118 protein-coding genes and 1 riboswitch (2 of these 119 cut by a window edge) are annotated in these 109060 nt (G+C 65.2%); of the genes, 67 read left to right on the forward strand and 51 right to left on the reverse strand.

Going from position 1 to position 109060, the window contains the following annotated elements; all coding sequences use genetic code 11:
- Positions 1-1849: the 5' portion of a DNA primase gene (gene dnaG / locus AC1DIO_RS02785; protein ID WP_441489392.1), read on the reverse strand. It extends 56 nt beyond the left edge of the window; 1849 of the gene's 1905 nt are visible here — the first part of the coding sequence; it begins with the start codon at positions 1847-1849; its stop codon lies beyond the left edge, outside the window.
- A gap of 107 nt (positions 1850-1956) precedes the next feature.
- Positions 1957-2427 (reverse strand): GatB/YqeY domain-containing protein, encoded by a 471-nt coding sequence (locus tag AC1DIO_RS02790; RefSeq protein ID WP_441505277.1) that lies wholly within the window; start codon positions 2425-2427, stop codon positions 1957-1959.
- Between the two features lie 147 nt (positions 2428-2574).
- Between AC1DIO_RS02790 and carA the strand changes: the two genes are divergently transcribed.
- The 5 genes from carA to AC1DIO_RS02815 all read left to right on the forward strand — a co-directional run bounded on the left by carA (position 2575) and on the right by AC1DIO_RS02815 (position 6204).
- Complete coding sequence (carA, locus tag AC1DIO_RS02795; protein ID WP_441505276.1) at positions 2575-3783, forward strand: glutamine-hydrolyzing carbamoyl-phosphate synthase small subunit; 1209 nt, start codon at positions 2575-2577, stop codon at positions 3781-3783.
- 9 nt (positions 3784-3792) lie between these two features.
- Positions 3793-4119, forward strand: a complete 327-nt coding sequence (locus AC1DIO_RS02800) for an NIPSNAP family protein (protein ID WP_441505275.1) — start codon at positions 3793-3795, stop codon at positions 4117-4119.
- A 175-nt stretch (positions 4120-4294) separates the two neighbouring features.
- The gene (locus AC1DIO_RS02805; RefSeq protein WP_441505274.1) at positions 4295-5137 is read left to right on the forward strand and encodes a prephenate dehydrogenase/arogenate dehydrogenase family protein; all 843 of its coding nucleotides are present in this window, start codon (positions 4295-4297) and stop codon (positions 5135-5137) included.
- Positions 5138-5242: 105 nt separating this feature from the next.
- Positions 5243-5668 carry a group III truncated hemoglobin gene (locus AC1DIO_RS02810; RefSeq protein WP_441505273.1) on the forward strand — a complete coding sequence of 142 codons (426 nt, stop codon included), beginning with the start codon at positions 5243-5245 and terminating at the stop codon, positions 5666-5668.
- A 218-nt stretch (positions 5669-5886) separates the two neighbouring features.
- On the forward strand, positions 5887-6204 hold the full coding sequence (locus tag AC1DIO_RS02815) for a hypothetical protein (RefSeq protein WP_441489398.1): 318 nt from the start codon (positions 5887-5889) through the stop codon (positions 6202-6204).
- Between the two features lie 149 nt (positions 6205-6353).
- Here the strand turns inward: AC1DIO_RS02815 and AC1DIO_RS02820 are convergent, their stop codons facing one another.
- Complete coding sequence (locus AC1DIO_RS02820; RefSeq protein WP_441489399.1) at positions 6354-7286, reverse strand: LysR family transcriptional regulator; 933 nt, start codon at positions 7284-7286, stop codon at positions 6354-6356.
- A gap of 88 nt (positions 7287-7374) precedes the next feature.
- On the opposite strand from AC1DIO_RS02820, the gene AC1DIO_RS02825 reads away from it, so the two are divergent.
- Positions 7375-8268, forward strand: a complete 894-nt coding sequence (locus AC1DIO_RS02825) for a DMT family transporter (protein ID WP_441505272.1) — start codon at positions 7375-7377, stop codon at positions 8266-8268.
- A 66-nt stretch (positions 8269-8334) separates the two neighbouring features.
- Positions 8335-8901 carry a GNAT family N-acetyltransferase gene (locus AC1DIO_RS02830; protein ID WP_441505271.1) on the forward strand — a complete coding sequence of 189 codons (567 nt, stop codon included), beginning with the start codon at positions 8335-8337 and terminating at the stop codon, positions 8899-8901.
- Between the two features lie 145 nt (positions 8902-9046).
- On the opposite strand, the gene AC1DIO_RS02835 is transcribed toward AC1DIO_RS02830, so the two are convergent.
- On the reverse strand, positions 9047-10303 hold the full coding sequence (locus AC1DIO_RS02835; RefSeq protein WP_476768560.1) for a class I SAM-dependent methyltransferase: 1257 nt from the start codon (positions 10301-10303) through the stop codon (positions 9047-9049).
- Positions 10304-10499: 196 nt separating this feature from the next.
- Between AC1DIO_RS02835 and AC1DIO_RS02840 the strand changes: the two genes are divergently transcribed.
- Positions 10500-11192: a methyltransferase domain-containing protein gene (locus AC1DIO_RS02840; protein ID WP_441505269.1), complete on the forward strand. Its 693-nt coding sequence runs from the start codon at positions 10500-10502 to the stop codon at positions 11190-11192.
- Between the two features lie 108 nt (positions 11193-11300).
- On the opposite strand, the gene AC1DIO_RS02845 is transcribed toward AC1DIO_RS02840, so the two are convergent.
- The 4 genes from AC1DIO_RS02845 to AC1DIO_RS02860 form a co-directional block, all read right to left on the reverse strand.
- The gene (locus AC1DIO_RS02845; protein ID WP_441505268.1) at positions 11301-11708 is read right to left on the reverse strand and encodes a GtrA family protein; all 408 of its coding nucleotides are present in this window, start codon (positions 11706-11708) and stop codon (positions 11301-11303) included.
- Between the two features lie 188 nt (positions 11709-11896).
- Positions 11897-13198, reverse strand: coding sequence for a hypothetical protein (locus tag AC1DIO_RS02850; protein WP_441489405.1), 1302 nt, complete (start codon positions 13196-13198; stop codon positions 11897-11899).
- A gap of 54 nt (positions 13199-13252) precedes the next feature.
- Complete coding sequence (gene zigA / locus AC1DIO_RS02855) at positions 13253-14467, reverse strand: zinc metallochaperone GTPase ZigA (RefSeq protein ID WP_441505267.1); 1215 nt, start codon at positions 14465-14467, stop codon at positions 13253-13255.
- A gap of 90 nt (positions 14468-14557) precedes the next feature.
- Positions 14558-14914 carry an ArsR/SmtB family transcription factor gene (locus AC1DIO_RS02860; RefSeq protein ID WP_476768557.1) on the reverse strand — a complete coding sequence of 119 codons (357 nt, stop codon included), beginning with the start codon at positions 14912-14914 and terminating at the stop codon, positions 14558-14560.
- 122 nt (positions 14915-15036) lie between these two features.
- On the opposite strand from AC1DIO_RS02860, the gene AC1DIO_RS02865 reads away from it, so the two are divergent.
- From AC1DIO_RS02865 to AC1DIO_RS02885, 5 genes are all read left to right on the forward strand, one after another.
- Complete coding sequence (locus AC1DIO_RS02865) at positions 15037-16248, forward strand: MFS transporter (RefSeq protein WP_441505265.1); 1212 nt, start codon at positions 15037-15039, stop codon at positions 16246-16248.
- 147 nt (positions 16249-16395) lie between these two features.
- Positions 16396-19728 (forward strand): carbamoyl-phosphate synthase large subunit, encoded by a 3333-nt coding sequence (carB, locus tag AC1DIO_RS02870; protein WP_441489409.1) that lies wholly within the window; start codon positions 16396-16398, stop codon positions 19726-19728.
- Positions 19729-19830: 102 nt separating this feature from the next.
- Positions 19831-20304, forward strand: a complete 474-nt coding sequence (gene greA / locus AC1DIO_RS02875) for a transcription elongation factor GreA (protein WP_113513985.1) — start codon at positions 19831-19833, stop codon at positions 20302-20304.
- Positions 20305-20380: 76 nt separating this feature from the next.
- On the forward strand, positions 20381-20890 hold the full coding sequence (locus AC1DIO_RS02880; RefSeq protein WP_441489410.1) for a hypothetical protein: 510 nt from the start codon (positions 20381-20383) through the stop codon (positions 20888-20890).
- 126 nt (positions 20891-21016) lie between these two features.
- The gene (locus tag AC1DIO_RS02885) at positions 21017-21478 is read left to right on the forward strand and encodes a hypothetical protein (protein ID WP_441489411.1); all 462 of its coding nucleotides are present in this window, start codon (positions 21017-21019) and stop codon (positions 21476-21478) included.
- Here the strand turns inward: AC1DIO_RS02885 and AC1DIO_RS02890 are convergent.
- A complete protein-coding gene (locus AC1DIO_RS02890; RefSeq protein WP_441505264.1) occupies positions 21463-21924 on the reverse strand; it encodes a GNAT family N-acetyltransferase in 462 nt (153 codons plus the stop codon). The genes AC1DIO_RS02885 and AC1DIO_RS02890 overlap by 16 nt on opposite strands.
- A 119-nt stretch (positions 21925-22043) precedes the next feature.
- Complete coding sequence (locus AC1DIO_RS02895; RefSeq protein ID WP_441489413.1) at positions 22044-22508, reverse strand: Lrp/AsnC family transcriptional regulator; 465 nt, start codon at positions 22506-22508, stop codon at positions 22044-22046.
- Between the two features lie 86 nt (positions 22509-22594).
- Here AC1DIO_RS02895 and AC1DIO_RS02900 point away from each other — a divergent pair, with 86 nt between their 5' ends.
- From AC1DIO_RS02900 to AC1DIO_RS02910, 3 genes are all read left to right on the forward strand, one after another.
- Positions 22595-23578, forward strand: coding sequence for a mitochondrial fission ELM1 family protein (locus tag AC1DIO_RS02900; protein ID WP_441505263.1), 984 nt, complete (start codon positions 22595-22597; stop codon positions 23576-23578).
- A gap of 92 nt (positions 23579-23670) precedes the next feature.
- On the forward strand, positions 23671-24636 hold the full coding sequence (trxB, locus tag AC1DIO_RS02905; RefSeq protein ID WP_069879715.1) for a thioredoxin-disulfide reductase: 966 nt from the start codon (positions 23671-23673) through the stop codon (positions 24634-24636).
- Between the two features lie 143 nt (positions 24637-24779).
- Positions 24780-25670 carry a LysR family transcriptional regulator gene (locus AC1DIO_RS02910; RefSeq protein ID WP_043233503.1) on the forward strand — a complete coding sequence of 297 codons (891 nt, stop codon included), beginning with the start codon at positions 24780-24782 and terminating at the stop codon, positions 25668-25670.
- Between the two features lie 324 nt (positions 25671-25994).
- On the opposite strand, the gene AC1DIO_RS02915 is transcribed toward AC1DIO_RS02910, so the two are convergent.
- Positions 25995-26555: an NADPH-dependent FMN reductase gene (locus AC1DIO_RS02915; protein WP_441489416.1), complete on the reverse strand. Its 561-nt coding sequence runs from the start codon at positions 26553-26555 to the stop codon at positions 25995-25997.
- 128 nt (positions 26556-26683) lie between these two features.
- On the opposite strand from AC1DIO_RS02915, the gene AC1DIO_RS02920 reads away from it, so the two are divergent.
- Positions 26684-27028, forward strand: a complete 345-nt coding sequence (locus AC1DIO_RS02920) for a winged helix-turn-helix transcriptional regulator (protein ID WP_441505367.1) — start codon at positions 26684-26686, stop codon at positions 27026-27028.
- 9 nt (positions 27029-27037) lie between these two features.
- On the opposite strand, the gene AC1DIO_RS02925 is transcribed toward AC1DIO_RS02920, so the two are convergent.
- From AC1DIO_RS02925 to AC1DIO_RS02940, 4 genes are all read right to left on the reverse strand, one after another.
- A complete protein-coding gene (locus AC1DIO_RS02925) occupies positions 27038-27604 on the reverse strand; it encodes a methylated-DNA--[protein]-cysteine S-methyltransferase (RefSeq protein WP_441505262.1) in 567 nt (188 codons plus the stop codon).
- A gap of 26 nt (positions 27605-27630) precedes the next feature.
- Positions 27631-28587, reverse strand: coding sequence for a protein-methionine-sulfoxide reductase catalytic subunit MsrP (msrP, locus tag AC1DIO_RS02930; RefSeq protein ID WP_441505261.1), 957 nt, complete (start codon positions 28585-28587; stop codon positions 27631-27633).
- A gap of 166 nt (positions 28588-28753) precedes the next feature.
- Complete coding sequence (gene leuB, locus AC1DIO_RS02935) at positions 28754-29863, reverse strand: 3-isopropylmalate dehydrogenase (protein WP_441489419.1); 1110 nt, start codon at positions 29861-29863, stop codon at positions 28754-28756.
- Positions 29864-30145: 282 nt separating this feature from the next.
- Positions 30146-31735: an ABC transporter substrate-binding protein gene (locus tag AC1DIO_RS02940; protein ID WP_441505260.1), complete on the reverse strand. Its 1590-nt coding sequence runs from the start codon at positions 31733-31735 to the stop codon at positions 30146-30148.
- A gap of 156 nt (positions 31736-31891) precedes the next feature.
- Positions 31892-32003, forward strand: a riboswitch (TPP riboswitch).
- Between the two features lie 66 nt (positions 32004-32069).
- Here AC1DIO_RS02940 and thiB point away from each other — a divergent pair.
- From thiB to AC1DIO_RS02955, 3 genes are read left to right on the forward strand one after another with little or no spacing between them, the layout of a single operon-like run.
- Positions 32070-33089: a thiamine ABC transporter substrate binding subunit gene (gene thiB / locus AC1DIO_RS02945; RefSeq protein WP_441505259.1), complete on the forward strand. Its 1020-nt coding sequence runs from the start codon at positions 32070-32072 to the stop codon at positions 33087-33089.
- A 4-nt stretch (positions 33090-33093) separates the two neighbouring features.
- Positions 33094-34635 carry an ABC transporter permease family protein gene (locus tag AC1DIO_RS02950; RefSeq protein WP_441505258.1) on the forward strand — a complete coding sequence of 514 codons (1542 nt, stop codon included), beginning with the start codon at positions 33094-33096 and terminating at the stop codon, positions 34633-34635.
- The gene (locus AC1DIO_RS02955) at positions 34628-35326 is read left to right on the forward strand and encodes a thiamine ABC transporter ATP-binding protein (RefSeq protein WP_441505257.1); all 699 of its coding nucleotides are present in this window, start codon (positions 34628-34630) and stop codon (positions 35324-35326) included. Before AC1DIO_RS02950 ends, AC1DIO_RS02955 begins: the two co-directional genes overlap by 8 nt.
- Before the next feature lie 15 nt (positions 35327-35341).
- On the opposite strand, the gene AC1DIO_RS02960 is transcribed toward AC1DIO_RS02955, so the two are convergent.
- Together AC1DIO_RS02960 and AC1DIO_RS02965 are read right to left on the reverse strand one after the other, a co-directional pair.
- Entirely contained in the window at positions 35342-35743 is a 402-nt protein-coding gene (locus AC1DIO_RS02960) for a RidA family protein (protein WP_441489424.1), read from the reverse strand.
- Positions 35740-36918, reverse strand: coding sequence for a lytic murein transglycosylase (locus tag AC1DIO_RS02965; protein WP_441505256.1), 1179 nt, complete (start codon positions 36916-36918; stop codon positions 35740-35742). The genes AC1DIO_RS02960 and AC1DIO_RS02965 overlap by 4 nt, the downstream gene beginning before the upstream one ends.
- Before the next feature lie 137 nt (positions 36919-37055).
- On the opposite strand from AC1DIO_RS02965, the gene AC1DIO_RS02970 reads away from it, so the two are divergent.
- From AC1DIO_RS02970 to AC1DIO_RS02985, 4 genes are all read left to right on the forward strand, one after another.
- Positions 37056-37316 (forward strand): SemiSWEET family sugar transporter, encoded by a 261-nt coding sequence (locus tag AC1DIO_RS02970; RefSeq protein WP_476775161.1) that lies wholly within the window; start codon positions 37056-37058, stop codon positions 37314-37316.
- A 70-nt stretch (positions 37317-37386) separates the two neighbouring features.
- Positions 37387-37743, forward strand: a complete 357-nt coding sequence (locus AC1DIO_RS02975; RefSeq protein WP_476775162.1) for a DMT family protein — start codon at positions 37387-37389, stop codon at positions 37741-37743.
- A 5-nt stretch (positions 37744-37748) separates the two neighbouring features.
- Positions 37749-38510 (forward strand): class I SAM-dependent methyltransferase, encoded by a 762-nt coding sequence (locus AC1DIO_RS02980; RefSeq protein WP_441489428.1) that lies wholly within the window; start codon positions 37749-37751, stop codon positions 38508-38510.
- 159 nt (positions 38511-38669) lie between these two features.
- The gene (locus tag AC1DIO_RS02985; protein ID WP_069879702.1) at positions 38670-38972 is read left to right on the forward strand and encodes a hypothetical protein; all 303 of its coding nucleotides are present in this window, start codon (positions 38670-38672) and stop codon (positions 38970-38972) included.
- Between the two features lie 17 nt (positions 38973-38989).
- On the opposite strand, the gene AC1DIO_RS02990 is transcribed toward AC1DIO_RS02985, so the two are convergent.
- The 3 genes from AC1DIO_RS02990 to AC1DIO_RS03000 all read right to left on the reverse strand — a co-directional run bounded on the left by AC1DIO_RS02990 (position 38990) and on the right by AC1DIO_RS03000 (position 42617).
- A complete protein-coding gene (locus tag AC1DIO_RS02990; protein ID WP_476775163.1) occupies positions 38990-40123 on the reverse strand; it encodes a PQQ-dependent sugar dehydrogenase in 1134 nt (377 codons plus the stop codon).
- Positions 40124-40172: 49 nt separating this feature from the next.
- Positions 40173-41477 (reverse strand): NAD(P)H-dependent oxidoreductase, encoded by a 1305-nt coding sequence (locus tag AC1DIO_RS02995; RefSeq protein ID WP_476775164.1) that lies wholly within the window; start codon positions 41475-41477, stop codon positions 40173-40175.
- 165 nt (positions 41478-41642) lie between these two features.
- Positions 41643-42617 carry a Bug family tripartite tricarboxylate transporter substrate binding protein gene (locus AC1DIO_RS03000; RefSeq protein ID WP_476775165.1) on the reverse strand — a complete coding sequence of 325 codons (975 nt, stop codon included), beginning with the start codon at positions 42615-42617 and terminating at the stop codon, positions 41643-41645.
- A gap of 141 nt (positions 42618-42758) precedes the next feature.
- Here AC1DIO_RS03000 and AC1DIO_RS03005 point away from each other — a divergent pair, with 141 nt between their 5' ends.
- Positions 42759-43571, forward strand: a complete 813-nt coding sequence (locus tag AC1DIO_RS03005) for a crotonase/enoyl-CoA hydratase family protein (protein ID WP_476831813.1) — start codon at positions 42759-42761, stop codon at positions 43569-43571.
- A gap of 60 nt (positions 43572-43631) precedes the next feature.
- On the opposite strand, the gene AC1DIO_RS03010 is transcribed toward AC1DIO_RS03005, so the two are convergent.
- Positions 43632-44111, reverse strand: coding sequence for a YaiI/YqxD family protein (locus tag AC1DIO_RS03010; protein ID WP_476775167.1), 480 nt, complete (start codon positions 44109-44111; stop codon positions 43632-43634).
- A 133-nt stretch (positions 44112-44244) separates the two neighbouring features.
- Between AC1DIO_RS03010 and AC1DIO_RS03015 the strand changes: the two genes are divergently transcribed.
- The 5 genes from AC1DIO_RS03015 (at position 44245) to AC1DIO_RS03035 (ending at position 45728) form a co-directional block, all read left to right on the forward strand.
- Positions 44245-44430, forward strand: coding sequence for a hypothetical protein (locus tag AC1DIO_RS03015; RefSeq protein WP_441489433.1), 186 nt, complete (start codon positions 44245-44247; stop codon positions 44428-44430).
- Between the two features lie 10 nt (positions 44431-44440).
- On the forward strand, positions 44441-44671 hold the full coding sequence (locus AC1DIO_RS03020; protein ID WP_441489434.1) for a hypothetical protein: 231 nt from the start codon (positions 44441-44443) through the stop codon (positions 44669-44671).
- 137 nt (positions 44672-44808) lie between these two features.
- A complete protein-coding gene (locus AC1DIO_RS03025; protein ID WP_476768539.1) occupies positions 44809-45120 on the forward strand; it encodes a hypothetical protein in 312 nt (103 codons plus the stop codon).
- A 199-nt stretch (positions 45121-45319) separates the two neighbouring features.
- A complete protein-coding gene (locus tag AC1DIO_RS03030) occupies positions 45320-45454 on the forward strand; it encodes a hypothetical protein (protein WP_280114129.1) in 135 nt (44 codons plus the stop codon).
- A gap of 73 nt (positions 45455-45527) precedes the next feature.
- On the forward strand, positions 45528-45728 hold the full coding sequence (locus tag AC1DIO_RS03035) for a hypothetical protein (RefSeq protein WP_441505245.1): 201 nt from the start codon (positions 45528-45530) through the stop codon (positions 45726-45728).
- Between the two features lie 17 nt (positions 45729-45745).
- Here the strand turns inward: AC1DIO_RS03035 and AC1DIO_RS03040 are convergent, their stop codons facing one another.
- A complete protein-coding gene (locus tag AC1DIO_RS03040) occupies positions 45746-46558 on the reverse strand; it encodes a transglutaminase-like domain-containing protein (RefSeq protein WP_441505244.1) in 813 nt (270 codons plus the stop codon).
- Positions 46559-46807: 249 nt separating this feature from the next.
- On the opposite strand from AC1DIO_RS03040, the gene AC1DIO_RS03045 reads away from it, so the two are divergent.
- Positions 46808-48010 carry a pyridoxal phosphate-dependent aminotransferase gene (locus AC1DIO_RS03045; protein WP_069879692.1) on the forward strand — a complete coding sequence of 401 codons (1203 nt, stop codon included), beginning with the start codon at positions 46808-46810 and terminating at the stop codon, positions 48008-48010.
- 51 nt (positions 48011-48061) lie between these two features.
- Positions 48062-48484: a rhodanese-like domain-containing protein gene (locus AC1DIO_RS03050; protein WP_476768537.1), complete on the forward strand. Its 423-nt coding sequence runs from the start codon at positions 48062-48064 to the stop codon at positions 48482-48484.
- Here AC1DIO_RS03050 and trmD read toward each other — a convergent pair.
- The 6 genes from trmD to ffh all read right to left on the reverse strand — a co-directional run bounded on the left by trmD (position 48475) and on the right by ffh (position 52950).
- The gene (gene trmD / locus AC1DIO_RS03055) at positions 48475-49173 is read right to left on the reverse strand and encodes a tRNA (guanosine(37)-N1)-methyltransferase TrmD (protein ID WP_441489438.1); all 699 of its coding nucleotides are present in this window, start codon (positions 49171-49173) and stop codon (positions 48475-48477) included. The genes AC1DIO_RS03050 and trmD overlap by 10 nt on opposite strands.
- Entirely contained in the window at positions 49170-49853 is a 684-nt protein-coding gene (locus tag AC1DIO_RS03060) for an HAD family hydrolase (protein ID WP_441505242.1), read from the reverse strand. The genes trmD and AC1DIO_RS03060 overlap by 4 nt, the downstream gene beginning before the upstream one ends.
- Positions 49837-50361, reverse strand: a complete 525-nt coding sequence (rimM, locus tag AC1DIO_RS03065; protein ID WP_441505241.1) for a ribosome maturation factor RimM — start codon at positions 50359-50361, stop codon at positions 49837-49839. The genes AC1DIO_RS03060 and rimM overlap by 17 nt, the downstream gene beginning before the upstream one ends.
- A gap of 112 nt (positions 50362-50473) precedes the next feature.
- Positions 50474-50833 carry a 30S ribosomal protein S16 gene (gene rpsP / locus AC1DIO_RS03070; protein ID WP_043233545.1) on the reverse strand — a complete coding sequence of 120 codons (360 nt, stop codon included), beginning with the start codon at positions 50831-50833 and terminating at the stop codon, positions 50474-50476.
- 12 nt (positions 50834-50845) lie between these two features.
- Entirely contained in the window at positions 50846-51379 is a 534-nt protein-coding gene (locus AC1DIO_RS03075; protein ID WP_441489441.1) for a GNAT family N-acetyltransferase, read from the reverse strand.
- Complete coding sequence (gene ffh, locus AC1DIO_RS03080; RefSeq protein WP_441489442.1) at positions 51376-52950, reverse strand: signal recognition particle protein; 1575 nt, start codon at positions 52948-52950, stop codon at positions 51376-51378. Before ffh ends, AC1DIO_RS03075 begins: the two co-directional genes overlap by 4 nt.
- Before the next feature lie 294 nt (positions 52951-53244).
- On the opposite strand from ffh, the gene AC1DIO_RS03085 reads away from it, so the two are divergent.
- From AC1DIO_RS03085 to AC1DIO_RS03105, 5 genes are all read left to right on the forward strand, one after another.
- A complete protein-coding gene (locus tag AC1DIO_RS03085; protein WP_441505240.1) occupies positions 53245-53844 on the forward strand; it encodes a CAP domain-containing protein in 600 nt (199 codons plus the stop codon).
- Between the two features lie 35 nt (positions 53845-53879).
- Positions 53880-54314 carry a hypothetical protein gene (locus AC1DIO_RS03090; RefSeq protein ID WP_441505239.1) on the forward strand — a complete coding sequence of 145 codons (435 nt, stop codon included), beginning with the start codon at positions 53880-53882 and terminating at the stop codon, positions 54312-54314.
- Between the two features lie 108 nt (positions 54315-54422).
- Positions 54423-55049 carry a LysE family translocator gene (locus tag AC1DIO_RS03095; RefSeq protein WP_441505238.1) on the forward strand — a complete coding sequence of 209 codons (627 nt, stop codon included), beginning with the start codon at positions 54423-54425 and terminating at the stop codon, positions 55047-55049.
- 17 nt (positions 55050-55066) lie between these two features.
- The gene (locus tag AC1DIO_RS03100; protein WP_441505237.1) at positions 55067-55669 is read left to right on the forward strand and encodes a class I SAM-dependent methyltransferase; all 603 of its coding nucleotides are present in this window, start codon (positions 55067-55069) and stop codon (positions 55667-55669) included.
- A gap of 87 nt (positions 55670-55756) precedes the next feature.
- Positions 55757-56815: an MBL fold metallo-hydrolase gene (locus AC1DIO_RS03105; RefSeq protein WP_476775169.1), complete on the forward strand. Its 1059-nt coding sequence runs from the start codon at positions 55757-55759 to the stop codon at positions 56813-56815.
- A 75-nt stretch (positions 56816-56890) separates the two neighbouring features.
- Here AC1DIO_RS03105 and AC1DIO_RS03110 read toward each other — a convergent pair whose 3' ends face one another.
- Positions 56891-57820 (reverse strand): GyrI-like domain-containing protein, encoded by a 930-nt coding sequence (locus AC1DIO_RS03110; RefSeq protein WP_476853083.1) that lies wholly within the window; start codon positions 57818-57820, stop codon positions 56891-56893.
- A 139-nt stretch (positions 57821-57959) separates the two neighbouring features.
- Between AC1DIO_RS03110 and dapF the strand changes: the two genes are divergently transcribed.
- Both dapF and mtaB read left to right on the forward strand, forming a co-directional pair.
- The gene (gene dapF, locus AC1DIO_RS03115) at positions 57960-58844 is read left to right on the forward strand and encodes a diaminopimelate epimerase (protein ID WP_476775171.1); all 885 of its coding nucleotides are present in this window, start codon (positions 57960-57962) and stop codon (positions 58842-58844) included.
- Positions 58844-60118, forward strand: a complete 1275-nt coding sequence (gene mtaB / locus AC1DIO_RS03120; protein WP_476853084.1) for a tRNA (N(6)-L-threonylcarbamoyladenosine(37)-C(2))-methylthiotransferase MtaB — start codon at positions 58844-58846, stop codon at positions 60116-60118. Before dapF ends, mtaB begins: the two co-directional genes overlap by 1 nt.
- A 24-nt stretch (positions 60119-60142) precedes the next feature.
- Here mtaB and AC1DIO_RS03125 read toward each other — a convergent pair whose 3' ends face one another.
- The 3 genes from AC1DIO_RS03125 to AC1DIO_RS03135 all read right to left on the reverse strand — a co-directional run bounded on the left by AC1DIO_RS03125 (position 60143) and on the right by AC1DIO_RS03135 (position 65310).
- Complete coding sequence (locus AC1DIO_RS03125; RefSeq protein WP_476853085.1) at positions 60143-61249, reverse strand: sulfite oxidase; 1107 nt, start codon at positions 61247-61249, stop codon at positions 60143-60145.
- Positions 61250-61357: 108 nt separating this feature from the next.
- Positions 61358-63073, reverse strand: a complete 1716-nt coding sequence (locus AC1DIO_RS03130; RefSeq protein ID WP_476768528.1) for an AMP-binding protein — start codon at positions 63071-63073, stop codon at positions 61358-61360.
- 158 nt (positions 63074-63231) lie between these two features.
- Complete coding sequence (locus tag AC1DIO_RS03135; protein ID WP_441489453.1) at positions 63232-65310, reverse strand: elongation factor G; 2079 nt, start codon at positions 65308-65310, stop codon at positions 63232-63234.
- Positions 65311-65487: 177 nt separating this feature from the next.
- Between AC1DIO_RS03135 and AC1DIO_RS03140 the strand changes: the two genes are divergently transcribed.
- Positions 65488-66009, forward strand: a complete 522-nt coding sequence (locus AC1DIO_RS03140) for a putative quinol monooxygenase (protein ID WP_441489454.1) — start codon at positions 65488-65490, stop codon at positions 66007-66009.
- 169 nt (positions 66010-66178) lie between these two features.
- Here AC1DIO_RS03140 and AC1DIO_RS03145 read toward each other — a convergent pair whose 3' ends face one another.
- On the reverse strand, positions 66179-66967 hold the full coding sequence (locus AC1DIO_RS03145) for an SDR family NAD(P)-dependent oxidoreductase (protein ID WP_441489455.1): 789 nt from the start codon (positions 66965-66967) through the stop codon (positions 66179-66181).
- A 454-nt stretch (positions 66968-67421) separates the two neighbouring features.
- On the opposite strand from AC1DIO_RS03145, the gene AC1DIO_RS03150 reads away from it, so the two are divergent.
- The 8 genes from AC1DIO_RS03150 (at position 67422) to leuD (ending at position 72174) form a co-directional block, all read left to right on the forward strand.
- Positions 67422-67808 (forward strand): hypothetical protein, encoded by a 387-nt coding sequence (locus AC1DIO_RS03150; protein ID WP_441489456.1) that lies wholly within the window; start codon positions 67422-67424, stop codon positions 67806-67808.
- A 127-nt stretch (positions 67809-67935) separates the two neighbouring features.
- Positions 67936-68331, forward strand: coding sequence for a 50S ribosomal protein L19 (gene rplS, locus AC1DIO_RS03155; protein ID WP_043233560.1), 396 nt, complete (start codon positions 67936-67938; stop codon positions 68329-68331).
- A gap of 115 nt (positions 68332-68446) precedes the next feature.
- Positions 68447-68623 (forward strand): hypothetical protein, encoded by a 177-nt coding sequence (locus tag AC1DIO_RS03160; RefSeq protein WP_162531536.1) that lies wholly within the window; start codon positions 68447-68449, stop codon positions 68621-68623.
- Between the two features lie 93 nt (positions 68624-68716).
- Positions 68717-70135, forward strand: a complete 1419-nt coding sequence (gene leuC / locus AC1DIO_RS03165; protein ID WP_441489457.1) for a 3-isopropylmalate dehydratase large subunit — start codon at positions 68717-68719, stop codon at positions 70133-70135.
- Positions 70136-70157: 22 nt separating this feature from the next.
- A complete protein-coding gene (locus AC1DIO_RS03170; RefSeq protein WP_113512190.1) occupies positions 70158-70403 on the forward strand; it encodes a hypothetical protein in 246 nt (81 codons plus the stop codon).
- Complete coding sequence (locus AC1DIO_RS03175; protein ID WP_441489458.1) at positions 70403-70876, forward strand: metallopeptidase family protein; 474 nt, start codon at positions 70403-70405, stop codon at positions 70874-70876. The genes AC1DIO_RS03170 and AC1DIO_RS03175 overlap by 1 nt, the downstream gene beginning before the upstream one ends.
- 3 nt (positions 70877-70879) lie before the next feature.
- Positions 70880-71512, forward strand: a complete 633-nt coding sequence (locus AC1DIO_RS03180; protein WP_441489459.1) for a LysE family translocator — start codon at positions 70880-70882, stop codon at positions 71510-71512.
- A 59-nt stretch (positions 71513-71571) separates the two neighbouring features.
- Positions 71572-72174 (forward strand): 3-isopropylmalate dehydratase small subunit, encoded by a 603-nt coding sequence (leuD, locus tag AC1DIO_RS03185; RefSeq protein WP_043233564.1) that lies wholly within the window; start codon positions 71572-71574, stop codon positions 72172-72174.
- A gap of 6 nt (positions 72175-72180) precedes the next feature.
- On the opposite strand, the gene AC1DIO_RS03190 is transcribed toward leuD, so the two are convergent.
- From AC1DIO_RS03190 to AC1DIO_RS03200, 3 genes are all read right to left on the reverse strand, one after another.
- A complete protein-coding gene (locus AC1DIO_RS03190; RefSeq protein ID WP_476853086.1) occupies positions 72181-73443 on the reverse strand; it encodes a DUF1501 domain-containing protein in 1263 nt (420 codons plus the stop codon).
- Between the two features lie 5 nt (positions 73444-73448).
- Complete coding sequence (locus tag AC1DIO_RS03195) at positions 73449-74879, reverse strand: DUF1800 domain-containing protein (RefSeq protein ID WP_476853087.1); 1431 nt, start codon at positions 74877-74879, stop codon at positions 73449-73451.
- A 156-nt stretch (positions 74880-75035) separates the two neighbouring features.
- Positions 75036-75839, reverse strand: coding sequence for a DUF4394 domain-containing protein (locus tag AC1DIO_RS03200; RefSeq protein ID WP_441489462.1), 804 nt, complete (start codon positions 75837-75839; stop codon positions 75036-75038).
- A 201-nt stretch (positions 75840-76040) separates the two neighbouring features.
- Here AC1DIO_RS03200 and AC1DIO_RS03205 point away from each other — a divergent pair, with 201 nt between their 5' ends.
- Both AC1DIO_RS03205 and AC1DIO_RS03210 read left to right on the forward strand, forming a co-directional pair.
- Positions 76041-76604 carry a sigma-70 family RNA polymerase sigma factor gene (locus AC1DIO_RS03205; protein WP_441489463.1) on the forward strand — a complete coding sequence of 188 codons (564 nt, stop codon included), beginning with the start codon at positions 76041-76043 and terminating at the stop codon, positions 76602-76604.
- A complete protein-coding gene (locus AC1DIO_RS03210) occupies positions 76601-77377 on the forward strand; it encodes an anti-sigma factor (RefSeq protein WP_441489464.1) in 777 nt (258 codons plus the stop codon). The genes AC1DIO_RS03205 and AC1DIO_RS03210 overlap by 4 nt, the downstream gene beginning before the upstream one ends.
- An 18-nt stretch (positions 77378-77395) precedes the next feature.
- On the opposite strand, the gene AC1DIO_RS03215 is transcribed toward AC1DIO_RS03210, so the two are convergent.
- The 3 genes from AC1DIO_RS03215 to dapB form a co-directional block, all read right to left on the reverse strand.
- Positions 77396-78487: an ATP-dependent DNA helicase gene (locus AC1DIO_RS03215; RefSeq protein ID WP_441489465.1), complete on the reverse strand. Its 1092-nt coding sequence runs from the start codon at positions 78485-78487 to the stop codon at positions 77396-77398.
- 80 nt (positions 78488-78567) lie between these two features.
- Positions 78568-80211 (reverse strand): methyl-accepting chemotaxis protein, encoded by a 1644-nt coding sequence (locus tag AC1DIO_RS03220; RefSeq protein WP_476853088.1) that lies wholly within the window; start codon positions 80209-80211, stop codon positions 78568-78570.
- 195 nt (positions 80212-80406) lie between these two features.
- Positions 80407-81210: a 4-hydroxy-tetrahydrodipicolinate reductase gene (gene dapB / locus AC1DIO_RS03225; protein ID WP_476853089.1), complete on the reverse strand. Its 804-nt coding sequence runs from the start codon at positions 81208-81210 to the stop codon at positions 80407-80409.
- A gap of 92 nt (positions 81211-81302) precedes the next feature.
- Between dapB and AC1DIO_RS03230 the strand changes: the two genes are divergently transcribed.
- Positions 81303-82163 carry an alpha/beta fold hydrolase gene (locus AC1DIO_RS03230; protein ID WP_441489468.1) on the forward strand — a complete coding sequence of 287 codons (861 nt, stop codon included), beginning with the start codon at positions 81303-81305 and terminating at the stop codon, positions 82161-82163.
- A gap of 6 nt (positions 82164-82169) precedes the next feature.
- On the opposite strand, the gene AC1DIO_RS03235 is transcribed toward AC1DIO_RS03230, so the two are convergent.
- A complete protein-coding gene (locus AC1DIO_RS03235) occupies positions 82170-82754 on the reverse strand; it encodes an N-acetyltransferase family protein (RefSeq protein WP_476853090.1) in 585 nt (194 codons plus the stop codon).
- Between the two features lie 91 nt (positions 82755-82845).
- On the opposite strand from AC1DIO_RS03235, the gene AC1DIO_RS03240 reads away from it, so the two are divergent.
- On the forward strand, positions 82846-83460 hold the full coding sequence (locus AC1DIO_RS03240) for a LysE family translocator (protein WP_441489470.1): 615 nt from the start codon (positions 82846-82848) through the stop codon (positions 83458-83460).
- A gap of 16 nt (positions 83461-83476) precedes the next feature.
- Here the strand turns inward: AC1DIO_RS03240 and AC1DIO_RS03245 are convergent, their stop codons facing one another.
- Together AC1DIO_RS03245 and AC1DIO_RS03250 are read right to left on the reverse strand one after the other, a co-directional pair.
- Entirely contained in the window at positions 83477-84172 is a 696-nt protein-coding gene (locus tag AC1DIO_RS03245; protein WP_441489471.1) for an SDR family oxidoreductase, read from the reverse strand.
- Positions 84173-84205: 33 nt separating this feature from the next.
- Entirely contained in the window at positions 84206-87805 is a 3600-nt protein-coding gene (locus AC1DIO_RS03250) for a hydantoinase B/oxoprolinase family protein (RefSeq protein WP_476853091.1), read from the reverse strand.
- A gap of 241 nt (positions 87806-88046) precedes the next feature.
- Between AC1DIO_RS03250 and AC1DIO_RS03255 the strand changes: the two genes are divergently transcribed.
- The 4 genes from AC1DIO_RS03255 to AC1DIO_RS03270 all read left to right on the forward strand — a co-directional run bounded on the left by AC1DIO_RS03255 (position 88047) and on the right by AC1DIO_RS03270 (position 91591).
- Positions 88047-88595: a TRAP transporter small permease gene (locus tag AC1DIO_RS03255; protein WP_441489473.1), complete on the forward strand. Its 549-nt coding sequence runs from the start codon at positions 88047-88049 to the stop codon at positions 88593-88595.
- Positions 88596-88598: 3 nt separating this feature from the next.
- Positions 88599-89906: a TRAP transporter large permease gene (locus tag AC1DIO_RS03260; protein ID WP_069879665.1), complete on the forward strand. Its 1308-nt coding sequence runs from the start codon at positions 88599-88601 to the stop codon at positions 89904-89906.
- A gap of 35 nt (positions 89907-89941) precedes the next feature.
- Complete coding sequence (locus AC1DIO_RS03265; protein WP_476853092.1) at positions 89942-90937, forward strand: TRAP transporter substrate-binding protein; 996 nt, start codon at positions 89942-89944, stop codon at positions 90935-90937.
- 96 nt (positions 90938-91033) lie between these two features.
- Positions 91034-91591 carry a winged helix DNA-binding protein gene (locus tag AC1DIO_RS03270; protein WP_441489475.1) on the forward strand — a complete coding sequence of 186 codons (558 nt, stop codon included), beginning with the start codon at positions 91034-91036 and terminating at the stop codon, positions 91589-91591.
- Positions 91592-91689: 98 nt separating this feature from the next.
- Here the strand turns inward: AC1DIO_RS03270 and AC1DIO_RS03275 are convergent, their stop codons facing one another.
- Positions 91690-92310, reverse strand: a complete 621-nt coding sequence (locus AC1DIO_RS03275) for an NAD(P)H-dependent oxidoreductase (RefSeq protein WP_441489476.1) — start codon at positions 92308-92310, stop codon at positions 91690-91692.
- 79 nt (positions 92311-92389) lie between these two features.
- Between AC1DIO_RS03275 and AC1DIO_RS03280 the strand changes: the two genes are divergently transcribed.
- Positions 92390-93040, forward strand: a complete 651-nt coding sequence (locus tag AC1DIO_RS03280; RefSeq protein ID WP_441489477.1) for a TetR/AcrR family transcriptional regulator — start codon at positions 92390-92392, stop codon at positions 93038-93040.
- Positions 93041-93353: 313 nt separating this feature from the next.
- Here the strand turns inward: AC1DIO_RS03280 and AC1DIO_RS03285 are convergent, their stop codons facing one another.
- Positions 93354-93896 carry an SRPBCC family protein gene (locus tag AC1DIO_RS03285; protein ID WP_441489478.1) on the reverse strand — a complete coding sequence of 181 codons (543 nt, stop codon included), beginning with the start codon at positions 93894-93896 and terminating at the stop codon, positions 93354-93356.
- Entirely contained in the window at positions 93889-94215 is a 327-nt protein-coding gene (locus tag AC1DIO_RS03290; protein ID WP_441489479.1) for an ArsR/SmtB family transcription factor, read from the reverse strand. The genes AC1DIO_RS03285 and AC1DIO_RS03290 overlap by 8 nt, the downstream gene beginning before the upstream one ends.
- Before the next feature lie 159 nt (positions 94216-94374).
- Here AC1DIO_RS03290 and AC1DIO_RS03295 point away from each other — a divergent pair, with 159 nt between their 5' ends.
- The 6 genes from AC1DIO_RS03295 (at position 94375) to AC1DIO_RS03320 (ending at position 99381) form a co-directional block, all read left to right on the forward strand.
- The gene (locus AC1DIO_RS03295; protein WP_476853093.1) at positions 94375-95262 is read left to right on the forward strand and encodes a DMT family transporter; all 888 of its coding nucleotides are present in this window, start codon (positions 94375-94377) and stop codon (positions 95260-95262) included.
- 172 nt (positions 95263-95434) lie between these two features.
- Entirely contained in the window at positions 95435-96565 is a 1131-nt protein-coding gene (locus tag AC1DIO_RS03300) for an iron-containing alcohol dehydrogenase (protein WP_476853094.1), read from the forward strand.
- 146 nt (positions 96566-96711) lie between these two features.
- The gene (locus tag AC1DIO_RS03305; RefSeq protein ID WP_441489482.1) at positions 96712-97185 is read left to right on the forward strand and encodes a hypothetical protein; all 474 of its coding nucleotides are present in this window, start codon (positions 96712-96714) and stop codon (positions 97183-97185) included.
- A gap of 15 nt (positions 97186-97200) precedes the next feature.
- A complete protein-coding gene (locus AC1DIO_RS03310; RefSeq protein ID WP_441489651.1) occupies positions 97201-97866 on the forward strand; it encodes a ribonuclease T2 family protein in 666 nt (221 codons plus the stop codon).
- A gap of 31 nt (positions 97867-97897) precedes the next feature.
- Positions 97898-98749: a 23S rRNA (adenine(2030)-N(6))-methyltransferase RlmJ gene (locus tag AC1DIO_RS03315; RefSeq protein ID WP_476853095.1), complete on the forward strand. Its 852-nt coding sequence runs from the start codon at positions 97898-97900 to the stop codon at positions 98747-98749.
- 29 nt (positions 98750-98778) lie between these two features.
- Positions 98779-99381 carry a glutathione S-transferase gene (locus AC1DIO_RS03320; protein WP_476853096.1) on the forward strand — a complete coding sequence of 201 codons (603 nt, stop codon included), beginning with the start codon at positions 98779-98781 and terminating at the stop codon, positions 99379-99381.
- Between the two features lie 184 nt (positions 99382-99565).
- Here the strand turns inward: AC1DIO_RS03320 and AC1DIO_RS03325 are convergent, their stop codons facing one another.
- A complete protein-coding gene (locus AC1DIO_RS03325; RefSeq protein WP_441489485.1) occupies positions 99566-100261 on the reverse strand; it encodes an outer membrane protein in 696 nt (231 codons plus the stop codon).
- Between the two features lie 375 nt (positions 100262-100636).
- Here AC1DIO_RS03325 and AC1DIO_RS03330 point away from each other — a divergent pair, with 375 nt between their 5' ends.
- Both AC1DIO_RS03330 and AC1DIO_RS03335 read left to right on the forward strand, forming a co-directional pair.
- On the forward strand, positions 100637-101425 hold the full coding sequence (locus tag AC1DIO_RS03330) for a glycosyltransferase family 2 protein (RefSeq protein ID WP_113512250.1): 789 nt from the start codon (positions 100637-100639) through the stop codon (positions 101423-101425).
- Positions 101418-102164 (forward strand): SDR family oxidoreductase, encoded by a 747-nt coding sequence (locus tag AC1DIO_RS03335; RefSeq protein ID WP_441489486.1) that lies wholly within the window; start codon positions 101418-101420, stop codon positions 102162-102164. The genes AC1DIO_RS03330 and AC1DIO_RS03335 overlap by 8 nt, the downstream gene beginning before the upstream one ends.
- Before the next feature lie 109 nt (positions 102165-102273).
- On the opposite strand, the gene AC1DIO_RS03340 is transcribed toward AC1DIO_RS03335, so the two are convergent.
- From AC1DIO_RS03340 to AC1DIO_RS03360, 5 genes are all read right to left on the reverse strand, one after another.
- Positions 102274-102561: a hypothetical protein gene (locus AC1DIO_RS03340; protein ID WP_476853097.1), complete on the reverse strand. Its 288-nt coding sequence runs from the start codon at positions 102559-102561 to the stop codon at positions 102274-102276.
- Between the two features lie 90 nt (positions 102562-102651).
- Positions 102652-103425, reverse strand: coding sequence for a peptidoglycan editing factor PgeF (pgeF, locus tag AC1DIO_RS03345; protein ID WP_476853098.1), 774 nt, complete (start codon positions 103423-103425; stop codon positions 102652-102654).
- 20 nt (positions 103426-103445) lie between these two features.
- A complete protein-coding gene (locus AC1DIO_RS03350) occupies positions 103446-104540 on the reverse strand; it encodes a class I SAM-dependent methyltransferase (RefSeq protein ID WP_476853099.1) in 1095 nt (364 codons plus the stop codon).
- Complete coding sequence (gene lgt / locus AC1DIO_RS03355; RefSeq protein ID WP_476853100.1) at positions 104537-105376, reverse strand: prolipoprotein diacylglyceryl transferase; 840 nt, start codon at positions 105374-105376, stop codon at positions 104537-104539. The genes AC1DIO_RS03350 and lgt overlap by 4 nt, the downstream gene beginning before the upstream one ends.
- 188 nt (positions 105377-105564) lie before the next feature.
- Positions 105565-106581 carry an NADP-dependent oxidoreductase gene (locus AC1DIO_RS03360; RefSeq protein ID WP_476853101.1) on the reverse strand — a complete coding sequence of 339 codons (1017 nt, stop codon included), beginning with the start codon at positions 106579-106581 and terminating at the stop codon, positions 105565-105567.
- A gap of 154 nt (positions 106582-106735) precedes the next feature.
- Between AC1DIO_RS03360 and uvrC the strand changes: the two genes are divergently transcribed.
- Together uvrC and pgsA are read left to right on the forward strand one after the other, a co-directional pair.
- Positions 106736-108757 carry an excinuclease ABC subunit UvrC gene (uvrC, locus tag AC1DIO_RS03365; RefSeq protein ID WP_476775198.1) on the forward strand — a complete coding sequence of 674 codons (2022 nt, stop codon included), beginning with the start codon at positions 106736-106738 and terminating at the stop codon, positions 108755-108757.
- Positions 108758-108823: 66 nt separating this feature from the next.
- Positions 108824-109060: the start of a CDP-diacylglycerol--glycerol-3-phosphate 3-phosphatidyltransferase gene (gene pgsA, locus AC1DIO_RS03370; protein WP_043232683.1), read on the forward strand. It continues 375 nt past the right edge of the window; 237 of the gene's 612 nt are visible here — the first part of the coding sequence; the start codon lies at positions 108824-108826; its stop codon lies off the right edge, out of view.

The following is a 109060-nucleotide window of genomic DNA, read 5'->3' on the forward strand; positions in this document are numbered from 1 at the left end:
CTTTGATCCAGGCGAAATTTGCTTCAGTCGCTTCGTCAGCCAGTGCGCGCTCGGCTGCCTTCAACTCGCTATGTAACGTTCGCGCCCGATGATGCAAGACGATTGCCTGACGAATCGATTCAAAAACTGATTCCGGATCAGCCGCTTGGGCGAGTTTCAGCCGCTCGGCCGGACCTGTGACGGCCATCAGCGCAGCCCTGGCTTCCTGGACCCTTGGCTGGTCGAGCCGATTCGCCAGGGCATCCTGATCCAGCCCGTCGCCGAAGGCGGCATCGAGCAGCACCTGCCTGAAACGCTCGGCCGCCATGCCGTCGAGCGAAAGCTCCGACAATTCATCGGCGCAACGCAGGATCAATCCGGAATGGCTCGCCAACGCCAGCAGGATAAAGGCCTCGCGCTTATCCTCGCCGCGCCCTTGCGACACGATGCGCGAGCGCGAAAGCTGCGAGCTTGCCCTCAGCGGCACGGCCTGGCGGTTCGCACCGCCGCCACCACCGCCCTGCCCGCGATTGCCGGCGCCGCCCCGCCCCCGTTGCTGCCCGCCTCCACCGAAATTCCTTTCGGCGCGGGCAGGAGCAGCACTGGTGAAGAGCTGAGACAGCCGCTCTTCCATCTCGATGCGATAATGGCGCCGCGTCACCTCGTCGCGGATATGTCCGAGCGCCTCCTTCAGCCGACGTTCGAAGGCCGCCCGGCGCTCGGGCGTATCGAGCGACCCGGCTTCGACCTCGCGGTTCCAGAGCATGTCGACCAGCGGCCGCGCCGCCTTGAGCACCTCGGCGATCGCGACCTTGCCGCCGGAGCGTGCCAGGTCATCCGGGTCCTGCCCGTCCGGCAACAGGGCGAAGGCGAGCGACTTCCCGGGCTCGAGCAGCGGCAAGCCGATATCGATCGCACGGCTCGCGGCCTTGCGCCCGGCCTTGTCGCCGTCCAGGCAAATCACAGGCTCGTCGGCCATGCGCCAGAGCAGGCCGATCTGGTCCTCGGTCAACGCCGTGCCAAGCGGGGCAACGACCTGCGGGAAGCCCGCCATCGTCATGGCGATGACGTCGACATAGCCTTCGACCACGATGACCTGCCCGACATCATGAGCAGCCTTGCGGGCATTGTGGTGGTTGAACAGCAGCCGCCCCTTGTGAAAGAGGGGTGTCTCCGGCGAATTCAGATATTTGGCGGAAACCTCGGCACTCATCGCCCGGCCGCCGAAGGCGATGACCCGCCCGCGCGCATCGTGGATCGGGAACATGATCCGGTCGCGGAAGCGATCATAGGGCACGGCGATCTCATCGCCATGGATCAGCAGCCCGGCCTCCATCATCAAGGCGGCATCGACCCCCTTGCCCGCCAGATGGTCGCGCAGCGCGAAGCGATCTGGCGGCGCGTAGCCGATGCGAAACTGCCTCCTCGGCTCTCCGTCGAGGCCGCGGCCCGACAGATAGCGCCGCGCCGCGACGCCACGCTCGGCGGCCAACTCGGCTTCGAAGAAGCACGCCGCAAGCTCCACGACCTCGTGGAGCCCCTTGCGCCTCTCCTCCTGGACCTGCGCCTCATGCGTCACGGTCGGCAGGATCACGCCGGCCTGGGAGGCCAGCTTCTCGACCGCTTCAGGGAAGGAGAGCCCTTCGGTCTCCATCACGAACTTGAAGATGTCGCCGTTCTTGCCGGAGGAGAAATCGAAGAAGGAGCCCTTCTGGTCATTGACGAAGAAGGACGGTGTCTTCTCGGCATTGAAGGGCGAAAGCCCCTTCCATTCCCGCCCGGCCTTGGCGAGGCGCACGCGTTTGCCCACGACCGCCGAAACCGGCAGCCGCGCCTTGATCTCCTCAAGGACGGATGGGGGGAACTTCATGGCTTCCTATGTGGGGCCTGGCGCACAGGAAGCCAATCGCCGATCCGCAAGCGGACCGGCTTATCGGCTCTATCCACAGCACCGGCGCCCCCGGCACTCGCTTGCGATCAACCGCCGAGCGCAGCCTTCACCAGACCGCTCGCCTTGGCGAAGTCCATCTGGCCCGCGTAATTCGCGCGCAGGGTCGCAATGACCTTGCCCATGTCCTTGACCGAGGCCGCGCCGCTCTCGGTCACTGCAGCCGCAATCGCCGCCTTCACCTCGTCCTCATCCATCTGCTTCGGCAGATAGGCGGAGATGACGTCGACCTCGGCACGTTCGCCGGCAGCAAGCTCCGGACGGCCATTGGCGTCGTAGATCGCGATCGATTCCTGGCGCTGCTTGATCATCTTCTGCAGCAGAGCGAGGATTTCGTCGGGAGAGGCCTCGCCCTTGCCGGCGCCGCGCGCCTCGATGTCCTTGTCCTTCAAGGCGGCCTGGATCAGGCGGATCGCGCCGACCTTGCCCTTCTCGCCGGCCTTCATCGCTTCTTTCAGCTCGCTGGTGAAGCGCTCACGCAGGCTCGTCATGTTCGTCATTCCCTTTTCTTGTATCAGGCCGGCGCAGGCCTCGATTGACGACGTGGACCGGCGTCTTTAAGGCTCGCGTTCCAGATCGGCGGAGCGCGAAGCCGCTGCCCCGCCCCACACATTGCCGCCTCGTCGCGGCCTGGACGAGACATAGACATGACCGCTCCCGAAGGAAACCCCGCCACCGGCGGCTGGACAGAACCGCGCGCGACCGCTCTCCTCGTGCTGGCCAACGGCACCGTGCTGGAAGGCTTCGGCCTCGGCGCCGTCGCTGAAGCGCCGGGCGAGGTCTGCTTCAACACGGCGATGACCGGTTATCAGGAAATCCTGACCGACCCGTCCTATGCCGGGCAGATCATCACCTTCACCTTCCCCCATATCGGCAATGTCGGCGTCAACGACGAGGACACCGAGACGGTGAACGCCGCGGCGTCCTCAGGCGTGCGCGGCATCGTGATCCATGCCGACATCACCGAACCCTCGAACTGGCGCGCCACGCGGCATCTCGACGCCTGGCTGAAGGCTCGCAACATCGTCGGCATCGCCGGCGTCGATACACGCGCCCTGACCGCCTTGATCCGCGACAACGGCATGCCGAACGCGATCCTCGCCCATAATCCCGACGGCATCTTCGATCTTCCCCGTCTCAAGCAGCAGGCCGCCGCCCTGCCCGACATGGCCGGGCTCGATCTCGTGCCGCTGGTCACCGCCGCCCAGCGTTACGACTGGAGCGAGACGCCGTGGCAATGGCCCGCCGGATACGGCAAGCGCGAGAGCGCGGCACACAGGGTCGTCGCAATCGATTATGGCGTGAAGCGCAACATCCTGCGCCTGCTCGCAAAGGCCGGCTGCGAGGTGACCGTAGTGCCTTCGACAACCAGCGCCGCCGACATCCTGGCGCTGAGCCCCGACGGTGTTTTCCTCTCCAACGGCCCTGGCGACCCCGCCGCGACCGGCGAATATGCCGTGCCGGTCATTCGCGAACTTCTCGACCGGAAGATTCCGACTTTCGGCATCTGCCTCGGCCACCAGATGCTCGCGCTCGCCATTGGCGGGCAAACCATGAAGATGAAGCAGGGGCACCACGGCGCCAACCATCCAGTGCAGGACAAGACCACCGGCAAGGTCGAGATCGTCTCGATGAACCACGGCTTTGCCGTCGACCCCACGACGCTTCCGGCCAATGCGAAGGAGACGCATGTCTCGCTCTTCGACGGCTCGAACTGCGGCATCGCCCTCGACGATCGGCCGGCCTTCAGCGTCCAGCACCATCCAGAAGCCTCCCCCGGGCCGCAGGACAGCCATTATCTCTTCGCCCGCTTCGTGGAGTTGATGGAAACCGAAAAGGCCAAGGCCGCAGCCTGAGGCGACGCGATGCTCCACCAGTTGCGCATCTACGAGATCTTCGAACGCAACAAGTCGGCTTTCCATGCGCGCTTCCGCGACCACGCGGCGCGCATCATGGCGCGCCACGGCTTCGAGATCGTGGGGATGTGGGAAACCCGGAGCGCAACGCGAACGGAATTCGCCTATATCCTTGCCTGGCCCGACGCCGAGACCAAGGCAGCGCGCTGGGCGAGCTTCATGGCCGATCCCGAATGGACCGAGATCAAACGCGTCACCGCGATCGAGCATGGCGACCTCGTCGGCGCCATCGAGGATCGCCTGATGGTGCTGACCGACTATTCCCCCAGGCTCTGAGTTGACAGGCCGACCGGCCCGCGGTTTAAGCGCGCCATGACCATGTCCTGCCTCCTCGCGCGGAACTATTACGCCCCGTCCTCATAAGGCGGTGGCATTCCCATGTTCAACCGCCGCGCTGGCGGTTGAATTCAGGCAGTCACCCGGCATCGCGGCCTCCATTAGGAAAAACGCGATGCACTCCTCCCGCAAAACCGTCTCGTCTATCGGCATCATGGGCTTTGGCGCGTTCGGCCGACTCATGGCTCGTCATCTCCAGCCACATTTTCCGCTCTTCGTCTGCGATCCCGAGCGGCCGCCCGATGCCGACAGAGCGGGCAAGGGCCTCGTTCCATCGAATGTGAAGACAGTCGGCGCCTGCGATGTCGTGATCCTCGCCGTGCCGGTCGATCGGATCCAGACCGCGATTGCGGCCCTTCGGCCGCATCTGCGGGCGGGCGCGCTGGTGCTGGATGTCGGTTCGGTCAAGATTGGCCCGGCGCGCGCCATGCAGGCCGACCTGCCGGAAGACGTCGACATTCTCGGCACTCACCCGCTGTTTGGTCCGCAAAGCGCACGTCACGGCATCAAGGGACTGAAGATTGCGCTGTGCCCGGTCCGCGGGCACAGCGGTCCGCGCGTCGCCGCCTTCCTGCGCAAGGTGCTCGGATTGAGGGTGATCATGACCACGCCCGACGCACATGACCGCGAAACAGCCATGGTTCAGGGCCTGACACATCTGATTGCCAAGATCCTGGTGCGGATGGAGCCGCTGCCGCACCGCATGACGACGGCCAGCTTCGATCTCCTGATGCAGGCGACCGATATGGTCCGGCATGATGCGCCGAACGTCTTCATGGCGATCGAGCGCGCCAATCCACATGCCAGGGCAGTCCGCGACAGGTTCTTTGCCCTTGCCGAGGAGATGCGGCAGTTGCTGGAAGACGATCACCTCGCCCGGCCCGCGCAGACCCTGTCTCGGAGATCCGCAGCCGAGGCCAGTGTCCAGGCATGGCCGGTGATTGGACATGGCAAGTGACGAGGCATGGCAGGTGAGCTTGAACAATCGACCACGCCGCATAGATCTCGCCGCAAGCCGCCAGCACATCCTGACGCGCAGCGGCGGCTGGACCGCAGGAAGACAATGACCGACAATCCGCTTGCCGATCCGGCCACCGCCCATCCCGACCTCGACGAGGCGACAATCGGCCTGCTCGTCCGCACATTCTACAGTCGGGCGCGGCTGGACGACGTGATCGGACCGGTATTCGAGGCCGCCGTCGATGATTGGGATGACCATATCGGCAAGATCAGCGAGTTCTGGAGCAGCGTGATGCTGCGCACCGGTCGTTATGGCGGCCGGCCGATGCGACCGCACCTGATCCTGCCGCTGGAAGGCAGGCATTTCGACCGCTGGCTCGAACTTTTCGAGGCGACAGCGCAGGAACTCTGTCCGCCTGCCATCGCCCAGGCCTTCATCATACGGGCACGCCGGATCGCCGATAGCTTCGAAATGGCGCGGGCGTCGCAGCGCGGCGAAGTCGGAATACCACGCCATAGCGCGAGGTGATCACCGAGGGCGGAGAGGCTTGCTGCGAGCCGATCCGCCTATGCGCTCTCAGTCGACGTCGCGGTTTTCCCTTACGACATCGCGGCGGAAATGCGCCCAGTTCAAATAGCAACTTGCTCTTTTTGCATTGCTCCTATCTCAATATCCTACTATCCAACACAACTCACGGCTGAAAAGCTCCCAACTGCTGTCGTGAGAGAACGATCCGGAGCATTGCGATGGAACGTAGAGGAAGCGAACGCACGCGATCATGGGCACATCAAGTGCTGATCGCTGTTGAGGGCGACGATTTCCTGTCCAGGCTCCATGCCATGGATGCGTGGCTCAGCCAGTGGGAAATTCCCTATCGTGCCGTCTCGGTGCCGCGCGACAACGGGGCGATCCGGATCTGTTTTTCAGATGAGAGGTTCGCCCGCGCATTTCATGTCAATCTGGGCGGCCTGCGCGTCCCTTCCGACCCATTGGCCACGGAACTGGCTGCGGATCCCGCCAAGGATGACTTCTACCAATTGGTCGATCGCAAGATCGCCAACTGAACCGAGTTCGGATTCGATCCCGCATCAAGGGGTAGATCTGCCGAAGCAGGCATGGGTCGAGACCGGATCTCGCCCCTTCCGCGGAATGGCCCATCGTTGGGATGCCCGCGACCGCCTTCGCAGCATACAGATGCGTCACGCCGGGCGCGCTAAGCTGCCTTTGCTTCCGTTTTCAAGAAGGCAGTCAGCCGTGCCGCAGACAAGCCCGCTTCTTGCGCGATCCGCGTCGCCAGTGCAGCGGCTGCGGGGCGTGGCTGCCCGATCGGACGGTCGAGCCAGTAGGAAACCGGATTGAGCGCAGTGCGTGGATCAACAGCCACCACGCGCCCTACCTCGATCTGCGCCTGCGCCAGCGGTGGACGGGCAAGCGCCACACCCAGCCCGCAGGCGGCGGCATCGAGCACGAGATTGTAATCCTCGAAACGTCGATCCTGCGGACGGGGTCGGTAATCCAGCCCCTGCGCCGCAAACCAGGCCCGCCAGCCGGATGCATCGGAATCATGGATCAGCGGCTGGTCGAGCAGCCGCGCGGCCTTGCCGGCACCGATGCTCCGCACAAGCTCCGGCGAAGCGATTGGAAAACACCATTCCTCGAAAAGCTGGACCGAGACCCGCCCCGGCGCCCCGCCGCGTCCACAGCGAATGGCGAGGTCGATGCCCTCACTCTCCAGATCGACCCGGCGATGGTCGACCTGAAGCACGATGCGCAGATCGGGATCGCCGCTCTCGAGCCATTTCATGCGGGGCATCAGCCACAGGCTGCACACTGAAGGAATCGCGCTGAAGCGCACGACCGCGGCACCGCGCGGCTCGGTCCAGCGATCCGATGTGTCCGCGATCAGCGCGAAGGCCTCCTGCGTGCGCTGCATCAGTCGCTGGCCCTCTGGCGTCAGCGCGACGCCGCGCGCCTGCCGGGCGAAGAGCCGGGTGCCGAGCCAATGCTCGAGCTTGGCCACCTGCCGACTGATCGCGCCATGGGTCAGGTTGAGCGTCTCGGCCGCCGCCGAGAAGCTTCCCGAGCGGGCCGCCGCCTCGAAGGCACGCAGAGTGTCGAGCGGGGGTAATCCGGAGCTGTGATCCATGCTCACAGATCATGCTCGAATTACTCGTTTGTCAATCAGCTTGCCCGGGTATCTATCACGTGTCGACCCCTGACCACCGAGGCTCGACATGAACTCGCTCAACCCAGCCGTCTCCACGCCGCGCAGCCTCGATCCGGCCACCGTCGCCGTCGTCGCCTTTACCGTGATCGCCTGGGCTTCCGCCTTTCCCGCGATCCGGGCCGGGCTGACGGCGTTAGGGCCGATCGAGCTCGGCGCCGCTCGTTTCGCGATCGCGGCCGTCCCGAGCGCGATCTTTCTCGCCATTATGCGCCCTGCCCTGCCCGGCTGGTCCGATGGCTGGCGCTTCCTTCTTGGTGGGTTGGTTCATGTCGCGCTCTACACGACCCTGCTGAATTTCGGCGAGAAGACGGTCTCTGCCGGCGCCGCGAGCTTCATCATCAACGTCAATCCGATCATCACCGCCGGATTGGCGATGCTGATCCTCGGCGAACGCTTCGGGCCACTCGCCTGGCTCGGCACCGCGATCTCCTTCGCCGGCATTGGCCTGATCGCATTAGGCGAAGGCCAGGGCATCGAGCTCAGCACCGGCGTCCTCTTCATCCTTGGCGCTGCACTCTGCCAATCGGTCACCGCCGTCGTCCAGAAGCCGCTTTTCGCCCGGCACAAGGCGCTCACCGTCTCGGCCTGGAACATGGTCGTGGGTGCACTGGCCCTCTCCCCGTTCCTCCCGCATGCCGTCAGCCAGTCGGCCTCTGCGTCGAGCGAAGCTCTCTTTGCCGTCGTCTATCTCGGGATTGTGCCAAGCCTGCTCGCCTATGCGACCTGGACGATGATGCTCGCGCGGCTGCCTGCGGGCCGCGCCTCGAACTTCATGTATTGCGTGCCACCGGTCGCGACCTTGATGGGCTTTCTCTGGCTCGGCGAGGCTCCGACTGCACTCGGCATCCTCGGTGGGGTCATGGCGCTGGGCGGTGTCGTGATTGTCAATCTGAAGCGCTGAGAGCACCAGCTTCCCCCACGGGCGCCCGCTGCGATACTGTTCCTCGCCTGCCCCGCGAGGATGCGTATGACCAGTGATCAGCCCAGTGCCATTCAATCATCTCCGTCTGCCGCTGGCGTTCGCGTACGACCATTGGTGGGGGAAGACTGGGTCGCACTCCGCGCGCTGCGCTTGGTTGCGCTTTCCGACACGCCGGAAGCCTTCGGCGCGAGCCACGCCGAAGAGGCCGCCCAACCGGACAGCTTCTTCCGCTCGCGCCTCTCGGCCGAGGAACCCAACAGGGTCTTCGGGGCCTTCTCCGACAGCGGTGACCTGATCGGGATCGCTGGCTTCCGTGCAACGACCTCCGCCAAGTCGCGCCACAAGGGCGTGCTCTGGGGCGTCTATGTCGTGGCCGGCTGGCGCGGGGACGGCGTCGGCCGCGCCCTCGTCGATGCCGTCATCGGACACGCCGCCCGCCACGTCCTGGTGCTCCAAGCTTGTGTCGTGACGACGAACCGTGCCGCGCACTCGCTCTACGCCCGGCTTGGCTTTGCCCCCTATGGCATCGAGTCCAAGGCGTTGTACGTCAACGGCCAGTTCTATGACGAAGCGCTTCTGGCGCTGGATTTCACGCAAGCCACCGACGCTTGAGGCGCTAGCCCAACGAGCGCCGGCCGAGGCACGATGCGAACTCACCGCGGCCAGCCCGTTGGGAAGAGCCGGGATCCATGCCTGAGCGCCGGCGGAGATGTTCCAACCCGTATCCGAGGCCCTACGGAACGGCATGTCGCCCGCCTCAGAAACCCTGCGCCTCCAAAGCCTTCTCGTTCTCGGTGATGTAGTCGCGGATCACCGGCACAGCGCTCTTGTGCGGCCCTAGCAGGAGCTGGAAAACCATGTCTCCCCCGATATCGAACGAGATCTCGCAGGCCGAGAGGTAGAACTCCCACATCCGCGCGAAACGCTCGCCCATCATACCGACGACCTCCTCGCGCTTGGCGAGAAACCGCTGTCGCCAGGCAGCCAGCGTCCAGTGGTAATGCCGGCGCCAGAACTCGCAGTCCGACGACCAGAGCCCTGTCTGCTCGACCGCGGCGAATACCTCCGACATCGCTGGGGCGTACCCGCCCGGGAAGATGTATTTGTCGAAGAACGGTCCAGTGAAGCCCGGAGGGCCGACCCGGCCGATACAGTGCACCAACGCAATCCCGTCCGGCGTCAGAAGATCGCGGATCTTCTCGAAATATTCGAGATAATGCGCAACGCCGACATGCTCCATCATGCCGACCGAGACGACGCGGTCGAAGCTGCCGGTCAGTTCGCGATAGTCCTTGTTGATGAAAGTGACGCTGCCGCCGACCCCGGCCGCTTCGGCCCGCTTCTGCGCCGCCGCCATCTGGTCGGGCGAGACATTCAGCCCGGTCACCTTGGCCCCACAGGCCTTGGCGAGATAGATCGCGAGCTCGCCCCAGCCCGAACCGATATCCAGAACCGTCATGCCGGGTTCGATCTTCAGCTTGGCCGCGATATGGCGGAGTTTTGCCTTCTGCGCGGCTTCGAGCCCGACCTCCGGACTATGCCAATAGGCACAGGAATAGGTCATCGTCTCGTCGAGCCAGAGCCGGTAGAAATCGGTCGGGATATCGTAGTGGTGCTTGACCTTCTTGCCGGCCACGCCGAGCGGGTTGTGCATGCGGAAGCGCCGGATGCGAAAGCGGATGTTGCGGATCGCCTTTTGCAGCGGATGCTTGCGCATCTCCTTGCGCTGCAGCCAGAACAGGCTGAGCAGGTCATGGATCGTCGAGCCGTCCTCGAAATTCACCCGCCCGTCCATGTAGCCTTCGGCCAGGGCCAGTTCGGGATTCAGAAAGATCTCCCGCTCGATCTTGTCGTCCGAGAAGCGCACGGTGACAGCCGGCGCCGTCTTGTTCTGGCCTGCGAACAGGATCGCCCCTGGGCCCGGCCCGAAGACATGGCGCTTGTCGTCCGGGGTGATCACCGTCAGGCGTCCTTGCCTGACGAAGCGTTTCAGAAGTCGCGGCAACAGCAGCATGCAAGCCTCCCAGCCTTGCGCGACCTTAAGCCGAGCGGTCGGCGCAGGGAAATGCCGAGCCGGCAGAAGGATGCGGAACTGGCGAGGTGTTGCGCGAACTCCATATCGGCGGTTGCCGATACCCGCAGCGACAGCGTAGTCCTGAGGCCGAAACGGGCGCCCGTGTGTCCGTCACTGAGCGGATGACGGCGAGACGATGTCCTGGCGCGATTTCTGGAACAGCGAGCACGCGATCTATGTCTCGCCCCGTCACAAGCTGCTGCATTACCGCCAGATCGCCACCGACCTGATTCGCCATATCCCCTCGCCCGAGGCGGTCGTACTGGATCACGGTTGTGGCGAAGCCCTCGCCGCCGATCGCGTCGCCGCAGCCTGCGCCAGGCTCTATCTCTGCGAGGCCGCCCCGAGCGTGCGTGAAAAGCTGCGCGCGACCTTTGGCGCGATCCCGGCGATCACCGTCGTCTCGCCGGAGGAGATCGAGGCACTGGACGACGGCGCGCTCGATCTCGTCGTCGCCAACTCGCTGATCCAGTATCTCGGCCGCGAGGAGCTGGCGCAGTTGCTCCTGCTCTGGCGGCGCAAGCTGAAGCCCGGCGGACATCTCGTCATCGCCGACGTGATTCCACCCGATGTCAGCGCGCTGACCGACGCCACGCAACTGCTCTCCTTCGCCTGGCGCGGCGGCTTCCTGATTGCCGCGCTCGGCGGGCTCGTACGCACCGCGTTCTCCGACTACCGGAAGCTGCGCGCCGAGTACGGGCTCTCGACCTATAGCGATACCGCCATCGTCACTTTGATCCGAGAGGGCGGGTTCGACGAGATCGAGCGCCAGCCGAACTTCGGCCACAACCCCCACCGCATGACCTTCCGCGCCCGCAATCCGGGCTAAGCCGCCACTAGATCATCGGCCCGGAAATCGTATCCGGACAGATGATCTAACCCTTTGTGTTTGCATCGGCCTTCCCGAAAACCGCAATCCACATTTCGGGCCGATGCTTTAGACGCCTTCGCGATCCGCGAAGGAGAAGAATTTATGGCCGAGGAAGGAGAACACCATCACGAGCAGCGTCGTGACGATCTGCATCGGCAGATAGGGTAGGCCAGCCCGCGTCACGAAGATATGCATCAGGATGCCGGTCAGCACGAAGCCGCCCGCTGCGATCAGCGCAAAGCGCCAGGTCGCTTGGGCGTGGCTGTGCGTAGCGTCAAAGGTCAGCCAGCGATTCAGCGTATAGGACACGACCGCGCCGAGCGTGAAACCGGCAAGCGTAGCCGGCACCGGGGCGACCCCGCCAAGCTCGACCAGTCCGATCAGCAGCGCATAATGCGCCACCGCCGTCACGCCACCGGAGAAAACATAGGCCACGATCTGGCGCGACTGACGGGGAAGACGAGAGAGAGGCATCCCCGCCCTCTACAGCATTTTCCTGCTGGCCAGTACCGGCTCGCGTGAAGGCCCGCGCAAGCCCCGCATGGCACACTCAATCAAGGCAGCCCAGGCAAGGCGCGAGGCGGCGCAGGTCCGGAAGTCATCAGATCGCGGTGTGCCGTGATGGCTTCCGGAATTCCGACCGGAACGCTCCGCGCAGCCCTTCAGCCGGCATCGCCACCGCCGGCGAGATTGGCGGGCATCCCGCCGACCGGCATGTCGAGCCCCTGCTTCAGCGTATCCAAATGAAACTCCCTGATACGACCGCTCGTGGGATCGCTGACGAAGGCGCTGTTCCCGACGATGCCCAGGCTCGGCGTCGGCGATTTCGCGCCGTACTGGCAATCGAAGGCGGGTACCGCGTCGAAGCTGGCGAGTTCTCGCCAGGCCGGCGCGATTTCATAGACGCGGAGCTTGCCGTCCGGTGTGAGGTTCGCCAGGCGGTCGCCACCGGCGTCGAGATCGAACTGGCAGGCTGGCTGACCGCCTGGCACCGGCAGGACATCCGCGACCGAGAGCAAGGTTGCGGCAGGGTCGATCCGCAGAAGCGCATTGTATGGCCCCTTCAGCCCGTAATTGGCGACGGCATAGCGCGCGCCCGTGCGCGCCTTGATGGCACTGACGCGCCGCTCGTCGGGATAGGCGATCTTGCGCGCAGTCCAGCGCCCGGACGTATCCCGGGCGAGGACGAGAACGCCGCCATCCACCCCGTCATTGCAGCCGAAGACGTGGCGCCCCTTGCTCTCGGCATAACCGTGGAAGAGCTTGCAGGAGGCGTCAGTGCGTGCAGGATCGTTGAAGCTTGCGACCCGCTTCCAGCCCTTGCCGCGCTCGAGGATTTCAAAGCCGTCCGGCCGAGACGAGGCGCTGCGGTCCTCGCCCTTGGCGTAGATCGCATTCGGCACCGACATCAGCCACTGCCGGCGCCCGAGCGGAATGGCAATGCCGTGCTGCGGCGCCGGGCTTGGCCATATCTTGCTGACGGGAGACTTGCCATCCAGGCTCTTGAGATCGACCAGCACCGCCTTCGGCTCGCTCTTGCGCTCCCAGGGCCTGTCTCCGTCGAAGAACAGCGCAATCTGCCCATGCCTGGAAACGACATGGGCCGGGCGGTCGCCCTTCACGGCGAAGTCGAGCAGCCTGACCGGCCCCTTGTCGACATCGACGTGATCGCCATGAGATTCATAGCGCAGTCCGCTATCGAGGAAGCGGATGGTGCCAACCTCGTCGCCTGTCTTGATGACGATGAAACGGCCGCCCTCGGCGCTGGCGAAGGACGGGTTGGGTTTCGGCACATCGAAGCTATGCGTCACCTCGCCGGAGTCGAGGTCGAGCACGCGCACGACCGGCTTCTCGTGATCTGCAAAGACGAGCCGGCCACGCAAGGTGGCGTGATCATGGGCAGAGGCCGCAGCTGCGGCGAGAACAAGGGTAAGCGCAGCTCCCGCTGCGAACTGAAAACGCATCGTTGTCTCCTGTGAACGAAGGGCAAAGGTCCGCCGGTATGCGGACCGGATCTCTCAGGCCGCAGCGGCCCGGCGCCAGACCGGAAATGGGTCAGGCAGGTCGCGGTAGCGTTCCGGTTTGAAGCTGATGGTCGGCGTCTCGCCGAGCAGGCAGGCGTCGAGCGCGCTGGCGATGGCCTGCTGGTCCATGCCCGAGCCAATGAAGACCAGCTCCTGCCGCCGGTCGCCCCAGACCGAATGCCAGTGTCGGTTCAGGATTGCGTTCCATTCGGGATGGTCGGGCCAGCGGCTGCGCGGCACGGACGCCCACCAGAACCCCATCGCCTCGGTTCGGCAGACGCTGCCAGCAAGGCTCATCTCGCCGACCCATTCCGGCCGGGTCGCCAGCCAGAAATGGCCCTTGGCACGGATCAGGCCGTCCCAGTCGCGCGCCAGGAAGGCGTCGAACCGCTCCGGATGGAATGGCCGCCGGGCGCGGTAGACGAAGGAGGAGATGCCATACTCCTCGGTTTCCGGAACATGATCCCGGCGGCCATGGAGCTCCTTGTACCAGAGCGGATGCTGCTCCGCCTTCTCATGGTCGAACAGGCCCGTATCGAGGATCGCTGCGAGCGGAGCACGCCCGAAATCGGTTTCGACCAGCTTTGCATCGGGATTGAGCGCCCGGATGATCTTGCGCACCAGATCGCGCTCTTCCGGCGCGACATCCGACACCTTGTTCAGGACGACGACATCGGCGAACTCGATCTGCTCGACCAGGAGATCGACCAGGGTGCGCTCGTCGTCCTCGCCCGCCGTCTCGCCGCGCTCACGCAGGAAGTCGCGCGAGCCATAATCCTTCATCAGGTTGATGGCATCGACGACGGTCACCATCGTATCGAGCCGCGCGAGATCGGAGAGGCTGGCGCCATCCTCGTCGCGAAACTCGAAGGTCGCGGCGATCGGCAAGGGCTCGGCAATGCCGGTGCCTTCGATCAGCAGGTAGTCGAAGCGTCCTTCCCCGGCGAGGCGACGCACTTCGGCGAGCAGGTCATCACGCAAGGTGCAGCAGATGCAGCCATTGCTCATCTCGACCAGCTTCTCGTCGGTGCGCGAGAGCTTGCCCCCGCCCTCCCGCACCAGATCGGCGTCGATATTCACCTCGCTCATGTCATTGACGATGACCGCAACCTTGCGGCCTTCCCGATTGTTGAGGACGTGATTGAGGAGCGTGGTCTTGCCGGCCCCGAGAAAGCCGGAGAGCACGGTGACGGGAAGGCGGGAATCCATTCGGCATCCATTATGTTATGTTACAACATAACATAAACAGCGATGCGAAACATTGGCAAGCCGGTTTCGACCGGGATGGGCTGATGCCCCCTACGGAGCGAGCAGCTTGTCTTCGGAAAACCGGGGAAGCGACGGATCGCGCCGCGCCGTCGCAATGATGCTGTCGAGCAGCCCGGGGAAGCGGCCGTCGAGTTCTCCGCGCCGCAGGCTGATGAAGCGGGACGTGCCCTCCGCCCGGGCCCGGGTTATGCCCGCCTCGCGCAGCTTGGCGAAATGATAGGCCAGCAGCGAGGGGGAGGCGAAATCCGTAAAACTTCCGCAGCGCGCCTCGAACTCCTCGGAGTCGGCCAGCGCCAGGACGATGGCGAGCCGCGTCGGATCGGCAAGCGCGCCAAAGACCGTCGCTGCGTCAATGCCGTCCATGTCGGGATGAAAGATCGGCTTCATGCCCCGGACATAGGAGATTGCGGCACTCCTGACAATATTCAACGTTCATTGAAATTAAGATTGACGGCAGATCGAACACGATCTTAAATTCAACGATCATTGAAATTTTGAAGGAATGTCCAATGGACACGCGTCTCGTCTGGCTCGCCGGCGGCGCCTTCGTCATCGGCACGGGAAGCCTGATGATCACCGGCATCCTGCCGAATCTGGCGGCCGCCTTCGGCACCTCGATCGATACGGCCGGCTTGCTGATCTCGATCTTCGCCGTCGCCTATGCATTAGGCTCCCCGGTCCTTTCCACCCTGCTGGGCGACGTCGACCGCCGGATGGTCCTCGCCGGCTCGCTCAGCGTCTTCGCCCTTGCCAATCTGCTTGCCGCTTTCGCGGCGAGCTTCGCCTGGCTGATGGTCGCGCGCATCGCCATGGCGCTCGCGGCCGGCGTCTTCATGCCGTCGGCCAACGCGGTCGCGGTCGCGCTGGTCTTACCGGAGCGGCGTGGCCGGGCTATCGCGCTGGTCACGGGCGGCATGACGGTTTCGCTGATTCTCGGCGTCCCGCTCGGCACCGCCATCACCTCCTATGGCGGCTGGCATCTCGCCTTCCTCCTGGTCGCGTTCATTGGCGCCCTTGGCGTCGCCGGGCTGCTCCTGAACCTGCCTGACGACCTGCCGCGCGGCGCCAATTCGCTCGGCGAGCGCCTGCAGGTCGCTCGCCGCGCCGATGTGCTGCTGGCGCTCGGCACCACCGCGCTTTGGACCACCGGCGCCTTCACGCTCTACACCTATGTCGCGCCCTTCCTCGCGACCCATGCCGGCATCAGCGGCCCCTGGCTCAGCGCCGCCCTGATCGTCTCCGGCATCGGTTCGGCCATCGGCAACCAGGCTGGTGGAATGGCGAGCGACCGCTTCGGCCCGGAGCGCACCCTCACCCTCGTCCTCACGGTGCTCGCATTGGCGCTCGCCTCCGCCTCGCTCATGGCGATCACGCTGCCCCCCGCGGCGGCCGTCTTCGTCGCTCCGGCGATCCTCTTCGTCTGGAGCATGGCCGGCTGGGCCGGGCACCCCTCGCAGATGTCGAGGCTCGCCGCGATGGCGCCCGACGCGACCGTCGTCGCGCTCTCGCTCAATGCATCCGCGCTCTATATCGGCATCGCCGCCGGCTCGGCATTGGGCCAGCAGACCCTGCGCCACGGCGCCTCATGGCAACTCGGTTTCGTCGGCGCGATGTGCGAGATCGGTGCACTTACCCTGCTTTGGATCTCCATCCGGCGACGCCGGACCGCGCGTCGCGAACTGGAAATCGGCAGGGTCCCTGTGGCGACGTCTGTGCGTTGAAGAGAGGTAAGCGCGCTTTTCCCTTCCTTCCGCGGCAACCTCCCTCTATAGCGAGCGCCTAGCATTCATTCAGGCGCTCGCTGACTCCCCTTTCCTCGCGGACGGGGATCCGTCCGGCGCGCGCCCGCACAAGCACTGGCCGGACCCATGCCCAAGCGCACAGACATCAAGACGATCCTCATCATCGGCGCCGGCCCGATCATCATCGGCCAGGCCTGCGAGTTCGACTATTCCGGAACCCAGGCCTGCAAGACACTGAAGGCCGAGGGCTACCGCATCGTCCTGGTCAATTCGAATCCGGCCACGATCATGACGGATCCGGACCTCGCGGATGCCACCTATGTCGAGCCGATCACGCCCGAGATCGTCGCCAAGATCATCGAGAAGGAGCGCAACGTCCTGCCCGGCGGTTTTGCGCTGCTGCCGACCATGGGCGGCCAGACGGCACTGAACTGCGCGCTTTCGCTCAAGAAGATGGGCGTACTCGAGAAATTCGATATCGAGATGATCGGCGCCACCGCCGAAGCCATCGACAAGGCCGAGGACCGCGAGCTGTTCCGCGAGGCGATGACCAAGATCGGTCTCGATACGCCGCGCTCGCACCATGTCAGGACGCTCGGCCAAGCCCTCGAGGCGCTTGACGACATCGGTCTGCCGGCAATCATCCGCCCCTCCTTCACCATGGGTGGAACAGGCGGCGGCATCGCCTACAACAAGGGCGAATTCATCGAGATCTGCGAGCGCGGCATGGACGCTTCGCCGACCAGCGAAGTGCTGATCGAAGAGAGCGTGCTCGGCTGGAAGGAGTACGAGATGGAGGTCGTCCGCGACAAGGCGGACAACTGCATCATCGTCTGCTCGATCGAGAACATCGATCCGATGGGCGTCCATACCGGTGATTCGATCACCATCGCCCCGGCGCTCACGCTGACCGACAAGGAATATCAGATCATGCGCGACGCCTCGCTGGCGGTGCTGCGCGAGATCGGCGTCGAGACCGGTGGCTCGAACGTGCAGTTCGCGGTCGATCCTGCCACCGGCCGGATGATCGTCATCGAGATGAACCCGCGCGTCTCGCGCTCCTCGGCGCTGGCCTCCAAGGCGACCGGCTTCCCGATCGCCAAGGTCGCCGCGCGCCTTGCCGTCGGTTACACGCTCGACGAAATCGAGAACGACATTACCGGCGGCGCGACGCCGGCCTCGTTCGAGCCGACGATCGACTATGTCGTCACCAAGATCCCGCGTTTCGCCTTCGAGAAATTCCCCGGCGCCGAGCCGACCCTGACGACCGCAATGAAGTCGGTCGGCGAAGCGATGGCGATCGGCCGCACCTTCCAGGAATCGCTGCAGAAGGCGCTGCGCTCGCTGGAGACCGGACTCGACGGCCTCGATGAGATCGAAATCGAAGGTCTGGGCCAGGGCGACGACAAGAACGCGATCAAGGCCGCCCTCTCCTCGCCGACGCCAGACCGTCTGCTGCAGGTGGCCCAAGCGATGCGCTTCGGCTTCACCGACGAGCAGATCCACGAAAGCTGCAAGATCGATCCTTGGTTCCTCGAGCAGATGCGTGGGCTGGTCGAGACCGAGGACAAGGTGCGCAAGTACGGCCTGCCGACGACGCCCGGCGCCTTCCGCCAGATCAAGGCGATGGGCTTCTCGGACAAGCGCCTCGCTGCGCTCGCGAACCTGACCGAGGCCGAGGTGACCCAGCGCCGACATGCGCTCGAAGTGCGGCCGGTCTTCAAGCGGATCGACACCTGCGCCGCTGAGTTCGCCTCACCGACCGCCTATATGTACTCGACCTATGCCATGCCCTTCGCCGGCATGCCGGCTGACGAGGCCAACCCGTCCGACCGCAAGAAGGTGGTCATCCTCGGCGGCGGCCCGAACCGCATCGGCCAGGGCATCGAGTTCGACTATTGCTGCTGCCACGCCTGCTACGCGCTGCGCGATGCCGGCTATGAGACCATCATGGTCAACTGCAACCCGGAGACGGTTTCGACCGACTACGACACCTCCGACCGACTCTATTTCGAACCGTTGACCGCCGAGGACGTGCTCGAGATCCTCGAGACCGAGAAGCGCAGCGGCACGCTGCATGGCGTCATCGTCCAGTTCGGCGGCCAGACCCCGTTGAAACTGGCGAATGCGCTCGAAGAGGCCGGCATCCCGATCCTGGGCACCTCGCCCGACATGATCGACCTCGCCGAGGACCGCGACCGCTTCAAGCGCCTGCTCGACAAGCTGCATCTGAAGCAGCCCAAGAACGGCATCGCCTATTCAGTCGAACAGGCGCGCATGATCGCGGCCGAGCTCGGCCTGCCCTTCGTCGTGCGTCCGTCCTATGTGCTCGGCGGTCGTGCCATGGCGATCATCCGCGACGAGCCGCAGTTCGAGGACTATCTGCTCGGCACGCTTCCGAGCCTGATCCCGTCCGAGGTGAAGGCGAAATACCCGAACGACAAGACCGGCCAGATCAACACGGTGCTCGGCAAGAACCCACTGCTGTTCGACCGCTACCTCTCGGACGCGATCGAGGTCGATGTCGACTGCCTCAGCGACGGCAAGGACGCCTTCATCGCCGGCATCATGGAGCATATCGAGGAGGCCGGTATCCACTCGGGCGATTCGGCCTGCTCGCTGCCGCCCCGTTCACTCTCGCTGGCGACCATCGCTGAGCTCGAGCGCCAGACCAAGGCCATGGCGCTGGCGCTCGATGTCGGTGGGCTGATGAACGTGCAATACGCCATCAAGGACGGCGTCATCTATGTCCTCGAGGTCAACCCGCGCGCCTCGCGCACGGTGCCCTTCGTCGCCAAGGTCATCGGCGAACCGATCGCCAAGATCGCAGCGCGCATCATGGCCGGCGAGAGCCTCGCGAGCTTCGGGCTGAAGCCCGCTGCTCTGACCCATGTCGGCGTCAAGGAAGCGGTCTTCCCCTTCGCGCGCTTCCCCGGCGTCGACGTGCTGCTCGGTCCGGAGATGCGCTCGACCGGCGAGGTCATCGGCCTCGATCGTTCCTTCGACATCGCCTTCGCCAAGAGCCAGCTCGGTGCAGGTTCCAAGGTACCGATCAAGGGGACTGTGTTCGTCTCGGTGCGCGACGCGGACAAGCCGCGCATCGTGCCCTCCATGCGCATCCTGTCCGATCTCGGCTTCCGCATCCTTGCCACCGGTGGAACGCTGCGCCTGTTGCAGGAGGAAGGCATTCCAGCCGCCAAGATCAACAAGGTTCTGGAAGGCCGGCCGCACGTCGTCGACGCAATCAAGAACGGCGAGATCCAGCTCGTCTTCAACACGACGGACGGCCCACAGGCACTCGCGGATTCACGCTCGTTGCGCCGCACCGCCCTCTTGCACAAGGTGCCCTATTATACCACCTTGGCCGGAGCGATCGCGGCTGCCGAGGGCATCAAGGCCTATTGCAGCGGCGATCTCGAAGTACGATCGCTGCAATCCTACTTCGTCCGCGCCGCCTGAACGGCCGCGCGGCCGAAGCAGTTCTGAAAACGATCGGAAGCTGAACGCAGGCCGCGGGGGACGCGGCCGGCGGGTTCTGGCTTTCGGAATTGGGACGAGAAGATGGATAAGGTTCCTATGACGGTGGGCGGATTTGCCGCCCTCGAGGTCGAGCTGAAGCAACGCCAGCAGGTCGAACGTCAACGCATCATCGCTGCGATCTCGGAAGCGCGCGCACTTGGCGATCTCTCCGAGAATGCCGAGTATCATGCGGCCAAGGAGGCACAGTCCCTCAATGAGGGTCGGATCCTGGAGCTGGAATCGCTGATTGGGCGGGCGGACATCATCGATGTCACCAAGCTCGGCGGCGACACGATCAAATTCGGCGCGACCGTCCATCTGATCGACGACGACACCGAGGAAGCCAAGATCTATCAGATCGTCGGCGAGCCGGAATCCGACGTCCGCTCCGGCAAGGTCTCGATCGGCTCGCCGATCGCGCGCGCCCTGATCGGCAAGAAGGTCGGCGATTCCGTGCAGGTCAACACCCCCGGCGGCGGCAAGTCCTACGAAGTCGTGAGCGTCAGCTTCCGCTGAGGCCTCCGGGGGCATAGAATTGATGCCCCCGGACGATTATCTCGTCGGTGATGCATTGGCATCGGGAGATACAGTCATGACCACCCGTCGCGCGTTTCTCATGTCATCATTGGCGGCCACGGCGCTCGCGTCGTCGCCGCTTGGAGCCGCATCGGCGCTTGCCCAGGCGCAAGGTCCGATCGGCGGCATCCATGTCGATGTCTCCCGCCTCGTCGAGCAAGGCTGGGGGGCCAATGCCGGCACGATCAAAGCCGGCATGGAACGGGAACTTCGGACCGCCTTTGCCGGCGCCATCCAGCGCGGAGGGCCGGTTCTCGTCGTCAAGGTCCGCGGCATTTACCTGACGAGTTACGCTGGCAATGGCGGCGGCCGTTGGGGCGGTGGCGGCGGCCAGAACAACGACAATCTCGACAGTGAGGCGGTCCTGGTCGGCGCAGGCAATCGCGTGCTTGCGTCCTATCCGGTGCTCTCGACGATTTCCGCCAGCTATTCGGGTCCCTGGTATCTGCAGGATATCGATCAGCGCCGCATCGTCAGCCTGATCCAGAACAACGTCGCTTGGATCAAACGTTACGTGGCCGGCTGATCTCGTTCACACGGCTGGGATTGTCGTTGCCGCGTATGGCGCCGCACTCGGTGGCGGCGTAGTTCATTGCTTCAGTTGCGCCCCTGCGGAATGCAGTACGATGTCCCTGTCCGACAGGAGAGAGCCATGCTGAATCGTCGCGCCGTATTGGCCGCCGCACTCGGCGGCACTGCCTCTGCCTTGTTCGCTGTCTCGGTCCAGGCGGCCGCAGGCGGCGTGCGCGTCGATGTTTCCCACCTTGTTCAACAGGGCTGGGGTCCCAACGCCGCCCTTGTGAAGGCAGAGCTGGAACGCGAACTTGCCGGCAGCGGCCGCGCGGGCTCGACGCTTGTCGTCTCGGTGCTTCGCATCAACATGCCGAGCTATTCGGGCGGCGACGCGGAGGAAACCGGCGGCACTGTGGACGGAATGGAATCCGAAGCCCGGCTGATCGCTGCCGATGGACGGGTTATCGCAAGCTACCCGATCGTTTCGTCTTCATCAGCCTCATCCGGAGGCGCCTGGTTCGAGCCCGGCTTCGACAAGCGCCGGCTCGCGGCCCTGGTCCGGACCAACGCCGCCTGGATCAGACGCTATGTCGGCGAATGAGCCGCGGGCCGCCTGATCTCGAAGGCGGTCTTGCTGCGCGAGAACCCGCAGGCCTCGTAGAAACCGAGCACCGCTTCGTCCTTTCGCCCCGTCTGCAGCATGACCTTGTAGCATCCTGCCGAACAGGCCTGCTCGACAGCGGCGCCGATGACCCGCTTTCCAAGCCCCTGGCCCCGAAACCGCGCGTCCGCGACGACATTCTCGATCAGCGCAAAGGGGCTGAGGTTCCGGGTGAGATTCGGCACGACCACGATCACGCAACTTGCGATGGCGGCTCCGCCCAATTCGGCGATGTGAACCGTGATCAGGTCGCTGCCCAGGATCCGGTGCCAGGTCTCGGCGGCCATTTCGGCATTCGGGCGCGGGTCATCGCGATTCAATTGCGCATAGAGCGCCAGGATGGACGGCAGATGCTCGATGCCCGCCTTGCGGATCGCGATCTGCATCCGGCCCCCGCTAGATCACGCTGCGCTTGGACGAAATCGTCCAAACGCAGCGTGATCGATTCTCATAGTTTAGAGCATGCGTGATGCGAAAAGCCGTTGCCACTTTTTCGCAGCATGCTCTAGCCGAACGGTACGATCGGCTCGTCCTTGACGCGGTCAAGCGCCAGGGCCGTGCGCACATTGCGGACATTCGGCAGCGCAGTCAGCTCTCCGACGAAGTCCTGAAACGCCTTCAGGTCAGGCGCCACGCATTTCAGGATGAAATCGATGTCGCCCGAGAGCGTCCAGCATTCGCGCACGGCACCCCACTTGCGGATGCGCTCCTGGAATATCGCGAGATCGGCCTCGGCCTGGCTGGCGAGATGCACGAAGGCAAAGCAGACGACCTCGATCCCGAGCTTGCGCTCATCGAGTTGCGCCCGATAGCCGGTGATCAGCCCCGCTTCCTCGAGTGCCCGGACACGCCGGAGGCAGGGCGGCGGCGAGATGCCGACCCGGCTCGCCAACTCGACATTGGTCATGCGCCCGTCGGCCTGTAATTCGCGCAGGATACGCAGATCGATTTCGTCGAGTTTGGAACGCACACAGATCCCCAGAGCAAAGTCGCGCTGGTGTAGACGCAGCTCCCACGCGATACAAGGCGTCCCAACCACTGCCGCGGAGCCTGCTCTTGCCAGTTGAACCGATCCCGACGATCTGGGTCCTCACCGACGGCAAGGCTGGCGACGAGATACAGTGCCTTGGCGTCGCCGAACGGCTCGGCATCACCCCAGAGATCCGGCACATCGCCCCCGGTCGCCCCTGGAGCTGGCTGATGCCGCGCGGGCCGATCGATCCTCGCGAGGCCTCCCACAGACCTCAAAGCCCGATCCGCCCGCCTTTCCCCGATATCGTCGTCGCTTCGGGCCGGCGTGCCGCCGCCTATTTGCGTGCGGTCAAGAAGGCCTCGAAGGGCAGGACCTTCACCGTCTTTCTCAAGGATCCGAGGATCGGAGCCGGAGCAGCCGACCTGATCTGGGTCTCCGAGCATGATCGCCTGCGTGGCCCAAACGTGCTCGTCACCGTGACATCGCCGCACCGGCTCTCCCCCGGCCAGCTCGCTCAGGCCAGGCAGAGCCCGCCGCCGGCCATCGCCGCCCTGCCCCGACCGCGCGCTGCGGTCATGGTGGGCGGCGACAGCCGGCATCATAGCTTCCAGCCCGATGACATCGTCCGTTTCGCGAACGCACTCGATGCGCTCGCGGGCTCGGGCGTTGCCCTGATGGGCTCGCGCTCGCGACGTACGCCGGATGCGCTCGACAAGGCCATTGCCGAGGTCTTCGCGCGCCATGGCGGCTGGTGGTGGGATGGCACGGGCGCCAATCCCTATGTGCCGCTGCTCGCCAATGCCGATACCGTGGTCGTCACCGCAGACTCGACCAATATCGTCGGCGAGGCTGCAGCCACCGGCGCCCCCCTCCTCGTCTTCGAGCCGCATGGCGGCCACAGCAAATTCGCTCGCTTCCTCGAGGCGCTGAAGCGGCAAGGCGTTGTGCATCATTTCGAGGGACGGCTTGATGGCACCCGCTATGACCCCATAGACTCCACCGGCGTCATCGCGGAAGCGGTGCGACAGGCTTGGTTGCGGCACCGCGCCGAACTCGGCCTCGCCTGAGCATGAGCGGGCCTGGGCTTGCGTCCGCCGCACGAGACCGTATCTGACGGAACGAGGACGCAGCGCCACGCTGCGCGAAAAGGACCGAAACCATGGCTCATACCCATGCCCGCGTAATGATCATCGGCTCGGGCCCCGCCGGCTATACCGCCGCGATCTATGCGGCCCGCGCGCTGCTTGAACCGGTGATGATCTCGGGCTTCCAGCCTGGCGGCCAGCTGATGATCACCACCGATGTCGAGAACTATCCGGGTTTTGCCGACGTGGTTCAGGGGCCGTGGCTGATGGAGCAGATGCGCGCCCAGGCCGAGCACATGGGCACCAAGATGGTTTCCGACCATATCTCGAAGGTCGATCTGTCACAGCGCCCGTTCCGGCTCTGGGGTGATGGCGGCGCCACCTATAGCTGCGATGCCCTGATCGTGGCCACCGGCGCCCAGGCGAAGTGGCTGGGTATCCCCTCGGAGCAGACCTTCCAGGGCTTTGGCGTCTCGGCCTGCGCCACCTGCGACGGCTTTTTCTTCCGCGGCAAGGAAGTGGTCGTCGTCGGCGGCGGCAATACCGCGGTCGAGGAAGCGCTCTATCTCGCCAACCTTGCTGCGAAGGTCACCCTGGTGCACCGGCGCGATTCGCTGCGGGCCGAGAAGGTGTTGCAGGATCGCCTGTTCAAGCATCCCAAGGTCGAGGTCGTCTGGGACAGCGAGATCGCCGAGATCTGCGGCGGCACGCAGCCGCCGTCAGTCACGCATCTGCAGCTCCGCAACCTGAAGACGGGCGCAGAGAGCGAACTGAAGACCGACGGTGTCTTCATCGCCATCGGCCACAAGCCGTCGACCGAACTCTTCACCGGGCAGCTCGCCATGCGTGAATCAGGGTATCTCGACGTGACGCCCGGCACGACGCAGACCAACATCCCCGGCGTTTTTGCCGCGGGTGACGTCACCGACGAGCATTACCGCCAGGCGGTGACGGCCGCGGGACTGGGCTGCATGGCCGCGCTCGATGCCGAAAGATGGCTTGCCGCCAACGTCACGGAACAGCGTGAAGCGGCCGAATAGGCCGAAAAAGACAACCCATCACGATTGTTGATGGGTTGTCTCACGAGATTCAGTGTGAAAAGAGGCCCCGTCGGCAAAGCAATCGTTGACGTTCCTGCGTTTTACCCCCCAACATGCACGAAACGCATAACGGGGGAAACGCGGTGGATTGGGACCGCATCAGGATTTTTTATACCGTCGCAGAATCCGGCAGCTTTACCAAGGCTGGCGACGTACTTGGTTTGAGTCAATCCGCCGTTAGTCGGCAGATTGGCGCGCTTGAGCGTGAGCTGCGTGCACCGCTGTTTCACCGCCATACGCGCGGGCTCATTCTCACCGAGCAGGGCGAATTGCTCTGGCGCGCGGCACGCGAGATGACGCAGCGCCTGGAGCGTACGCGCGCCCAGCTTTCGGAGACGCGCGAGCATCCATCGGGCGAGCTGAAGGTCACCGCGACACGCGGTCTCGGCGGCCATTGGCTAACCCCAAGGCTGGCGGAGTTCCTCGATCTCTACCCCGACATCAAGGTTGACCTCATCCTCACCGATGAGGAACTCGACCTCTCGATGCGCGAGGCCGATATCGCGATTCGCCTGCGCCAGCCGCAGCAGCCGGACCTGATCCAGCGCAAGCTCTTCACCGTGCATTTCCACGTCTATGGCTCACCGGCCTATATCAAGCGCTTCGGTGAGCCGAAGAGCTACGAGGATCTCGACAATCACCGGCTCCTGTCCTTCGGCAGCACCTCGCCGTCCTATCTGACCGCCGTGCACTGGCTCGGAACCCTGGGCCGCGAACAGCGCAACCCACGCCCGATCCATCTCACCGTGAACAACATCACGGCGATGAAGCGGGCAGTCGACAGCGGCGCGGGCATCGCGGTGCTGCCGGACTATCTGATCGAGACCGGCTCACCCCTCGTCCAGCTCATGCGCGAGACTGAGATGCCGCAACTCGAAAGCTATCTGGTCTATCCGGAAGAGATGAAGTCGGTGGCCAGGGTGCAGGCATTCCGCGACTTCCTGATCCAGAAGGCCCAGCGCTGGACCTACTAAACGGCCGGATGCCCCGGCTATGCGCGCAGCGCGGGTATCCCGCGCTGCGGCGAACGCATGCTTTCAGCCATTTAGGCTAAAATTTGTCGCACATAATGATAGGTCATGCAGTTTCCGCATAGCGGCCCCAAGCTATGCTGCATTGCAAAACGGCACGTGCTGCCCGATATAGCAATCACGGTTGTTCGGAACGGGCTCCGCATTCTCCTCCCGGCGTTGAGTTCGTTCCAGCCGTTCCCCTCTGAGATGTTTGGCGGTAACGCCGGATGTTTCAAACTTCAAAGGCCAGCTCCCTCGGGACGCTGGCCTTTTTTTCATGCGTGGTTATGCAGCCCGGCGCGCGAGCAGGCCCGCAAGTTCGGCGAGTTGGTCGATGAAGGCCTGCAGGAAGGCGCGGGTCGATTCATCGGGGACATCGCCGGCCTCGTCGACCAGATTGGGCTTCAGGCCGATATAGGCCTCGCCGCCCATAACCAGCGCACCAAGATTGCCAAGAATCACCCGCAGATGCTGCTGCGCTATCGCGGCACCGATCGCTCCCGGGCTCGTGCCGGCGATGGCGACAACCTTGCCCCGCCAGGAACTCTTGCCATAGGGCCGCGCCGCCCAGTCGATCGCATTCTTCAGCAGCGCGGGAATCGAACGGTTATGCTCAGGTGTAACGACGAGAACGGCGTCGGCAGCCGCGATCTCGTTCTTGAGGCGCGTCGCGCTTGCCGGCCAGTTCGCCTCGAGATCCTGATTGTAGAGTGGCAGATCGTCGATCGTGATGACGCTCGCCTCGAAGGCGCCGGAGCCGAGTCGCGACAGCGCGACGGCGAGCTTGCCGTTGATGGAATCCTTGCGTGCGCTGCCAATGATGACGGCGAGCTTCAGCTTTGCCATGGGAGTTTTCCTTGGTTACAAAAAGAGACCGAGGCTCAATAAATGCCTGTGTCAAAGCCACGCAAGGAGGCACAATTTTGTCACCAGAGAACCTGCATGTGCCTCACGAGTGCCGCGCCGTTGGCGAGATGCTGTCCCGCGTCGGCGACAAGTGGACGATGCTGGTCGTAGATCTGCTCGGCGGAGGGCCGAAGCGCTTCACCGAGATCAAGCGCGCGCTCGGCAGCATCTCGCAGCGCATGCTGACGCTGACGGTGCGCAATCTGGAGCGCGACGGCCTCGTCACGCGCACACAGTTCCAGACGATTCCGCCACGCGTCGATTATGAGTTGACCGAACTCGGGCACTCACTGCGCTATCCCGTCAAGGCGCTCAGCGATTGGGTCGTCGCGAACCGGCGCGACATCACGGCCGCGCGGAGCCGCTTCGACGAAGCGCAGGAGCCGAAGCGCAAGCTTCTCAAACTCGCCTGAGAGAAAAACTCAGCGCCGCCGCGCTTCCAGCGGCAGCGAATCGAACAGGCTCGGCACATCGCTGGTGCGCGCCTTCTCGATCGTCAGCATGCGCAGCTTGGTCTCCACCCCGCCATCGGCTGAGAAGCCGCCGGTCTTGCCGTTGGCCGCCAGGACGCGGTGACAGGGCACGATGATGGGAAAGGGATTCTCTCCCAACGCGACACCAACAGCGCGCGCTGCGCCCGGCTCTCCGATCCGCGCCGCGACTTCGCCATAGGTCAAAGTTTCGCCTGGCGGGATGCTCAGGGCAACGGCATAGACCTTTCGGTTGAAGGCCGAGAGACCGTCCATCTCGATAGGCAGGTGAGCAAGATCCCGCTTCTCTCCCCGCAGCAATGCCATGATCGCGCCAATCGCATCCTGCACGAACGGCGGAGCAGCGCTTTCGACAGCCTCCGGATAGCGCCGAGCCAACCGCTGGCGGGCTCGCGCCTCATCCTGCTCCGGCAGTTGCGCACCGATCAGGCGTTCGGCATTCCAGACCAGCGCGCAGGCGCCGATTGCCGTATCGAACAGGCAGAAACCCTGGCTCATCACGCCTCCCGACGGAAGCGGCGGCCTCAGACGTAGAGCCGCTCGCCTTCAAGCCCTTTGTACATCGCTGCGACCTGCTCGCCATAGCCGTTGAAGAGCAGTGTCGGTCGACGCTCGCGCGAACCGAGAACCTGCTCGCTGGCCTGGCTCCAGCGTGGATGCGGCACCTCCGGGTTCACATTGGCCCAGAAGCCGTATTCCGACGATTGCAGAGCCTCCCAGAAGGTCTTGGGCCGCTCGGCGACGAAGCTGATCCGCGCAATCGACTTCACCGATTTGAAGCCGTACTTCCACGGCGTGATCAGGCGAACCGGCGCACCATGCTGATTCGGCAGTGGCTTGCCGTAGATCCCCGTCACCATCAGCGTCAGGTCGTTATTCGCCTCCGCCATAGTCAGCCCCTCGGTATAGGGCCAGGGATACCAGCGTTGCGTCTGCCCGGAGGCGACGCGCGGGTTAAGGAAGGTTTCGAACTTGACGTATTTGGCACTCGAGAGCGGTTTCGCCAGCGCCACCAGGGCCTTCAGCGGAAAGCCGGTCCAGGGCACGGCCATTGCCCAGCTCTCGACGCAGCGGAAGCGATAGAGCCGCTCCTCAAGCGGCATCTTGCGGACGAGATCGTCGAACCCGATCTCGAATGGCTTCTCGACCATGCCGTCGATCGCGATGTTCCAGGGCCGCGTCGGCAGCTTCTTCGCCGCACTGACGACATCCTTGGACATGCCGAATTCGTAGAAATTATTGTAGTTCGCCGCCAGCTCCTCGTCGGTCACCGGCCGGTCGAGCGTGTAGCTCGCATTGCGCTTGGCAGGATAGAGATCGAGCGTCGGATCCGCGCCTTGCGCGGCTGCGATCTGGGGCAATGTACTCCCGGCGATCAGCCCCGCGCTCCCGCCGAGAAAGGCCCGGCGGTTCATGGCGATATGTTCGGGAGTGGCCTGGCTTTCGGGCAATTCCCAGCCAGGGCGGCGTTTGATCAGCATCGACGGACATGCTCCGTTTCAGAGAGCGAAGCTTAGTCCACAGATGAGCTTCAAGTGCAATTCACGAGGGGGAGAGGCATCGGGCCCCTCACCGCATGGCTCCATGCATCCCGGCCCAAGCGAAGCGCAGGACCGGGATGACGTCGGAGTGTTTGGAGTGGACGCGTCAGCCGCGCGCTTCCAGCGCCTTGACGATCGCATCGCCCATCTCGGCGGTCGAGACGGCATTGGCGCCCGGCGCGGCGATGTCCTTGGTGCGGGTGCCGGCGCCAAGCACATCGGCGATCGCGCCTTCGAGCCGGTCGGCCGCCTCGATGGCGCCGAAGGAGTAGCGCAGCGCCATCGCAAAGGAGCCGATCATCGCGATCGGATTCGCCAGGCCCTTGCCGGCAATGTCGGGAGCCGAGCCGTGGACGGGCTCGTAAAGCGCCTTGCGCTTGCCGGTGGCCGGATCTTCAGCACCAAGCGAAGCGGAGGGCAGCATGCCGAGCGAGCCGGTCAGCATCGCCGCGACGTCGGAGAGAATATCGCCGAACAGGTTGTCGCAGACGATGACGTCGTACTGCTTCGGCCAGCGCACGAGCTGCATGGCGCAATTGTCGGCGAGCACATGCTCGAGTTCGACATCCCGGTAGTCCTTGGCGTGCAGGGCCGTGACCGTCTGCTTCCAGAGCACGCCGGTCTTCATGACGTTGTGCTTCTCGGCCGAGGAGACCTTGTTGCGGCGGGTGCGTGCCAGCTCGAAGGCGACGCGCGCGATGCGTTCGATTTCGGGCGTGGTGTAGAGCTGGGTATCGACGCCGCGCTTGGAACCGTCCTCCAGCGTGACGATCTCCTTGGGCTCGCCGAAATAGACGCCGCCGGTGAGCTCACGCACGATCAGGATGTCGAGCCCCTCGACCACCTCGGGCTTGAGCGAGGAGGCGGAAGCCAGCGCCGGATAGCAGATCGCAGGCCGCAGATTCGCAAACAGGCCAAGATCCTTGCGCAAGCGCAGCAGGCCGGCTTCGGGGCGATGCTGATAGGGCACATCCGCCCATTTCGGGCCGCCCACAGCGCCGAACAGCACCGCATCGGCATCCTGGGCGAGCTTCATGTCGCCTTCCGAGATCGCCGCCTTGTGCGCGTCATAGGCAGCGCCGCCGACAAGTCCGCGCTCGATGGCGAAGGAGGCGAGGCCCTGCCTCTCGAACCAGCCGACGATCTTCTCGACCTGGCCGGTCACTTCGGGACCGATGCCGTCGCCCGGCAGGAGGAGGAGCTTGTGGGTCGCCATGGTCGCCTCACGCGTTTGTCGGATGTTGCTGGGGCCAGAGCGGCCTTGCCGGGCTGATTAGGCGGGGAACGGGAGTGACGCAAGCGCAGCCGCGGGGCAGCGCGCCTGCGCGGCAAGCAGAAGCTGTACGATCGGCACCAGCATCGAACCGCTTCACTCCGGCCGGAGTGAAGCGGAGAGCTGGAAGCCGTCGCAGAGCGCGACGATGGTTTCCGGATCGGAGCCGCTAGCGCAGTGCCTCTGGCATCAGCCAGTATCCCGACGGCAACGGGTGCTCCGTCCTCAGGCCTTCTTCTCCATGTTCCAGAAGAACTGGACGGGCGAGAGCACCATGCCGGTCAGGCTCTTGCGATAGGCCATTGGCTGCTGCACCAGCCCCGCCGGCGCATAGGGCACCGTCTCGAAGGCGCGCTTCTCGATCGAGGCGGCCAGCTCCTTCTGCTTGGCCACCTCAGGCGTTGCAATCCACTGATCGCGCAGACCTTCCAGCGTGGCATCCTCCGGCCAGCCGAACCAGGCGGCAGGGCCATTGCTGCGCAACAGCGGATGCAGCGCGGGATTGAGCACGTCGGCGCCCGACCAGAGCGTGTGGAACACCGACCAGCCGCCCTGGTCCGGCAATCCGCGGTTGGAACGCCTGCCGATGAAGCTGGCCCAATCGGTCGCGACCAGATCGACAGTCATGCCGAGCTTCTTCAGCAGTTCCTGTGTCACCAGGCACTGGTTATAGGCGATCGGCTGGTCGGCGGGTGCCAGTAGCAACACCTTCTCGTTCTTGTAGCCGGCCTCCTGCAGCATGGCCTTGGCCCGCTCCAGATTGTTGCCGAGTGCAGCCTGTCCGCCCGCTCCGGTCGACATCGGCGAGCCCGGCGTGAAGAAGGTCTTGCACTCCTTGTAGTAGTCCTTGCTGCCGACGACCGCCTCCATGTAGTCGGTCTGATCGATTGCCATCATCACCGCCCGGCGGATGCCGGGATTGTTGAAGGGCGGCTGCAGATGGTTGAAACGCATCAGCAAGATCAGTCCCAGCGGCACGTTCTCGATCGCGATCTCGGGATTGCTCTTGAGCAGGGGCAGGAGATCGACCGGCGGCTGTTCGTACCAGTCGACCTCGCCCTGCATCAGCGCGCCGACTGCGGCTGAAACCTCGGTCAGCGGCAACCATTCGATACGGTCGATCTTGGCGACCTTGCCGCCAGCGGCCCAGGACGGAGCCTCCTCTCGTGGCCTGTACTTGGCGAAGCGCTCATAGATCGCGTTCTGGCCCGGCACCCATTGCTTGTCCATGAAGCGCCAGGGTCCGGAACCGATCGCCTCCGTGATGTTCTTGGTTGGCTCCATCATGGCCACGCGCTCGGGCATCATGAAGGGCACGTTCGAGGAGAGCTTGCCGAGCGCGTCCGGCAGCATCGGGAAGGGCTTCTTCAGGCGGATGGCGAAGGTGCGCTGATCGACGACATCGTAACCCTCGACGAATGTCGCGAAAGTCTGCCCGAAGGCATCGCGCGCCGACCAACGCTTGATCGAGGCAATGCAGTCCTGCGCCCTGACCGGCTGCTCGTCGTGGAACATCAGTCCGTCGCGCAGATGGAAGGTCCAGCGCAGCCCGTCCGGCGCAGTCTCCCAGCTCTCGACCATTTGCGGCTGGATGCGGAACTGCGCGTCCGTCGCAAAGAGGGTATCATATATCAGATAGCCGTGATTGCGGATAACATAGCTCGTAGCGACGATCGGATCGAGGGAGGGCAACGGCGTTGACGGAATGAAGCGCAGCGTATTGGCGCGCGACTGCGCGCGCGACGGAAATCCAACGAGGCTGGAAGCGGTTAAAGCGGAACTTCCGGCCAGAATCTGACGGCGATTGAGTCGCATTCGGCATCCCCTTGCTCTTGAGCTTTCGCGCCTGGCGCGCCTGCCTTCTGTTAAGCAAGAGATATACCAGCATGACCATGCGGCCAGACGCAATGGCCCTTGCGATGGCCAGGCGGCATCAACTGGACTCGCCCCGGCCCGCTCGCTATTCCCTTGACCGTCTCAACGGGGTGCCCGGCGATTTCGGGCTGAGAGGGAAGCGCAGGGCTTTCAACCCGTCGAACCTGATCCGGATCGTGCCGGCGGAGGGATTGAGCACTGGCGTCTCGCATCCGGAGACCGCCTTCCCTCTCGACCGTCATGGCCTGCCGTCGAATGCATGCGGGGTGACGCCATGACCTTTCTGAACAACCGGTTGACCCGGATCGCCGCCGCGCTCTCGGCGCTCCTGCTCGCGACGCCGTCCATGGCCCAGGAGAAACCGGCACTGACGGTCTACACTTATTCCTCCTTCACCGGGAAATACGGTCCCGGCGCGAAAGTGAAGGCGGCCTTCGAGGCGCAATGCAGTTGCACGCTGAACTGGGTCGCAAGCGATGATGCCGGCTCCCTCGTCGCGCGCCTGAAGCTGGAGGGTGAGGCGACCAAGGCCGATGCCGTGCTCGGCCTCGACATGAACCTTGCTGCAGAAGCCAAGGCGACGGGACTGTTCCAGCCCCATGGCCAGGACCGTGCCGCGCTCACTTTGCCCATCGCCTGGACTGACGATACCTTCCTGCCCTTCGATTGGGGGCATCTCGCCTTCGTCTATGATTCAACCAAACTTGCCGCGCCGCCCACCAGCCTGAAGCAGCTTGTCGACGATCCGAATGGGCCAAAGCTCGTGCTGCAGGACCCGCGCACCAGCGCGCCCGGGCTTGGCTTCCTGCTCTGGATGCGATCCGTCTATGGCGACGGCGCTGACGCCGCCTGGACCAGGCTCAAGCCGCGCATCGTCACCTTCACCAAGGGCTGGTCCGAGGCCTACGGACTCTTCCTCAAGGGCGAGGCCGACATGGTGCTCTCCTACGCGACATCGCCGGCCTATCACATCGGCGCCGAGAAGAAGACGCAGTACAAGGCCGCCCCCTTCAGCGAAGGCCACTATCTGCATGTCGAACTCGCCGGCATGACGCGCACGACGCGGCAGCCGGAACTCGCCAAACGCTTCCTCGCCTTCACGCTTTCGGACGCCTTCCAATCGCTGATCCCGGAAGGCAACTGGATGATGCCGGCGAAACAGGCGACAGGTGGACTGCCGGCTTCATTCGCCGATGTCGTCAAGCCGGAACGAACCTTGCTGTTCACGCCGGACGAGGTGCGCACGCAGCGCCGAACCTTCATCGACGCCTGGCTCGCCGCAGCGAGCCGCTGAGGCCTTGCTCCGCCCGGCCACGCTCACTGCGCTTGCCATCCTTGCGCTCGCCGGCGCCTCGCTCGCCGGGCTGGCGCGAGCCGGCGGCGACGTCGCGGCCCTGTCGTCGCTCGGCCCCTATCTCGCTCGCCTCGTCGCAGGAGCGACCGTCCAGGCGGGCCTGTCGATGCTGCTCTCGCTTCTGCTGGGCACGGCACTGGCGCTTGCCTTGCTGCGCCGCCGCTTCCCAAGCCGCAACCTCCTGCTCGCCGTGCTGACCGCCGCCGCCGTCGCACCGACGATCGTGATCGTCTTCGGCGTCATCGCGATCTATGGCCGTTCCGGGTTGCTCGGCGACCTGGCGCGTGCCGTCGGTGCTGAACCGCCGGCGATCTACGGGCTCCAGGGTATCCTGATCGCGCATGTGCTGATGAATACGCCGCTGGTGACGCGCACGCTGCTTCAGGCCTTCGGCCGCGAACCGGGCGAGCGGAGGCGCCTGGCGTCGGCACTCGGCTTCTCCGCCGCCGATTGTTTCCGGCATCTCGACTGGCCCGTGATCCGGCGCGAAGCCCCGGCGCTAGCCACCTTCGTCTTTCTGCTCTGCTTCACGAGCTTTGCCGTCGTGCTCTCGCTCGGTGGCGGGCCTGCCAATGCGACGCTGGAAGTCGCGATCTACGAAGCGGTCCGTTTCGAGGCCGATTTCGCCCGCGCGGCCGCTCTCGCCAGCCTCCAGCTTGTGCTCTGCCTCGGACTTGCGACTGCGCTCGCCGCACTCGCGCCGGCGGCCCGCGACGAGGCAAGTGCCGAGCGCCATGCGGTGCGCCCCGATATCCTCGCCCCTTCCCTGCGGCGGCTGGACTGCCTTGTTCTCATTCTGGCGACGGCATGGATCGCACCGCCTCTCCTCAGCATCGCAAGCGGCCTCACAGCCGTACCGATGCTCGCGACCGCCGAATTCGCATCGGCTGCCGCGACGAGCGCGGCGATCGCGCTTGGCGCTGGCCTCCTCGCCTGCCTGTTTGCCGTACTGCTCGCCAGCGCCGCGCGCGGACGCCGGCCGCGCCCGGGACTTCCCGACCTTGCCGCCTTCACCATGCTTGGCCTGCCGCCCTTCGCCTTCGTGGCAGGGCTGTACGTCCTGACCCGCAACCTCGCCGATCCCGCAATGCTCGGTCTGCTGCTTGTGCCGCTCGTCAACGCCCTGATGGCGCTGCCCTATGCCTATCGGCTGCTGGCACCGCCACTCGCGACCAGCGCCGAGCGCCATGGAAGACTGGCAGAGAGCCTCGGCATTGCCGGCTGGACCCGGCTGCGTCTCGTCGAATGGCCAGCCCTGCGCGCACCGCTGGCGGCCGCATTCGCCTTTGCCACGGCGCTCTCGCTCGGCGATTTCGGCGTCATTGCTCTGTTCGGTGGCGGCGAGCTCACCACCTTGCCCTACCTGCTGGCGAACCGCCTCGGCGCCTATCGCATGGATGAAGCGGGAGCGCTGGCGCTCGTGCTGGTGCTTTCCGCCGGGGGGCTCGCCTACCTGACCGAGCACTGGAGTGCGCGTCATGCTTGAGCTGGCGGGCCTGTCCCTCAACTATCCCGGATTCGAGGCGCGCTACGACCTCGTCATTCCAGCGGGCGCGCTCTGCGCCGTCATCGGCCCGTCAGGCGGCGGCAAGACCACGCTGCTCCATGCCATCGCCGGCTTCGAACAGCCTGCGGCCGGAACCCTCCGCTTTGCCGGCGCAGATCTGCTGCCGCTCGCACCAGCCAGACGACCAGTCTCGATCCTGTTCCAGGATCACAATCTCTTCCCGCACCTCACGGCAGCTGAAAACGTCGCGCTTGGACTGAAACCGTCACTGCGGCTCGACGCCTCCGAGCGCGAGCGCGTGGCAGCTGCGCTGGCCGCGGTCGATCTCGCCGGCTTCGCAGCCCGCCGACCGGCGGAACTCTCGGGCGGTCAGCGTCAGCGCGTCGCCCTCGCCCGCGCCCTCCTGCGCGGCAAACCGCTGATGTTGCTCGACGAACCGTTCGGCGCACTCGACCCCGGGCTACGCCGCGAGATGATCGAGCGCGTCGATGCGCTGCGCCGCGAACACGGCCTCACCGTGCTGATGACGCTGCACACGCCGGAAGAGGCGGCCGGCCATGCCGACCTTTTTGCCTTCGTTAGGAATGGCCGCGTCGAAGCATCCGGCCCGTGGACGCGCCTGACGGCGTCGGACGGACCAGAGCCTGTCAGGCGCTTCCTGGGCATCTGAAGCGCGCCGTCCCGACTAACCGCGCAGCCGGGCCGTAATTTCGATCTCGATCTTCATCTCGGGCTTCAGTAGCCCGGATACGACATAGATGCCGGCCGCTGGCCGGATCTGCCCGAAGATTTCGCCGCAGACGGTGAGAACCGGTTCGCAATAGCTGCGATCCGTGACGAAATACTGCGCGCGCACGACGTTGGCGAGTGCAGAGCCCGCTTCGGTCAGGACCGCGTCCAGCGTCCGGAAGATGTTGCGCGCCTGTTCCGCCGGATCCTCCGGCATCGTCATGGTGACATAGTCATAGCCAGTCGTGCCCGAGACGAAGACGAGGTCGCCATCGACCACCGCCCGCGAATAGCCGAAGGCGAGCTCGAACGGCGAACCGGTGGATATCAGCCGGCGCTTCGGATCCAACATCGTCATCCCCGTCCACCCTTGAGCGCGCGCAACACCTTGGCGCCGGGCCGGCCGGTCTGCGGCATGCCGATCTGCGATTCGATTTCCTTGATGGCGGCCCTGGTCAGCGAACCGACGGCGCCGTCCGGCTCGCCGACATTGTAACCCCGCGCGCTCAGCAGGCGCTGCAATTCGCGACGCTGCTCGCGCGAGAGCGGCGGATCGTCGGTCGGCCAGTCAGCCTGGATTCCCGGCCGGCCGCGGATGCGGTCCGAGAGCAGCGATATGGCAAGTGCGTAGGAATCCGCACCGTTATAGCTGTAGGCCGCGTCATAGTTCTTGAAGACCAGGAAAGCCGGACCATTGCGGCCGGCCGGCATCAGCAACCCGGCATTGCCCGAGCCGGACAGTCCCGAGCCGTCATATTTGACGATCCCGCGTGCAGCCCAGGATGAGAGCGGCTGCTTCGGATTGCGCCCGGTCGGACCGGAATAGCCGTTGGGGACGCGCACCTCGTAACCCCAGGTCGCGCCAGTCACCCAGCCGGCCTTGGCCATGAAGTTGGCGGTCGAATGTAGTGCGTCGGGAATCGAGTCGACGAGATCGCGCCGTCCATCGCCATCGCCATCGACGGCGAGCCGCATATAGGTCGAGGGGATGAACTGGGTGTGGCCGAAGGCGCCGGCCCAGGAACCCATCAGGCGGTCGGCCCGGACATCGCCGCGCTGGATGATCTGCAGCGTCGCGATCAGCTCACCCTTGAAGAACGCGTTGCGACGCGGTGCGAGACAGGCGCCGGTCGAGAGCGCCTGGACGAGGGGCATCTTTCCGCGCGCCTTGCCGAAATCGCTCTCGACGCCCCAGACCGCGACGATGGCATGGCGGTCGACGCCAAAACGCTGCTCGGCCGCGGCGAGGGTCGAGGCATGCTGACGCAGCATGTTGCGCCCCTCCGCCACCTTCTCGTCATCGACCAGCGTGCCGAGATAATCCCAGATCGGAGTCTTGAACTCCGGCTGGTTGTTCATCGCCTCGATCACCTTCATGTCGGGCGTGACGCCCGCCATGGCCCGGTCGAAGGTGGCGCCGGACACGCCTTTCGCTGCAGCCTCCGAACGCAGGCCGGCAATGCAGGACTGGAAGTCCGCCTGGGCGCCGGACGCGAAGAGGATGAGCGGAAAAGCCAGTTTGAATGCGCGCATGAACCCACCGAAACCCAAGGAATGACGCAAAACTAGGGCCGAATGGTTAAAGGAGATTAACCATGCGCGAACTGCGCGCAAAAGTCGCAAAAGACGGCTATGGCAGGGGCCTGACCTGATTCGAGGCGATGCCGCCCATGCCTGTCGCCACAACCGAGCTCCTCGGCTTCACCGCAGCCGCGCTGACGACCCTGTGCTGGCTGCCCCAGGCCTGGCACACGATCCGGACCCGGGACACACGCGCGATTTCGCTCTGGACGCAGATATTCTTCGCGCTCGGCATTATTCTCTGGCTGGTCTACGGGCTCCTGCTGATGTCCTGGCCGCTGATCGGCGCCAATGCCGTGACATTGGTGCTGGTCCTCACCATCCTGACCATGAAGCTGCGCTACGGCTGAACCGGCTCTATCGGGAACCCCGCACGCTGGTTAGGCTTTCTGTAGACACAGCCTCGGACCGCCAATCCCCATGCCAACCCTCTCCACCGCCCATCTCCTGCCGACCGCCATGCTTGTCGGCTCGAATGTCTTCAAGACCTTCTCCTGGTATGGCCATCTCAGCTACAAGAGCACCGCGATCTGGCTCGCCATCCTCGCCAGCTGGATGATTGCACTGCCGGAATACATGCTCGCCGTCCCTGCCAACCGCATCGGCAATGCGGTCTATTCCGCCGCCGAGCTGAAGACGATGCAGGAGGTCATCCCCCTCACCGTCTTCGCCGGCTTTTCCGTGCTCTGGCTCAAGGAGCCGCTCGGCCGGAACCATGCGATCGGTTTCGCGCTGATTGCGGCCGGTGCCTTCTTCATCTTCCAGGGCAAGGCGTAAGCAGGATGGCCAATCTCCCTTCGCCCGGACATCCCGCGGTCTCCGCCTATCTCGCCAATGGCTATGACGGAGTCGTCGGCATGTCGTCCCGCTTTGCCGCGGCGATCTGCGCGCGGCTGCTGCGCCTGCAAACCGAGGAAGGGCTGCATGGCCCGGTTGCCGAGATCGGCGCCTTCGAGGGACGCTTCTTCATCGCTCTCGCCCATGCGCTCGAGCCGGGCGAGGTCGCTCTCGGCATCGATATCTTCGAGTGGCCGAATCCGGAGGTTGAGCAACGCTTCGAGGCGAATTGCCTGAAGCACGGCATCGGCCCCGAGCGGCGCGTCACGATCAAGGGCGATGCGGGAGCGATGGCGCCAGTCGACCTGCTGAAGCACACCGGCGACGCGAAGCTGCGTCTCATCCACATCGACGGCGAGCATTCCCGCGTGGCGCTCGCCAGAGATCTCGCACTCGCCACCGCCTGCCTGGCCGATGGCGGGCTGATCGTTCTCGATGACATGCTGCATCCCGGCTACCCGACGTTGATGGTCGCGGTGCAGGCCTATCTCGATGCACACCCTCAGATTGTGCCGCTCTGCATCATCGACCGTGAGACGATTGTCGGCGCCACCAAATTCGTGCTCTGCGAGCAGCACTGGTTCGAGCGCTATCAGGCTCGGATGCTCGATATCTTCAAGGAGCAGATCTGGCCGCTGGGCGCCGACTTCGAACCGCATTGGTGCCTGGTGCTGTCGCTCGACACCCGGCTGGCGGACATCACCTGAGCTGCCGGCGCACTGCCTGCCGTATGTCATTCCGGACACGCCGCCATAGCGCTGCCGTCCGGCACGTCGGGTCGGTGCCGGGCTCAAGAATGGTTTCCGGCCTTCAGCTTCGCTGCGGCCGGGATGACCGTATCACCCCGACCACCTAGGAAGACTGCCGTGAAGAAAGCGATCCTCGTCGCCCTATCCATCTTGAGCCTCTCGACGCCGGCGCTCGCCGGCCCGACCTGCAGCCCGAGCGACGACCGCGCCAGGATCCTCGCCTCCGCCAGCACAGGCGACGTCCACCCAACCTGGCGCGGCGGAAAACATGTCGGTTACGGCTGGTCGCTGCAGGTCAAGCGCAACGCCCGCGACGACGCCGGTACGTCCTATTATGTCGGGGATCTCTATGACACGCGCGGTCAGCTCTCGACGCGCAATGCCTTCGTCATCGAGAACGAATGGGATTGCGGTCCCTGACGCGCCCGCTCCGGCGCTTACCGCGCCGGCCTGACCCGCAGGATCTTGCCGTTGGCATCATCGCTCAGCAGGTAGAGATAACCGTCGGGGCCTTGCCTGACGTCACGAATGCGCTCGCTGAGCGTGGTCAACAGCCTCTCCTCGCCGGTGACCGTCTCGCCCTGTGTCGAGAGGCGGATCAGCATCTGCCCGGCAAGGGCGCCAACGAAGAGAGAGTTTTTCCAGGCCGGCCAGATTTGCCCGGTATAGAAGGTCGCGCCGGACGGCGCGATCGACGGGTCCCAGTAGAACAGCGGCTGCTCCATACCGGGTTTCGATGTGCCCTCACCGATCTTCGCGCCGGAATAGTCGATCCCGTAGGTGATCACCGGCCAGCCATAGTTGAGCCCGGCCTTCGGCGTGTTGATCTCGTCGCCGCCGCGCGCGCCGTGCTCTGCGGTCCAGAGTTGCCCGGTCTCTGGATGCAGCGTCGCGCCCTGCACGTTGCGGTGGCCGATCGACCAGATCTCCGGTTGCCAGCCCTCCTTTTTTGGATTGCCCGCCGCCGCCTTTCCCTCCGGGCTGATCCGCAGGACCTTGCCAAGGTGATTGCCCGGGTTCTGCGCCTGATCGCGCTGGCTGAAGCGGTCGCCCACCGTGACGAACAGCGCGCCCGTCCGGTCGAAGACCAATCGCGAGCCGAAATGCATGTTGCTGTTGATCGTCGGCATCTGCCGGAAGATCACGCTCATCCCTTCGAGCGCGGTGCCGCCCGCATTGAGACGCCCGCGCGCGACGCTGGTGCCGTTTCCATTGGCGCGCGGCTCCGCGAAGGAGAGATAGATCTGCCGGTTATGGGCAAATTGCGGATCGAGCGCGACATCGAGCAGCCCGCCCTGCCCGCGTGCCATGACGCTCGGCACACCCGCGATCGGCCGCGAAATCTCGCCCGCGGCGGAAACCAGCCGCAACCGGCCCGGCCTTTCGGTCACGAGCATGCGCCCGTCAGGCAGGAAGGCGAGGCCCCAGGGATGCTCCAGACCGCTCGCCACCGTCTCGACGACCAGCTCGCCCGCGCTCGATGGGAAGCGCTGCTGGGCATCGGCCGTCGCCGACAGTGCCAGGACTGAAAGCGTGGCGCTGAAGCAGGCGGCAAGAACGCTGTGGCGCATGGAACTCTCCCTGTCGTAGCGGAACGTCAGTGAGGCAAAACGCGCGGAATCACCACTCGGTTGCTTCGAGCTCACGCCGAAGTGAAACGATCGCCTGGGTCTCGTCGAGCGCGACGTCGTCGCTGGTCACGGCCTGGCCGGCCGCGACATCCCGTTCGAGCTTGACGCCATGCGCGAGCCCGATCGGCAGGGCGCGGACTTCGCGGCTCGCCCGCGCCGGCATCAAGCGGCCATAGACCGTGTATCCGCCCTCCCCGTCCAGCATCTCGCCGGCCTTGAGGTCACGCTTGGCCACCGCAGCAGCGTCTCCGCGCCACTCGCGGGTGCTGCCGGTCGGCTCGCCGCGCAGGGCCGCGTTGAGGACCGACATCGAAAGCTCCAACCCGATCAGGTGGAACGGCTTGTACATCGCCGCATATTGGCCGGTGGAATCGGTCGGCAGGCCGTATTGCTTGAAGCAGGCCGCGGCGTAGTCGTTCGGCGCCTTCAGCACGACATAGACGCCCCAGCGCAGGTCGCGAAACACAGGCCGCCCGTTACGCTCGAGCGAAGACACCACTTCGACCATGCCGTCGCGATCGAGTTGCCCCCCGACCGCCTTCGGCCGCAGCACATGGGCAAGGTCGTCGACGCCGACGGGCGGGAACGCGAGGCCGGCCTCCGGCACGTCGAGCCCGCAGGCATTGGCGATCGCCGCCATCTCTATCGCCGACTTCGTTCCATCGAGGAAGGAGTTGAACATTTGCGGGTTCATGCCCGCCGCCTTGGCCGCCTCGGGCGTCAGCCCGTAATGGGTCCAGACATCGTCCGGCGTGACCTGATGGTAGGCCGGCAGATATTTCGTGCCCTTGCCAGCCGCGGCAACCGTGAATCCGGTCGCACGCGCCCAGTCGACCATCTCCGAGACAAGCGCCGGCTGGTCGCCATAGGCCATGGAATAGACCACGCCCGCGGCCCGAGCACGGGTCGCGAGCACCGGGCCGACCAGCACGTCAGCCTCGACATTGACCATCACCACATGCTTGCCGGCGGTGATCGCCGCCAGTGCATGGTGTGCGCCGGCGGCCGGATGGCCGGTTGCCTCGATGACGACCTCGATACCGTCCATCGCAGCCGCCTCGGCGCCGTCCGCGACATAGCGGGTCGCCTCGATGCGGGCCTCGTCCCAGCCGACCTGCCGGCACGCGCGCTTCGCCCGCTCGGGATCGAGATCGGCAATGACAGCGACCTCCAGCCCCGCAATATGGGGCACCTGCGACAGGAACATCGAGCCGAACTTTCCGGCCCCGATCAGTGCGACGCGTACGGGCTTTCCTGCATCGCGGCGGGTGGCGAGAAGTGGCATCAGATTCATGACGACGCTCCGGTGTTCAATGATCTCGGGCAGAGTCACGCGCGTCGATCCGGCGACAGCGACGCCGCCAGCCCGGATCCGTCATGGGATGCACGACGGATTCGGGGCTCGAGCGGCCAGGCCACATGCCCGGAATGACGGAGGCGGACTGAACGATAACGCCGGTTATTCCGGCTTCACGCCGGCATCGGCGATGATCTGCTTCCAGGTCGCGATCTCCTGGAGGTGATAGGGCTTGAACGCGGCGGGATCGCGCACCTTCAGTGTGAAGCCGAGCTTGAGGATCGCCTCGGTTATGGCAGGCTTGGCGATCGAGGCCATGACTGCCTTCGAGAACGTGTCCAGGATCGGTTGCGGAACCGCGGCAGGTGCGAAGAATGCCGCCCAGGAATCGGCGTCGGCATTGCTGACCCCCTGCTCGCGCAGGGTGGGGATATCCTTGGCGCGCGGATTCCGCTCCGGGCTCGCCAAAGCCAGCGCGCGCATGCTGCCGGCGTTGATCTGCTCCAGCACGCTCGGCAGCGTCGAATTGGCGATGTCGATGCGCCCGCCGATGATCTCCTGCACCAGCGGCGCGGCGCCGCGGAAGGGCACATGCGTCATCTTGATGCCGGTGCGCTGCATGAACAGCTCCATCGCCAGATGCGAGCCGGAGCCGACGCCGGTGGAGCCGTAGTTCAGCTTGTCGGGATCCGCCTTGGCCAGCGCGATCAGCTCGGCAATGGTCTTGGCCGGCAGGTCGTTGCGGACGACGAAGGCGTGCTCGAAGGCGCCCACGCCGCAGAGCGGCGCAAAATCCTTCACCGCATCGTAGCCGGGCTCCTTCAGCAGGAACATGTTGTTCCCATGCGTCTGGTTGTTGCCGAAGATGAAGGTGTAGCCGTCCGGTTCCGCCTTGGCCACGGCGCGCGTGCCAACCGCCCCCGATGCACCGGCACGGTTGTCGACCAGCACGTTCTGGCCGATCGAGGTCGAGAGATCCTGCGCGACGAAGCGGGCAATGGCGTCGGTCGGTCCACCCGCCGGATAGGGAACGACCAGCGTGATCGGCTTCGACGGAAACGTCTGCGCCCGAACGATGGCCGGAGCAAAGGCGGCACCGGCAATGATGCCGAGCGTGGTGCGGCGGGTCAGCGACATGAAGGTCCTCCGGGGTGCCCGATTTGGAGACTGGGCTTGCCGCGAGAATTACGGGCAAAGGCGCCATGCGTCCAGCGGCAGGTGCCGGCGCCGCGGGAGGCTGTAGCCTGCGCTCAGCGAGCAACGGGGAACGAGCCGCCCATGACCATCCGCATCGAACGCGACGGCAAGGTCGCGACCGTCATCCACAGCCGCATCGAGGCCCGCAACGCGATGGATCCCGACAGCGCCGAAGCGCTGACGGCCGCCTTCCGCGAACTCGACGCCGATCCTGAAACCGGCGCGATCGTGTTCTGGGGCGAAGGCGGCGCCTTCTGCGCCGGCTGGGACCTGAAATATGCGCAGGCCTTCACCGATGCAGAGCGCTTCCGCACGGAGATCGTCGAGGGACTGGCTTTTCCCCACGGCGGTGGCCCGGCCCCACGCGGCCCGATGGGCCCCTCGCGGCTGGAGATGGGCAAGCCCGTGATTGCCGCCATCGAGGGCCCGGCCGTCGCTGGCGGGATGGAACTCGCACTTTGGTGCGATGTCCGGATCATGGCCCAGGACGCCTATTTCGGCGTCTATTGTCGGCGCTGGGGTATCCCGTTGATCGACGGCGGCACGGTGCGCCTGCCCCGCCTTGTCGGCCAGGGCCGTGCGCTCGAGATCATCATGACCGGGCGCAAGGTCGCAGCCGACGAAGCCCTGCGGATCGGGCTCTGCGAGACAGTGGTCCCGCGCGGAGAAGCCCGCGCCGCCGCCGAGGCAATGGCGCAGCAGATCGTCCGCTTCCCACAGGGCGCCATGCTGGCCGACCGCCGCAACGCGATTGCCGGGCACGGCCTCGGCGTCCGCGAGGCGCTGGCGCGGGAATGGGCTGGAGCCGTCGAGACCATCGTCAAGGAAGGTGCGGCCGGAGCCGGACGCTTCGCCGGCGGCAAGGGGCGTGGCGGCGACTTCGAGGATATTTGAAGGCTGCCTCTGTCTCGGCCGGGCCGGAATGGCACGCGGTTTCAGCTCGGTCGCCAGGCCCTACTCGCCGAACCCCGCCCGCTTCAGCCGCTGCACCGCGACGTCGAGTGCCTGCAGGAAGGCTGACCGGTCCTTCTGCGAGAAGGGTTTCGGCCCGCCGGTCACCGCCCCGGCGGCACGCAGATCCTCCATCATGTCGCGCGTCGCCAGCGCCATGCCGATCGAGGCTTCGGTGAAGGGTTTGCCTGTCGGCCCGATGACATCGGCTCCGGCCTTGATGCAGCGATCGGCAAGCGGGATGTCGGAGGTGATGACGATCGCACCGCGCGCCACCCGCTCGGCAATCCAGTTATCGGCAGCATCGAACCCGTCGGATACGATCACCCGTTCGATCCAGCTCTCCCGCGGCACCATCATGAAGCTGTTGGCGACAACGAAGACCTTGAGCCCATGCCGCTCGGCCACGCGATACACCTCCGGCTTCACCGGACAGGCGTCGGCATCGACATAGATCGCGATGGTGCTGGGGCTTGGTTCCATGGGGGTCAGCGCATCGCAGGGAACGGCAGGGCATGCAAGGACGGCTTTATGCCGGCCTTATGCGGCAGCGCGTCTTCCACATCGCAAGCTTAGCGGGAGCGGACCTACATCTCGACCATCGATGGAGGTCGAGATGACGACTGATACCGCCTACGCCCATACCTCTCACCAGCGCCGCGCCCGCGCGGTCTATCGCACTGTGGCGAAGAAGCGGCCGGCGACCGGCCTGCTCGCGGCAGAGCTTGCTGCACTGGCCTGCTTTGCGCTCGCGGCCGCCGGCTTCATCGGCCTGCGCGCCTGGCTGTTCCTGCCGAATTGAGCGCTGCGACATGGGACAATCCACGCCGGTCCAGCCGCTCGAAGGAGCGAGCCATCTCTTCCTTGTCGGGCAGTCGAAGCACGGTTTCTGGGTCGCCCGCGACCTCGAAGGCCAGTCTGAAGGCATTTTTCGCGAGAAGAAGGATGCGGTCCGCTTCGCCATGTTCGAGGGCGGCCATCCCAACGCGGTGATGCTCTCGCCCAACGCGGTCGAGCCCAGCTTCGGCATGGGAGTACGCTGATCCTGATCCAGTCTGACGATGCCGTATCTGCTTCGGCCGGGCGCAAGCCCGGCCGCTTGCTTCATGACACCGGCCATTCCCTTTGGGACCACATCTCGACCGTTGAAGCGGCCGACCGAAAGAACCTGCAACGGCCGATGGACCGGCGACTTGAAAGGGAACTCTACGCCATCTTCCTCGCAGCAGCCGGGGCGCTGATCGATCAACTCGTCGAGGTCGGCATCGACGATCCCGGCGATATCGCCCGGCGGCTGAATCGTCGCGGCTTTCCCTGCTGGGGCCGTCCGCGCTGGAGCACGGGAAGCGTCGCAACGATTACGCGGCGCCGGCGCATGGCGGAGGCGCATGATGATGTCGCCCAGGCATCAACCGGGCGACGCGAGATATCCCGAGAAACCGCGTGCACTTCGGCCGGCGCTGGCCTAGGCTCGAACTCTGCTTCGATGTGACAGAGTCCGGCTACCGCCCGGGCCGACCGCGGCAGCCGAAAGCCGGCCGCAGAATGACCGAAGACAGCACGAGTTTCACTGCACAGCGCCGCTTTCGCGCAACCACTCCGAGTATGTCGGTATCCGACCAGGACTGCCGATCTGCCCGTTGACCTGAGAAGGGGCGCAGCCCGCGCCCCTCGAAGCGAGGAATGAGACGATGGCAAAGGGTGAACAACGCGGCAACCGCGAAGCCAAGAAGCCGAAGAAGGACAAGCCGAAGGTCTCGGCAGCGGCCCCTTCGACCTTCGCTGCCGTGGTCGCAAAGGCCGCGGCTCCGCAAAAGAAGAAGTGAGGCGCCGGCAGCCGCTGCCCTGCCTCGCAGGGCCGGCTTTTCCCGACCGCAACGCACCGCCGACAGGACAGAGATGATACGCTTCAGGACGATCGAACCGGAGGCGGCGGCGAAACTCACTGCGCCGTCGGCAGCCTCCGCTCAGCCCGCATCAGCCAAGGCCGGGGCACTGGCGGCTGGCTCCAGCAGTGCTGAGGCAGCGGCACAGGAGCTGCCTCAGCAGAAGCCCGTCCGGGCGAAGAAGCAGGGCGCAGCCCGGCTCTTCGACGAATAGCTCCGGGGACCTGCTCGTCAGGCCTCGATGACTTCGTCGGTCCAGACCCTGAAACCGACCAGCGTGTTCGGCCCGAAGGTGGTCGTGATGGCGACATCAGCCGCGTCGCGGCCGCGCGCGATCAGCACCCGGCCGATCCGCGGCACGTTATTGCGCGGGTCGAACATCTCCCAGCCACTGCTCAGGTAAGCCTCGAAGGACGCTGCGAAATCGCCCGGCGGAAACGGGGGAGGCGTGCCGACGTCGCCGAGATAGCACGTGCAATAACGCGCCGGGATGTTCATCGCCCGGCAGAACGCGATCGCGAGATGCGCATAGTCGCGGCAAACGCCACGCCCCTCGCGATAGGCCTCCGACGCCGTCCGCGTCACGCTCGCATCATTGTAGTCGAAGGCGATGCGCTGGTGCACGAAGTCGCAGATCGCCTGCACACGCGGCGCGCCCGGCAGCACATGGCCGAAGAGCTGCCAGGCCAGATCGAGCAAGCGGTCGCTGTCGCAGAAGCGACTGGCGAGCAGAAAGACCAGGCACTCCTCCGGCAACAGCTCGACCGGGACCTGCCCTGCGTCGTGGCGGAGCGTTTCAGGCAGTCCGCTGTCGTTGATCACGGCATCGGCCGAGATTCGCACGCGCCCTTGCGGCGCCACCAGCCGGCTGCACCAATTGCCGAAACCGTCGCGATAAGCGCTGACGCGGACCGGTGGATCCAGGCGCATGTGGTCAGGCTCGTCCAGCTCGGACACCCGGCTGAAATGCACATGCAGCATCAGGATCATGGGGGTTGGTTGCGGAAAGTCGTAATCGAGCTCGTAGCCGATCCTGAGTTTCACGTGATGCCTTCTGCGCGACACTCCGCGCTGGTCACTGGTTGCGCCCCCAAAGGGGCGTCCGGCACCATGCACCTTTCGGGCCGGGATGGCACTGATGGGCGTGGCCCTCCCTCGCCAGCCCGTGCGAGGCGCATCATTCACATTGCTGCTGCCAGCCATGACGCACTCTTGCTTGCGGTGCCGGCTCGCGCGCCCTAAACCACGCGCGCGCCATGTGGCGCTATCCGAAAGCTCCGCCGGAGATCGATCATGGCCTTTCTTGCCGATGCCCTGAAGCGCGTGAAGCCGTCCGCGACCATCACCATCACGCAGAAGGCGCGCGATCTGAAAGCCCAGGGCAAGGACGTGATCTCGCTTTCGGTCGGCGAGCCGGACTTCGACACGCCCGATAATATCAAGGAAGCCGCCATCGCCGCGATCAGGCGCGGCGAGACGAAGTACACGCCGGTCTCCGGCATTCCGCAGCTGCGCGAGGCGATTACCCGCAAGCTGAAGCGCGAGAACGGCCTCGACTACAAGCCGAGCCAGACGATCGTCTCCACCGGCGGCAAGCATGTCATCTACAACGCGCTCCTCGCCACCCTGAACCCCGGCGACGAGGTCGTCTGCATCTCGCCCTACTGGGTCAGCTATCCCGAGATGGTTGCGCTCTGCGGCGGCACGCCGACCTTCGCCGAGACCCGCATCGAGAACGAGTTCAAGCTCCAGCCGGAGGATCTCGAGAAAGCGATCACCCCCAGGACCAAGTGGGTCATCCTGAACTCGCCTTCGAACCCGTCGGGCGCCGCCTATAGCCATGCCGAGATGAAGAAGCTCACGGATGTCCTGATGCGCCATCCTCATGTCTGGGTGCTGACCGACGACATGTACGAGCACCTGGTCTATGGCGACTTCCAGTTCGTCACGCCCGCTCAGGTCGAACCCGGTCTCTACGAGCGCACGCTGACCATGAACGGCGTCTCGAAATCCTACGCCATGACCGGCTGGCGCATCGGCTACGCTGCCGGCCCGCAGCATCTGATGAACGCCATGGACCTCGTCCAGGGCCAGCAGACCTCCGGCACCTCGGCGATTTCGCAATGGGCGGCGGTCGAGGCGCTCGACGGTACGCAGGAGCACATTCCGGTCTTCCGGAAGGCCTTCGAGCGTCGCCGCGATCTCGTGGTCTCGATGCTGAACCAGACGCGCGGCCTCAAGTGCCCGACGCCGGAAGGCGCGTTCTACGTCTATCCCGATTGCTCGGCGCTGATTGGCAAGAAGCTGCCGAACGGCAAGGTGATCGAGACCGACGAAGACCTCGTCATGGGCCTGCTCGAGACGGAAGCCGTCGCGGCCGTCCACGGCTCCTCCTTCGGCCTTGGGCCCAATTTCCGCATCTCCTACGCCACCTCGGACGAGAAGCTGGAAGAAGCCTGCCGCCGCATCCAGCGCTTCTGCGCCGAGCTGCGCTGAGCCAGCGATCGTGAATTGCCGCGGGCGCGCCACTCGGCTAGCGCTTGCGGCATGAACCGCCGCTCCTTTCTGATCCTGACGGCCGCCCCGCTCCTCGCGGGGGCGGCCGTGGCGCAATCTGGGCCTCCGTCGCTCTCCGTGCGGCAGGCCTATGACGGAGCCAAGGCCGGCACGCTGATTCTCGTCGATATCCGGACACCAGAGGAATGGGCCGATACCGGCGTGCCGGTCGGCGCCATCAGGTTGGATATGGAGGCCAGCGCCTTCGAGGCGTGGCTTGCCGCGCTACGGCTCGAGAATCCCGGCAAGACCATCGCGCTGATCTGCCGTACTGGAAACCGCAGCAGCTCGCTGCAGCGCAAGCTCGCCGGCCGCGGCTGGCGTGACATTGTCGATGTCCGCGGCGGCCTGCTCGGCAATCCCGGCGACAAGGGTTGGCTGGCCGAGCAGTTGCCGGTGACGGCCTATCCCTGAGATCTGCGGCCCGAAAGCAGGTCCGGCCGCCTTTCGCGCGTGATCGCCTCAGCCTGCTCGCGCCGCCAGCGGGCGATGCGAGCGTGGTCTCCCGACAGCAGCGCCTCGGGCAGCCCCCTGCCCTCCCACTCGCGCGGGCGCGTATAGTGCGGATATTCGAGCAGGCCGTTCTCGAAACTCTCCTCCGAACCGGAGGCTTCCTTGCCCATCACGCCGGGAATCAGGCGCACGCAAGCATCCAGCAGCACCATCGCCGCCATCTCGCCGCCGGAGAGGATGTAGTCGCCGATCGAGACCTCGGTCAGGCCGCGCCCCTCGATCACCCGTTCATCCACGCCCTCGAAGCGCCCGCAGACGATGACGACGCCATCGCCGGCCACCCAATCGCGGACCTGGCGCTGATCCAGCCTGCGCCCGCGCGGGGACATCAGCAGGCGCGGTCTTGGATCGTCGACCGGAACCGCCGCATCGATCGCAGCTGCCAGCACGTCGCAGCGCAGCACCATGCCAGCACCGCCGCCAGCCGGGTTGTCGTCGACATTGCGATGACGGCCGATGCCGTGGTCGCGGATCTGGTGGGTATCGAGCTGCCACAATCCCTTGCGCAATCCCTCCCCCGCCAGGGAAGCACCGAGCGGGCCGGGAAACATCTCGGGATAGAGGGTCAGGATCGAGGCGCGAAAGCTCATGCCGAAGCAAAGCGCAGCGACGGATGCCCGTCCAGCGCTGCGAAATCCCTGGCACTGCCGATGACATTGTCGAAGCCGGAGAAGGCCCCCGCCTCGAGCATCGTCAGGATCGCGACGGCCCGCATGCCGGCACGCTTCGCGGCCTCGACGCCCAGCGGCGCGTCCTCGAAGACGAGGCAGCTTTCGGGAGCCACGCCCATGCGCTCGGCGGCCGCCAGGAACATGTCGGGATGCGGCTTGCCCCGAAACCCCTGCGATGGCGAGACGATCGTGGCGAAGCGCGAGCGCAGACCAAGCGTATCGAGCACGAGGTCGATATTGGCCGGCGGCGCAGCGGAAGCGACCGCCATCGGAATCCCGGCAGTCTCGGCGCGCGCCATCAGAGCGAGCAGACCAGACAACGCCGCGACATGGGGGCGATAGGCCGCGCGATAGAGCTCTTCCTTGCGCAGCCCGCGCGCTTCGAGCTCAGCATCCTCAGCCTCCGGGAAATAGGCAGAAAGGATTTCGAGATTGGCCTTGCCAGCGGTGCGGCTGAAGAAGCTTGCCCGGTCGAAGGCGAGGTTCTCGGTCTTGTGCCACGCCTCCCAGGCATCATCGTGGAAGCGCATGTTGTCGACGATGGTGCCATCCATGTCGAAGATCAGGGCGCGGATCGAGGTTTCACTTGTCATCGACATCCTCGAACAATCCGGCCGGAGGGTCCGCTTCGATCCGTCGCGCCGCGATGTCGATTCGGGGTGTGAAGGCCTTGGTGAACGGCATCAGCACGGAGCGGCCATCCGGAGTGCGGATGTCAAGCAGGTCGCCGGCGCCATAATTGTCGACGGACGTGACCTCGCCGAGAGGCTCGCCTTGCGGCCCGACCACGGAACAGCCGACCAGATCGGCCTGGAGGAACTCGTCCTCATCATCGGCCGGCGGCAGGTTTGCTCGCTCGGTATGGAGCTTGAGCCCAGTCAGGGTTTCGGCCGCCTCGCGGCTGGTCACGCCCTTCAGGCGGGCAATGACCACTTCCTTGGCGGGCCTGATCTCCGCGATTTCGAAACGGCGGCCGTGATCGTCGATCAGCGCGCCATAGGCCGCGATATCGAGCGGATCGGCCGTGAAGGCCTTGATCCGCACCTCGCCTTTGACGCCATGCGGCGCCCCGACGATGCCGAGCAGGACGAGTTCGTTATCAGCCATCAAACGCCATTCCGGGTCACCGCGAAGCGAGCAGCCCGGAACCCATAATCACCAAGGAGTAAAGGAAGAAATCGGCGCGGCCGCCCCGAAAGGCGGCCGCGTCTCAAAAGGTTCACTCAGCAGCTTCAGCCGGAGCAGCGGCCTTCTCGGCCTTCTTCTCGGCGCGCTCCTTGGCCTTCTCGCCGGGAACGGCCTTCGCCGGGTTGTTGCGGGCCGGACGCTTCAGCAGGCCAGCAGCGTCGAGGAAACGCAGGACGCGATCGGTCGGCTGGGCGCCCTTGGCGAGCCAGGCCTTGGCCTTCTCGAGGTCGAGCACGACGCGCTCCGGCGAATCCTTCGCCTTCATCGGATCATAGGCGCCGATCTTCTCGATGAAGCGGCCATCGCGCGGCGAACGGGCGTCGGCGACGACGATGCGGTAATAGGGGCGCTTCTTGGCGCCGCCGCGGGTGAGGCGGATCTTCAGGGACATGATAATCTCCAGTCAGTTCAGGTTTGCAGGCTTCTGTTTCGCAGGCTCGGCAGCCGGGTGCCGGTAGATGCCGACCTCCCAGCCACGGATCACGAAGGGTTTCTCGAATCTGGCGCCGAGACGCTCGGCAACCTGGATCGAGGGTCGATTGTCGGGGTGGATGAAGCTCATCAGCGTCGTCCAACCCAAGTCACGATAGGCATAGTCACGAGCGCGCAGCGCAGCTTCGGTCGCGTAGCCGCGCCCATGCTCACCGGCGAAAAGGCTCCAGCCGATCTCCGGCTCGGGCCAGCCTTCCGGCGAGAGCAGCCCACACCAGCCGACGAGCCGGCTGTCTTCCTTGGCCTCGAGGGCCCAGAGACCGAAACCCAGCAGGGACCAATGGCCGGCCATGCTGGCAAAGCGACGCCACGAATCCTCGCGCCCGCTGGCGCCACCGACGAAACGGGTCAGCTGCTCGTCGCCCAGGAACGCGGCCACGCGATCGAAATCGCCCTTGGCCCAGCCGCGCATCACCAGGCGCTCGGTCTCGAGGACGGGGATCACTTCTTCTTCCCGCCGAACGGATTGCCGCCGAGACCAGGCAGGCCGCCCAATCCGGGCAGTTTCGGCATCATGCCGGCGGGCGGCGTCACGCCCTTGGGCAGGCCGGGGAAACCGCCCGGCGGCAGCGAAGGCAGCCCGCCGCCAGCGCCGAGCTGCTTCTGCAGATCCGCGAGCTGGGCCGGGTCCATCTTGGACGGATCAGGCATGCCCGGCGGCAATCCGCCGCCGCCCATGCCGAACATCTGGCCAAGCTTGCCGAGCATGCCGCCCTTCTGCTTCGACATCGCCTTCATTGCGTCGGCCATACCGCGGTGCATCTTGAGCAACTTGTTGATTGACTCTGCCGAGGTACCTGACCCTGCCGCGATGCGCTTCTTGCGGCTGTTCTTGAGAAGGTCGGGGTTCTTGCGTTCGGCCGGCGTCATCGAGTCGATCGCCGCGATCATGCGCTTGAACATCTGGTCGCCCACGCCAGAACTGGCGAGCTGGCTCTGAGCCTGCTTCATCCCGGGCAGCATACCCATGATGCCGCCGAGCCCGCCCATCTTCTCCATCTGCTGCAACTGCGTGCGCATGTCGGAGAGATCGAAATTGCCCTTTGCCATGCGCTGGGCGACGGCCTGCGCCTGCTCGGCATCGATCGTCTCGGCCGCCTTCTCGACGAGCGAAACGATGTCGCCCATGCCGAGGATACGATTGGCGACCCGCGAGGGATGGAAATCCTCGAGGGCATCGGTCTTTTCGCCCGTGCCGACCAGCTTGATCGGCTTACCGGTGACGGCACGCATCGAGAGCGCCGCGCCACCGCGCGAATCGCCATCCATACGGGTCAGCACGATGCCGGTGAGCCCAACGCGCGCGTCGAAGGCACGCGCCGTATTGACCGCGTCCTGGCCGGTCAGCGCGTCGGCGACGAGCAGCACCTCATGCGGGTTCGTCGCAGCCTTCACATCGGCGACTTCCGCCATCAGCGCCTCGTCGAGCGTGACGCGACCGGCGGTGTCGAGCATGACGACATCGAAGCCGCCGAGCTTGCCGGCCTCGATCGCGCGGCGCGCGATCTGGACGGCCGACTGGCCGGCGACGATGGGCAGCGTATCAACACCGACCTGCTGGCCGAGGATAGCCAACTGCTCCATGGCAGCGGGGCGGCGCGTGTCGAGCGAGGCCATCAGCACCCGCTTCTTGTGCCGGTCGCTGAGGCGCTTGGCGATCTTGGCGGTCGAGGTCGTCTTGCCCGAGCCCTGCAGGCCGACCATCAGGATCGGCACCGGCGGCACCGAATCGAGCGTGATGCCTTCGCCCTCGCCGCCAAGGGTGTCGATCAGGACGTCGTTGACGATCTTGATGACCTGCTGGCCGGGCGTGACCGATTTCAGAACCTCGGCGCCGACCGCGCGCTCACGTACCTTGTCGGTGAAACTGCGCACGACCTCGAGCGCGACATCCGCCTCCAGCAGCGCGCGGCGAACCTCGCGCAGGGCTGCGTTGACGTCGTCCTCGGTCAGCGAGCCCCTGCGGGTCAGGCCCGAGAGGATGCCGGAGAGTCTGTCGCTCAATGTGCCGAACATGCGGCCCCTTGTCGGTTTTGTACGGCTCTTTCATCCAACAGAACGGACATCACCCCCAAGCGGTTTCGCGCCCGAGGGCGCAGACGCGCTGTCGGGCGTTGACCTCCGGGCTCTCATGGCTCATGCGAGCGGCCCGGTCGGCGGATGCGGTCTCGTCGATGTCGGCGAAACGAATGCTGGGGTTAAAGCGTCAGAATGTGGCGAAAGTCAAGATTGCGGACGCATGGTGGCAATCTCGCCGCGATTGACCGCTAGCTGATCTGACCCGATCAACAACAGAATCGTCCTGATCGCATGACCCGAACCGCTGCTGCCGCCCTTCTCGCCACCGCCCTCCTGACCGCTGGCTGCGCCACCGAACCACTGCGCACGGGCCCCATCAATCCGAAATCCGCCGAGAAGCTGGCCGCGGTACAGGTCGACCGCGCCGCAGCAACGCGAATCCTGAACAACTATCGCGCCAGTCTCGGCCTCGGCCCCGTGCGGCTCGACCCCGCGTTGACGGCGATGGCCCAGCGCCAGGCCGACGCGATGGTCGCCGGCAACGCGCTCTCGCACGATGTCGGCGGCAACTTCACGGCCCGCGTGCACGCGGCCGGGCTGAATACGGGCCGTGCAGCCGAGAATCTGGGAGGCGGCTACTATTCAACCGAGGAGGCTTTTGCGGGGTGGCGTCAATCGTCGGGACATGACGCGAATTTGCGCATGCCCGAGGCGACGCGCTTCGGCATTGCGCTGGCAAAGGACCCACGCACTCAGTACCGCGCCTATTGGGCCCTGGTTGTCGCAGCTGACCCGCAGCCCCGTAGGACGGTAGACGCCGGGCCGCTCGTTCCGGTGGAAAGTTTACGCAGGGTTCGCGCTGAAGGTGACAGGCAGATTGCAGGGCGGTAGTTGTCGCGTCCCCCCTTTTGAATACGGATTGCGAGATGCCTTACGCTGCGCCGAAATTGATCGCCCTTGCGGCAGCCTCCCTGTTTGTCGGCCTGTCCCAGGCTCAAGCTCAGGCCCAACCCTGCGCCAGCAACTTCAAATCGGCCGGTGTTCCGATGCTCACCGCCCTCACCTACCGGACCTGGGATCTCATCCCCAACCGGGCGCCGGCCGTGGTGCTGCCCGCGCTTGCCAGGGCCGTGGCGGCCGACGGCTTCGACGGCATCCAGGTCGACAAATCACTCGGCACGATTTCCGCCCTCCAGGAAGTGACCGGATCCGGCCGCCCGCAAACGCTTCGCGTGACCGCACGCCCGAGCGGCAAGGGTACGCGGGTCGACATCGTCTTCACCGTGCAGCCGGGACAGATCGCGGAGGAAGGCGGCACCCGCGCGGCGATGTGCAAATTCATCTCGAGCGCTCGTCGCTGAGGCCGCATTACGCGCCTCGTAGCGGCCGCGGCGGCTGAGGCTGCGGCGGCCTCTTTACAAAGTCTCGCGCCTCGGGATTGCTCGGGCTGCAACCTCGGGAGCCTCGCCATGACCTTCGAAGCCTGGGCCGCCTTCGCGGCCGCAACCGCCGTCCTGCTCGTTATCCCGGGCCCCACGATCCTGCTCGTGATGTCCTATGCCCTGGGCCAGGGCTGGCGCACCGCCTTCCCGATGGCAGTCGGCGTCGCGCTCGGCGATTTCACCGCAATGACGCTCTCGATGCTCGGGGTCGGCGCTTTGCTGGCAGCCTCGGCGACTGTGTTCACCGCGCTGAAATGGGTTGGCGCAGCCTATCTCGTCTATCTCGGCGTGAAACTCTTCCGCGCCGGCGGCAGCCTGAATGCCGAACCCCGCAAGGATGCTGCCTCGGCCTTGAAGATGCTCGGCCATGCCTGGCTGGTGACAGCTCTCAACCCGAAGAGCATCACCTTCTTCGTCGCCTTCCTGCCGCAGTTTCTCGACGCCAAGGCCGATTTCTGGACACAGATGCTGATCTTCGAGGCAACCTTCATCACGCTCGCCTTCGCCAATGCATTGGGCTACGCGCTGATCGCCTCGCGTGCCCGTTCGGTGGTCAGCAATCCGCGTGCGATCGGCCTGTTCAACAAGGCTGGCGGAACGCTCCTGATCGGTGCCGGCATCGCGACCGTGGCGATACGCTCGGGCAACCACTGATAATGGGCAGAGCCAGCATGCGCGACGGCAAGGACAGCCACACGCTCGATTTCTACGCGAGCGAGGCCGAAGCCTATGCGTCGCGCGGCCAGGCGGCGAGCCGCGCGAAGCTTCAGGGCTTCATGTCGTTGCTGCCGCCCGGCGGACGCGTGCTCGAACTTGGATGCGGCGCCGGACAGGACAGCGAGGCGCTGCTGGCGCAGGGCTTCGACGTCTTGCCGACCGATGGCTCTCCAGAACTCGCGGCACAGGCAGAGCGCCGCCTCGGTCGTCCGGTGGCTGTCCTCCTGTTCGAGGACCTCGCCGAGCATGAGGCCTTTGACGGAATCTGGGCCAATGCCTGCCTGCTCCACGTCCCCCGTGCGGCCCTGCCTGCCATGATCGCACGCGTGCATGCCGCGCTGAAACCTGGCGGCGTCTTCTATGCCAGCTTCAAGGCTGGAGAGCAGGACGGCCGCGACCGCTTCGGCCGCTATTTCAACTACCCGTCGCCCGAATGGCTGCGCGGCGCGTACGGCACTGGGCGCTGGTCCAGGCTCGACATCGTCGAGGAAATCGGGAGCGGCTATGACCGCGAGCCCACCGATTGGCTGCATGTCACAGCGTTCAAGATGCCGTGACGATGCGGTTTCCTGTGGGCGGGGCTCTCTTTCCGGGGCAGGATCGCAGGGCTTGACCCCGCCGCAACAGGCCCCACTTCTCCCGCCATGAACCGCCGCAAACTCCTCTCGCTTCTCGGTGTCTCCGCTTTGCTCAGCTCGACTGGCATGGCCTGGGCCGCATTCTCACGCTCGCGCAACCCCTATTACCAAGGGCCGGTCAGCGAGAATTTCGACGGACTGCGCTTCACCGATGGCCGGCCGGTCAACAAGGGCCTGCTCGACGTCCTGAGATGGCAGACCTCGAAGCGCGAGCGTGAGGCCTTTCCGGCGCATTACCCGGCCCCGACGCAGGACAAGCCACCTGCGCGTGTCGAGGGCCTGCGCATCGTCCATCTCGGCCACGCCTCGTTCCTCTACCAGATCGCCGGGCTCAATGTGCTGGTCGACCCGGTCTATTCCGAGCGCGCCAGCCCCTTCTCCTTCGCTGGCCCACGACGCGTGAACGCTCCGGGCGTCGCCTTCGACGACCTGCCGAAGATCGATGTCGTGCTGATCACGCATAATCATTACGACCATCTCGACCTCGCGGCACTCGACGCGCTCCACCGGCGCGACAAGCCGCGCATGATCATGCCGCTCGGCAACGACACGATCATCCGCGCCCGCAATCCCGCCATCCACGCCGAGGCCTATGACTGGAAAGCGAAGGTCGCCCTGTCCGACGCCGTCACCGCGACATTGGTTCCGACCTATCACTGGTCGGCGCGCGGCACGCTCGACCGCCGCATGGCGCTCTGGTGCTCCTTCGTCATCGAAACCCCACTGGGCAAGGTCTTCCATATCGGCGATACCGGCTATCACGATGGCTCGCTCTACGAGCGGCTCGGTGCCGAGCATGGCCCGTTCCGCCTGGCTGTGCTGCCGATCGGCGCTTACGAGCCGCGCTGGTTCATGGGCGACAACCACATGAATCCGGAAGAAGCCGTCAGGGTCATGCTCTCGCTACGCGCCGAGCAGGCGCTCGGACACCACTGGGGCACATTCCAACTGACCGACGAAGGCATCGAGCGTCCGCCCGAAGCCCTGAAGCTCGCCCTTGCGCAAGCGAACCTGCCCGAGGAGCGCTTTCGGCCGATGCGCCCCGGACTGAGCTGGAACGCCTGAGGACGATCTGCTGGCGGCACATCGCGACCGGCTGAGAGCTGCCGGCCGAAGCAAGGTGCTCGCTAAAGCCGAAGCCTATTGCGGTTGCACGTAGACGTTGATCTCGAGGTTCGGATCGCCCGGGTCCTTGAGATCGGTGACATATTCCTCGAGGAAGGCGTCCTTCACCTTGATGTTCTTGGCCTCGAGATAGGCCGTGATCGTCTCATAGGTGGAATCGATGTCGTCATAGGGCGCCGTATGCACGAAACGCAGCGAGAGCCCAGCCGGGCTCGTGCTCGACCGCACGCCATTGGCGAGCGGCACCGCACCGTCCGGCGCCCGGTCCACAGGCAGCATCGCCTCGAAGCGGAAGCCGCTATCGTCCGTCTCGATGAAGAGCGTCAGCGGCCGGCCGGCGACCGAAAGCGCCGATCGTGAGGCCTGCTCGCGCAGGATACGGAAACTCTCGACCAAACGCTGGAAGCCCTGATCCCAGCTCGACTGGCCAGAGATCGCGAGCACCGGCTTAGGCACCAGTTGCACCTCGTCGACATCGCTCGGGTCGCCCGGTTTGCCCGCGAGCGTCGCGTTCGGGTCGGGCACAACGGTCGACTGCCGCTGCTGCGGTGCGACCGGTGGAGCGGGAAGCGGCGGAGCAGGCGGAGCCTCCGGCGTGGCCGGGGCAGGGACCAGAGGCGGAGGCGGCGCGGGAGGTGGCGGCGCAGCGCCCTGCGGTATCGGCCCGCTTGGCACCGGCTGGCCCGCCGATGGCGGCGGCGTCACAGGCGGCGCCGGTAGCGGCACGGGCGGGGGCGTCAGGCTGTCTGCCGGGGCCTGTGTCGGCGCCTGCACGGGCACGGCCTGGACGGGAGCCGGGCTCGGCGATGCGGCGCCCGGCGGCGGCGCAAGGGGAGCAGCCTCCACCGGCGTGGGCGGAGCCACCCGGGTTTGTGCGATGGCGAGGGAGCCGGCGGCGAACACGCCTGCGACAGCCAGAATTCCAACCCGGAAATGCCGCATCATCTTAGCCCTGACAGAGAGGAGCGATTCGCGCCCTTGCGCCGCAGCATAGAATGTCCGTGAGCGCGCAGGAACGGCTGGAAGGGTGGCTTTTTCGCGTCAGCTCCCTCATATAGCCGCTCTTTGTTGGACCTGTGACCAAATGAACGCATTGGCGCATCGCCGGTTCCTGAAAATGAACGGGCTCGGCAACCAGATCACCGTGCTCGACCTGCGCGGCACCAGGCTGAAAGTCAGCGAAGCGGAGGCGCGTGCCATCGCCGCGGAGCCGCGCGCGCATTTCGACCAATTAATGGTGCTGCACGATGCGCGCACGCCCGGCACGGATGCCTTCATCCGCATCTACAACACGGACGGCTCGGAAGCCGGCGCTTGCGGCAATGGCACGCGCTGCGTCGCCTGGGCCATGCTGGCCGATCCCCGGATGGGTGACAGTAACCGGAGCGAGCTGCTGCTGGAAACCAAGTCGGGACTGCTCCCCGCCTCGCGCATCGACGATCTCGTCTTCACCGTCGACATGGGCCGACCGAAGCTGGCCTGGGACGAGATCCCGCTGGCAGATCCGTTCCACGATACCAGCCGCTTCGAGCTGCAGATCGGGCCGATCGACGAGCCGATCCTGCACACGCCTTGCGCGGTCAATATGGGAAACCCCCACGCCGTCTTCTTCGTGGACGATCCCTACGCCTTCAACCTGGAGCAGATCGGGCCGCTGCTCGAAAACCACCCGATTTTCCCTGATCGGGCCAATATCGAGTTGGCCGCGGTGAAGGCTCCCGACCATATCGTGCTGCGCGTCTGGGAACGCGGGGCGGGCATCACCCAGGCTTGCGGCTCCGGCGCGTGTGCCGCGCTCGTCGCCGCTGTGCGGCGCGAATTGTCGGCGCGCAAGGCGGTGGTCAGCTTGCCGGGCGGCGATCTCATCATCGAATGGCGCGCAAGCGACGACCATGTCCTGATGACCGGCCCAGTCGCGTTCGAGTGGGAGGGCGTGCTCGAGCCGGCGCTGTTCGAAAGCGCGACTTGATGACGCTCGAAGTCGTCACCTTCGGCTGTCGCCTCAATATCGTCGAGAGCGAGGCAATCAGGACGCAGGCGGAGGCAGCCGGCCTTGGCAACGTCGCGATCGTCAACTCCTGTGCCGTGACGACGGAGGCCATGCGGCAAGCACGCCAGGCCGTCCGGCGTCTCAAGCGCGAACAGCCTGACAGGCCCGTCATCGTGACCGGATGCGGCGCGCAGGTCGAATCCGGCGTCTTCGCGGCAATGCCGGAGACCGCGCGCGTCCTCGGCAACGCCGAAAAGATGCGGGCCGAGACCTGGATATCGCTCGCCCGTTCGAACAGCCTGGCCTCGGACGCCGAGGTCAATCCCGAGGACAAGACGACCGTCTCCGACATCATGCGCGAGACCACGCTGCAGACGCTGTCGCCCAACGCCTTTGCAGCCCATACCCGCGCCTTCGTTCAGGTCCAGAACGGCTGCGACCATCGCTGCACCTTCTGTGTCATTCCTTATGGCCGGGGCAATTCACGCTCGCTCGGCGTCGCAGCGGTCCTCGGCCAGTGCCGCAAGCTGGTTGAGAATGGCGCCCGCGAAATCGTGCTGACCGGCGTCGACCTGACGAGCTATGGCCGGGACCTGCCGGAGCTCCCGACGCTCGGCGAACTCGTGCAGACCATCCTGCGCGCCCTGCCCGCCCTGCCGCGCCTGCGCCTCTCCTCGATCGACGCGGTCGAGGTCGACGATGCGTTGCGCCAGGCCATTGCGACCGAACCGCGGCTGATGCCGCATCTGCATCTCTCGCTCCAGGCCGGCGACGACCTCATCCTGAAGCGGATGAAGCGGCGCCATTGCCGCGAAGACGCCGTCCGGTTTTGCGCGGAGATGCGGGCGCTGCGCCCCGACATCGTCTTCGGCGCCGATCTCATTGCCGGGTTTCCGACCGAGGATGAGGCGATGTTCGCCCGCTCGCTCTCGCTGATCGACGAATGCGGCCTGAGCTATGTTCACGCCTTCCCCTATTCGGCCCGGCCCGGCACCCCGGCCGCCCGAATGCCGCAACTGCCCGGCGAGATCATCAGCGACCGGGCCGCACGCCTGCGCGCCGCGGCACAAGCCGCCCATGCGCGCCATCTGCAGGCCCGTATCGGCCGGCCGCTCAGTGTGCTGACGGAACGCGGCAATACGGGCCGCGCCGAGGATTTCACGCTGCTCCGTTTCGCGCGCGATGTGGCGGCCGGAGAGATCGTCGAAGCCTGCGCCACCGGCGCCAATGGCAATGCCCTGCTGGCAGCCTGACGGCGAAGGCGCAGAACGGCGCGATCAGTGCACCATTCCGGCTACGCGGTGGACCTGATTGTTGCAGTACCCGCGCGGATTCCAGGGCGTCTCGAGTGGCTGAACCCGGCCTTCGACATCCCGCGCGCGAGCCATGATCGTCACCGGCCCCGCCACGGCAATGGTCAGCATCGTCTGGAAACGGCGCCAGGCGAATGCGCCTTCCGCCGGCTCGAGTGCGACGTCGCACCAGGTTTTGCCGCCATCGGACGATAGGTCCATCGCCGCTATCGGGACCGCTCCGCTCCAGGCAAAGCCGCGAACCGCGAATGGCGTTCCGGCCACAGCCGTGAAGCCCTCAAGGGGCGCCGTGACCAGCGACTTCACAGGCATGTCGGTGAGCACGGCGAACAGGCTTTCGTCTATCGCTTCACCCGGGCGCATCGGCACGACCGGCATGCGATAATCGGTGCCCCGCATTTTCTCGCCGTCATGCTCGCGAGGGCGGATGGTGATCCGGTCCAGCCATTTCTGCCAGGCAGAGCCCGGAAAGCCGGGCGCGACAATGCGCAGCGGTCCGCCATGCAGACGCGGCAACGGCTCGTCATTCATCGCGAAGGCGACAAGCGTCTCATCGCTCATCGCCTTGGCGATCGGCAGGCCACGCGAGAGCGAGTCCTTGGTTTCGTCCTTGATCGCACGGTCGGGGCTGTAATGCGCCGTATAGACAGCGCTGGGCAGCAAACCCGCATGAGCCAGCAGGTCCTTGAGCCGAACCCCGGTCCAGCGCGCGCAGCCCACCGCGCCGAGCCGCCATTGCAACCCGTCGGTCCTGGGCGAGAACTGCACGCGCCCGTTGCCGGCGCATTCGAGCACGGCGGTGACGGTGACGGTCTCGAACTCGCGCGGCAGTTCCTGAAGCGTCCAGGTCGCCGGCCGCTCGACCTCCCCGTCGAGCGTCAGCGTCCATGCTTCAGGGGCAGCAATCTCAGGCAAGGCGCCATTGTTGCGAATGAAGAAAGCATCGACCGGTGTGATCGGAGTATCGAGCAGCCCGATCGCCGGCTCGGCATTCAGCGCCTCCTCGTCATGGACATAGAGCCCGGGCTTGAGGCGGCGCAGCAGCGGCAGTTCGATGAGTCGACGGGGCAAATAGCTGCCTTGTTCCGAGCGGGCGGGAAGGTCGGCGCTGCACGATCACGGCCACCGGATTCCGTGCAAACGCTAGTCAAACCCACCCGCTCGATCAAGTCGTGCCGTTCAGCCCTTGGCCGTGACCTCCTCGCGCAGGGCGCGGCGCAGCACCTTGCCGACATTGGTCTTCGGCAGGCTGTCACGGAAGATGATCTGCTTCGGCACCTTGTAGCCGGTGAGATTGTCCTTGCAGAAGCTGCGCAACTCGTCGGCTGTCAGGCTGGCGTCCCTCTTGACCACGAAAGCCGTCACCGCCTCACCGGAATGCTCGTCGGGCAGGCCGATGACGGCAGATTCGAGCACGCCCGGATGGGTGGCGAGGACGTCCTCGACCTCATTAGGATAGACGTTAAAGCCGGAGACCAGCACCATGTCCTTCATCCGGTCGACGATCTTGATCTGCCCGTCGGGCAACAGAACACCAATATCGCCCGAGCGGAAATAGCCGTCCGGGGTCATCACCTTCGCGGTCTCGTCCGGTCGCTGCCAATAGCCGCGCATGACCTGCGGGCCGCGGATGCAGACCTCGCCCGGCTCGCCCATCGGCATGTCATTGCCGTCGACATCCCGGATCGCGAAATCGGTCGAGGGCAGCGGATACCCGATCGTGCCGGTGAACTCGGCAATGTCGGGCCGGTTGGCCGAGGCGACTGGCGAGGTCTCGGACAAACCGTAGCCCTCGACGATCGGCCGCCCGGTGACCTCCCGCCAGCGCTTGGCGACCACCGCTTGCGTCGCCATGCCGCCCGCCACCGCAAAACGCAATTCCGAGAAATCGACATTCTCGATCTCTGGATGGTTGGCCAACGCATTGTAGAGCGTGTTGACACCGGAGAAGAGCGTGAAGCGGCTCGTTTTCAGGATCTTGATGAAGCCCGCGATATCGCGTGGATTGGCGATCAGGAGCCCCTTTGCGCCGATCCGCAGCATGAACATGCAGCAGCAGGTCAGCGCGAAGATATGATAGAGCGGCAGCGCCGTGACCATGACATGCTGGTAGTCGCTGCGGCCGAGCGGTGGCTCGAGCCCCCAGCCCAGCCAGAGCGCGCATTGCTCGACATTGGACGCGACGTTGTGATGGGTCAGAGTCGCGCCCTTGGCGACGCCGGTCGTACCGCCGGTATACTGCAGGAAGGCGACATCCTCGGGCAGGACGACGACCGGTGTCATCGTCGATGGGCCGGCGAGAATAGTCTTCAGCGGGACCGCGCCCGGCAGGTTGAACGGCTTGACGACCTTCTTGATCCTGCGGGCCACGAAATTGACGATGGCCCCCTTGAAGCCCATCAGGTCGCCGGCCGTCGCCAGGACAATCTGGTCGAGCTTGAGATTCGGTCGGGCCTCCTCGACGACATGGGCAAAATTCTCGATCACCACAAGCACGCGGGCGCCCGAGTCGTTGAGCTGATGGGTCAGCTCACGGGCCGTATAGAGCGGATTGACGTTCACCACCGTGTAGCCGCCGAGCAGCGTTCCGAAGATCGCGGCCGGATTGGCCAGGATGTTGGGCATCATCAACGCGATGCGGTCGCCCTTCTTGAAGCCGCGGGCCTGCAGCCAGGCAGTGAAGGCGCGGGCGGCTTTCCCGACCTCCGCAAAACTGATCGCCTTGCCGAAGCTCTCGAAGGCCGGGCGCGCGGCATAGGTCGTGACGGCATGGCTGATCAGATCGGCGAGCGTTCCGACCTTGGCCTGATCGATCACCGGCGGAACCGCCGGCGGATAATGCGCCAGCCAGGGCCGCGGATCCGCTGCTGCCTGTGCGGCGCTCGTCACCTTCATCGTCGCTCCTCCCGTCTCGCAGGCATTTTCCCACTCACGCGAGCGTTTCTGCCTTGTTGTAACCATACAGTGCGGAACGAAAGCGGCGGGCGCAAGCGCCCGCCGCTCTGCCGTTGCCACAAGGTTTATATATGAACCTTTTAGGTCACACCTGGGTTTCAGCGCCCATGCGCCAGGGCCTGCGCCGCCACGACGGCATCGGCCGATTTGCCGGCGAGTTCTGCAAGATGGTCGAACCTGACGCTGAAGGAACCGACGCCCGAGGTCGCCGAGCGCAGCTCCACGATCAGACCGCCCATTTCCGCTTCCGGGATCAGGGCGTTGATCTGATCCCAGCCACGCCATCCCGGCCGGGCGTCGTAGCCCAGGATCTGGCCGCGCCTTGCAGAAACGATGGCCGAGGCCCGCGACATCGCGTCCGATGGAATGACGACCTCGACGGCGAGGATCGGCTCGAGCAGCACGGATCTGGCCTGCGGGATTGCGTCCGCCATGGCCAGCCGCGCTGCCTGCCTGAACGCCATGTCGGAGGAATCGACGGTATGGTAGGAGCCGTCGGTCAACGTCACCTCGATATCGACGAGCGGGAAGCCAAGCGGCCCGTTCTGGCAGAAATCCCGCACACCGGCCTCGACGGAAGAGATGTACTGTCTCGGCACGACGCCGCCCGTGATGCGGTCGACGAACCGAATGCCCTCGCCGCGCTCGATCGGCGCCACCTCGAGCACCACATCGCCATACTGGCCATGCCCGCCGCTCTGCTTGCGATGCCGCCCACGCGCGCTGGCCTTGCCGCGAATAGTCTCGCGATAACCGATCTCAGGTGGATGATTCTGAGCCGAAACGCCGTAGCGCCCGGACAACCGCTCCATTGTCACGCGCAAATGCATCTCGCCCTGCCCCGAGAGCCGCACCTCGCCGAACTCCGGCAGGTGCGACACGGTCAGCGCGGGATCTTCCTCCGCGATGCGCCCGAGCGCAGCGGTGAGCCGGACGTCATCCTTGCGATCCTTGACGCTGATCCCGAGCGCATGGACCGGCTCGGGCGGAGCAACCGACGTCACGACGCCTGGACGGACCTTGCCAGCAGCCAGCGCATCCCCCGTGCGCACCCCTTCCAGCCGGGAAAAGGCGGCAACCTGTCCCTCTTCTGCGGCAGGCTTGCGCGTCTGCTCGGCTCCCTTCAACTCGATGACACCGCCGATGCGCGTCTCGACGCCGCTGGACGAGGTCACGACGTCGCCCTCGGCGAGCCGCCCGCGCAATACGCGGGCCAGTGAGATCTTGCCGCCCTGGCTCGAATGCCAAGTCTTCATCACCTGCGCCAACGGCGCGCCGTCCTCGACGACGCCGATGCGCCCGCGGGTTTCCGGAAGCGAAGGCGCTTCATGCCGCAGGGCCTTGAGCAGCCGCGTGACGCCATTGCCCCGCTCGGCCGCGCCAATCAGCACCGGCACGACGTGGCGGTGCTGCAGCTCCCGCGCGAGATCGTCGAAGATCCGATCCTGCGGCGGCTCCATGTCGCCCAGCAGATCCTCCATCAGCTCATCATCATAGTCCGCAAGCTTCTCCAGCATCGAGAAGCGCGCTTCCTTCTCGCGGCCGACCTCCTCCGACCCGAGGGGCACGATCTCGCTCGGCGCATGCTCGCGGTAGATGAAGGCCCGCTCGAGAGCGAGGTCGATGAAACCAACGGCGATGCCCTTCTGCCAGATCGGGATCTGACGCAGCAGCAGCGGCGTACGCGAGGCGCGCTGCAGGATGCCAAGTGTCTCGCGCACCCGGCGCGTCGCCGTGTCGATCTTGTTGAGGAACAGGAAACGCGGAATATCCGCCTCCTCGAGCTCGCGCAGGACGAGTTCGAGCGCCGGTGCCTTGCGGTCGTCAGCTTCGCATACCACCACCGCGGCATCGACGACAGGCAGGACGTGACGCATCTCGTGCAGGAACTCGACCGAGCCGGGGCAATCGATGAAGCTGTAGCTCTCCCCGAGGAAATCGACGGTCGCGACATTCGGCTCGGTGCTCATCTGGTGAGCCCGTGCCTCCGCGGAGGCATCGCCGGCACTGTTCTTCGCCTTGACGGAGCCGGCCCGTGAAACCGCGCCGCAGCGCTCCAGAATGCTCTCGAGCAAGGTCGTCTTGCCGCTTTGAAAGGGACCAACGATGGCGATGCATCGCGGCCCCAAAGCTCTCTTGCCGGCGGCCGAACCTCCATTGCCTGATGTCGCAGCCATAGCGTCCTCCTTCGGGTTTTGGCCGCGCAACAGCGTCAGAGCAGACGCCCGGCGCAACGCGGCGAAGAACCGACGAGAACGATGTCACAGCGCCCACGCCGGAAAGGCGGCGGTCGCTCAGGCCCGACAGGGTCGGGCGGCCGTCGAAGAGGGATGTCGAGGCAAAGGTTCGCGCTGTTGGCCGCGCAGCGCAAGCAGAATGTTCCAGCCGCGATCTCTCGGTTCGCACCCAGGCCAGCGCTGCCGGACAGTCTTGAACGGTGTCGGATGCCGCTCGATATCCACGGCATCCTGCGAATGGCTCACCTTTCAGACGGGCGAGCGGTGCAGGAGAGGAAGTCCGCTGGTGGTGTCTGCAAACAGCAGCCGCTCCGCGGGGCCTACAATCGAAGAGGAATGCTCGTGCTGAAGGTAATCGCCCAGGATTTCATCAAGACCGAGGCCATCGGGCTCGTCATGCCTCTCTATGAAGAGCTCGTCGAAAAGACCCGGCTTGAAGAGCGTTGCATTTCCTATGATCTCTTCATCGATCAGAAGGACCCTGGGCACTTCATCTTCATCGAAGAGTGGCCGGATCGCGCTGCCCTCGATGCACATTGCCGCACCGAGCATTTCGTGCGGCTCGTCCCCCTGATCGACAAGCATCAACGGGCAGATGGCACCTACATCCTGATGGAGCCATTTGCAGCGCGAGTTTAGATGCTGAGGCGCGAACCGACGGATCGAGCCCGGAGCGCCAAGACTCGGTCCGTTCATTGAAAGCGCGGGAAACCCTCCGCCTACGAGGGAATATTTCCCGCCCCCTCACACGCTGGCCCCGTGTTCCTGAGCGTCCCCAAGCATGCCCTCGGCGCCCCCCGTCACGACATCAGCGATTGCGCCTTTCGCCACGCAAGGTCGTCAGACCGATCCCGACCGCATCAAAGCCGCCATCCACCGCAAGCGTCTGTCCGGTGATGTAGCTGGCCTTCTCGCAGCACAGGAAGAAGATCGCCTCGGCAAGTTCGTCTTCCCGCCCGTAGCGGTTGAGCGGGATGACGTCATGGTAGTCGGCCCGGATTTCCGGGCTATGCACCGCCTTGGCCATTGCGGTGTCGACCGGGCCCGGCGCGACTGCATTGACCCTGATTCCGAGGCTGGCGAGTTCGGCCGCCTGCTGCTTGGTGAGATGGGCGAGAGCCGCCTTGCTGGTGCCGTAGGCGACACGCAAGGTCGAGGCGCGCAGGCCGGAGATCGAGGTGATGTTGACGATCGCGCCGCCGCCCGTATCGGCCATCAGCGGCGCCGCAACCTGCGTACAAAGAAAGGGTCCGGTGAGGTTGACCGCGAGCACACGCTGCCATTCCGCGAGCGTCGTCTCGAGGATCGGCTTGAACACGGCGGTGCCTGCATTGTTCACGAGAGCATCGAGCCGGCCAAAGCGCTGCATCAGCTCCTTGAAGGCCGCTTCGACCGCGGCAGCCTCGGCAACGTCGCAGGTCAGCGCCAGCGTCGTGTCCGGTGCATTGAGTTCCGCCATCGCCAATGTCAGCGTCGCCCCATCGATATCCAGCAAGGCGACCTGCCAGCCCTCGGCCAGAAAGCGTTTCGTGGTCGCCAACCCGATGCCGCGCGCGGCGCCGGTGACGAGAGCGACTTTGGCGATGTCCTGAGGCATTGAAGCAATCCGAAACAGAGACGAACACGGGTCCGTCTACGCTATGCGCCCTGGCAGCGCCCCAGCAAAGCGCGTGAATGCGGGCACGGTATTCCGAATGCGATTGGAAATCGCGAACGGAGTGACCTGCGATCAGCCGCTACGCCCGACACCACCTGGCGCGCCCATGGAGCGATGCCAGACTCGCAGACAGATCCCGGTCTGTGTTCTCCTCGAGATCTGTCGCATAGCACCGGCTTGGTCAGAGGTCACAATACGAAGTAAGCAGAACTTGTGTTGTTGCCTCGATCGGGACATCCTCACTCCAGGCTGCTCGCTATTTCATTGAGTTTGCATTGAAATGACGCGATCCACCTGCCCTCTTTCTATCCTGACCAGAAAATCCCTGTCCCAATAGAACCAAAGACGGCCCGGCCGACCGGATTCTGATCCCTGACCTGTGAGGGAGATTGCCTTGAAAGCATCGACTCTGAGCTTCCGCGCCGCCGTCCTCATCGCCCTCGCTGGCATGATATGGGGCATCGTCATGGCAATCTCGCGAGATCATTCGGCGTTGCCGGCGCATGCCCATCTCAATCTCTTGGGATGGGTCTCCTTGTTTCTGTTCGGCATCTTCTATCGGCTGCATCCATCCTTGGACCTCGCCAGAAGTGCGGTGATCCAGGTCTGGATCTGGATCGTCGGAACGCTCGTCCTGACCGTCGGAGTGGCCCTGGTTCATTCCGGAAACGCGACCGGTGATCCGATTGCCGGCGTGGGCGCCTTGACGGTGCTGGTCGACATGGCTTTGTTCGGCTGGCTGGTCTTCAGGCAGGGGCAAGCTGGCATGGCAGCGAAATAGCGCGCGACACCAGCGCCTCATTCCCCTCGACAAGGCCCTACCTCTCCTGTATGGCCAGCCACTCAACTGAAAACAGCGAGCCGTAACGCCCGCGTGAACACACGCGACAACGGCCATGGAGAGACCCATGAACATCATCGAGCAGATCGACCAGGAACAGATCGCCAAGCTGAGCGCAGGCAAGGAAATCCCGCATTTCCAGCCCGGCGACACCGTGCAGGTCAACGTCAAGGTCAAGGAAGGCGAGCGCAGCCGCGTTCAGGCCTATGAAGGCGTCGTGATCGCCCGCAACGGCGGCGGCCTGAACGAAGCCTTCACCGTCCGCAAGATTTCCTATGGCGAAGGTGTCGAGCGCGTTTTCCCGCTCTATTCGCCGAACATCGATTCGATCAAGGTTGTGCGCAAGGGCAAGGTCCGTCGCGCCAAGCTGTATTATCTGCGCGATCGTCGCGGCAAGTCGGCCCGTATCGCCGAGCGCGTCGAAGCCCGTCCTGCCAAGGGCGACAAGTCGGCTGCCAAGTAAGCGCCACTGCGCTGTTGTGAATACCGGAACGCGGTCCCTCGGGGCCGCGTTTTGCGTTGGGCGGCCCGGCGTCGGCTTCGTTGCCGGCACAGTTTGGAACTGCTAGAACATCGTCATGAACACTGTCCTGCCCAGTGAGGATGACTGCTGCCGCATCGTGCGCCGCGAGGCGAACCTGCGCCGCATCCCGACGACGCAGGATTTTGCGGCGCTGCATGACCATGCGCGCCTGCCCTGGCGCTTCTTCGGTCGTTTCACGACCTCGGCGGCAGCGGGCCTTAGGCGCGCCTGAGACCGGCCCGTTGGCCGGCGACAGGCTGTTTGCGTTGCGCCAGCCGGCCTTGAGCGCCGGCATCACAGATTTCCACGACTGAGGCTTATCGACATGACGTCGTCCACCGCCCCCCGCACGCTTTATGACAAGATTTTCGACGACCACATCGTCGACCGCCAGGAAGATGGCACCTGCCTGCTCTATATCGACAGGCATCTGGTGCATGAGGTCACGAGCCCGCAGGCTTTCGAAGGCTTGCGCATGACCGGCCGCAAGGTGCGCGCGCCTGAGAAGACGCTGGCCGTCGTCGACCACAATATCCCGACGACCGACCGCAAGGCCGGCATCGCCGAGGAGGAGAGCCGCATCCAGGTCGAGGCTCTGGCCAGGAACGCCAAGGACTTTGGCGTCGAGTATTTCAACGAGCTCGATATCCGCCAGGGCATCGTCCACATCGTCGGCCCCGAACAGGGCTTCACCCTGCCCGGCACCACGATCGTCTGCGGCGACAGCCACACCTCGACCCATGGCGCCTTCGGCGCGCTTGCGCATGGCATCGGCACATCGGAGGTCGAGCATGTGCTCGCCACTCAGACGCTGATCCAGAAGAAGGCCAAGAACATGCTCGTCCAGGTGGACGGCGCTCTGGCCAAGGGCGTCACCGCCAAGGACGTCACCCTCGCCATCATCGGCGAGATCGGGACGGCAGGCGGCACCGGCTCGGTCATCGAATATGCCGGCGAGGCCATTCGCTCCCTCTCGATGGAAGGCCGCATGACGGTCTGCAACATGTCGATCGAAGGCGGAGCACGTGCCGGCATGATCGCGCCGGACGAGAAGGCCTTCGCCTATCTCAACGGCCGGCCTAAGGCCCCGAAGGGTGCAGCCTGGGATGAGGCCCTGCGCTACTGGGAGACGCTGCGCACCGACGAGGGCGCGCATTTCGACCGTATCGTCAAGCTCGATGCCGCCAACCTGCCGCCGATCGTCTCCTGGGGCACCAGCCCCGAGGACGTGATCTCGGTCGCGGGAAGCGTGCCGAACCCGGATGACATCGCCGATGAGACCAAGCGTTCGTCGAAATGGCGCGCGCTCGACTATATGGGCCTGAAGCCCGGCACCAGGATGACCGAGATCCCGCTCGACGTGATCTGGATCGGTTCCTGCACCAATGGCCGCATCGAGGATCTGCGCGCCGTCGCCAAGATCGTCGAGGGTAAGACGATCGCCGGCTCGCTCGACTATGCCATGATCGTCCCCGGCTCCGGCCTGGTGAAGCAGCAGGCCGAGGAAGAAGGTCTCGACAAGATCTTCCTCGCCGCCGGCTTCGAATGGCGCGAGCCCGGCTGCTCGATGTGCCTGGGCATGAACCCCGACCAGCTCAAGCCCGGCCAGCGCGCCGCCTCGACCTCGAACCGCAATTTCGAGGGTCGTCAGGGCTTCAAGGGCCGCACTCATCTGGTCTCGCCGCAAATGGCCGCAGCCGCTGCGCTCGTCGGTCATTTCGTCGATGTGAGGCAGATGGGCTGATGCGCGAGCGGGGACACAGGTCATGACCGGCGATCCCCGCGAAGCCGCCCGGGCAGCCGAAGCCAAGGCAGTGCTGGAGCGCGTCAAGCGCGACGAGGAGGGGCTGCTGAGCTCCTCCATGGGCCGCGCCGCCGATCACTTCTCCGGCCGCGACGCACCTGAAGGCGACACTGTCGAACTCTGGGGCAGACGCATCGGTCGCGCGCTGTCGCTCGTCGGTGTCGTGCTGCTCGCCTGGTGGCTGGGGCATCAGCTCAAGATCTGGTGATGGGAACCGTGCCTTCGATCAAAGCATCCGCCAGCGCCTCGGCATCCGCCGAGGTGTCGTCCGCTGTTGCCTGGGACGAGGTCAAGGCGCCCAGCGCCGCTGATTTCGAAAGCCTCGCGCAGACCGCCTATGACCGCCTGCCGGACGAGTTCCGCGCGCTCTGCGCGGACCTGATCATCAACGTCACCGAGTTCCCCGAGGACGATGTGCTGAAGGAACTCGAGATCGAGAGCCCCTTCGACATCCTCGGCCTCTTCACCGGTGTCGGCCTGCCACAGCAGGGCTCGGGCCCGCAAACGGGCCAGATGCCCAACATGATCCATCTCTATCGCCGTCCGATCCTCGACTACTGGTCCGAACATGACGAGGGCCTGGGCGCCATCGTCACCCATGTCCTGGTCCATGAGATCGGCCATCATTTCGGCTTTTCGGACGAAGACATGGAAGCGATCGAGGCCGGGGCGGAGCGATAGACGATGATGGACGATCTGATCCGGCATCTGCCGAGCCTGGCCCTGGTCTATTCCGCGTTCTTCCTTGCAGTTGCCAGCCCGGGCCCGAGCAATCTTGCCGTGATGGCGACGTCGATGGAGCGTGGTCGGCGCGCCGGAATGACGCTCGCACTCGGCGTCACGACCGGCTCCCTGACCTGGGGCATCCTGGCCGCCATCGGCGTCTCGGCCGTGATCGTGGCCCATCCCGGTGCGCTCTATGCCATCAAGATCGTCGGCGGCGTCTATCTGCTCTATCTCGCCTGGCGCTCGGCGCGTTCAGCGATGCGAGTGGACATGCCCCCGCCGAAAGCCACGGTTTCGGGGCATCGCATCTATTTGCGCGGCTATCTCATGCACCTGACCAACCCGAAGGCGATCTTGAGCTGGACCGCGATCATCGCGCTCGGCCTGCGCCCGGAAACACCCGTGGTTGTGGTGCATGCCATCATCATCGGCTGCCTGCTGATCTCGCTTCTGATCAATCAGGGATATGCCCTGCTGTTTTCGACCCCCTCCATGATCGCGGGCTATCGCAAGATCCGCCGTCGTGCCGAGGCCTGCCTTGCCGCCTTCTTCACCTTCGCCAGCTTCAAACTCCTGACCGCGCAGCTGTGAAGCGCGTTGTCGGCCACGTCACGATATCCTAGCCAGAAAGACCTGTTGGAGCCCTCGCCATGCAGCCCTTCACCACCCTGACCTCCACCCCGGCGCCGCTGAAGGTGATCAATGTCGACACCGACATGATCATCCCCAAGCAGTACCTGAAGACGATCAAGCGCACCGGGCTGGGCACCGCGCTGTTCGCGGAGATGCGCTACAACGAGGATGGCGCTGAGAACCCCGATTTCGTGCTGAACCAGCCGGCCTACCGCAAGTCGGAGATCCTGGTTGCCGGGGACAATTTCGGCTGCGGCTCGTCGCGCGAGCATGCTCCCTGGGCCCTGCTCGACTTCGGCATCCGCTGCGTGATCTCGACCTCGTTTGCCGACATCTTCTACAATAACTGCTTCAAGAACGGCATCCTGCCGATCGTGGTCTCGCCCGAAGACCTTGAGAAGCTCTTCGACGACGCCGATCGCGGCTCCAACGCGACGCTGACGGTCGATCTCGCAAAGCAGGAAATCAAGGGTCCGGATGGCGGCACGGTGACGTTCGACATCGACCCCTTCCGCAAGCACTGCCTGCTGAACGGGCTCGACGATATCGGCCTGACCATGGAGAAGGCGCCGAAGATCGACGCCTTCGAGGCCAAGCTCGCCAAGCGCGCCTGGGCCTGATCGGGATCAGACGACCAAGCCCGGCATCGGCGCAATATCGCCGGTGCCGGGAAATACCTTCTCGGCCAGAACCGGTCCCGACAGGCCGAACAGATCGGTCACGACCCCCTTTGCGACCGCCCGGATATCCGTGGTCGGCTTCAGGTCGCGCTGCTCCCAGAGCTGCTCCGGTTTCAGCCCCGGCCAGTCCGCGATCACACGACCGCCCCTGACCGCGCCGCCGACCAGGAACGCGACAGTACCGGTACCGTGATCGGTTCCGACCGTGCCGTTGACCCTGGCGGTTCGACCGAACTCCGTGACGACCATCACGACCGTGTCCTTCCAGACCCGCTTCAGCCCGGTCTCGAACGCATTGAACGCACCATCGAGCCCGCCGAGCAGCCCGGCGAGCCGCCCCTTGGCGCCGCCCTCATTGGCGTGGGTATCCCAGCCCTCGAAGGCCAGCGCCGCAATACGAGGACCGTCATCGGCACCAACGAGCCGCGCCGCTCCCTCAGCGATCTGGATCATGCCCTGGGGATTGCCCGGGCCGCCGCGTGATCGCATCCTGTCGCCGCCCATGCCCTGGCCGAGCACGATCGTCTCGGTCTCGATCGCCCGAGCAAGCACGTTTGCCAGCATGGGGTCGCGCTGCCCGTAAAGGTCGCCCAGTCGCTGGATCAGATCATCTCCGGCGCGCGGCATCACCGGCGGCGCCCAGCCCAGCACCGGGGCCTGGCCCCTGACGATCAATGGTGGCACCACACCGACCCCGAGTACCCCGTGACGCGCGATCGTCTCACCGGCCGGCAGCGCCGCGATCATGCGGTTGAGCCAGCCGCTATCGACGCGTCCCGGGCCTTGCTGACCGCTTTCCAGCACATCCTGCCCATCGAAATGCGAGCGCTCGCGATAGCCCGTCGCTGCCGCATGCACGATCGCGGCATGCCCCTGGCCGTAGAGCCGGGCGAGGTTGGGCATGGCGGGGTGGAGGTGGAAGAAGCCATCGAGCGGCAACGCCGCATCCGCTCCATCGCGCTGCAGCGCGATATCCTGACGCAGATCGGCATAGTTCGGGTCGCCGATCGGCGGAACGGCGGCGAGGCCGTCGAGTGCGCCGCGCAGCACCACGGTGATGAAGCGCGCATCCCGACTGCCGGCCGCCGCATGGGCGAATTTCGGCATGAATGACCAGGCGAAGAGCGCGCTTGCCGCCCCCAGCACGGACCGGCGTGATGGTGTCATCGCCTCGCAATCGTCGTCATCGTCGCGGATCGCGTCTGACATCTGGCTCACCTCCGCTGGAATTCGGGCGACATCAGCAAGAGCGCGATCGCCTGCGGCTTGCTCTCGGCGCGGGCCACCGCCTGTTTGGTCTCGGCTGAAGCGAGCGAGCCCAGCACCGCCTCGAGCAGGGCCCGTGGGTCGCTGGCGGTACCAGCCGCCTGACGCCCCCACGCTGCCGCCACGTCGATCCGCGTCTTGATGCCTTCCGGTGTCGCCCACGCATCGTTGTTTCCGGGAAAGCCATTCGGTCCCGAGGGCTGCCAGAGTGGTTGGCCCATCGTCGCGAGCGCTCCTGCGATGGGACCGAACTCCGGCTTGCGTCCAAGCGCCCGCAGCATCGCCAGCAAAAGCTCCTGCGGCTGGCGCAGCTTCGCGGCCTCCGCACCCCATGCGTCGTTCGACTGAATGAGCGCGGCCGATACCGCGGCGAGATCGCCCTCCGTACGGCGCCAGGTTTCCACCAGCTGGGAAACGAGCGCCGGCGGGGGATCATCCGCCACGAAATGCCGCGCGAGCTTCAACGCGACATGCCGGGCTGTCGCGGGATGATGCGCGAGGTCGAGCAGTGCGAGCCTGCCCTGCTCCGCCCCAGCCTCCTCGTAATCCTTGCCGAGCAGCGGATGAACGCCAGGCTCATGCACGCCGGCATTGAAGGCAAAGGCGCCGGGGAAGCCGAGCCGGCCGTCGCGGCCAGCAACTGTCCAGCCCGTGATGATGCGAGCCAGACTCGTCACATCGCCTTGCGAATAGCCGCCGGAGACGCCCAGCGTATGCAGTTCCATGATCTCGCGGGCGAGGTTCTCGTTGAGCCCGCGGCCGCGGCGCTTGCCTGCCGGAGAGTTCGGCCCGATCGATTGCTGATTATCGAGATAGATCAGCATGGCCGGATGGCTCTCGACGGCCAGGAGCATGTCTTCGAACCGGCCAAAGACATAGGGGCGTATCGCCTCACGCTCGTAGGCTCCCGCCAACACCCGCACGAAGTTGCCTTGCGAGATGGAGATGCAGAAATGGCTCGACCAGAACTGCGCCAGCCGTTCGCCAAAACCGGCGAGCGGTTCCAGCCCGGCACGCATCCGCGCTGCCACCTCGTCGCGATAGATCCTTTGCGGCAAAGGAGGCTCGGATGGTGCTGGCGGCGCCGACGCTCCCTGCCCTTCGTTCATCCCGCCCGGGGCAGGGATCATCGCCGCCTGCATGGCCGGGCGCGGGGCCTCTCGCTCGGCCTTCTCCTTATCCTGGAAGGCATAGAACGCCGATCCGATCTGCGCCTGCCCGACGAGCTCGAGGCCAATCGGAACGGGAACGCTCCTGCGCTTGACCTCATCGAGAAAGAGGTCCCGGGCGTCGCCGCCGATCGCCGTGAGATCGCCAGGTCGGAGCCCCAAGCCGAAGCGCTGCAAACCGAGAATATTCAACCGCGAATCGCGCGCCATCGACGGCTCCCTCGCCTTGAGCAGGCAAAACCGAGCATCCGGGCCAACTATGGCAAAAATCGCATACCCCGATGCGGTGCGCCGAGATAGAACATCGAAAGACCGCCACGCCCTGCGGCGTGGCGGCCCCTCCGAGGCGGTTTCGGTCCCGTTTGCCTACATCGCCGGCAGCGCCGCGACGTCGCGCACCGGCCCGTTCAGCCCGGTGACCTTGCCCACCATCGAAGCCTTGCCCGTTGCCAGATCGACTTTATGCAGGGTGCCGTCCGCCAGCAGCCAGCCGGTATTGGCGCCTGACGCATCGGTCTCGATATCGAAGGCGATCGCCTTCCCTGTGACGCCGAGCTTGCCGACAGCGCCCAGCACGCCGTCATTCGGCGGCGCCTGTTTCAGCAACCCGCCGATCTTGGCGTCGATATCGTAGAGCGCCGTCTCCTTGGTGCCCTTCACCGAGTTGGAATAGGCGCCGGCAACGACCATCGGCGTCTCGCCCTTGTGCATGTCGGTCTCGGCGAATTTCAACTTGCCGTCGACCGTGGTCTTGCCGTCCTCGACATTGACGCGAAGGTTTGTGCCGTCGGCGCCGATGACCCGCAACCGGTCGGCGGCCGGGTTGAAATCGACCGTCGCCATCATGCCGGCGGCAAGCGTGGTATCCATCTTCGACTTCATCGTCGCTTTCCCGCTCGTCATATCGACCGTGAAGATCGTGCCGTCGGTCGACAGCGCGTAGAGCATTCCGTCGGCGGGCCGAATATCGATGCCGGCGATCTTGCCGGTCATGCCGGTGACCTTGATGGACTTGCCGGCCTTCTGCGTCGCCGTATCGATCATTGTCAGCGTGTCGTCGCCCGTCAGGGCGGCGAGGGTTCCGGCGGGGGCTGCCAAGGTCGCGGCGAAGGAAGCCCCCAGGATCGTGGAAGCAATCAGCGCGAGGCGTGTGGCGCGTGCAATCTGCATGTTATCCTCCCAATCGTCTGCCGCATTGTTTCGAGGGCTGTTCGCCGCCTGACCTGGCGCGGCACCCAATCTGGGTAAGCTTGCGGCACAGGAGCGGATGCGACGGAAAAAACAAAAAACTGAGACGCATCCGAAGCTGGCCGAGCCGCGTATTCATCTATTCGCGCAAGGCTGAGGCGCTGCGCCGAGGAGGAGACAGGGATGGCGATGAACGCCGTAGTGCCGCCAAAGGCTACGGACATCGAAACCGCGCTGCGCGACTGTGCCTCCGGAGATAAACTTGCGCTCAAGCGCATCTACGACGCCGAGGCCGCGCGTATGATCGGCGTGGCCCAGCGTCTGCTCAAGCGGCGCGCGCTGGCCGAGGAGGCAGTGCAGGATACCTTCGTCCTGATCTGGCGACATGCGACGCGGTTCGATCCGCAGCGCGGTGCCGGCTTGACCTGGATCTACGCGATCCTGCGCAACCGCTCGCTCTCGATCCTGCGGGATGAGAAGCGCACGGAAACCACCGATATGCCTGTCGCCGAGGAAACCGCGAGCGAAGAGGACGATCCTGAGACGGTGATGTCGAAACTGTCCGACGCCAAGGCACTCCGCGCCTGCCTGGAGACGCTGCCACCGCAGCGGCGCGGCATCGTGCTGCTTGCCTTCGTCCAGGGGTTGACCCATGGCGAGATCGCCGGTCGCCTCAAAATGCCGATCGGCACCGTCAAATCCTGGATTCGCCGCTCCCTGATCTCGCTCAAGGAGTGCCTCGGATGAGCCCCTCCTCCACCAGATCTCTCGGCCCGGAGGAGCGCACCGCGCTGGCGGGCGAATATGTGCTTGGCCTGATCGAGGGGGCCGACCTCACGGCCTTCGACCAGCAGCTCGAGACCGATCCTGATCTCGCTGCAGCGGTCGAGCGCTGGCGCGTTCACTTCGCGGCCATCGATGCCACCGCCGCGCCCATCGAGCCGCCAGCCGCGCTATGGAGCCGGATCGAGACCGAGCTGGCGGCCGTCGCGCAGCAGGCGGCTCCCGCAGGCATGAGCAGTGCAGCACCGGCTCAGGCGTCGCGCCCCGCCGCGGCCGCAACCAGCCGCCTGGCCGATTGGTGGAACAGCCTCTTCGTCTGGCGCGGCGCAGCGCTCGCCGGAGCGCTGGCGATAATCGTTCTCGCTGCAGGTCTCCTGAACGCCCTCGATCGGGCCAGGCGCCAGCCCGTGATGGTCGCCGTGCTGATGACCGAAGCCAGCGTCGCTGCAGCGGTCGTCAACACCTTCGCCGACGGCAGGGTGGAGATGGTGCCGCTGCAGGCGATCCATGTTCCCGAAGGCAAGGCCCTCGAAATCTGGACACTGTGGGACCGCGCGGTGGGCCCGCGCTCGGTGGGGCTGATCGAGCGTGCCCGCTCGACCCATCTCAGGCTGGACCAACTGCCGCTTGGCAAGGATCAGCTCTTCGAGATCACCCTGGAACCCGCGACAGGCTCGCCGACAGGGAGGCCGACCGGCCCCATCATTGCCAAGGGGACCACGGCGCAGGCCCTGTGAATCCCAGGGGGTCTGCCGCTACACCACCACCGTGATCGTCTCGGCCGCACGCGTCAGCCCGGTATAGAGCCAGCGCGCCCGGTGCTCGCGAAAGGCAAAGGCCTCGTCGAAGAGGACGATGTCATCCCATTGCGAGCCCTGCGCCTTGTGGACTGTCAGGGCGTAGCCGAAGGTGAATTCATCGGTGTGCTTGCGCAGCTCCCACGGCACCTCCTCCTCGGTGCCGTCGAAGAAATTGGGCATCACGGAGACCTTGACCGGCTTTCCACCGGTATCATCCTCCGGCGTGACTCGCATCGTGATCAGGCCCTTCTTCGAGGTCTTGAGTTCCTGCACGATCCAGGAGCCGCCATTGAGCAGGCCCTTGCTCTTGTCGTTGCGCAGGCAGACGAGCTTCTCACCCGCGACCGGCACGGTGGAATCGCGCCCCATGAGCTGCCGGATGCGCGCATTGTAGAGCCGGCGCGTCTTGTTCATGCCGACCAGGACCTGATCGGCACCCAACACCAGCTCGGAATTGACCGCATCGCGGCGAATGACCCGGCTCTCGCCGTAGTCGCCGACATCGAGGCGCCCTCCCTCGCGGACGATCATCGACATCCTGACGATGGGATTGTCCGCAGCCTGGCGATGGACCTCGGTCAGCATCACGTCCGGCTCGGTCTCGGTGAAATACCCGCCGCCCTTGACCGGGGGCAACTGCGCCGGGTCCCCCAGCACAAGGACCGGCGTACCGAAGGAGAGCAGATCCTTGCCCAACTCCTCGTCGACCATCGAGCACTCGTCGATGATGATCAGCCCGGCCTTGGCCGCGTTGCTCTCGCGGTTGAGCACAAATGTCGGGCTTTCCTCATCGACGCCACGCGAGCGGTAGATCAATGAATGGATGGTCTGGGCGCCATCGCAGCCCTTGTTGCGCAGCACCAGCGCCGCCTTGCCGGTGAAGGCGGCGAAGAGGACTGTGCCATCGACACCCTCGGCAATATGGCGCGCGAGCGTCGTCTTGCCCGTGCCGGCATAGCCGAACAGCCGAAAAACCTGAGGCTCACCAGCCTGCAGCCAGCGTGCGACCGCGCTCAGCGCGGCATCCTGTTGCGGCGACCAGCTCATCGCGAAGGAATCCGATATGCGACCATGCCGCACAAAGGCGCGAGTCGCTCGCGCAATGCAAGCGCAAGAACAGAACGGGATCAGGCGGCGCGCAGGCGCCTGACGAATTCCTCCGCCTCGCCCTGCAGCGCTGCGATGCGCTCGTCGAGGTCGCGGGCCCCGAACGCGCCCCTGCCAGCCTGTTCGACAGTCTGCGCATTCGCCTCGGCGATCTCCGCCATTGCGCCCGCAGCCGTTTCCGTCACACCCGAAATACGCGCGACCGTGTCCCCGAGCGAGCCCATCAACTCGGAATGCGAGGCGACCATGGTCGAAATCTCGGTGCTGGCCTGTTCGACGGCACCGACGCTAGCGACGATGCCTGAAACCGCCTGCGCCGCCTGCGACAGCGCCGCGTTGACCGCTGCAATGCGCCGCACGATCTGCGCTGTCGCGTCGGCCGTCTGGCCCGCCAGCGCCTTGACCTCGCTCGCGACGACGGCAAACCCCCGGCCATGCACGCCGGCGCGCGCCGCCTCGATCGTTGCGTTCAGCGCAAGCAGATTGGTTTGCCGAGCGATCGTCTCGATGATGTCGACGACATCGCGGATTTGCCCCGCATTCTCGGTCAGACGCAGGACAAGGCCGGAGGTGCCAGCGGCATCCTGCGTCGCCACCGTCGCCGTTTGTGAAACCCGGTGCACTTCCGCATTGATCTGGCCGATCACCTGCTCCAGGCGCAGGGCTGCCTCGGTGATGCGCCGTGCCTCCAACCCCGCCCCGTCGACGGCGGAAGCGGCAGTGCCCGTGCTCTGCGAGACCTGCTGTGCCCGCACCGCAGAATCCTGTTGTGCGGTGCGCAGAGCTTCGCTCAACCCGGCGATATCGTGAAGCACGGCACCAATCCGGTGTTCGAATTCCTCGGCGATGCGGCCGAGCTCCTCTGTTCGCTGGTTCTGGTGGAACAGAGCCCGGTCGGCCTCGGCATCGCGGGTGACCAGGGTCGCCCGCACTTCGCTCAGCGCCCGCACGGTGCGGGCAAGCTGGCCAATCTCGTCGCGACGCCGGACATGCGGCACCGCGATGACGGCAGAGGTCGCCGTCGCGGTGGCGATAGCGGCCATCAGATCGCGCAGGGGGCGGGTGAGCTGGGTCCTGAGCAGGTACATCGCCAGCAGCGCGCAGGCGAGCGGGAGACCAACCGCCGTCGCGATCACCCGCAGGCGCAGCGCGTGGGCTAGCCCCGCAGCCTCTGCAGCGCCGAGCTGCGCACGCCTGTCCAGGCCATCGGCGAGCTTCGACGTGACGAGGATGATCTGGCGGACATTCTCGCGCGCCGCCTCGGCCGAGGCCTCGATGAGCGCGGCCTTTGCCGAGACCTCGCGCCCCATCGTGACGATGTCGCGCTGGAATGAAATGAACGTCCTGATCCGGGCATCCAAGGTCGGATTGGCGTCGCGGAGTTCGCGCGGCAACGAAGAGATCAGACTGGCTCGTGCGGCATCGACCAGCTCCACAGCTCCATCAAGAGAATCGAGCGCGGTCTCGATCGCACGCGGCGTGGCCGCGTCATCGAAGCGGCTAAGCAGCGAGGCCTGCGCCACGCGATTCGAGAGCAGCGCCGCGCGGTTGACCAAGGCCATGCTCGAGAAAGCATCGCGATCGATTTCGCGGACCGCGTCAAAGCCCCGAACCGCGCTGAACAACCCGAGGCCAGCGGCAATCCCCATGAGCGCAAACAGCATGGTGATCTTCGCAGTCAGCCCCAATTGCCGCATCGCGTTGCCCCCTCGTCGTAGCGCGCCCTTCCCTTCGCAGATGCGAACGAACGTTAGGTTAACACGACAGGAGGAACGTGATAAAAATCAACAAGTTAGCCGGATACGGACCGAGCTGTCGAAGCCGCCGCGCGTGCAAAAAATAACGGCAACGCCCGTTGATCAGGCCATTAGGCTGTCCAAGCCACGCCGAAGCCCGATCTGATCCGCAACCCGCCGCGCCGCCAGCAAGGTGCCGCCGACATAAGGCGCGGCAGAGGTGCCGGCATCATGCCGGATCACCAGCCGCTCGTCCGGGAGGCCGAAGACCGCTTCGCAGGAAAGGACGAAGCCCGGCATCCGCAGCGAATGGACCTGTACCGCATGCGGCGCACCGATTGCGGCGCCACGCGTCTCGCGGGCGCCGCCGAGCTCCGCAACCGGCTTCGCGGTTCCAGCCATACGCTCGGCACCAAGCGTCTCGGCGAGTTCGCGCCCGGTTCCGGACGGCGTGTCCGGCTTCGACGCGGAGGCGTAGTCGATGATCTCGACATCCGGCACATATTTCACCGCTTCGCGGGCAAAGCGGCGCAGCAGCGTCGCGGTGATCGAGAAATTGCCCGCGGCAAGCACGCCGACGCCGGCCTTGAGCGCAGCGGCCTCGATCTCCGCATAATCCTCGCCGGTCATGCCAGACGCGCCGACGACGACATGGCGCCCCGCCGCAACGGCTGCCAGCACATTGTCCTTCACGCTGTCGGGCTTGGTATAGTCGATCAGGACATCCGACGGCACGGCGAGCGCCTCCGCCACGGTCGCAAAAACCGGTTTGCCATTGGCTGGCTGCCCGGCCGCCTCGCCGAGATCGCTGCCTGCTGCCTTGCGCGAGACACCCGCAACAAGCTCAAGGTCGGACGCGGAGTCGATTGCAGCGACAAGCGCCTTGCCGACCCAGCCGGTGCAGCCGGCAAGCGTGATGCGGATCATCGGAAACTCCCAACATAAGGCTGGAAACAATTGAGTTCGATCATCCGCCCCTTACAGTTCGAGGCTTGGATGCGGCTGGGGGAATCGAACCGATGCGTGTCACTGTCAACGGAGTGCGCCTCTATGTCGACATCGAAGGTGCGGGGCTCGCGCCCGATGGCCCGGCCATGCGGGAAAAGCCAACGCTGATCCTGCTTCATGGCGGTCCAGGCGCCGACCACAGCATCTACAAACCCGGGTTCTCCGGACTTAGCGATATCGCCCAGATCGTCTATTACGATCATCGCGGCTGCGGCCGCAGCGAAGACGGCCCGCGTGAGAGTTGGACATTGGACCAGTGGGCCGATGACCTGAAGGTGCTCTGCGACACACTCGGCATCGAAAGACCGATCATCCTCGGCACGTCATTCGGGGGCTTTGTCGCGCAGGCCTATGCGACGCGCCATCCCGGGCATGCCGCCAAGCTGATCCTGATTTCCACGGCCGCCAAGTTCGATTTCCCGGCGGTCTACGCAGCCTTCGAACGGGTCGGTGGTCCACGAGCCAGTCAGGCGGCCCGAAACTACTGGTCGGCGCCCGCGCCTGAGACACGTGCGCCCTATACTGAGATTTGCTTTCCGCTCTACGCAGCGCGACCGCGAACCGGCTCGACCGATTGGATACAGAGGCTCATCTCGCGCAACGAGACAGGCGTCTGGTTCAATGGCCCGCACAACGAACAGGGCCGCTTCGATTTTCGCGCCGCGCTGGGAGCCGTGAATTGCCCAGTCCTCGTTATGGGGGGCGAGGAAGACCCCATCACGCCGATTGCCTTCAGCGAGACGATTGCAGCGTGCCTTCCGCCCGAATCGGTTCGTTTCAAGCGTTTCGCTGGTTGCGGCCACGGCATCGTCGGCGACGACCCAGAGGCCGCGTTCGCGACGATCCGCGAGTTCATTCTCGATGAAGCGTGATATCGCTCAGAGTGCGAGCCGCATCAGCGGCCGCCCCTCCTTCTGCCGCGCGACCTCGACGAAGCCGGCTCGCAGGAAGACCCGCTCGGCGCCAACATAAAGGCCCTCGCTGCTACGCTTGAATTCATGGTCCATGGGGGCAGCCTCGAGCAGGCGGGCCCCGTTCTCGCGCGCGAAAATGATCCCGCCGTCGAGCAGCGCCGCCGTGACGCCCCTGCCCCGCCACGCCTTGCGGACGAAGAAACAGGACGCCGCCCAGACGCGCTCATCGTCGGCCGGCGCATCCGGCAGCGGCGTCGAGGCGCGCCGCGGATTGTTCCATTCGGGAATGTCGCGCCGAGGGCCGACCTGGAGCCAGCCGACACAGGTCTCGTGATCATGGGCCAGGACGCCAGGGGACGGCCCCTCGCGAACCCGTTGCTCGAACAATTGCCGGGCCCCCTCCCCCAATAGCGGCAGGCGCTGCTTCTGGGGCATGCGGAAATGGTTGCACCAGCAGCCATAGCAGGGCCCCTTCGGACCGAAGAGATCCTCGAGATCCGGCCAGCGCTCGGGCGCCAGCGGCAGAACAGTGAAGGCAAAGGCCGACATTCTCCTGGTCCCTTTCGCCAGCGGCACGAGGGGGCTCGACTCATCGGCCCCAGGCTGAGATGACTCAGCAATCGAGATGGAGACTGCCGCCATGTCCTTCGAGCTTTTTGCCGCTTATCTCGTTGCCTGCTTCGTCATCGTCATCGTGCCGGGCCCGACCGTAACACTGATCATCGCCAACAGCCTGAAGCATGGTGCCCGCGCCGGGCTCCTGAATGCGGCAGGAACCCAGCTCGGCCTCGCGATCATGATCGCGATCGTCGGCATCGGCCTGAGCTCGGTCATCGCGGCGATGGGCCACTGGTTCGACTGGGTGCGGCTCGCCGGCGCCGCCTATCTGATCTGGCTCGGCTGGAAGATGGTCCGGGCCGGCGGCGTCGAGGATGGCGCCATGCAGGCCCGAGCACCGCGCGGCGGGTTCTTCCTGCAAGGCGTCCTGGTCGCGCTCAGTAATCCGAAGACACTGCTCTTCTTTGGTGCCTTCTTCCCGCAATTTCTCGACCCCGCCCGCGATCACGTCACGCAGATCGCGATCATGGGGCTGACCGCGATGCTCTTCGCCGCGGTCAGCGACAGCGGCTATGCGCTGCTTTCGGGGCGGGCGGGACGGCTGCTGTCGCAGAAGCGCGTGCGCCTGCTCTCGCGCGTCAGCGGCGGCTTCCTGATTGGCGGCGGCCTCTGGCTGGGCTCGTCGCGCGCCAGTTGATCCGCCGCCTCAGGCCTCACCAGGCGATCGCTTCGCCCTTCCAGGTCCGGAAGCTGTTGGTGTCGGAGATGCCGGACCGGTCGATCGTTGCGATCAGGCCGGCGGCGCTTTCTGTCGGCGGAATGTCGGCTCCGCCACCGCCCATGTCGGTCTGCACCCAGCCCGGATGGAACAGCAGGATGCTGACGCCGCGCTCGCGCACGGCGTTGCCGAACACGACCATGGCCATGTTCACGGCCGATTTCGAAGAGCGATAGGCGAGCGCCCCCGAGGGATTGCCGGCGATCGAGCCCATGCGGCTGCTGATCGTCGCGATCTTGCGCCCTTGCGAGGCCTCGACATTGGGCAGGAATGCCTGCGCCACGCGCAGCGGCGCATAGACATTGACCTCGAACACGTCGCGCCAGGCGTCGAAATCCATGTCGAGCGCGCCCTGCTTGTCGCGCGGGCCGTAGACGCCTGCATTGTTGACCAGGACATCGATCGGTCGGTCGGCGAGCGCAGCCTTGGCAGCGGCGACGCTCGCATCGGACGTCACATCGAGGGTGACCGGCGTGACGAGCCCGCCATGCTTGGCGACCAGCGCCACAAGGCCGGGACTTGCCGGATCGCGCGCGGCGGCGATGACATGGTCGCCACGCGCCACCAGGGCGGTAGCAAGAGCAAGGCCGATGCCGCGATTGGCGCCGGTGATCATCCAGGTCTGAGGCATATCCATCTCCCGTGTGGAGACAGGACCTAAGCGTCAGCCCTTCGCTTTTCCATAGCCTCCCGCCGTCGGCGTGATCACGGTCACGGCCTCGCCCGCCTCGAGCAGCGTCTGGTCGCTCGGCTTCAGTTCCTCGACGGCTCCGGAAAGCCGGCGGACGATCGTCTTGCCGAGCTGCCCCGCTTCACCGCCCTTGACGCCGAAGGGGCGCACGCGGCGATGCGAGGCGAGGATCGCGCAGTCCATCCGCTCGCGGAAGCGGATCGTGCGGCTGGTGCCATCGCCGGCATTCCATTCGCCCTTGCCGCCCGAGCCCGGGCGAATGTGGAAATCCTCAAGCACGACGGGGAAACGCGTCTCCAGGATCTCCGGATCGGTCAGGCGCGAATTGGTCATGTGGACATGCACGCCGGAGGTTCCATTGAAGCCCGGCCCCGCCGGCGAGCCGGAGCAGATCGTCTCGTAGTACTGATACTGATCATTGCCGAAGGTCAGGTTGTTCATCGTTCCCTGCGAGGCCGACATCGCCTCGAGCGCACCGAACAGCGTATTGGTGACAGCCTGGCTGACCTCGACATTGCCGGCAACGACGGCCGCCGGATAGTGCGGCGCCAGCATCGAGCCTTCCGGCACGACGATCCTGATCGGTCGCAGGCAGCCCGCGTTCATGGGAATCGCGTCATCGACCATGACGCGGAAGACATAGAGCACCGCCGCACGGGTCACCGGCGCAGGCGCGTTGAAATTGTCCTCGCGCTGCGGCGAGGTGCCGGTGAAATCGACCGTCGCCTCGCGCCTCGAACGATCGATCGTGATCTTCACCTTGATCGCGCAGCCCTGATCCATCGGATAAGTGAACTCGCAATCATGCAGCTTGGCGAGCAGCCGTGCGACGCTCTCGGCCGCATTGTCCTGGACATGGCCCATATAGGCCTGGACCACGTCGAGGCCGAAGGAGCGGATCATCTTCTTCAGCTCCGCCACGCCCTTCTCATTGGCGGCGATCTGCGCCTTGAGGTCGTTGACGTTCTGCACGACGTTGCGGACGGGATAGCGCGCCCCAGTCAGCAGCTTGACCAGCTCCTCCTCGCAGAAGCGGCCCTGATCGACGATCTTGAAATTGTCGATATAGACGCCCTCTTCCTCGATATGCGTCGCCAGCGGCGACATCGAGCCGGGCGCCACGCCACCGACATCGGCATGGTGGCCACGGCTCGCCACCCAGAACAGGATGTTCCTGTCTTCGGCATCGAAGACCGGGGTGCAGACCGTGATGTCGGGCAGATGCGTGCCGCCATTATAGGGCGCATTGAGGCAATAGACGTCACCCGGCCGGATGACGGGGTTGTTCCTGATCACCGTCTCGACCGACTTGTCCATCGAGCCGAGATGCACCGGCATATGCGGCGCGTTGGCGACGAGGCTCGCGGTCGAGTCGAACACGGCGCAGGAGAAGTCGAGCCGCTCCTTGATGTTCACGGAATAGGCGGTGTTCTGCAGCGTCACGCCCATCTGCTCGGCGATCGACATGAACAGGTTGTTGAAGATCTCGAGCATGACGGGATCGGCCTTGGTGCCGATCGCGGCATTCTGCACCAGCGCCTTGCTGCGATGCAGGACGAGATGGTCCTTGGCCGTCAGCTTCGCACTCCAGCCGTCCTCAACGACGACGGTCTGGTTCGCTTCGATGATGATGGCGGGTCCCGCGACGCTCTGCCCCGGAGCCATCGCTTCGCGCCGCACGATCGCGGCTTCGTGCCACTGCCCCTTCGAGAACAGGCGCGTGCGTTCGGCAACCGCCGGTTCACCGGCCCGCTCGCCTGCCGCCGCCTCCTCGAACCTGGCGCCCCCGCCAACGGCCTCGACCTCGACCGCCTCGACGACCAAGGCCTTGGTCTCGTCCATGAAGCCGAAGCGCGCCTTATGCGCGACCTGGAAAGCTTCCTGCATCTCGGCCCGGCTGCCGGACGCAATCGCGATCGCCGTATCGGTGCCGGCATAGCGGATATGGGCTCGGATATGGATGGCGATCTCGCCATCCGGCACGCCTTGCCCGATCAGCTCGGCGCGCGTCTCGGCACCCAGCCGCTCGGCCACCTCCGCAATCGCGGCCTTGACCTCGGCATCGAGCGGTACGTCGAGCGCGGCCGTCCGCGTCGAGCGGATCTCGGCGAGCCCCATGCCATAGGCCGAGAGCAGGCCGGAGAACGGGTGCAGCAGCACGGTCTTGATGCCGAGCGCATCGGCGACGAGGCAGGCGTGCTGCCCGCCTGCACCACCAAACGAGTTCAAGGCATAGCGGGTGATGTCATAGCCACGCTGCACCGAGATCTTCTTGATCGCCTCGGCCATATTGGCGACGGCAATCTGGATGAAGCCGTCGGCGACCTCTTCAGCGCTGCGGCCGTCGCCGACCTCAGCCGCAAGCTTCGCGAATTTGGCGCGGACCGCGTCCACATCGAGCGGTTGATCATGCTGCTCGCCAAAGATCGCCGGGAAATAGGCCGGGATCAGCTTGCCGACCATGACATTCGCGTCGGTGACCGCGAGCGGGCCTCCGCGTCGATAGGCGGCCGGCCCCGGATTGGCGCCGGCCGAATCCGGGCCGACGCGGAAGCGCGCGCCGTCGAAATGCAGGATCGAGCCGCCACCAGCCGCAACTGTATGGATCAGCATCATCGGCGCGCGCATCCGCACGCCGGCGACCTCGGTCTCGAAAGCGCGCTCATACTCGCCATCGAAATGCGCGACATCGGTGGAGGTGCCACCCATGTCGAAGCCGATCACCTTGTCGAACCCGGCCGAACGCCCGGTCTCGGCCAGGCCGACGACGCCCCCGGCGGGGCCCGACAAGATTGCATCCTTGCCCTGGAACAGCTCTGCCGCGGTGAGGCCACCGGACGACATCATGAACATCAGCCGTGCGCCGGTGCGCCCGATGTCGAGCTCTTCGGAAACCTGCGCGACATAGCGCCCGAGAATCGGCGAGAGATAGGCATCAACCACAGCCGTATCGCCACGCCCGACCAGCTTGATCAGCGGCGAGACCTCGTGGCTGACCGACACCTGCGGAAAGCCGATCTCTCGGGCGATGCGCGCTGCCACCTGCTCATGTTGGGGATAGCGATAGGCGTGCATGAAGGCGATCGCCACGGCGCGGAAACCGGCATCGTACTGTTCCTGCAGGGCCGTGCGGATCGCGGCCTCGTCCGGAGCCCGTTCGACCGCGCCATCGGCCAGCACGCGTTCCGCGATCTCGACCACCGCCTCGTAGAGCTGCTCGGGCTTGATGATCTCCTTGGCGAAGATGTCGGGCCGCGCCTGGTAGCCGATGCGGAGCGCATCGCGGAAACCCTTCGTGGTGACGAGCAGCGTACGGTCGCCCTTGCGCTCGAGCAGGGCATTTGTCGCAACCGTGGTGCCCATGCGCACCTCGCCGATGCGTCCGGCGGGGATGATCTCGCCGGGCTTGAGGCCGAGATGGTCGCGGATGCCCTGGACGGCGGCGTCGCGATAGGCGCCCGGATTCTCCGAGAGCAGCTTCCTGGCGTGAAGCTTGCCTGCCGGATCGCGGCCGATCACGTCGGTGAAGGTGCCGCCGCGGTCGATCCAGAAATCCCAATGGCTCGCCGTCATGACACTCTCCCCAGCGTGGCGTGAATTCGTTTCGACAATTCATCGATAAATCGTCGATGAAATATTGACAAGGCGGATTCGGCGGCTACGATCGCAATTGTGACCGGAACATGGCTGAGGGGCCGGGCCGGTCGAGGGAGGATGCGATGACAGGATCGACCCTGGCAATCGGACTCGGCACGCGCCGGCGGTCCCGCGCGGCGGCCCCGCTGCGGCCGACACCTATGGCGTGGGGCGCTCGATGATCCGCACGGCCCTCGACAAGCTCTATCTCTTTGCAGGTTACGCGGCGGGTTTCTTCCTGGTCGCCATCTTCGTCCTGATGATGGGCCTCTCCATCGGACGCGAAATCGGCTTCAACATTCCTGCCGGCGATGATTTCGCGTCCTGGAGCATGGCAGCGCTGGCTTTTCTCGGCCTCGCGCATACTTTCAAATCCGGCGAGATGATCCGGGTCGGCCTCCTGATCGATCGTTTCAAGGGGCGCACGCGCTGGGCCTTCGAGGTCTTCTCGCTCGTGCTTGGTCTCGGCTTCACCGGCTTCTTTGCCTGGCACGCTGTGGTGATGACCTGGCAATCCTATGAGTTCAACGATGTTGCCGGCGGCGTCGTGCCGATGCCGCTCTGGATTCCGCAACTCGGCTTCTCCGGCGGATTGGTCATCCTCTTCATCGCCTTCGTCGATGAGTTCGTTCACGTCGTCCTGCGTGGCAACGAGCCCCGCTATGAGAAGCCGCCCCCGCAAAGCGACGAAGAAGTCGTCGAGCGCGCGATGCAGAGCGGGGTCTGAACCATGGCGATGATCGAGATTTCTGGACTGCTGCTCATCCTGCTGGCTGTCTTCCTCGCCGGCGGCGTCTGGATCGCCATCTCGCTGATGGCCTGCGGCTGGGTCGCGATGCAATTCGTCGGCGGCGGCATCCCCGCCGGCTCGGTGCTCGCGACGACGATCTGGGGCAACAGCGCTTCCTGGACGCTTGCCGCCTTGCCGCTCTTCATCTGGATGGGCGAAATCCTTTACCGTACGAAACTTTCGGAAGAGATGTTCCGCGGCCTCGCCCCGTGGCTAAATTGGCTCCCTGGCCGTCTGATGCATGTCAACGTCCTGGCCTGCGGCATCTTCGGCTCGGTCTCCGGTTCCTCGGCCGCGACCTGCGCCACCGTCGCCAAGATCGCCCTGCCGGAGCTGAAGAAGCGGGGCTATGACGAGACGGTCAGCCTCGGCTCGCTCGCCGGCGCCGGCACGCTGGGCATCCTGATCCCGCCCTCGATCACCATGGTCGTCTATGCCGTCGCGGCCAATGTCTCGATCATCCAGGTCTTCCTCGCCGGCTTCCTGCCGGGCCTGCTCGTGATGGCACTCTACTCCGGCTACATCATCGTCTGGCACATGCTGAACCCGGACAAGGCGCCGCCGCCGGAGCCGAGCATGCCCCTGCGCGAGAAGCTGCGGGAATCGGCCAATCTCATCCCCTGCATGCTGCTGATCGCGCTCGTCTTCGTCTCGCTGCTGATGGGTTGGGCGACAGCAACCGAATGTGCGGCCTGGGGCGTTCTCGGCTCCTTCGGCGTCGCCTGGTGGTCGGGGTCTCTGACCCGCGAAGCCTTCTGGGCCAGCGTGATGGGCACCACCCGCATCACCTGCATGATCATGCTGATCCTGGCCGGCGCTTCCTTCATGTCGACCTCGATGGCCTATACCGGCATCCCGGCTGCCCTGGCGGAATGGGTCGACAGCCTGCATCTCTCGCCCTACGCGCTGATCGCGGCGTTGACGGTGATGTACATCGTGCTCGGCGCGGCACTTGATGGAATCTCGATGATCGTGCTGACCACGGCCATCGTCATTCCGATGATCAAGCAGGCCGGTTTCGACCTGGTCTGGTTCGGCATCTTCCTGGTGCTCATCGTCGAGATGGCGGAGGTCTCGCCTCCGGTCGGGTTCAACCTCTTCGTGCTCCAGACCATGTCGGGCAAGGATTCCAATACGGTGGCGCTCGCCGCCCTACCCTTCTTTTTTCTACTGGTCGTGGCGGTCGCGATCATTACGATCTTCCCGCAAATCGTGATGATCCTGCCGCAACTGGCCTTTCCGGGATGATGCAGCGTCAACAACAAGGGGACGGAGACACCATCATGAAACGAAGCGACTTCATTAAGGGCTTTCTTGCGGCCGGTGTCGCAGCCGGCGCTCTGGCGCTCTCCGCGACAGCGGTCTCGGCACAGACCAAATGGAACCTCCCGAACGCCTACCCGACAGACAACCCGCACACCGAAAACCTCGTCGCCTTTGCAAAGGATGTCGAGACGGCGACCGGCGGCAAGCTGACGATCACGGTCCATGCCAATGCCGCGCTGTTCAAGGCGCCCGAGATCAAGCGCGCCGTGCAGACCGGCCAGGCCCAGATGGGCGAAGTACTGATGTCGATCCACGAGAACGAGGATCCGATCTTCGGCATCGACGTCGTACCGTTCCTGGCGACCAGCTTCCCGGAATCGAAGAAGCTCTACGCGGCCTCGAAGCCGGCGATCGAGAAGAAGCTCGCAAGCCAGGGCATCAAGCTCCTCTTCATGGTCCCCTGGGCGCCGCAGGGCGTCTACGCCAAGAAGGACCTGAACTCGACGGACGACATGAAGGGGCTGAAATGGCGCTCCTACAATGTCGGCACGGCGCGGCTCGGCGAAATGCTCGGCATGCAGTCGGTGACGATCCAGGCCGCAGAGCTGCCCCAGGCGCTCGCCACCGGCGTGGTCAACTCCTTCATGTCGTCTGGCGGCACGGGCTTCGACTCGAAGGTCTGGGAATCGCTGACACATTTCTATGACGTGCAGGCCTGGATCCCGAAGGATGCGACCTTCGTCAACAAGGCAGCCTTCGACGCCCTCGACAAGCCGACGCAGGATGCGCTGCTCAAGGCGTCTGCGGCGGCCGAGGAGCGCGGCTGGAAGGCCTGGGAGGCCAAGACCGGCTGGTATCTCGACCAGCTCAAATCCAAGGGCATGAAGGTGCAGGCGCCGAGCACGGAACTCGCCGCCGGCTTCAAGAAGGCCGGCGAAACCCTGACCTCCGACTGGCTGAAGAAGGCCGGCGCCGACGGCCAGGCCGTGATCGACGCCTACAAGAGGATGTGAGCCCGACCGGCCCAATCCCTCACGAACGGCCGCTTCGTGCGGCCGTTCGCACGTCCGGCGCCACGACGGCTGCCTTGCATGAGAGCGCCAGAGACGATGTCCACATCGGCCCCCCCGCCCCCGAAACCACCGGCTGAGCTGGCCGACGCGCTGCTCGGCCCGATCGTCTCGTCCGGCCACCTGGCCTCGGGCGCGATGCCGGCGCTCTCCGAGTTCGAGTTTGCGCTCAGCATGACAGTGCACGCCTTCCAGCGCTGGATGCTCCGCGCCATGACCTCGGCCGGCATTCCGGATCTCACGCCGGTGGATGTGCTGGTGCTGCACAACGTCAACCACCGCGGCAAGCCGAAGCGCCTCGCCGATATCTGCCTCGTCCTCAATATCGAGGACACCTATGTCGTGAACTACGCACTCAAGAAGCTCGAGCGGCTCAAGCTGATCAAGAGCGGGCGCAAGGGCAAGGAAAAGACCGTCGCAATCACCCCGGCGGGCGAGGATGCCTGCCGGCGCTACGCCCAGATCCGCGAGCAGCTCCTGGTCAAATCCGTGCTGGCGCTCGGCATGGATCCGGTGCGCCTCTCGGAGATCGCAGCGACCATGCGCTCGCTGTCAGGCCAGTACGACCAGGCCGCGCGGGCCGCGGCCAGCTTGTAGGCGCGTGCCGAGCCTCATACTGGATTTCGTCGGGGGAAATAGCCGCGAACGCCCCTCGAATGGTGGAGATCATCGCCAGGCAGCAGCCTGCTACGCCGTCACGCAGCAACTTGTGCCCCGGTAGGTCTGAAGGCTTTGAAGAGAGTGCCGCCAATGGCGCGCGCCGCCGCCAGATGCTTGGCCCGATCATCCTGCCCCGAACCAAGCAGGAGCTCGGACGTCACGACAGGGGCGCCGCAATAATCGAAGATTCCGTGGTCGATCTGGGTCTTCATCGCGCCGAAATAGCCGTGTCGGGCATAGGTTCGCAGGCTGGCGCCACCGATGGCGACCAGATGGACCGGGAGATGGCCGAGCCTCTTCACCATCGGTGTATCCGGGCCTTCGTCATAGGCCCATCCATTGGCGAAGACGCGATCGATCCAGCCCTTGAGAAGCGCCGGCATCGACCACCAATAGACGGGATAGACCAGGACAAGGGCATCGGCGCGATCGATCCGCACCTGCTCGGCGATAATGTCGGCCGGTGGCAGCACCTCGCGACGGTGCACTGCGAGATCGGCCTCGGTGAAGCGTGGGTCGAAACCTTCGGCCGCGAGATCGGCGATTTCGAAGGAATTGCCCGGCCCGGACAGGGACACTCCCTCCCCGACATGCGCAGCGACGCCATGACTGAGCGACGCACGATCAGGATGGGCGACGACAATGAGCGCGTGCATTTCAAGAACTCCGGCTGAGTGATTGCGGGGGGAACCCGAGTGATATATACTTTTAGTAAGTTACTTTTGGTATATAAATATGTCAAGCCCCGGACCGAACGATCACCCACCAGCTCTGCCGCCGCGTCGCCGCCTGGCGAGGGAAGACCGCTATCGCCAGCTTCTGGAGGTCGCGTGGCGGCTGATCCGGGAGGAGGGAACGGAGGCACTGACGCTGGGGCGGCTAGCCGAGCGGTCAGGGGTGACAAAACCCGTCGTCTACGACCATTTCGGCACACGCAGCGGGCTGCTGGCAGCGCTTTACCAGGAGTTCGACGCGCGCCAGACAGCACTCATGGATGCCGCGCTCGACGCGAGCGAACCGACCTTGGCAGGCAGGGCAGCGGTCATCGCGTCATCCTATGTCGACTGCGTGCTCCTCCAGGGCCGTGAGATCCCTGGCGTGATCGCGGCGCTTGCCGGCGCGCCCGAGCTCGCAAAGCTCAAGCGCGATTACGAAGCGATCTTCATGGGGAAGTGCCGAGCCGCGCTCGCGCCCTTCGCCGGCTCCGGTACGATTGCTCCAGCGGGCCTCTGGGCGCTGCTCGGTTCAGCCGAGGCCCTGTCTTCTGCCGCCGCGGCGGGAGACATCACGGCCGCGCAGGCTCAGGACGAGCTCTTCGAGACGATCGTCGCAATGGTTGCCAGAAGCGCGCGCGGCGGTTCTCCGTCGGGCGCCGGCGGCATGTGAAACCGCGCAACGACCGCCCGCCGCGTCTCAGAAGCTGAGCCTGGCCTGGAGCTGGCCGCCAAGGCGGTTGGGGGGGCGCCGGATAGGCTGAGATAGCCGGCAACCGCCAGTCCGTGGATCTGACTGCCATCGTCGAGCCGCAGGCGGAACCCACTTTGCGACGAGTACGATCGCTGGACCTCGATCAAGCTCGCAATGTACGCCAACACACGCCGCGCAGCGGATCGGGCGCGGCCAGCGTCCTTGCCCGACGCGGGCCGCGCCGCCTCGAGAGCGGCCCGTGCCCGGCACGCCGGCCGCATGAGGCCCCGCCCTACTCCGGCAGGCTCGCAAAGAGTGCGGCGTACTCACTCTCGAGCTTCGCCTGCCGGGACCAGAAACCACGCGGCGTCTGCCCCGCAAGCTGGTCCTCGAGCAGGCCGAGATGCATGTGCCAGCCGCCGGAGACATTCGTCATCGCAGCCTGGTCGGCGAGCTTGCGATGGGTCAGCACCAGCAGCACCTTGCCATCCCTCGGACTGAGCTCGAAGGTGATCTCCGAGAGGGGATTGCCGTCCCCGTCCCAGGTGAAGGCAAGCGCATGTGGCGGCTCGCAGCGGGTGATCGTCCCGGTCGCGAGAAATCCCTTGTCATTCACCTCGCGATAGCGCTCGGGCGGCGGCTCATCGGTGATCTCCGAATGCTTGAACAGAAGCTTCGTCTCACCGCCGACGCGCAGGTCGAAATCACCAGAGGCCAACCAGGTGCCGCGCTTGCCGGACTCCGCCAGATAGGCCCAGACGCGTTCGACCGGCCCCGGCAGGAGCCGCTCGAACCGCACCGCGCCACTTTCAAGAACAGTGCCATACTCACTCATCCGTCTCTCCCTCATGACTGTCGGCTTGCGCCAGTTTCTGCCCCAATATGTCGAGTCGCGAGCCCCAGAAGCCGCGGACCTTCTTCACCCAGAGATCGAATGTATCGAGCCCGTCAGGATCGAGCCGGTAGATGCGACGCTGGCCGCTGACTTCGACCCTGACGAGGCCAGCCTCCTTCAGCACCTTCAGATGCTGCGAGATCGCCGGCGCGCTGATGCTGAACCGCGCTGTGATCTCACCGGCCGCCAGGGCACCTTCACCGAGCATCTCGATGATGCGGCGGCGCGTCGGGTCGGCGAGAGCGATGAAGCGGTCCATGCATCGTTAATTAGTCATTCGCTTAATTAAGTCAATAATTAAATTAACGCCTCCCCCCTCTGCCCTGCGCGCACAACCCCTGCGCGTGGCACCACTTGCCTCGCGGAGCGCGAAAGGCGACAGGAAACGCCCAGCCGATAGGTATTTCTGCAGACCACCATGCCCACCAAAAACGCCACCTTGACCGGCATCACGATGATGCTGCTCGGCATCCTGCTGTTCTCCGTGAATGACGTGCTGGGGAAATGGCTGGTCGCAACCTATACGATCGGCCAGGTGGTGCTGCTGCGCAGCGTCGCGGCGCTGATCTTGATCGCCCCGTTCGTGGTGAAGCAGGGCATTGGTCGCACATTGCGCCCGGAGCGGCCGTGGCTGCAGGTGCTGCGCGTGACGCTTGGCTCCTGCGAAGTCGCGCTGTTCTACTGGGCGGTATCCTACCTGCCTTTGGCCGACACCATGACACTCTGGCTCGCCGCTCCAGTCTGGGCGGTGATCCTGGCTGCGCTGCTGCTCGGAGAACGGGTCGATGCCGGGCGCTGGCTCGCCGTCGTCGTCGGCTTCATCGGTGTCGCCGTTGCATTGAACCCGTCTGGCCAGAGCCTGACCCTTCCGGCCATCATCGCGCTCGTCGGCAGCGTCTCCTTCGCGGCCATGATGATCATGGGCCGCCAATTGCGCGGCACGCCGGATGTGACGCTCGTGGCCTGGCAAACGCTGGGCGCCTTTGTCATGGGGCTGATCCTGCTGCCCTTCGGCTGGACGACGCCGAGCGTCGCCCATATCGGGCTGCTCGGCTTGCTCGGTATCGTCGCCATGGCCGCACATCTCTGCGTCACACGCTCGCTCAAGCTGGCGGAGGCCTCTGTCGTCGTGCCGTACCAGTATACGCTGATCGTCTGGGCCCTGATCTTCGGCTGGTTCATCTTTGGCGACTGGCCGTCGCTCTCGATGCTGATCGGCTCGGGCCTCATCGTGGTTGCCGGCCTCGCCCTGATGGTGCTCGAACGGCGGGCGGGAAAGGCCACTGAGATGCTCGACCCGCCCTGAGGCGCGCCGCGCTCCCGCTGACGAGGCAGGCCCGGACATTCTCATGCATTCGCCTCGCCCTCCCCGCGCGGGCTCTGCAGTCGACGCCTGGCGGCGGCCATGCCACACCAAGAGCTCATCTCAATAAGGCCGAGCCGCTAGACGAGACGAGGCCAGCCCCACGAGGACGCCCATGGCCCTGATCACCTATCTCACCACGACCCGTTTCGGCTTCGGCGAGGTCGCCGGCATCGATGCCGATCTCACCGCGCTGGGCATGCGCAAGCCACTGATCATTGCGGACAAGGGCGTCGTCGCTGTCGGTCTCGTCGGCACGGTTCAGGCGCATTCTCCAGCCTTGCAGGCCGCCCCGATCTTCGATGCCACGCCGACCAACCCGACAGAGGAGGCCGTGCTCGCAGCACTGGCGCTGTATCGCGAAAACGGATGCGACGGGCTTGTCGCCATTGGCGGCGGCTCGCCAATCGATCTCGCCAAGGGCGTGGCGCTGCTCGCAGGTCATGATGGACCACTCGAAACCTATGCGGCGATCCTCGGCGGCATTCCGAAAGTGACCGCAGCCGTCGCGCCGGTGATCGCGATCCCCACCACCTCGGGCACCGGCAGCGAGGTAGGGCGCGCCGCGCTGATCACCCTGAAGGATGGGCGCAAGCTCGGCTTCATCTCGCCACATCTGATTCCAAGGCTCGCGATCTGCGACCCCGAGCTCACGCTCGCCCTGCCTGCCTGGCTTACCGCCGCAACCGGCATGGATGCGATCACCCATTGCATCGAGACCTATCTCAGCCCGCGCGAGAACCCGCCCGCCGAGGCGATCGCACTCGACGGGCTGAAGCGCGCAGTCGCACATATCGAGCGGGCCGTGACCGATGGATCCGATCGCGAAGCCCGCAAGGAGATGATGATGGCGGCCCTTCAGGGCGGCCTGACCTTCCAGAAGGGCCTCGGCGCGGTGCATGCGCTCTCCCACCCGCTTGGTGGCCTCAAGGACATTTCGCTTCACCACGGCACGCTGAACGCCGTATTGCTGCCGGCAGTGCTGCGCTTCAACGAGCCGGAATGCGGCCTGAAATACGTGCAGATCCGGCGTGCGCTCGATCTCGCTCCCGACACCGACCTCGCCAACTGGATCGCCGACCTGAGCCAGCGCCTCGGCATGCCGGCCTCCCTCACGCAAATGGGCGTCCCGCGCAGCGTCGTCCCGGCCATAGCCGAAGCTGCGGTGAAGGATCACTCTACGGCAAGCAACCCGCGCGCGGCGGCTGCCGCCGATTATGTCGCAATGCTGGAGGCCTCCTTCTGAGCAGCAACGCGCTCTACGCAGCCGGATCGAAAATGACACAGTCGCGGTCCGGTTGCCCTTCATTGGCGCCAATCACCTTGACCCTCCCCCGTCCGAACGTCATCGTGCGGCATCAGATTCACCCAGCCTGCACGAGGCTTGCCCCTATGCGCCGCGCCCTGCTGAAAACCACCCTCGTCGCAGCGACTTGCCTTGCTGCGACCATCAGCGTCGAGGCCACGAGCCGCCGCTATGTCGACCCGGCGGATCGGGCCGAGGCACGCATCATTCCGATGTATGGCAACCTGCCGGCCTGCGAGGATCCCGCCGTCCTCAGCGAGATCACAAGCTGGTTCAATTCGCGAGAGGCCAAATTCTGGGGGCCGCTGCAGGCGGTCGCCTATGATCGCATCCGCCCCATCGGCTTCCGACCCTGGGGCGACGATTTCATCCCGCGCCGCTTCTGCACGGGGCGGATCGCGTTGAATGACGGCTCGCTGCACCGCATCGACTACTCAGTGCGCGAGAATCTCGGCCTCTTCGGCTTGACCTGGAACGTCAACTGGTGCGTCAACGGCCTCGATCGGGGTCTTTCCTACGCGCCCAATTGCCAGATGGCCCGGCCCGGCCCCGAAAAGTAACCTCCGGCTGTGAGACTGCCGCGCGCCTGGTTTTCGATGCTGGCGCTGCTTGGCCTTATGGCCCCGGGCGCGCAAGCGCAGGGGCAATATGGCCGCGGCGGCGTTCCCGGTGATTTCGACTTCTACGTTCTCGCCCTGTCATGGTCGCCGGGCTTCTGCGAACTGGACGGCGGACGCGGGCACGCCCGCGAGCAATGCGAGAGCGGCGCCAATCTCGGCTTCGTCGTGCATGGCCTCTGGCCGCAGAACGAGCGCGGCTACCCCACTGATTGCGGACCGGCCGGCCGCACGCCTTCTCGCATCGCCCTCGACCAGGCCGACGGCCTGTTCCCGTCCGAGGGGCTCGCCCGCTATGAATGGCGCAAGCACGGCACCTGTTCGGGCTCGAGCCCGAACGACTATTTTTCGGATGTCCGGCGCGCCCGCCAGAAGGTCGCGATTCCTCCGGCGCTGCAGAAGGCGGATCGCGATCAGAGCTGGACCGCGATCGATCTCGAGCGCGCCTTCGCTGCGGCGAATCCAGGCTTGCGCAGCGACATGATGTCGATCGCCTGCAAACGCGGTGTGCTGCAGGAAGTCAGGATCTGCTTCAGCAAGGACCTGCGCAATTTCCGCACCTGCCAGGAGGTCGACCGTTCCGGCTGCCGCACGCGCGACATCACCGTGAAAGCTCAACGCTGACAGAGCGCTGCGAGGCGGCTAAGACCGCTTCATGAATTATCATCACAGCTTCCACGCCGGAAATTTCGCCGACATCCTCAAGCATGTCGTGCTGATGCGCATCCTGACTCATCTCGGCGCCAAGGATACGCCCTATCGCGTCATCGACACCCATGCCGGTGCCGGCCGTTACGATCTCGGCTCCGAGGAAGCGCTGCGCACGCATGAATGGAAGGACGGCGTGGCTCGGCTCGACCAGTCGCCGCTCGCCTCCAGCGTGGAGGCGTTGCTGGCACCATGGCGCGAAGCTGTCGCGGTCGCACGGGAAAGCCATGGCGCCGGCAGCTATCCCGGCTCGCCCTGGCTCTGCCGACACGCCATGCGGGCGGAGGACCGGCTTATCGCCGCCGAACTGCATCCAACCACTTACAAGAAGCTCGCCGCGATGCTCGGTCGCGATTCGCGCTGCAAGGCGCTGGCGATCGACGGCTGGACGGCGCTGCGCGCCAATGTCCCGCCGAAGGAACGACGCGGACTCGTGTTGATCGACCCGCCCTTCGAGGAGAAGGACGAGTTCGCGTCGATGGCGGCCGAGTTCATTGCCGCGCACCGCAAATGGCCGACCGGCATTTACGCGCTCTGGTATCCGGTCAAGGAGCGCCGGGCCGCCGACGGCCTCGTGAATGCGATCGAGGATGCCGGCATCGGTCGCCTGCTCAGGCTCGAGATCGATGTCGACCGCCCCGAAGCCGCGGGAGGTCTCGGGGCCACCGGTCTGCTTGTGGTCAATCCGCCCTGGAAACTGGCGGAGGAAGCTCTCCTTCTGTTGCCGGCATTGTGCGAACGCCTCGCGCAAGGCCCGCGGCCGCGCTACCGTTGCGAGCCGATCCGCCCGGACGGCTGACATCTCCAGAACTGACCGGAATATGACCGATGCTGACCTTGCGCACCTCCCCAGCCTCCCCCTTCGGCCGCAAGGTCAAAATTGCCGCCCATGAGCTCGATCTCCTGGGCCGCATCGAGATCGTCGCGGCGGATACCACCGATCCCAAGGACACGTTGCGCGCCCAGAACCCGCTCGGCAAGATTCCGGCGCTGGTGCTCGAGGACGGCTCGGCACAGTTCGATTCCCGCGTCATCGCCGAGTATCTCGACCATCTCGCCGGTGGCGGCCTGATTCCGTCAGGCGAAGCGCGCTTTGCGCAGTTGCGCCTGCAAGCGCTGGCAGACGGCATCTGTGATGCGGCCCTGCTTCAGGTCTATGAAGGCCGGTTCAGGACGCCCGAGATGCGCAATGCCGCCTGGGTCGAGAATCAGGCCGGCAAGGTCGCGCGGGCGCTCGCTACACTTGAGGCAGCGCCGCCAGCCTGGTCTGGCAAACCCCGCATCGGTGAAATCGCACTGGCCTGCGCGTTGGGCTATCTCGATCTGCGTTTCGACGGAAGGTGGCGGGCAGCTCACCCCAAGCTGGTCGCCTGGCTCGACGATTTCGCGGCGAAGGTGCCCTCCTTCGAAACCACCCGATTCAAGGGCTGACCGACTCCGAGCTAAAGCATCGGCCCGAAAAGTGGATTGCGGTTTTCAGGAAAGCCGATGCAAAGGGAAAGGGTTAGATCATCGGACTGGATACGATATCCGGTCCGATGATCTTGTCTCGCACAACAAAAAACCCGGTGGCCGAAGCCACCGGGTTCATTCTGAGCCCCGTGAGGGGATCGGACTAGAACTTGTAGTTCAGGCCAGCGCGGACGACCGAGAACTTGGTCTCGACGTTCGAGGTGAAGGTGCCGCCGGGAACGTTGAACGACTCCTTGTCGAGGTCGACGTAGAGATACTCGAGCTTCGCCGTCAGGTTGTTGGTGAAGGCGTACTCAAGACCAGCACCGACGGTCCAGCCGTACTGGGTGTTGTCGTTGCTGCCAGCGAACACGCCGTTGGAGACCTTGTTCTTCACGCTGCCGTAAGCGAAACCGCCGGTGACATACGGCAGGAACCGGTCGAAGGAGTAACCGACGCGGCCACGAACGGTGCCGAACCAGTTGACCTCGGTCGAGGCGCGGAGGTTGTTAGCCAGGTTGACGGACGTCGACTTCAGGTCAGCGCCCTGGAAATCGGCTTCAGCGCCGAGGACCCACTGGCCGATCTGGTAGTTGTAGCCGATCTGGCCACCACCGGTGAAGCCATCGGGATCGCTGAAGTTGCCGAGGTTGTTGGTGAAAGCGCCCGTGGTCGAGTCGATCTGGCCCCAAGCATAGCCAGCGTTGACGCCGACGTAGAAGCCGGTCCAGGTGAACACTGGCGGCAGGTAGATCGGGGCGGCAACCGGGCCCTTGCGGGACGGCAGGTCGGCAGCAGAGGCGGCGCCGGCAACGACGAGGCCGAGGGCCGCGACGCTCGTAAGCAGGTACTTCTTCATTTTAGACTCCTTTAGTCGTCGCTGGTGCCGGCGTGGCCCGGCGGTGATGTCGATGACGCCTTTATAGCCCGCGCCGGCGTCGATGTCTGTTGCGGCTAAAGCACAGGTACATTGCAGACCGCGGCAGAAATGCGGCACGAATGGGGATGACTAAGACCAATTGTTCAACACGCGTTAATTATTATTAAGCCACTGTGAATGGTAAACCGAATACTAACAACGCGTTGACCATATAGTGGAAGCAAGCAGGGAACGCGCGACATATCCTAAGGTTCCAGACAAAATGCGGCCACAATCTGTCACGGTCCTTCGCTTGCTCGTTCCGGGCTCGCGTGCTTAAGCCTTGCAGCACACTCCACGGAATGGACCAGGCCGGTGCCGCCGCTTTCTATATTCATTATTGCTCGGGATGAAGCCGACAGAATCGGCCGCACCATCGCCGCCGTGCGAGAGTTGAGCGATGACATCGTCGTGATCGATTCAGGCTCGACCGATGGCACGCAGACAATCGCCGAGCAATGCGGTGCCCGCGTGATCTTCAATGCGTGGCCGGGTTACGGTCAGCAAAAGCGCTTCGGGGAAGACCAGTGCCGCTATAACTGGCTCCTCAACCTGGATGCCGACGAAGTCGTGCCCAGGGAGATGGCCGTCGAGATAGCGGCGCTCTTCGCTCATGGCGATCCGCCTGCGGATGCCTACAGGACGCGCATCGCCGAGATATTCCCTGGCGAGCGCGCGCCGCATCGTTTCACCTATGCCTTGTCGCCGGTTCGGCTCTACCGGAAGGACAAGGGACGCTACTCGCCTTCGCCGGTTCACGACCGCGTCGATCTCTCTCCGGATGCCCGCATCGGCAGGCTGAAGGGCACGGTGCATCATTACTCCGTGCGTTCGCTCGGCGAGCAGATGGCGAAATTGAATAACTACAGCGACGCACAGGCCGACGATCTCGACAAGCGCGGCGAAACCCTTTCGGTATTTCGGCTGGTCGCCGAGTTCCCGGCCAATTTCGTCAAGGCCTATATTGGCCGGCGTCACGCCCTGCGCGGCGTCTATGGCTTCATGACCGCGATGAACTACGCCTTCTACCGCTATTTGCGCGCAGCCAAACATTGGGAACGGCGCCTCAAGCGTCACTCCGATAAAGATGCACGCAATGGCTGAGGTTGCGCTCGTCACCGGTGGAGCACGCCGGATTGGACGCGCCATCGTCGAGCACCTTGCGGATGCGGGCTACGCGGTTGCGATCCACTACCGCACATCGCACGTCGAGGCCGAAGCGCTCGCAGCGGACGTGCGCGGTCGGGGCGGCAAGGCGATCACCGTCGCTGCCGACCTGGCCGATCCCGCGGCGGTCGACACCATCATTCCGGCCGCCGAAGCAGCGCTTGGGCCGGTGACCCTTCTGGTCAACAGCGCCTCGAGTTTTCTGGTCGATGACATCCGCACGATCGATGTGCCGACCTGGAACCGGCAGTTCTCGACCAATCTGCGCGCGCCCTCTGTGCTCTCCGGCGCGATGGCCAATCATCTTCCCGCGGATCGAGAAGGCTGCATCGTCAACATTATCGATCAGCGGGTCTGGAAGCCGACCCCGGAGTATTACTCCTATACCTTGACCAAATCGGCGCTTCTCACGGCAACGACCACGATGGCGCAGGCACTCGCGCCGCGGATTCGCGTGAACGCCGTCGGGCCAGGGCCGACCTTTCCGAATCCGCAGGACGGCGAGGCCTTGCTCGCACGCGAGGCCGCGGGATCGCTGCTGCAAAGGAAGGTCGACGCGGCGGATATCGCCGGGGCGGTGCTCTATCTCGCCCGCGCCCGATCGGTCACGGGGCAAATGATCGCCGTCGACAACGGCCAGCACCTGGCCTGGCGAACCCCTGATATCGTGACCTGACGCCCCACCCCACGTCATCTGCAAGACGTTGAGCCGACAGGCAGCCGGGCTCGTCAGTCACGCAGGATGGCGACGCCGCGCGAGGCGCGCGACGTCGCCACTGTAACGCTCAGGCTGCGGCCTTGTTCTTGATCGCGCCGATGATGGCGGTCAGAATCGCGCCGCCAGCGCCGCCAGCGATCAGGTTTGTCAGGATACCGCCGACACTGAGATTGCCGCCCGCCGCCGCCGCCGTGATGGCTGGCAACACGATGGGTACCAACTGGCCAAGAACGCCGCCGCCGACCAGACCGGCGATGGTGTTTCCGAGAGTTCCGAGATCGAAGCTGGACGAGGCTTTACCCGCAGCATTGCCACCCAGCGCGCCTGCGACGAGGCTGATCAGAAGCTGTTCCATGAGACCCCCAAAGCCATGATGCATGGCCTTGGGAGGATGACTCCGCCCGTTTCTCGAAGCAACCTGAGATTGAACCGGCCGAAAGCCGGCCTATTTCGGTCGCGTCAACGTGATCGCCGAGATCAGCCGGCCGTAATCCGGCTCCTGCCGATGCGTCGTGCGGCGATAGCTGAAGAAGCGCTGTTCATCGCCATAGGTGCACAGGCCGAGGTCGATGAAGCGGCCGATGCCGGCCTCCTGGGCCTTGAAAGCGATGAAGGCAGGCAGATCGAACATGGCGCGCGCAGGATGCTCCGAGGCGTGGAAGAAGCGCGCATAGGTCGCATTCTCCGACTTGAAGCGCTCGATGAATTCCGGCCCAACCTCATAAGCCTTGGCGCTGATCGTTGGCCCAAGCACCGCCAGGATGCGTTCGCGACGCGCGCCGAGCTTTTCCATCGCGGTCACAGTCACGCCGACAATCCCCGTGAATGCCCCCTTCCAGCCGGAATGGGCGGCGCCGATGACGCCCGCCTCGCTATCGGCGAAGAGGATGGGTCCACAATCAGCGGTGGAAACGCCGAGCGCCACGCCGTGAGCCGTGGTCACCATGGCATCGGCCTTCGGCTTCTCCCCGAGCCACAGGCCGGTGACGAGCGCTGCATCCGCGGAATGGACCTGGTGCACACTGACGAGATGCGTGGGCTCGACCTCGAGGTGAGCCGCCATCCGCGCCCGGTTCTCGGTAACATGCGCCTTGTCGTCGTCCGAGCCGAGGCCGCCATTGAGCGAGGCGTAGATGCCCGAGGATACACCGCCCTCGCGGGTGAAGAAGGCATGCGCAATGCCGTGTTCGGCGGAAAGATCGGGCGAAGTGATGAACATGGCGGGTTCCGGCTCAGGCGTCAGCCCTGCTCTGGCATCTGATGAAGGTCAAATCCGGGCAGCAGCGGCAGTCGTGAATCCGATAATGCCAGAACCTTGAACAATTCACCCATCTCGGTCGCGCCAATGGCGGTGAGCCGTGCGAAAGCCGCCTGGATCGCCTCCGCCTGCTCCGGCCGTGCTCTGCCGCAGAGCGCCTGCGCACGTTCCGCCAGCCCGAGCGCCAGCAGGAAATCGCGCTGCGTCGCCGGTCCATGCGCCGCAGCCCCGGCCCGCCACGCAGCCTGCGCCATCCGTTCGAAATCGACATGAACCGTGAGGTCGGCCTCACCGGTATCGGCAAGCGGATCAACCATTCGATGCCGATGGACCGCCTGAAGCGTATCTCCGAAGCCTGAACGCCCGGAACCGTAGTCGATGAACAGCGCAGCGCCGCCTTGCTCGGCGAGATGGCCGCCCACCGTCGTCACGACATCAAGCGCTGCGGTCGGCTGTTCGAAGATGCTTCCCTCCGGGGCGGCAATCCCAAGTGCACGCTCTGGCGCATGGGCGAGCCCGAATGCCAGCTCGCGTGCGGCATTGATTCCGACCAAACGTTCGCGCCAGCCATCTCCCACGCGCACGAATTGATCGAGCGGCAGCGCGTCGAGGAACTCGTTGGCGAGCAGGATCGTCGGCCCCTTCAGCGCAGTCCCGATGCTGTCGTGCCAGACCGGCTCGGTCGCGGAAGCCAAGGTCCGAGCCTGGGCTTGCCGCAGCACGGGGCTCATCTCGACGAGATGCACGGAGACCGCCTCGCGGAAACCCGGAACGATCCGCGCGGCCCGCAGCACATCGGCCATCAACGTGCCGCGGCCCGGTCCAAGCTCGATGAGGCGCAAGCTCGCAGGCTCGCCCATCATCCGCCAGACCGCACCGGCCCACAGCCCGATCAGTTCCCCGAACATCTGGCTGATCTCGGGCGCCGTCGTGAAGTCTCCCTCGGCACCGAAAGGGTCGCGGGTCATGTAGTAGCCGTGACGGGGATGGCCGAGGCAGAGCGCCATATAGCGCGAGACGCTGAGCGGGCCCTCGTCCTGGATCAGGCGGATGATCTCCGCCTTGAGCGCATTCACGCGCCAGCCCGTCTGGAGCGCAGCGCCAGATAGAGCCCGGCGAGGAAGAGCGGCACGGACAACAGCATGCCCATGGTGATGCCCCCGCTCAGCGCATCGACACTTCCGCCGAACAGGAAGCCGAGCTGCGGATCTGGCTCGCGGAAAAACTCGCAGACGATGCGCGCGACCGCATAACCCATGCCGAAGACACCCGCGACGAGGCCGGGTCGCTTGAAGCCGCCAGCCCGGACGACGAGCGCGAGCAGGATGAAGAGGAGGATCCCCTCCCCCAGCGCCTCATAGAGCTGGCTCGGATGGCGCGGCAACGGCCCGGCATTGGGAAAGACCATGGCGAAGGGCAATCCCGGTGCCGGCCGGCCCCAGAGCTCGGCATTGATGAAATTGGCGATGCGCCCAAGGAAGAGCCCGATCGGAACGACGGCGGCGGCGAGATCGAAGACGCTCAGCGCCGGGTGCCCGCGCCGGCGCGCAAACAGGAACAGCGCCGTCGCCGCCCCCAGCAACCCACCATGGAACGACATACCACCCTGCCAGATCGCGATGATGTCCTGCGGCCGGGCGAGATAGCGCTCAAGGTCGTAGAACAGCACGAAGCCGATGCGCCCGCCGAGCACCACGCCGAGCGCGACCCAGAGCAGCATGTCGTCGAGCTCTTCTGCCGCGGGGTGCTTCGAGCTCCCCCAGAGCGCAGGAGACGAGACCAGCCGGCGTGCATACCACCAGCCGCCGATCAGCCCCACGACATAAGCGAGGCCATACCATTTGACCGACAGCGGTCCGAGTTGCAGCGCGACCGGGTCGATCACCGGGAAGGGGATGGCGAATACGGGCATGGGCAAAGGTCCGGTGGCGGAAGTCGCAGTCTCGCTCAGGCGGTTGCGCACCGCCCACCACGCGTCATCCCGGGCGACCCAAGGGACGCTCGGGAGGACTGCGCGAAGGAAAACCTGCCGCGACATGGCCGGCTGGAGGCGAAGTGGTCAAGCAAAAAGGGCGCCGGTATGCACCCCGCCTGCCCTGCTCAGACCTTGATGATGAGCTTGCCGAAATTCTTCCCGTCGAGCAGACCGATGAACGCCTCAGGCGCCTGGGCGAGGCCCTCCACGATGTCCTCCTTGTATTTCAAGGCGCCTCCGGCGATCCAGCCGGACGCCTCCCGTTCGAAGGCCGGGCGCTGCGCGACGAATTCACGCTGGATGAAACCACGGATCGTCAGACTCTTGGTCAGGACCTGGCGCATGACGATGGGCAGCCGGTCCGGGCCCTCGAAATCGCCCGTGCTGTTATACTGCGCAATCAGCCCGCAGACAGGAATCCGGGCAAAGCCGTTCAGCAGCGGAAACACCGCGTCCCAGACCTTGCCGCCGACATTCTCGAAATAGACGTCGATGCCATTCGGACAGGCCGCTGCCAGTTGGTCGGCGAAATCGGGAGCGCTGTGATCGACGACGGCATCGAATCCGAAGGTCTCGCGGATGAAGGCGCATTTCGTCTCGCCACCCGCGATCCCGACGGCGCGCGCGCCCTTGATCCGCGCGATCTGCCCCACCGCCGATCCCACAGGCCCGCTGGCGGCTGCCACGACCACGGTCTCCCCCGCCTTGGGTTGGCCGATCGTCAACAGGCCGGCATAAGCGGTGAAGCCTGGCATCCCGAGCACGCCCAGCGCGGTCGTGATTGGCGCGGCGGCCGGATCGATCTTGCGCAGATGGGCCCCGTCGGCCACCGCGTAGGACTGCCAGCCGGAATGTGAAAGCACGATATCGCCTGGCCTGAAGTCGGGGTGGCGGCTCTCCAGAACCTCCGCAACGGTGCCGCCTTCCATCACCTGACCGATCGCCACCGGAGCGGAATAGGATTTCTCATCGCTCATGCGCCCCCGCATATAGGGGTCGAGCGAGAGATAGAGGATGCGCAGAACCACCTGGCCGTCGGAAGCCTCCGGAATCGCAGCGTGCTCGAGCCTGAAATCGCTGGGGCGGGGCCGGCCGACCGGGCGAGCGGCCAGAACGATCCTGAGATTATCCTGTTGGGGCATGGGGTTTCGTCCTCCCTCGAGCGCGTCGTTTGGATTGGTCAATTCATATGGGAGCAACGTTGCTCCGGGAGCACCACCTCACCCGTGCATTTTGCCACAGGGCGGAGCACGCTCCTGACATGACGAAACGCCTCGGGCATCTTACATCGGGCTCATGAATCGCCAGCGCACCGACGACCTGCCGGAAGACGAGATCGAGGACGAGGAGGACAGCCTCCCGCTCCCCGACGCAACCGTCGATGCCGGCGAGACAGCCCCCTCCGAACTGAAGCACGGCATCGAGGTCATCGCCGGGTTCGCCAAGCACCTGCCGAACAAGCCCGGCGTCTACCGTATGTTCGATCGGGCCGGCGAGGTGCTCTATGTCGGCAAGGCCAAGAGCCTGAAGAATCGCGTCACGGCCTATGCGCGCGGGCTTGCCCATACCAACGCCGTCGCCCGGATGATCTCCGAGACGGCGAACATGGAATTCGTCACCACGGGGACGGAAACCGAGGCGCTGCTGCTCGAATCCAACCTGATCAAGCAGCTCAGGCCGCGCTACAATGTCCTGCTTCGCGACGACAAATCCTTTCCCTATATCCTGCTGACGGGCGACCACCCTGCCCCGCAGATCGCCAAGCATCGCGGCTCGCGCCAACGCAAGGGCGATTATTTTGGGCCGTTCGCATCGGTCCAGGCGGTGAAGCGCACCATCGACGCACTGCAGAAGGCGTTCCTGCTGCGCTCCTGCTCCGACAGCTATTACGAGAACCGAACGCGGCCCTGCCTGCTCTTCCAGATCAAGCGCTGTGCCGCGCCTTGCACGGGCGAAATCTCGCATGCCGATTATCAGGCACTGGCTGATCAGGCGCGCGATTTCCTGTCAGGCCGTTCCTCGACCGTGAAGCGGACGCTGTCGGAGCGGATGCAGGCGGCGGCGGAGGCTCTCGAATTCGAGCAGGCGGCGCGCTACCGCGACCGGCTGGCGGCGCTCTCTGCGGTCCAGGCCGGCCAGGACATCAACACCCAGGGCGTCGAGGAGGCGGATGTCTTCGCCATCGATGAGCAGGCCGGGCATTTCTGCGTCGAGATCTTCTTCTTCCGCAACCACCAGAACTGGGGCAATCGGGCGCTCTTCCCTCGCGCCGACAAAAGCCTCACGCCCGCCGAAGTCCTGGCCTCCGTCGTCACCCAGTTTTACGACGACAAGCCGCCGCCACGCCTCGTGCTGCTCTCGCATGAGGTCGAGGAGATCGAACTGATCGGCGAAGCGCTCTCGGCTCGCGCCGGCCGCAAGGTCGAGATCGCGGCGCCCAAGCGTGGCGAGAAATTCGATCTCGTCGCCCACGCCCGGAAGAACGCGCATGAGGCCCTCTCCCGCAAGCTCGCCGACAATGCCGGGCAGCAGAGTCTGCTTGTCGCGCTCGGCGAAGCCTTCGGGCTGCCAAGGCCGCCGCGCCGCGTCGAAGTCTACGACAACTCCCACATCATGGGGACGAACGCGGTCGGCGGCATGATCGTCGCCGGCCCGGACGGTTTCATGAAGAGCCATTACCGCACCTTCAACATCTCCTCCGACACCATTGCCGGCGACGATTTCGGCATGATGCGGGAGGTGCTGAAGCGGCGGTTCTCGCGATTGGCGAAGGAGAGCGTGGCAGCGGAGGGCGGCGACGCCGTCGATCTCGCAGCGGCCGAATCTCCTGCCCCGCCCCCCGAGGCTCAGGACGAAACCGCCTTTCCCTCGCGCCCCGATCTCGTCATCGTCGATGGTGGCAAGGGCCAGTTCGAGGCCGCGCGCCTGATCATGGCCGAATGTGGTGTCACCGATATTCCACTTGTGGCCATTGCCAAGGGCGCCGACCGAAACGCCATGCGCGAGACGTTCTTCATGGCCGGCAAGGAGCCGTTCAAGCTGCCACCGCGCGACCCCGGCCTCTATTTCATCCAACGCCTGCGCGACGAGGCGCATCGTTTCGCCATCGGCACGCATCGCGCCAGACGCAAGCGCGACATCACCAAGAACCCGCTCGACGAGATTGCGGGCATTGGCCCTTCGCGAAAGCGGGCGCTTCTGCTGCATTTCGGCACGGTCAAGGCGATCCAGCGCGCCAAGCTCGACGACCTGATGCGCACGCCCGGCGTCAATGCCGCCACCGCCAAGGCGGTGCACGATTTCTTTCACGATGCGTAGGGCTCGTACACGCCTCGCGGGATTGCGTGTTGACGCTGTCACAAGCGCGCTGCTTTGGTGTTTCCCGTGACGATTCTTCCAGATGCCATCAGGCGGCGGGGCCCTTGGTCCCTGCCAAATTTGCTGACCTACGGCCGGATCGCAGCGATTCCGGCGCTGGTGGCGCTGCTATTCTGGCCGCGCGACGACTGGATGCGCTGGATCGCGTTGGCGATCTATGTCGCGGCGGCTGTGACGGATTATCTCGACGGGTGGATCGCCCGGGCGTGGAGCCAGCATTCGGCGATCGGCCGGATGCTCGAT

This window comes from Allobosea sp. 05T439, assembly GCF_056396005.1.

Coding starts and splice junctions, on each gene's coding strand:
- AC1DIO_RS02790 (WP_441505277.1), bottom strand. CDS start 2,427: ATGACGAACATGACGAGCCTGCGTGAGCGCTTCACCAGCGAGCTGAAA.
- carA (WP_441505276.1), top strand. CDS start 2,575: ATGACCGCTCCCGAAGGAAACCCCGCCACCGGCGGCTGGACAGAACCG.
- AC1DIO_RS02800 (WP_441505275.1), top strand. CDS start 3,793: ATGCTCCACCAGTTGCGCATCTACGAGATCTTCGAACGCAACAAGTCG.
- AC1DIO_RS02805 (WP_441505274.1), top strand. CDS start 4,295: ATGCACTCCTCCCGCAAAACCGTCTCGTCTATCGGCATCATGGGCTTT.
- AC1DIO_RS02810 (WP_441505273.1), top strand. CDS start 5,243: ATGACCGACAATCCGCTTGCCGATCCGGCCACCGCCCATCCCGACCTC.
- AC1DIO_RS02815 (WP_441489398.1), top strand. CDS start 5,887: ATGGAACGTAGAGGAAGCGAACGCACGCGATCATGGGCACATCAAGTG.
- AC1DIO_RS02820 (WP_441489399.1), bottom strand. CDS start 7,286: ATGGATCACAGCTCCGGATTACCCCCGCTCGACACTCTGCGTGCCTTC.
- AC1DIO_RS02825 (WP_441505272.1), top strand. CDS start 7,375: ATGAACTCGCTCAACCCAGCCGTCTCCACGCCGCGCAGCCTCGATCCG.
- AC1DIO_RS02830 (WP_441505271.1), top strand. CDS start 8,335: ATGACCAGTGATCAGCCCAGTGCCATTCAATCATCTCCGTCTGCCGCT.
- AC1DIO_RS02835 (WP_476768560.1), bottom strand. CDS start 10,303: ATGCTGCTGTTGCCGCGACTTCTGAAACGCTTCGTCAGGCAAGGACGC.
- AC1DIO_RS02840 (WP_441505269.1), top strand. CDS start 10,500: ATGTCCTGGCGCGATTTCTGGAACAGCGAGCACGCGATCTATGTCTCG.
- AC1DIO_RS02845 (WP_441505268.1), bottom strand. CDS start 11,708: ATGCCTCTCTCTCGTCTTCCCCGTCAGTCGCGCCAGATCGTGGCCTAT.
- AC1DIO_RS02850 (WP_441489405.1), bottom strand. CDS start 13,198: ATGCGTTTTCAGTTCGCAGCGGGAGCTGCGCTTACCCTTGTTCTCGCC.
- zigA (WP_441505267.1), bottom strand. CDS start 14,467: ATGGATTCCCGCCTTCCCGTCACCGTGCTCTCCGGCTTTCTCGGGGCC.
- AC1DIO_RS02860 (WP_476768557.1), bottom strand. CDS start 14,914: ATGAAGCCGATCTTTCATCCCGACATGGACGGCATTGACGCAGCGACG.
- AC1DIO_RS02865 (WP_441505265.1), top strand. CDS start 15,037: ATGGACACGCGTCTCGTCTGGCTCGCCGGCGGCGCCTTCGTCATCGGC.
- carB (WP_441489409.1), top strand. CDS start 16,396: ATGCCCAAGCGCACAGACATCAAGACGATCCTCATCATCGGCGCCGGC.
- greA (WP_113513985.1), top strand. CDS start 19,831: ATGGATAAGGTTCCTATGACGGTGGGCGGATTTGCCGCCCTCGAGGTC.
- AC1DIO_RS02880 (WP_441489410.1), top strand. CDS start 20,381: ATGACCACCCGTCGCGCGTTTCTCATGTCATCATTGGCGGCCACGGCG.
- AC1DIO_RS02885 (WP_441489411.1), top strand. CDS start 21,017: ATGCTGAATCGTCGCGCCGTATTGGCCGCCGCACTCGGCGGCACTGCC.
- AC1DIO_RS02890 (WP_441505264.1), bottom strand. CDS start 21,924: ATGCAGATCGCGATCCGCAAGGCGGGCATCGAGCATCTGCCGTCCATC.
- trxB (WP_069879715.1), top strand. CDS start 23,671: ATGGCTCATACCCATGCCCGCGTAATGATCATCGGCTCGGGCCCCGCC.
- AC1DIO_RS02915 (WP_441489416.1), bottom strand. CDS start 26,555: ATGGCAAAGCTGAAGCTCGCCGTCATCATTGGCAGCGCACGCAAGGAT.
- AC1DIO_RS02920 (WP_441505367.1), top strand. CDS start 26,684: ATGCTGTCCCGCGTCGGCGACAAGTGGACGATGCTGGTCGTAGATCTG.
- AC1DIO_RS02925 (WP_441505262.1), bottom strand. CDS start 27,604: ATGAGCCAGGGTTTCTGCCTGTTCGATACGGCAATCGGCGCCTGCGCG.
- msrP (WP_441505261.1), bottom strand. CDS start 28,587: ATGCTGATCAAACGCCGCCCTGGCTGGGAATTGCCCGAAAGCCAGGCC.
- leuB (WP_441489419.1), bottom strand. CDS start 29,863: ATGGCGACCCACAAGCTCCTCCTCCTGCCGGGCGACGGCATCGGTCCC.
- AC1DIO_RS02940 (WP_441505260.1), bottom strand. CDS start 31,735: ATGCGACTCAATCGCCGTCAGATTCTGGCCGGAAGTTCCGCTTTAACC.
- thiB (WP_441505259.1), top strand. CDS start 32,070: ATGACCTTTCTGAACAACCGGTTGACCCGGATCGCCGCCGCGCTCTCG.
- AC1DIO_RS02955 (WP_441505257.1), top strand. CDS start 34,628: ATGCTTGAGCTGGCGGGCCTGTCCCTCAACTATCCCGGATTCGAGGCG.
- AC1DIO_RS02960 (WP_441489424.1), bottom strand. CDS start 35,743: ATGACGATGTTGGATCCGAAGCGCCGGCTGATATCCACCGGTTCGCCG.
- AC1DIO_RS02965 (WP_441505256.1), bottom strand. CDS start 36,918: ATGCGCGCATTCAAACTGGCTTTTCCGCTCATCCTCTTCGCGTCCGGC.
- AC1DIO_RS02970 (WP_476775161.1), top strand. CDS start 37,056: ATGCCTGTCGCCACAACCGAGCTCCTCGGCTTCACCGCAGCCGCGCTG.
- AC1DIO_RS02975 (WP_476775162.1), top strand. CDS start 37,387: ATGCCAACCCTCTCCACCGCCCATCTCCTGCCGACCGCCATGCTTGTC.
- AC1DIO_RS02980 (WP_441489428.1), top strand. CDS start 37,749: ATGGCCAATCTCCCTTCGCCCGGACATCCCGCGGTCTCCGCCTATCTC.
- AC1DIO_RS02990 (WP_476775163.1), bottom strand. CDS start 40,123: ATGCGCCACAGCGTTCTTGCCGCCTGCTTCAGCGCCACGCTTTCAGTC.
- AC1DIO_RS02995 (WP_476775164.1), bottom strand. CDS start 41,477: ATGAATCTGATGCCACTTCTCGCCACCCGCCGCGATGCAGGAAAGCCC.
- AC1DIO_RS03000 (WP_476775165.1), bottom strand. CDS start 42,617: ATGTCGCTGACCCGCCGCACCACGCTCGGCATCATTGCCGGTGCCGCC.
- AC1DIO_RS03005 (WP_476831813.1), top strand. CDS start 42,759: ATGACCATCCGCATCGAACGCGACGGCAAGGTCGCGACCGTCATCCAC.
- AC1DIO_RS03010 (WP_476775167.1), bottom strand. CDS start 44,111: ATGGAACCAAGCCCCAGCACCATCGCGATCTATGTCGATGCCGACGCC.
- AC1DIO_RS03015 (WP_441489433.1), top strand. CDS start 44,245: ATGACGACTGATACCGCCTACGCCCATACCTCTCACCAGCGCCGCGCC.
- AC1DIO_RS03020 (WP_441489434.1), top strand. CDS start 44,441: ATGGGACAATCCACGCCGGTCCAGCCGCTCGAAGGAGCGAGCCATCTC.
- AC1DIO_RS03025 (WP_476768539.1), top strand. CDS start 44,809: ATGGACCGGCGACTTGAAAGGGAACTCTACGCCATCTTCCTCGCAGCA.
- AC1DIO_RS03030 (WP_280114129.1), top strand. CDS start 45,320: ATGGCAAAGGGTGAACAACGCGGCAACCGCGAAGCCAAGAAGCCGAAG.
- AC1DIO_RS03035 (WP_441505245.1), top strand. CDS start 45,528: ATGATACGCTTCAGGACGATCGAACCGGAGGCGGCGGCGAAACTCACT.
- AC1DIO_RS03045 (WP_069879692.1), top strand. CDS start 46,808: ATGGCCTTTCTTGCCGATGCCCTGAAGCGCGTGAAGCCGTCCGCGACC.
- AC1DIO_RS03050 (WP_476768537.1), top strand. CDS start 48,062: ATGAACCGCCGCTCCTTTCTGATCCTGACGGCCGCCCCGCTCCTCGCG.
- trmD (WP_441489438.1), bottom strand. CDS start 49,173: ATGAGCTTTCGCGCCTCGATCCTGACCCTCTATCCCGAGATGTTTCCC.
- AC1DIO_RS03060 (WP_441505242.1), bottom strand. CDS start 49,853: ATGTCGATGACAAGTGAAACCTCGATCCGCGCCCTGATCTTCGACATG.
- rimM (WP_441505241.1), bottom strand. CDS start 50,361: ATGGCTGATAACGAACTCGTCCTGCTCGGCATCGTCGGGGCGCCGCAT.
- rpsP (WP_043233545.1), bottom strand. CDS start 50,833: ATGTCCCTGAAGATCCGCCTCACCCGCGGCGGCGCCAAGAAGCGCCCC.
- ffh (WP_441489442.1), bottom strand. CDS start 52,950: ATGTTCGGCACATTGAGCGACAGACTCTCCGGCATCCTCTCGGGCCTG.
- AC1DIO_RS03085 (WP_441505240.1), top strand. CDS start 53,245: ATGACCCGAACCGCTGCTGCCGCCCTTCTCGCCACCGCCCTCCTGACC.
- AC1DIO_RS03090 (WP_441505239.1), top strand. CDS start 53,880: ATGCCTTACGCTGCGCCGAAATTGATCGCCCTTGCGGCAGCCTCCCTG.
- AC1DIO_RS03095 (WP_441505238.1), top strand. CDS start 54,423: ATGACCTTCGAAGCCTGGGCCGCCTTCGCGGCCGCAACCGCCGTCCTG.
- AC1DIO_RS03100 (WP_441505237.1), top strand. CDS start 55,067: ATGCGCGACGGCAAGGACAGCCACACGCTCGATTTCTACGCGAGCGAG.
- AC1DIO_RS03105 (WP_476775169.1), top strand. CDS start 55,757: ATGAACCGCCGCAAACTCCTCTCGCTTCTCGGTGTCTCCGCTTTGCTC.
- AC1DIO_RS03110 (WP_476853083.1), bottom strand. CDS start 57,820: ATGATGCGGCATTTCCGGGTTGGAATTCTGGCTGTCGCAGGCGTGTTC.
- dapF (WP_476775171.1), top strand. CDS start 57,960: ATGAACGCATTGGCGCATCGCCGGTTCCTGAAAATGAACGGGCTCGGC.
- mtaB (WP_476853084.1), top strand. CDS start 58,844: ATGACGCTCGAAGTCGTCACCTTCGGCTGTCGCCTCAATATCGTCGAG.
- AC1DIO_RS03130 (WP_476768528.1), bottom strand. CDS start 63,073: ATGAAGGTGACGAGCGCCGCACAGGCAGCAGCGGATCCGCGGCCCTGG.
- AC1DIO_RS03135 (WP_441489453.1), bottom strand. CDS start 65,310: ATGGCTGCGACATCAGGCAATGGAGGTTCGGCCGCCGGCAAGAGAGCT.
- AC1DIO_RS03145 (WP_441489455.1), bottom strand. CDS start 66,967: ATGCCTCAGGACATCGCCAAAGTCGCTCTCGTCACCGGCGCCGCGCGC.
- rplS (WP_043233560.1), top strand. CDS start 67,936: ATGAACATCATCGAGCAGATCGACCAGGAACAGATCGCCAAGCTGAGC.
- AC1DIO_RS03160 (WP_162531536.1), top strand. CDS start 68,447: ATGAACACTGTCCTGCCCAGTGAGGATGACTGCTGCCGCATCGTGCGC.
- leuC (WP_441489457.1), top strand. CDS start 68,717: ATGACGTCGTCCACCGCCCCCCGCACGCTTTATGACAAGATTTTCGAC.
- AC1DIO_RS03170 (WP_113512190.1), top strand. CDS start 70,158: ATGACCGGCGATCCCCGCGAAGCCGCCCGGGCAGCCGAAGCCAAGGCA.
- AC1DIO_RS03175 (WP_441489458.1), top strand. CDS start 70,403: ATGGGAACCGTGCCTTCGATCAAAGCATCCGCCAGCGCCTCGGCATCC.
- AC1DIO_RS03180 (WP_441489459.1), top strand. CDS start 70,880: ATGATGGACGATCTGATCCGGCATCTGCCGAGCCTGGCCCTGGTCTAT.
- leuD (WP_043233564.1), top strand. CDS start 71,572: ATGCAGCCCTTCACCACCCTGACCTCCACCCCGGCGCCGCTGAAGGTG.
- AC1DIO_RS03190 (WP_476853086.1), bottom strand. CDS start 73,443: ATGTCAGACGCGATCCGCGACGATGACGACGATTGCGAGGCGATGACA.
- AC1DIO_RS03195 (WP_476853087.1), bottom strand. CDS start 74,879: ATGGCGCGCGATTCGCGGTTGAATATTCTCGGTTTGCAGCGCTTCGGC.
- AC1DIO_RS03200 (WP_441489462.1), bottom strand. CDS start 75,839: ATGCAGATTGCACGCGCCACACGCCTCGCGCTGATTGCTTCCACGATC.
- AC1DIO_RS03205 (WP_441489463.1), top strand. CDS start 76,041: ATGGCGATGAACGCCGTAGTGCCGCCAAAGGCTACGGACATCGAAACC.
- AC1DIO_RS03210 (WP_441489464.1), top strand. CDS start 76,601: ATGAGCCCCTCCTCCACCAGATCTCTCGGCCCGGAGGAGCGCACCGCG.
- AC1DIO_RS03215 (WP_441489465.1), bottom strand. CDS start 78,487: ATGAGCTGGTCGCCGCAACAGGATGCCGCGCTGAGCGCGGTCGCACGC.
- AC1DIO_RS03220 (WP_476853088.1), bottom strand. CDS start 80,211: ATGCTGTTTGCGCTCATGGGGATTGCCGCTGGCCTCGGGTTGTTCAGC.
- dapB (WP_476853089.1), bottom strand. CDS start 81,210: ATGATCCGCATCACGCTTGCCGGCTGCACCGGCTGGGTCGGCAAGGCG.
- AC1DIO_RS03230 (WP_441489468.1), top strand. CDS start 81,303: ATGCGTGTCACTGTCAACGGAGTGCGCCTCTATGTCGACATCGAAGGT.
- AC1DIO_RS03235 (WP_476853090.1), bottom strand. CDS start 82,754: ATGTCGGCCTTTGCCTTCACTGTTCTGCCGCTGGCGCCCGAGCGCTGG.
- AC1DIO_RS03240 (WP_441489470.1), top strand. CDS start 82,846: ATGTCCTTCGAGCTTTTTGCCGCTTATCTCGTTGCCTGCTTCGTCATC.
- AC1DIO_RS03245 (WP_441489471.1), bottom strand. CDS start 84,172: ATGCCTCAGACCTGGATGATCACCGGCGCCAATCGCGGCATCGGCCTT.
- AC1DIO_RS03250 (WP_476853091.1), bottom strand. CDS start 87,805: ATGACGGCGAGCCATTGGGATTTCTGGATCGACCGCGGCGGCACCTTC.
- AC1DIO_RS03255 (WP_441489473.1), top strand. CDS start 88,047: ATGATCCGCACGGCCCTCGACAAGCTCTATCTCTTTGCAGGTTACGCG.
- AC1DIO_RS03260 (WP_069879665.1), top strand. CDS start 88,599: ATGGCGATGATCGAGATTTCTGGACTGCTGCTCATCCTGCTGGCTGTC.
- AC1DIO_RS03265 (WP_476853092.1), top strand. CDS start 89,942: ATGAAACGAAGCGACTTCATTAAGGGCTTTCTTGCGGCCGGTGTCGCA.
- AC1DIO_RS03270 (WP_441489475.1), top strand. CDS start 91,034: ATGTCCACATCGGCCCCCCCGCCCCCGAAACCACCGGCTGAGCTGGCC.
- AC1DIO_RS03275 (WP_441489476.1), bottom strand. CDS start 92,310: ATGCACGCGCTCATTGTCGTCGCCCATCCTGATCGTGCGTCGCTCAGT.
- AC1DIO_RS03280 (WP_441489477.1), top strand. CDS start 92,390: ATGTCAAGCCCCGGACCGAACGATCACCCACCAGCTCTGCCGCCGCGT.
- AC1DIO_RS03285 (WP_441489478.1), bottom strand. CDS start 93,896: ATGAGTGAGTATGGCACTGTTCTTGAAAGTGGCGCGGTGCGGTTCGAG.
- AC1DIO_RS03290 (WP_441489479.1), bottom strand. CDS start 94,215: ATGGACCGCTTCATCGCTCTCGCCGACCCGACGCGCCGCCGCATCATC.
- AC1DIO_RS03295 (WP_476853093.1), top strand. CDS start 94,375: ATGCCCACCAAAAACGCCACCTTGACCGGCATCACGATGATGCTGCTC.
- AC1DIO_RS03300 (WP_476853094.1), top strand. CDS start 95,435: ATGGCCCTGATCACCTATCTCACCACGACCCGTTTCGGCTTCGGCGAG.
- AC1DIO_RS03305 (WP_441489482.1), top strand. CDS start 96,712: ATGCGCCGCGCCCTGCTGAAAACCACCCTCGTCGCAGCGACTTGCCTT.
- AC1DIO_RS03315 (WP_476853095.1), top strand. CDS start 97,898: ATGAATTATCATCACAGCTTCCACGCCGGAAATTTCGCCGACATCCTC.
- AC1DIO_RS03320 (WP_476853096.1), top strand. CDS start 98,779: ATGCTGACCTTGCGCACCTCCCCAGCCTCCCCCTTCGGCCGCAAGGTC.
- AC1DIO_RS03325 (WP_441489485.1), bottom strand. CDS start 100,261: ATGAAGAAGTACCTGCTTACGAGCGTCGCGGCCCTCGGCCTCGTCGTT.
- AC1DIO_RS03335 (WP_441489486.1), top strand. CDS start 101,418: ATGGCTGAGGTTGCGCTCGTCACCGGTGGAGCACGCCGGATTGGACGC.
- AC1DIO_RS03340 (WP_476853097.1), bottom strand. CDS start 102,561: ATGGAACAGCTTCTGATCAGCCTCGTCGCAGGCGCGCTGGGTGGCAAT.
- pgeF (WP_476853098.1), bottom strand. CDS start 103,425: ATGTTCATCACTTCGCCCGATCTTTCCGCCGAACACGGCATTGCGCAT.
- lgt (WP_476853100.1), bottom strand. CDS start 105,376: ATGCCCGTATTCGCCATCCCCTTCCCGGTGATCGACCCGGTCGCGCTG.
- AC1DIO_RS03360 (WP_476853101.1), bottom strand. CDS start 106,581: ATGCCCCAACAGGATAATCTCAGGATCGTTCTGGCCGCTCGCCCGGTC.
- uvrC (WP_476775198.1), top strand. CDS start 106,736: ATGAATCGCCAGCGCACCGACGACCTGCCGGAAGACGAGATCGAGGAC.